Origin of the sequence: Enterococcus sp. DIV2379 (assembly GCF_050542965.1) — a bacterium.
Lineage (GTDB): Bacteria > Bacillota > Bacilli > Lactobacillales > Enterococcaceae > Enterococcus_D > Enterococcus_D entomosocium.
Genome location: NZ_CP172938.1, coordinates 57,672 through 173,014 on the forward strand (window position 1 = coordinate 57,672; position 115,343 = coordinate 173,014).

Here is a 115,343-nt window from a genome sequence, read left to right on the forward strand (position 1 = left end):
CTGAAGGACTGGCAAGATGAAGGGTTCATGGATCCGCAATTTGGTACCCGCACGTATGACGATATCCATGCCATGATGGTTAATGGAGAAACGGGCATCGCTTTTGGTCCTTGGCACATGCCTGACTGGGGCTTAGTACAAGCCAAACAAAATGATCCAAATGCTGAATTTGTTCCTTATGCCCTTGAAAATGCTAACGGCGATGGAGGGGTCAATGCCGTGGCTAACCGCGGCACCGGGCAATACATCGTGGTGCGCAAAGGTTTTTCTGAGCCGGAAAAAATCATGGAGATGATCAATCTGATTTATGGTGAAGTTGCCAACTCGGAAGATATTGAAGCCGAGTTTCCGGAAATTTATGACTATGCGAAAGTGGATGTCGATGGGACGGTTCGTCCATGGAATGTTGTTTTCTTAAAAGCCTATAGTGAGATTGATGATGCAGTAGAAGCTTCCAAGGCGGCGGTTGGCGAAACATCTATCGAGGATATCTCCAACTTCTTCATCAAAGAAAACGCCGAAAAAATCAAGCAATATCTGGATAGCCCTGAAGAAACTGATCCGGTGGACTGGACCCGCTATGCCTCCCGCTATTTAGCCGTCAATAATGTGATGGGCGGTATCAGAGAGCAAGGACGCTTGAATGAAGTGAAACCACCGCGTTTTGATTCGATCAAAGCCAATGAACGAAACGGCGCACAAGTAGGGAAACTGGAGGAAGAGACCTTCATTAAGTTTATCACTGGAGAAGAACCCCTGGAAAACTTCGACAACTATGTTGAAACCTGGAATAGCCAAGGTGGGACAGCCATACTTGAAGAAATGCAAGAAGTAGTAGATCAGCGAGCAGATAATTAAGCGGCCACTCCAGCGGTTCTGACACTCGTCTTTCGAACAAAGAAAAGCAAGGTTGTATGCAGGAAAACCGACTGCAGGTGCCTTTTCTTTGTTCGAATTTTTTCATCAAGCGGCTGGTGAGGCAAAAAATTTATGGAGGAGTAAGTAAATGGAACTTTCTGTTGAAAAAGAAAGCAAAAAAGAAAAGAAAAAGTGGTTTTCTCGAGATCAGCTTTTCTTTCTAGGGATGATTTTACCAGGCATAATTTTTATTTTGATTTTTTCTTATGGTCCTATGTTTGGGTTGTTGATGGCATTTCAAGATTATGTGCCAGCGAAAGGTGTATTTGGTTCTGAATTTGTGGGATTCGAGCACTTTCGCTATTTGTTCAGTTTACCGGATATTTTCTTAGTAACTAAAAACACGATTTTCATCGCTTTCTGGAAAATTGTCTTTAATACGATCGTACCGATTCTTTTTGCGATTCTATTAAATGAAGTACGTGTAAAGTGGATGAAACGCTCCATTCAGACCATCGTATATTTGCCCCATTTTCTTTCATGGGTCATATTGGCTTCAGTAGTGGTCAATTTATTCAGTCTTGATGGAACGGTGAATCAGATTTTACAAAACTTTGGTGTAGAACCATTAAACTTTTTGGGTAGTAATCAGCTGTTTCCTCGTTTGCTGATCGGGACCGATGTTTGGAAAAGTTTTGGTTACAGTTCAATCGTGTACCTTGCTGCCATTACCTCGATTGATCCGGGATTATATGAAGCAGCAACGATGGATGGTGCTTCTTGGTCAAAAAAAGTCTGGCACGTAACCCTGCCGGGGATGATGCCTTTTATTTTGCTGATGACGATTTTGTCGCTGCCTAATATCTTGAATGCCGGCTTCGACCAAATTTATAACCTGTATTCTCCGGTTGTGTATCAAAGCGGCGATATTATCGATACCTATGTCTACCGAATCGGTCTGATCGGTAGAGACTATAGCTTAGGAACCGCCGTTGGTCTGGTCAAATCGGTGATCGGTCTATTCTTGATTTGGTCTTCCAACAAAATTGCGGAGAAGAAGACTGACAGAGTGATGTTTTAAGGAAAGGAAAAAAGAGATGAAAGAAAAATTTAGTATACGGCATGCAGTAATTTATTTGATCGTCATTGTTTTGGCTCTTTCTTGTTTAGTACCGATGTTGAATGTCGTGGCACTTTCTTTAAGCAGCAGCAGTGCCGTCGCGGCAAATGCTGTGGGGCTATGGCCAGTAGATCTGACCTTAGCGGCTTATGAGCGCATCATGAGCGATCAGCAATTTTGGCGTTCTTTTGGTATTTCAGTCATTCGTGTGGTGATCTCTTTATTGCTGAATTTGGTGATGATCGTAACGATGGCTTACCCGCTATCTAAATCAAAAAAAGTATTTCGAACGAGAAAATTATTCATGAGTGTGATGGTTTTCGCTATGCTCTTCAGTGGCGGCATGATCCCAACGTATTTGGTCGTTCGCAATCTAGGGTTATTGAATACGATTTGGTCCCTGATTTTACCTAGTGCAGTCCCTATCGGCAGTGTGATCTTGGTGATGAATTTCTTTCGGGGAATTCCCAAATCATTGGAAGAATCTGCTCGGATCGATGGGGCCAACCCACTGCAGATTTTGGGACGAATCTATATTCCAATGTCTTTGCCGTGTTTGGCAACCGTTTCTCTATTCAGTATTGTCGGTAGTTGGAATGATTTTTTCAGTGGACTGATCTATATGACCAAGACTGAAAACTATCCTTTAATGACCTATATCCAAACACTATCAGTCAACATTGCTGAAACAATGCAACAAGCTGGGAATTTGACTTCCGAGCAGCTACAAAGTCTACTAGCGGTCTCTGATCGAAACTTGAATGCAGCGAAGATCGTGGTGGCAGTGGTGCCGTTATTGATTATTTATCCGCTTCTACAAAAATATTTCGTTCAAGGAATCGTTGTCGGATCAGTAAAGGAGTAAACCCACATGATACACTTTTTTCATTCAGAAAACTTCTTCGCACGAATCGCTTGGAAATTCAGCCAGTTGCTCCTATTAAATGTACTACTCTTGTTTTTTAGTTTGCCGCTCTTCACGATCGGTGCAGCCATTACTGCGGGTTCTAAAGTGGCGACTGATCTGATAGAAGGAAAAGCACCGGCTGTTGTTCAGCAGTTTTGGTCGGTCTTTTGCCAAAGCTTTCGAAAGAGCACTCTTATCTGGCTCAGTCTACTTTTTTCTTTGTGGCTTTTGACTGCTGATTGGTTGTATTATTTCCAACTAAAAGGGACGCCTGATCTTTTTACCGTAGGCTTAGTAATTTGTACGTTCATGTGGCTTCAATTTTTCCAAGTTTCGTTTTTCTTACTCGCACGTTACGATAGCGGAATCAAAACGATCCTTTTGAACAGCATAAAAGTCGCCGCAAAGCACCCGTTTAAAATACTTAGTCTTCATCTTCTGACTGCAGCCCCTATTGTCATCATGCTTCTTTCACCCTATGCGCTGGTTTTCAGCATGTACATTGCCTGCTTTTTTGGTCTTAGCTGTTTTTTGTATGCACGCTGTCAGTTATTGTTGGCAATTTTCAAGAAATATGAGAAGGTAGAAATAGCAGAAAAGTAACTGGCTTTTATAGTTAGAAACGTTGAATGGAGGAATTTTGATGGGACAAAACACGCAGTATGGAGAAAAAAAGATTGCGATCGATCGCAGGATCGGTTTTTTAGAAGAACATACGTATCACGGGAATGATCTTGGTGTGACTTTTCAAGGACAGCAAACCACGTTCAAATGCTGGTCACCAGAGGCAGAGGCCGTTTCAGTATTGCTTTATCAAAGCGGTGTTGCTGGGACTGACGATCGTCTGCTGACGCTGCCGATGGTTCAAGAAGACAACTGTTGGCAAGTCACGACGGAAGAAAACGTCAAGGAGCTGTTTTATACCTTTGAGTTTCAACGAGATGGGCAGAAAATAGAAGCGATGGATCTTTATGCCAAGGCAGTAGGGATCAACGGAAACCGCGGTGCGATCATTGATTTAAAGGAAACAGATCCTGAAGGTTGGCAGGAAAGTCACGGCGTCGGTCAGCAGTCGATCACAGATGCCTATATTTGGGAATTACATGTCGAAGATTTCAGTGGTGCCGAAAACAGCGGTATTTCACCAGAAAATCGCGGAAAATATTTAGCCTTCACTGAAAAAAAGACCCATCTGGTGGGAGATGAAAGTCAACCAACTGGCATGGCCTATTTAAAAGAGCTGGGGATCAATTATGTTCATCTGCTGCCGATCTTCGATTTTGACAATGATGAAACTTCGTCTGCCTACAACTGGGGCTATGATCCGAAAAATTACAATGTACCTGAAGGACGATACGCTTCTGATCCTAGTGATCCCAAGGCGCGGATTCGTGAATGCAAGCAAATGATCCAATCGCTGCACGAAGAAGCCATCGGCGTTGTGATGGATGTGGTCTTTAATCACACTGCGATCACGGAAGAATCATGGTTTAATTTGACGGTGCCTGATTATTACTACCGTCAAGATGATGCAGGGAATTTTGCGGACGGTTCTGCTTGCGGCAATGAAGTGGCTTCTGAACGGAAAATGATGCGTAAATTTATCATTGATTCAGTTTTATATTGGGCGCAAGAATACAAAATCGACGGCTTTCGTTTTGATTTGATGGGCTTGATCGATGTGGAAACCATGAACCAATTGCGTCAACGCCTAGATGATGCCGGTTTCAGCCATGTGATTTTATACGGCGAGCCATGGGATGCCGGCAGCAATCAAATTATTCAGCCGAATATCCCAGCAAATAAAAGTAATGTTTGGGCACTGTCAGAAGGCGTTGCGGTTTTTAGCAATGATTTAAGAGACAGTATCAAAGGCGATGTCTTTGAAGAAACAGACGGCGCGTTTATTCAAGGAATGAATGGTCAACCGCAAGTCAAGCAAACCTTTTATGCAGCAAATTTGGCAACGGCGATTCAAGGAAATACGAAAGTTGCCGCACAAGAAGGCGCCGAGCGCTGGGCAAAATCGCCCCGCCAAGTGATCGCCTATGCTTCAGTCCATGATAATTTGACCTTATGGGACAAGCTGGTGGCAACCATGCAAGCTTCAGTGAAGGAAAGAAATTATGAGTTTGATCCTGAGCTTTTAGCCCGCAATAAACTAGCAGCAGCCATTTTGTTTACTAGCCAAGGAGCAGTGCTGACTCAAGCTGGGGAAGAATTTGGCCGTACCAAAGAAGGCGATGAAAATTCCTTCCTTTCGCCACTGGCAGTCAATCAGCTGGATTGGTCACGTGCCAAAACCTTCAAAGAGTTGCGCGAGCTGTATCGGGGCTTGTGGGCATTGCGGCAGTCCTATGCACCATTGAGAGATGCCACGACCCAAACGGCTGAAAGCATGGTCTTTTATGAGACAAAGAATGAAAATCGCTTGGCGTATCAAGTACCCAATCGTGACAAACAGCATCCATGGCGTTCTTTATTCGTTATACTCAATAGCACGGAAGAAAGCTGGTCCTTTGACTTACCGACGGCAACAGAAAATGCTTCTTGGCACATCATTGCTGACCCCAAAGGAGCTGGGCTCACTTCTCGCGGCGTAGCAGCGCCAAGAATAACCATCGACCCCTTGTCCTTCTGCATTTTGGCGGAACAAAGTAACTAATCAAAGTAGAAGCTAAAACAAACTAAAAATTTTAGTTTGTTTTAGCTTTTTTGGTAGTAAAAAAACAATTCTTTTGCTATACTTTTAACAGAATGAGAAGCAGAAAGCGGTGAGCAAATGAAAGTTGTGATCTCTGATATTGCCCGAAAAGCTGGCGTTTCCAGCGGAACTGTCTCTAATGCAATCAACAATCGTAAGGGGATCAGTGAACAAAAACGGCAAGCGATCTTGAAGATCGCTCGTGAGATGGGGTATTTTGATCAGCGAGAAATTAAAAAAACGGAAAGCCAAAAGATCAAATTTGTTGTAATGAACAAACAAGGAAATGTCGTAGGGGATACGCCTTTCTTTTCTGAATTGATCCGGGGGATCGAAATGGAATGCAGCGCGTTAGGCTATGAATTGGTCATTTCCCATATCACATTGGCGCCAGAGGAAGACCCGATCGAAAAGATCCGCCCAGAATTAGTAGATGGTTTGCTATTGTTAGGAACGGAATTGGAAAAACAAGATTTAGCAGTCTTCCGTCATTTGGAAGTACCCTTAGTGATTTTAGATACGATTTTTAATTCGCAGGACTTTGATTTTGTCGCCATCAATAATCGTGACAGCGCCTATGAGATCGTTGAAAAGATGATCGAAAAAGGCCACCGAGACATTGGCATCATCAACTCAACCTTTCAAATCAACAATTTCCGTGAACGCAAGCAAGGGTTTATTCAAGCGATCCAAGAGCATGATCTGATCCATTATGAAGAGACGGAAGCCTTAGTAGAACCCACCTTGGAGGGCTCATATCAAGACATGAAGGTCTATTTGGAATCCTTGCGTGCCGATCAGCGGCCGTTACCAAGCGCCTTTTTTGCGGTCAATGACAATATCGCCATCGGTGCAATGAAAGCCATTCGCGAAGTGTTCCCCGATCATCCGCTGGCCATCGTTGGGTTCGATGATATTCCTTTGGCGGAATTTTGCAACCCACCGCTGACCACCGTCAAAGTAGATAAAGTGTACCTTGGTCGCCAAGCCGTGCGACGCTTGATCGAGAAAATCACCAGTGAAGATGAAAACCATCTGAAAATGCTGGTCGCCACGACGATCGTCGAACGCGAAAGCATCAAATAAGAAAAAAATAAGAAGAAGACAAAACGTTTAGCAAGCGTTTTGTCTTTTTTAGTTATTAAACAAAAATATTTATCTAAAACTATTGCAAAATATTTAGCTTATGCTATATTTAAGGTGTAAAAAGTAAGGGATTACATTTTGAGGAAGTGAATAGATGACACAGATCGGTCTCTTTTGTGCAACTGGGCTCTCCAGCGCACTGCTCGTCAAAGCGCTCAAAGAACAACTAGCGGATGATCAGCATTACCAAGTGAATTCCGCGCCTTTTTCAGAAATATTTATGGTGGGAAATGACTATGATTTTTTGATTTTAGCTCCTCAAACCCGCTTCAATCAAGCGAAAGTCGCAGCAGCCTTTCCTGATAAAAAAATCGTTTTACTGACGGATGAGGAATTTCTGAGCAGAAATGTAGTACGAGTCGCCGAAGAAATAAAAATTTAGCTAAATATACTAAAACGCAAAGGGTGGTTTTATGGATAAAGTAACAATCGGGTTCGCCCCGACTAGAAGAAATTTATTTAGTGCAGAAGCAGCCGTTGAGTACGCCAATCTGACACGACAAAAAATGGACGAACTGGCCATTGATTATGTAGATATTTTAGATATCAACGAAGACGGCTTGCTATACGATGATGAAGGGGTTGAAAAAATCGCCGAAAAATTCAAAGCAGCAAAGATCGACGGTCTTTTTCTAGCCAATGAAAACTTTGGTACGGAATATGCCTGTGCTCGTCTAGCCAAAAAACTAGATGTCCCCGTCTTACTATGGGGACCCAAAGACGAGACACCAGCCGCCGATGGTTCACGTTTGCGGGATACGCAATGCGGTCTTTTCGCTATCGGGAAAGTCTTGCGCCGTTTCAAGGTACCTTTCACCTATGTCAAAAATTCTGATATTGATTCACCGGAATTTGCCCGCGGCTTGCAAGACTTTGTCAAAGTCTGCAATGTCGTCAAGACCTTCAAACAAACACGAATCTTGCAAGTTGGCCCACGCCCCTTTGATTTTTGGACCGTGATCTGCAACGAAGGCGAACTATTGGAGCGTTTCAATATCTCGCTATCACCAGTACCGATCCAAGAAGTGGTGCAAGAAATCAAGAAAGTCAAAGAACAGCAGCCAGATAAATTGCAAGCAGTCATTGATTATTTCGAAACCAATACGGAAGTCCAAATTTCGGCGAAAGATTTGGAGATGGTGGCAGCCCTTAAAGTGGCCTTGCAAAACTTATGTGAAAGCTACGGCTGCAATGCAGGGGTCATCCAGTGTTGGACGGCTTTACAAGACGAAATAGGTATTTTACCGTATGCCTCCCTGTCGCTTTTACAAGAAGAAGGTCTGCCTTTTGTCTGTGAGACGGATGTTCATGGGGCGATCTCGGAACTGTTGGTCGAAGCCGCTTCGTTGGGGGAACACCGTGCGATCTTTGCGGATGTCAACTGCCGCCATCCAGAAAACGAGAATGGCGAATTGCTGCAGCACTTAGGGGTTTTTGCTTATTCCACCGCGGAGACCAAACCGATCTTGCCGCAACGGCATTTTGTTTTTGACTATCCGGGATCAGTCGCTTTTCGGGCAATCAAAGACGAGTATACGTTGTGTCGCTTTGATGGAGACAACGGCGAGTATTCGTTGCTGATGGGCACCGGCAAAGGGATCGATGGACCATACAATCAAGGGACCTATCTCTATCTAGAATTTGCGAATTTGAATCGCTTGGAATTCAAACTCGTTGAAGGCCCTTATATTCATCACGTTGCGGCGGTCAGAAAAAATGTGGTGCCGATCTTGTACGAAGCGTGCAAATACATCGGCGTGCAGCCAGATTTTTATGATCCGATCGAAGAAGACGTCAAAGCATACTTGAGAGGGGATCAATCATGGAAATAAACGAGCTGGAAATGAAGGCTTTAACGATTCGAAAATCCGTGTTAGAGCTGATCTATCAAGCAAAAACGGGTCATACTGGTTCGGATCTTTCTTGTACCGATATTTTAGTGGCCCTGTATTATCAGATAATGAATGTGGATGCGAAAGATCCCCAAAAGCAAGATCGTGACCAGTATATCCAAAGTAAAGGACATGCTGCAGAAGTACTATGGGCCGTTTTAGCGGACAAAGGTTTTTTGCCGAAAGAAGAATTAGCCACCTTTTCGCAATTTGGTTCACGACTGATCGGTCATCCAAACAATAAAGTAGCTGGGGTTGAGATGAATACTGGTTCGCTAGGTCACGGCTTACCCGTCGCAGTAGGGATCGCCTTGGCAGGCAAACTGGATCACCGCACGTATCAAACCTATACGTTGTTGGGAGATGGCGAATTAGCAGAAGGCTCGGTATGGGAAGGAGCCATGGCGGCTGCCAACTACCAGCTGGACAATTTGACCGCCATCATTGATCGCAACGGCTTGCAGATCACTGGAGCCTCGGAAGATGTGATGGCCGTGGAGCCGCTAGATGAAAAATGGCGTGCCTTTGGTTGGGATGTGCATATCGTTGATGGCAATGATATGGCTGCCTTGGTGGCTGCATTAGAAAAACCGCATCAGCCCAATCAACCGAAGCTGGTCATTGCTAAAACCATCAAAGGCAAAGGCTATTCTGCAGCCGAAAATCAAGCGCAATGGCATCATAAAGTGCCAACGGCAGAAGAGCTTGCACAAGCTATTGCCGAACTTGATCAGCAAATGGAGGTTTTGACTCATGGGAAAAAATAATATTGCCAATCGCCAAGCGATGTGCGACGTATTGATTGAAGAAGGAAAAAAGAATCCTGCTATCACGGTGTTGACCAGTGATTCTCGTGGTTCCGCTTCGTTAGCACCTTTTGCCAAGGAATTACCGACACAATTGGTGGAAGTAGGGATCGCAGAGCAAAACATCGTCAGTATTGCGGCCGGCTTAGCCCATATGGGCAAACGCCCTTTCGTTGCATCCCCTGCTTGTTTTCTCAGCATGCGCAGTATCGAGCAGATCAAAGTCGATGTCGCGTATTCGAATAAAAATGTCAAACTCGTAGGCATCAGCGGCGGTGTCAGCTATGGGGCATTAGGCATGAGTCATCATTCCTTGCAAGACATCGCAGTGGCACGAGCGATCCCTAATTTGCAAGTGCTGTTGCCAGCAGATCGCTTTGAAACGATCCAAATGTTTAAAGCCTTAGCGGCATCAAATGAACCAGCCTATATCCGTCTCGGTCGCAATCCTGTTGAAGATTGTTATGATTCTGCAGATTATCCTTTTGAGATCGGCAAAGCCATTGAGCTGAGAAGCGGTCAAGATGTCGCATTGCTCGCCACTGGCGAAACCGTGCGCCAAGCGTTGGATGCTGCTGAGCTATTGGAAAGACAAGGTATCACTGCTACCGTTTTAAATGTTCATTCCTTGAAGCCCTTTGATTCAGAAACGGTCAAACGAGTGGCGAAAGAAACAGGCACCGTGATCACTGTGGAAGAACACAGCCGATACAACGGCTTAGGAGCTGCCGTGGCGGAAACGCTGGCAGAAGAAACGGGCATTCGACAAAAAATCATTGCTTTTCCGGATGAAGCCTTGATTACTGGTTCTTCGTCAGAACTGTTTGCCCATTATGGATTAGACGGTGCCTCCATAGCGAAAACAGCGGTTGCGTTTCTAGGAGCTTAAGATGGACAAGACCTATCAGCTTGTTTTAGATCAGAGTACATCCGGTACCAAGCTCTTACTGTTTCAAGAAGGGAAAATCCTGCAGCGTTACGATAAAAAACATCGCCAAATTTATCCAAAAGTCGGGTGGGTCGAACATGATCCCCTTGAGATTTGGCAAAATGTCCAAGAATTGCTGGCACAAGTGTTGCAAGAACAAGCGATCACTGCAGATCAAATCGTTTCCTTGTCATTGACCAATCAGCGAGAAACGATCGTTGCTTGGGATCGATTGACCGGCAATCCCCTGTACAATGCGATCGTGTGGCAATGCAACCGCAGCGCTACGATTTGTGAAGAATTGACGGCACAAGGCTGGGAAAAGACGATCAATCAAAAGACCGGTTTGCGTTTAGATCCGTATTTTTCCGGCACCAAAGTGAAATGGCTGGCACAAGAATTATCGGCCATCAAGGAAAAGTCGGGAACTGGCGAGTTGGCGATCGGTACGATGGACAGCTGGCTGTTGTGGAATTTAACGCAAGGGACAGTATTTGCGACAGAAGCCAGCAACGCTTGCCGAACATTGTTTTATAATATTGAAGAGGGCCGTTGGGATGCAGAGCTCGTCAAACTTTTTGGCATCCATTTAGCAGACTTGCCAGCGATCCAACCTGCTGATACGGTTTTCGGTAGCTATCACGGAATCCCTATCAAAGGGATCTTAGCCGATTCACAAGCGGCATTATTCGGTGAAGGTTGTCAAATCCTTGGGGATGTAAAAATCACGATGGGCACCGGTTGTTCGATCATGATGCAAGTGCAGCAGGAGCAGACGTTGCGGGATCGCCGCATTTTGACGACGGTCGGCTGGCAAACTAGCCAGGAAACAGCGTTTGCGCTAGAAGGCATCATCCGTTCCTGTGGTGACGCCATCAACTGGTTCAGTGAGCAAGTGGCTCCGCTGCCAGATGTAGCTGAGATCTGTCAAAAAGTGCTGACCAGTGACAGTCAAGAAGACATCTATTTTATCCCAGCATTGCAAGGAATGGGTGCCCCTTTTTGGGATAATACGATGACTGCCAGCTTTGTCGGCATGAAACGCACAACGACGACTCATGAGCTGTTGAAAGCCGTTTTAGAAAGCATCATTTTTCAAATCAAAGCAGTGATCGATGTGATGGAAGAAGTCGCTGAACGACTGATCAATCAGGTAATGATCGATGGCGGTGTTTCGAAAAACCGCGCCTTGATGAGCTTATTGGCGACTTTGATCAATAAACCCGTCATCGTCAGCGAAGTCGAAGAATTTTCAGCCATCGGCACAATGCTTGTTGCCAAACCAACCATGAATAAACCAGCTATTCAGCAAACCACGATCGTTCCGCAAGCCGAACAGGCCGTGATCCGTTTGAAATATGAAAAATGGAAACGGTTCATTGAGAAGTCAGATGCTTTTAGTGAAGGATAAAGGAGAAACTATATGGAGATTCAACGAATTCAACTGAATCAAACGGCTTACGTGGATACCTATTTATTGCACCAATCCAAAGAGTACAATGTCGGCAAGAAACGACCGCTAGTGATCGTCTGTCCAGGTGGCGGCTACGCCTTTACCAGTGATCGAGAGGCGGAAGTCATTGCCTTGAAATTCAATAGTATCGGGCTAAATAGCGTTGTTTTATGGTACACCACCGGTGATCAGGTGAAAAACGTTCCCCACAATGCCTTGATGGAAGCCGCCCAAACCGTCAAAATCATTCGTGAGCATGCTCACGAATGGTTGGTGGATGAGGAGCAAATCATCGTTTGCGGTTTTTCAGCAGGCGGACATCTAGCGTTGCAGCTAGCGACGCGCTGGCACGATGCTGAGCTGGCAGAAGCGTTGGGCGTCAGCATTGACTTACTGAAAGTGAATTTGGCGATCGCTGGCTACCCATTGGTTTATCAAGAGCATGCTTTCCCAATCGATGAGCTAGGCTTTGCCGCTCGTCTAATCGAAACACCTTTAACTGCCAACGAGCGCTTTTTTGGGAGTAAACAACCGACGGAAGAAGCCATTCAATCCATGAACATTTTGCATCATGTCGATCAGTGGACACCTCCGATGTTTCTCTGGCATACGACGGAAGACGTCTTAGTCGATGTGGCGCACTCGTTGAAGTTGGCGGTCAAATTAAGAGAAGCAGAAATTCCATTCGAACTGCATATTTTTGAAAAAGGCGAACACGGACTGGCATTAGCGGATCGAACAACGGCACGCAAGTCAAGTCACCTCAATGCCCATGTCGCCAAATGGTTTGAGCTGTGCGAAGGCTGGCTCAGTAGTTATATTGATTAATAACCGCCAGTGCACAACTTGTGCCGATGAAAGGAGAGCTCCACCGTGAAAATCACCGTAAACCAAAACAAACGCACCTTATTGCGAGACGGACAGCATTTCTTTTATTTAGCCGATACTTGCTGGAGTGCCTTTACTAGTATTCAAGAAAATGACTGGATCACCTACTTAGACAAACGCAAAGAGCAGGGCTTCAATACCCTTCAAATCAATGTGTTACCGCAATGGGATCGCAGCCGTGGTCAATTTGACTGCTTGCCGTTTCCCCTTGATGCGGGCGTCTTTGATTTTACGGTTTGGGAGGATGCCTATTTCGAACGGGCTCAGCGTCTTTGTAAAATTGCCGATGAGAAAGGCTTTACTTTAGCATTGGTTGTCTTGTGGTCAAACTATGTCGCTGGCACTTGGGCTAGCCAGTTGGACAAAGAACGCAACGTGTTGCCGGAGGATTGCCGCCAGGCCTACTATCAAAAAGTGATTAAGACGTTTGATGCCTTCCATCCGATCTACTTTATTGGTGGCGATACGGACTTCCCAACACAGCCAACCATCGATACGTATCTAGAAGCCTTAGTTTTCTTTGAAAAGCATTCGCCCAATACCTTGAAAACGATTCATATCAAGGGACGTTTTGAAGAAATCCCTGAACCTATCGTCGAACATTTGGACTTATTTTTATACCAATCAGGTCATAACAGCGCCTTTTTGAATATGCCTTATTATTTGGCAGAGCGTTTTTATAAACGAGAACCGCAACTGCCGATCATCAACTCAGAACCTTGCTATGAACAAATGGGCTATGCCCGTCACGTATACGGTCGATTTGGTCAAAAAGATGTCCGCAAAGCAGCATGGCAATCATTGTTAGCCGGCGGCTCGGCTGGGATCACGTACGGTGCCCACGGCATCTGGAGTTGGCAAACCCCGACGGCAACCTTTGCGGAAGAAATCGGGGAAGCGTTTGACCGTCCGATGATTTGGCCAGAAGCTTTGTCTTTTCCTGGGGCAGATGATTATGGCTTTATCAAGCAATTATTTGAATTATTAAATATTCAGGAGCTTGTGCCTTGCCAAGAGCGCTTGATCGATGCAGATGAACAGATTCGTATGGCAGCTATCGCAGGAAGGAAGGATGCCTTGCTTTACTTGCCAAGCAATACAACAGTTCGCCTGCAAGGAGATCTTTCTACAGCGCCCGTCACATTGATCGATTTGAACACCAATCGTTTCTTGAAACCAAAACTGACAGTTACTGATGGTATCACTGTTTTCCATCCCCACAATTGTCATGAAGATGTATTGTTCGTCATCCAAATAAAGGAGTGAAAAGAAAATGGATAAATATATGGATAAGGTATTAGTATTTGCAGATAAAATCTCCAACAATCGGTATTTAAAGGCAATTTCAAACGGGTTGATGGCGACGCTGCCGATCAACATTATTGGCTCGATCGCCTTGTTGTTAGCAGTTTTGCCGATTCAAGGGTGGACAGATTTTATCAACTCGATCAATATTGGCGGTTATTTTTCCGTCGGTTACAGTATGACCGTTGGGGTTATCTCAGTGTACGCTTCCTTTCTTGTCGGTCACCGTTTAGCGACAGAATTTAAGCAGTCGGCAGTCCCTGCCGGCATCGTTTCGTTGTTTGCCTTTTTGATGATGACGCCAATGGTCACCTTGGAGGAAACAACGACCCTCGACATGAGCAAACTCGGCGCTCAAGGCTTGTTTACCGCTATGATCTGCGGCTTAGTTTTTGCTCGTTTGTACTGCTTTATTTTAGAAAAAAATATCGCCATCAAAATGCCAGCAGGCGTGCCGCAATTTGTGACGGATACCTTCGCCGGTTTGATTCCAGCAATTATTTCTGGGTTTACCGCGATCGTCATTAGCTGGGCATTCAGTTTTACTTCTTATGGCTCATTTTCAGATTTCATCTATCAAATCTTGGCAATGCCGCTGCAAAGCTTGTCTTCTAGTGTCGGTTCGTTGTTATTTATTGTACTGATCCAAATGGTGCTATGGTTCTTCGGTATCCATGGTTCGTTGGTGGTGGGTAGCTTTGTCACCGCTTTGTACTTACCAATGGATGTGGAAAATATGGATGCTTTAGCTAGCGGTGTTGCTCGTTCCGAGCTGCCAAATATTTTGAGCAAGTCGTTTTATGATTTGTTTGCTGGTATTGGTGGGGCTGGGGGAACATTGTCATTGATTATCGTTATTTTGCTGTTGGCGAAATCAAAACAATCACGGACAGTCGCTAACCTAAGTGCCGTTCCTGGATTGTTCACCATTAATGAGCCGGTGATTTTTGGCTTACCGCTGATTTTGAATCCAATCATGGCGATTCCGTTCATATTAACACCATTGGTTCAAGTGCTTGTGGCGTACCTAGCGATCTGGAGTGGGATCGTTCCACGACTTAGTGGCGTACAAGTTCCCTTTGGCACACCGATTTTTCTAAATGGGTTTCTAGCTGGAGGCTGGCAGGTCGCAGTTCTACAAGTCGTTTGCGTTTTGGCAGGCTGCTTGCTGTACATTCCTTTTGTTAAAGTCTTAGATAAAGGAAAATTAAAAACAGAAGCAGAAGCTGCGCAAGCGGAGGGTCACCCACAAACTGAAAGTATCGATGCAACGGGGGAAACGGTTTAAAAGAAACCGATTTTATGATGACAAGCCAACGAGTTAGTGCTATAGTTAAAGAAAGAAAACCCACGTGGATTGTTACTGACTCGATCAGGCAAGACCTAAATAAGAAAGCGCTCTTCTCGTTTTAGCAGCGGCTCTTATTTAGGTTTTTTGTTTTTTATCGGAGATTTTTCAGTAACCAGCTATGTAGGTTTATCAAAAGAAAACAAAAGGAGAACGAGCAAATGGCAAAATTTCCAGAAAATTTCTTATGGGGCGGCGCGACCGCAGCGAATCAATTAGAAGGGGCGTTCGATCGCGATGGCAAAGGATTGTCAGTGGCGGATGCAATGCCTGGCGGCAAACAGCGTTTAGCGATTTTAGGCAGTGATACGTTTGATTGGACGATCGATGAGGACAAATACACCTACCCAAATCATCGCGGGATCGACCATTATGACCGTTTCAAAGAAGACATTGCGTTGTTTGCAGAGATGGGCTTCAAGAGCTATCGTTTTTCTATCGCTTGGACACGTATCTTTCCAAAAGGCGATGAAACGACACCAAACGAAGCTGGGCTAGCATTTTACGATGCGCTGATCGATGAATGTTTGAAATACGGGATCGAGCCAGTGGTTACGATCTCCCACTATGAAATGCCTTTGCATTTAGCCAAAGAATACGGTGGCTGGAAAAATCGAGCATTGATCGATTTCTATGAGCGTTTTGCAAAAGTCGTCTTGGAACGGTTCCACAGCAAAGTCAAATACTGGATGACCTTCAATGAGATCAACTCTGCTTTCCATTTCTCCGCATTGAGTCAAGGAATGGTCAACAGCACGGGTGCCAGCGACTTTACAAACGTGATCCAAGCGTGGCACAACCAATTTGTTGCCAGCAGTAAGGCAGTCAAAATCGGCCATGAATTAAACCCAGAGTTACAGATTGGTTGTATGATCATTTATGCAACGACTTACAGCATTGATGCGAACCCAGTCAACCAAGTGGCGACGATGATCCATAATCAAGCCTTCAACTACTACTGTGCCGACGTGCAAGTACGTGGAAAATACCCATCCTTTACGGATCGTTTGTACAAAGAACACGGCGTCAATAAAGAGGATCTTGAGATTACCGAAGAAGACTTAGCCTTGATCGCTGAACATACTGTTGACTATGTTGGCTTCAGCTACTACATGTCTTCTGCCGTGGATATCACCACAGAAGAAGCCGATGAAGTGCAAGGAAACTTGTTGGGCGGCGTCCGCAATCCATTCTTAGAAGCAAGTGAATGGGGCTGGCAAATCGACCCAGAAGGGCTGCGCATCGCGTTGAATGAACTGTATGATCGTTACCAAAAACCGTTGTTTATCGTGGAAAACGGCTTAGGAGCCATTGATACCTTTAACGAAGAAGGTAAGATCGAAGATGATTATCGTATCGATTACTTGCGCCGCCACATTGAAGCAATGGGCGAAGCGATCGCTGATGGCGTAGACTTGATCGGCTACACGCCATGGGGCTGTATCGACCTTGTCAGTGCTTCAACAGGCGAAATGAGCAAACGCTATGGCTTTATCTATGTTGACTTTGATGACGAAGGCAACGGCACGATGGATCGTTCCAAGAAAAAATCCTTCGATTGGTACAAACAAGTTATTGCAACAAACGGAGAAGAGTTGGCCTAAGTGTTTCGTTAGACTCACGGATGACGCAGGATCCGTTATAAAAGAAAACCGATCAACGGTGCTCCTATACTGGCGCATCGTTGATCGGTTTTTTGTGATATTTGGGTTTAACGGGTATGTTCATAGCTGTCTCGTAACAAAAATTGGAGTTGTTTTTCTGATACAGAGCCATCTAGTAATGCGGTGAGCCAATGGTTTTTATTCATGTGATAAGCGGGTAAATAGCCGTGACTTTGATTGATGATCGAAACCATTTCGGGCGCTGCTTTGACATCTAAAATCTCGATCATTCCCGTTCCTTCCAGGCCTAATTTCTGCTTTTCTACAGTCATCAGCAAGCCAAACCATTTGCCGCTTTTACGGTGCCGCAAGACTTGGTACTCGGGAAACTTTGCAAATGGATGGTCGATCTGAACATCATTGAAGGTCTGAGCGAATGCGATCAGACGGTTTTTAAGATCCATGGGTATCCCTGCCTTTTTATTCATTCAACTCCAGTATACTGTATTTTTGCCAATATTTCGCTGGAAAAGGAGATTGGGCTCTTTGGTTTAATGAGCCGTATCACCTGCTGCATCGATAGTAATAAATAAGGTAAAGTAGCAGGCGGTTTATTTTCTCAATTTGACACTCAGCTTTCGGCATTACTTGTCATTACATTCGATTACGATATAATGTTCTTACAGAGTAATTACAAAAACAGAGAGAGGAGTGCAACGATGATTACGAAAACAAGAAAACAAGGGAATTCCATTATGTTGACGGTGCCCAAAGACTTTGGTATTCCCAATGGTGTGGAAGTAGAAGCAAAGCTCGTAGAAAATGGAATCTTGTATGAATTTATTGAACCGGTAAAACCATTCGATGATTTCAGTGAAGATATCTTGACTGATATTATTAATGAGGGATACGAACACGAAGATATTTTATCCGAATTTAAAGCGCGTAAGAGTAAGCTGATTTCTTCATTTAAGACAATTGCAAAGGATACTGCTACCGACGGGAAAGCAATGACCAAAGAGGAGTTGGCAACTGAAATTGGCTTATGAGGTGATTCCATCTAGACAAGTAGTAGTGAATTATTTAAAAAAGTTGAAGGAGAAACCGCTGAAACAAAAGTTTCTTCATGTCATTTATGATGAAATAGCTGTCGAACCGTATAGCGGCGATCAAAAAACAGGCGATTTAGCTGAAATCTGGTCGAAGGGTTTTAAGTATGCAGGGACAACCTATCGTATTGCTTATGATGTGATCGATGACCAAGTGATTCCAGTCTTGTTATGTGGCACCCATGAGAATTTTTATGAACAGTTAAAGCAGTTAATGAAATAACTGGGGACCTGAATCGAAGAGTTGCGCGTAGGCGGACTCTTTTTTTTGATTTCTATTAAAAAGTACAATAAGTGAAAGGTTCTAAGAAATGGATGCCTATGCTAAGATAGAAGAAACCGGCAGCGTAAATAAGCAAGTGAGGTGGTCGCTATGAAAACGACAAGTCAAGTATACATTCGTTTAAATGAACATCTATTTAAATGCAAAAAATACGATTTGAATTTTTTGATAACAAAACTTTTAATTGAGCGAATCGATGAATTTCCTGCGATCTATATTGAAGAAATCGCCTATGCTGCACAGACGACCCCTGCCAGTATCACTAAATTTTGTAAGAAACTTGGTTATGCTAGTTTTAAAGAAATGCGTAATGACCTCACGATTTATTTTGAACAAGAATACCATTTAGCAAATACGATGTTTGAAGGGATGCTAGCGAATCTCGATACAAAGAGTAAAGTATCTGAAATGGTTGACCAATTTTTAGCCCGAGAGTACATGGTCCAAAAACAGATTTTTGACCAATTTGATCAACACCAATGCACACGGATCGCAGAAGAAATGAAACGAAAAAAACGAGTGGCGATCTTGGGTAACAGCTATTCTTTTTCGGTTGTTAATCTCCTGCGGGAACTGCTTAGTCAAATGGGCTATATCGTTTTTGAAGTAAACCGTAATGCGGAAGATCAGCTGATTGATCAAGTATTGCGGGAAACAGATATTTGTTTTGTGATCAATCTAACCGGCAGCTGGATCGATAAAAAGGCCTATTTGCTTGAAAAAACGGCCTGTCAGAAAGTTTTATTGACGTTCAGCGAGCAAGCCGCTCAAAGTAATCTCTTTGAAGAGCGTGTCTTGTTTAAAGAGGTCGTTCCATTGATGTCATCGAATTATTACTCGCAAAAAGTGCTTCATCTATGGATGATTTTTATGATTATGAATATGAGAAAAGAGTAAACGTAAAAAGCTATTTTCCATTTTTGGAAAATAGCTTTTATTGTTTCCTTATGAGAAAGCGCTTATATTCAAGTTAAGATATATCTTAAAAAATTTAGGAGGATTTACTGATGGATAAATTAATGCAATTTATTGAAACCAAAGTGATGCCGCCAATGATGAAACTTTCTAATCAACGTCACTTGAGTGCTGTTCGCGATGGATTGATCGCAACGATTCCAATCACAGTGATCGGATCGATCTTTTTATTGATACCGTACATTCCATGGCCTCAATCCTATGTATCGTTTATGGGCAATCATCCCGACTTAGTGGCAAAACTGATCATTCCCTTCAATATGAGTATGGGACTGCTTTCGATCTATGCAGCTTTTGGCATCGGCGCACGATTAGCGCAAAGCTACCAACTGGATAGTTTGGCAGGGGGCGTTTCTGCAATTTTTACCTTTTTTACTACATTGACCTTCACTTCTTTAGATGAAGGAACGTTTATCTCTACGCAATATCTTGGAGGAGAAGGCATGTTCGCCAGTATTTTGACCGCTATATTAGCAGTCGAGTGCATGCGCCTTTGTAAAAAATACAATATCGGGTTTAAACTGCCAGAGCAAGTACCTACGAATGTCAGCAGCAGTTTTGAAGTGATTATTCCCGTGTTTTTTTCAATGACGATCGTTTGGATCATTGTTCACTTGATTGGCTTTGACATCAATGCCCTGATTGCAAGTTTGATCACACCCTTATTAAGTGTTTCTTCCAACTCGTTAGCAGCACCCTTGGTCTATGTAGGATTGACTTGTATCATGTGGCTATTCGGGATTCATCCGCAAATATTAGCGACGGTGATGTTGCCGATCTGGCTAGTCAACTCTGAAGCAAATATGGCAGCAGCACAAGCCGGACAAGCGATTCCTAATCTGGGGGTACAGCCGTTTATCTTTACTTTCTTATGGATCGGTGGTGGCGGAGGAACCTTAGCACTTTGCGCAATGATGTGTTTCTCCAAATCAAAATTTTTAAAACAGCTTGGTCGTCTCAGCTTTATTCCTGGGGTCTTCAACATCAATGAGCCGTTGTTGTTTGGGTTGCCGATCGTTTTAAATCCAGCACTGGCGATTCCCTTTGTCGTGGCACCAATCGTGACCACTTTCGTGACCTATTTCGCGTTTGTGTCCAATCTTGTTCCCGGAATGGCGTATCCATTAGCGGCTGTGTGGACGGTCCCGAGTATTTTTTCAGCAGTGATCGCAACAGCCAGCATTCGCGGTGCTGTCTTAGTTGTGGTGAATTTCTTGATTTATTTGGGTATTTATTATCCTTTCTTCAAGGCCTACGAGCGCAAATTAGTGCTTGAAGAAGGTCAAACCGAAGCATAAGTCTATGAGATGAGCAATCAAATTTTGAGAAGAGGAGCAATGACATGAAGAAAAATAAGAAGCAATTTCCTGCCGATTTTTATTGGGGAGGTGCAGTTGCCGCAAATCAATTAGAAGGGGCCTATCTTGAAGGGGGAAAAGGCTGGAGCGTGGCAGACATCAATCGCTTTCGTAATGATATCGATATAAAAAAGAAAAGCAACAAAGAAATAACGACGGCAGACGTTGAATTTGCTTTAAATGATCAAGAAGGGCGTTACCCCAAACGGGATGGGATCGATTTTTACCATACATTTCGTGAGGATCTGGCACTCTTAGCCGAAACAGGCATGAATTCGTTTCGAACATCTATTAGCTGGGCGAGAATTTTTCCAAAGGGAGACGAACAAACGCCCAACGAAGAAGGGTTGCGCTTTTATGACGAATTGATCGATTGTATCCTTGAAAACGGTATGGAACCCTTGATCACCTTGTCTCATTATGAAATGCCGATCCATTTAGCGATGGCTTATGATGGCTGGTCAAATCGTAAACTGATTGATTTCTTTGTTCATTTTGCGCAAGTCGTATTCAAGCGATACCAAGGAAAAGTCAAATATTGGATCTTAGTCAATCAAATGAACTTGATTACCCATGAATCATTTAACCACCTTGGTATTCCCGCTGACCGAGTCGACAATCTGAAGCAAGCTAAGTACCAAGGGGTTCACAATGAATTGGTAGCATGTGCGAGAGCGATCAAAGTAGGGAAAGAAATTGATCCTTCATTTCAAATTGGTATGATGTCTTATTATGGCAATGTTTATCCAGCTACTTGTAAACCGTTGGATGTTCTGAGTGCTCTCAAAAATAATCAAATGGAATATTATTATTCAGATGTACTTGCGCGGGGAACTTATCCGAATTATGCCTATCGCTTTTTTGAAGAAAACGGCATCGAGATTCAATTTGGGGAAAACGATGAAGCGGACTTCAAGCATACGGTCGATTTTGTTTCTTTCTCCTATTACTACACGCGAATCATTCATAGTGAAAACTACGGGAAAGAAGACGCAGCTTCGCCTAACCCTTATTTAGAAGCCAATGACTGGGGCTGGGCGATTGATCCAATTGGGTTACGGATTGCTTTGAATGAGTATTATGATCGGTACCAATTGCCGATCATGATCACAGAAAATGGTATGGGTTTTTATGAGACATTGAATGAAGAAGGAACGATCTATGATACGTATCGCATTGATTTTCTGAAACAGCACATTGAACAAATGAAAGAAGCAATCTATGATGGCGTAGAACTGATCGGCTACTATCCTTGGGGACCGATCGATCTTGTTAGCTGCTCCTCATCAGAAATGAGCAAGCGGTATGGGTTCATTTACGTGGATCTAGATGATTGGGGCAATGGTTCAGGAAAACGGTACAAAAAAGCCAGCTTTGACTGGTATAAGAAAGTGACGGCTTCTAACGGAGAAGTCCTCGATTAAAAAAAGCGGCAACGACGAAGCAGAAGCTTGATCGTTGCCACTTTTTTTATAAGAGAGTCAGAAAAGGGAGCCGGCGTCATTAGCGTAACCGTTTCTGATAAAGCATTCGTGCCAAGAACCAGCTCACGACTACGATACCGCCGCACCAGCTAAAGGCACTGATCAAGGTGGTATCTTTCAAGTTTAACAAAAGCCCTCGCAAAGAATGGATGATCGGCGACATTGGTTGGTATTCAGCAAAAATGGCTAACGGGCGCGGCATGGTTTCCGTAGGGACGAAACCAGAGCTTAAGTAGGGCAACAGGGTGATCAAGACAGTAAACAAGGTAGCTGTCTCGGGGCTTTTGGCGATGAGACCAACCAGAACTGAGACCCAAGTAAAAGCGAAGGTGAAGCAAAAGATCAATAGGAAGGCGAGCCCCCAGCCAGCAACTGTGGCTTGAGGGCGAAAACCGATGACCATGGCAACGATCAATACGACCAAGGTACTGATCAAGCTCCGAAGGGTCGCGGCGAAGACATGGCCGTTTAAAAAGGCTGAGTTAGAAATATTCAAGGTCATCAGCCGTTCCACCATGCCGGATTTCAAATCTTCCGTCACCGTTACCCCAACGGAGGAAGCACTTTGGGCGATACATTGGACGAGGACACCGGGAACGACAAAATCGACATAAGAAGTATCGCCGACGTTCATAGCGCCACCAAAAACATAGACGAAGAGGATCATTAAAATCGCTGGGGTCAAAATTCCACTTAGCAGAGTCTCCATACTGCGAATCGATAGCAAGAGATTGCGCTTGAATAAGGTGTTGGTTTCTATAATTGCTTTCATTGGTTTCCTCCTTGGACAAGTGTTAGAAAAATATCCTCTAAAGAAGCATTCTTTTGATTAAAACTGGTGATGGTGATCGGTAGTTGATTGAGTTCCTGCAACAGCGTGAAGGAATGCTGGAAGTCTTGACTGACGGGAAATGCCAGAGAGAGACTGGACTCATTGACTTGCAGCGGAAAATCAGACAGATGCTGACGCACGGTTTGCAAGTGTTCTTTTGTCAATACGCTGATTTCCATCGTTTGCGAAGGGTGCAGTGCTTTGACTTCCGTTGGTGTTCCTTGCAAGATGATTTTCCCTTCATGCAAAATGGCGACTTGGTCTGCTAAAAATTCAGCTTCTTCTAGGTATTGGGTCGTCAGGAAAATCGTTCGTCCTTGAGCGGCGATCTCTTTGATCATGTGCCATGTGGCTAAGCGGTTTTGCGGGTCTAACCCGGTCGTCGGTTCATCCAAAAAGAGCAGGTCAGGTTCGCCGATAAAACTCATGGCGATGTCTAAGCGCCGTCGCATGCCACCAGAATAATTTTTGACGAGTCGGTTGCTGGCATCCACCAAATCAAAACGCTCTAACAACTGTTGGACGATCAACTGTTTGTTTTTGACATGGCGCAAGGCAGCAATCATCAGCAAGTTTTCTCGTCCGGTTAGTTCTTGATCGACGGCGGAAAATTGCCCCGTCAGACTGATTTTCTCGCGAATCGCTGCTGGATCTTTGGTCAAGTCGATCCCATCGATCAGCGCGGTTCCTTGGTCAAAAGGCAGGATGGTAGACAAAATTTTGACTAGAGTGGTTTTTCCAGCGCCGTTTGATCCTAGTAAGACAAATACTTCGCCAGGAGTGACGTCAAAAGTGACCTCTTTCAAAACGATTTTGTCTTTGAAACTTTTTTGTAAATGTTTCACGTGAAGCATTTTCTTTTTTACATGGGTATCCATAGCTTTTCCCTCGTTTCTATAAGATAATTCAACTATAAAGGCTCTTTGGGAAAAGCAACTGCTTATTTCAATATATTGAAAAAGAAGGTGAAAAAATGAACAATTATGGTGCGACAGTGAAAGAGCTTCGCAAAAGCAAAGGCTTACTATTGAAGGAATTAGTGGACGAACAATTGTCGATGTCTTTGTTATCGCAATTTGAAAATGGCAAAACGACGATTTCCTGCGAACGATTTCATCGTTTGCTAGATAAACTAGAAGTGAGTTTTGCCGAATTTCAACTGCTGCATACTGGGGAGCATCATTCGGAGGCTCAAAAGCTAATGGTCGACTATGTCCGTTCGATGGGGATCGAATCTATTGATGAAGTACCTAAACTAAAAAAGAAATATCAAAAGCTGACCGCCTACTTTCAACGACATTACTCCTTGGAGCTGGACCACTTCTTACAACTGATCCGTTTTGACTACTTGATGAAAGAGGAGCTTTTTAAAGGGGTGCCCATCCAGGAGGCGTACCCGAAACACAATTATTGTTTGGACTCTGCGAAACATTACTTGCTGAATACCGATACATGGGGTGTTTATGAGCTGCGGCTATTTGCCCGCGTAGCAGTTTCGATGGAGCCAGCTTTGCTTTGGCGCTGTTTGACGATCGCCATCAAAAAGAGTCAGCGCTTTGCAAAAATCCCCGGCAACAAAGATATTCTATACAACACGTTTGAGACGGTGTTTTCCGTCTTTGCTGTTTTTGATGAGGTGGATTATGCGGAAAAGACCTTTCATTTATGGCGAGATCATGTTTATGAAAAAGAACACATTGAGCAAGCGATCTTTATGCCGTTTTTTGAAGGCTGGACATGTTTATTAAAACAAAACAAGCCAAAAGCGGCGGACTTAATGCAACAAACGTTAGATCAATTGGAAAGATTAGGGATGAAGACCACGTTTTCCATGTATCAGTCATTAAGCACGTTTGTTTTAAAGGAGGATTTCCCGGGAATTTTATTGAGTGATCCTTTGCTTTCTGAGGGAACTCGTTACGGGTGGGAAGAGCCCTAAAAAGCTATATTCCGCTGATGAAAGCGCCTTATGTTTAAGAATCGGAGAGGAAGTGATTAAAAATCAGTAAATGCAAGCAATTTGCTTCTTTTTTACTGATTAGAGGAGTATATTCGAAGTTGGAATTTTTCTTTCTTTAGAATTATTTTAATGCACTTTTTTATGAAATAGGAGGATGTAGGATGGATATTGTGACACTAGCGCGAATCCAGTTTGCGATGACGACGATTTTTCACTTTTTCTTTGTACCGTTTTCGATCGGAACTGGTGTCGTCGTTGCAATTATGGAGACACTTTATGTGATCAAAAAAGATGAAAAATATCGCCGGATGACGAAGTTTTGGGGAAATATTTTTCTATTAAGTTTTGCTGTCGGGGTCGTGACAGGGATCATTCAAGAATTTCAATTTGGGATGAACTGGTCAGACTATTCTCGTTTTGTCGGGGATATTTTTGGTGCGCCCTTGGCTTTGGAGGCTTTGTTGGCGTTCTTCTTAGAATCGACGTTCTTAGGATTGTGGATCTTTACATGGGATCGGGTCAGTCCGAAGCTGCACGCCACCTTTTTCTGGTTGGTGACGCTTGGTTCGATGCTATCGGCGTTTTGGATCTTAGCTGCTAATAGTTTTATGCAGCATCCAGTGGGGTATACCTTGAACAATGGCCGGGCAGAAATGACTGACTTCGGTGCATTATTGGCAAATCCACAAGTGTGGTATGAGTTTTTACACGTGATCACCGCAGCCATCACGATGGGCGGAATCATTGTTGCTGGTTTATCAGCCTTTCGTCTATTGAAGAAAGACAAAGACATTGACCGCGATTTCTTCAAAAAATCAATGCGGATCGGTTTTGCGGTGGCATTGTTCGGTTCATTCACCGTCTTGCTAGCCGGGGATGAACAAATGAAATACTTGGTTGAAGAACAACCAATGAAATTTGCTGCAATGGAAGGAACTTATGAAGATACCGGGAGTCCTGCGGCTTGGACTGTCGTTGCTTGGGCGAATGAAGCGGAACATCACCAAGTCTTCGGTATTTCGATTCCATATATGTTGAGTATCTTAGCCTTCAATGAACCCTTCGGCTCAATCGATGGGATGGATACGGTCAATCAGCAATTGATTGAAACCTACGGCGACCGTAATTACTACCCGCCGGTCAACACACTCTTTTGGAGCTTCCGGATCATGGCTGGTTTTGGTGCCTTGATGCTGTTGGTTTCTGGTCTGGGGTTGTATTTTACGCGTAAGAAGAAACCGTGGCTCTTTGAAAAACGCTGGTTACTTTGGGTAGTGGCAATCACTTTGTTCACCCCATTTATTGCCAATACAGCTGGTTGGCTGATCACGGAGTTAGGGCGTTACCCATGGACGGTTTACGGCTTGTTTACGATCGAAGATAGTGTGTCACCAAACGTTTCCGTGACCTCTCTCTTGATCTCAAATATCGTTTACTTCCTCTTATTCTCTGGCTTAGGCGGAACAATGGTCTATCTTGTGAAACGGGAAATGGATCATGGACCTGAAAAAGAAGCCTTTGGTGAAATCAGCCAAGGAGACAACCAATATGGGTACGAAGACCCATTTGATAAGGAGGCGTTTGAAGGATGACCGGTCTGCAATTACTATGGTTCACGTTGATTGGGCTTTTATTTTCCGGATTCTTCTTCTTAGAAGGGTTTGACTTTGGTGTGGGGATGTCTGTGCAGACATTGGCTCACAATGAAGAGGAAAAAGACCAGATCGTTAAAACGATCGGGCCTGTCTGGGATGGCAATGAAGTGTGGCTATTGACCGCCGGCGGAGCGATGTTCGCCTCATTTCCATACTGGTATGCTTCTTTGTTCAGCGGGTTTTATTTGATTTTGCTGTTGATCTTAGTTGGGTTGATCATTCGTGGTGTCTCCTTTGAGTTTCGAGCGAACTTCCCGAAAGAGCACAAAAACATTTGGAACTGGACGTTGACGATCGGCAGTACGATCGTACCGTTTTTCTTCGGTCTGATGTTTGTCAGCATGATCCAAGGAATGCCTTTGGGTGAAGATGGCAACATGACCGCAACCTTTACGGATTACGTCAATCCCTTTTCAATCGTTGGCGGGATCGCGTTGACCTTGTTGTGCTACTTGCACGGATTAAACTATATCGCTTTGAAAACGGAAGGTCCGATTCGGGCACGGGCACGCAACTATGCAAGTATTTTTTATGGCATCCTATATGCAGGCTTAATCGTCTTTGCTGTGATGCTTTACTTCCAAACGGATTTCTTTGAGAATCATTTTGCGACAACGCTTGGTTTGTTGCTTGTGATCGTTGTACTGACACTGATTGCAAATATCGGCGTCTTTAAAGGCAAAGAAATGATGGCTTTCATTGCGAGCGGCTTGACGTTGATCGCTTTGGTGGCATTGATCTTCACAGGGTTATTCCCAAGAGTCTTGATCAGTTCGATCGATTCAAGCTATGACCTGTTGATCGCTGATGCGTCTTCAAGCCGCTACACATTGAAGATCATGAGTTATCTTTCACTGACGATCTTGCCTTTCGTCTTGGCCTATACGGCTTGGAGTTACTATATCTTCCGTAAGCGGATCAGTCATACGGAGGCGTTGGAGGGGTATAAATGATTGATAAACAAATCATGAAGCTCCCAGGAATGAAACAACTTTTAGGGCTGCTTGCGGGACTTTCGTTCCTGCAGGCGCTCTTCATTATTGGGCAGGCGTATGGATTGGCACGTGCCATCACTGGCTTATGGGAAGGACGACCATTAGAGGAACAGTGGGGCTGGATTCTGCTGTTCTTTTGTTCGTTTATCGCCCGGCAAGCCGTTATCTATTTCCGTTCCAAAAGACTCGATGATTACAGTTACCAGCAAGCCGCCGATTTGCGGGATCAATTGTTGGAGAAATTGTTTCGGGTCGGTCCTCAGATCGCACAACAACAAGGGACGGGAAATGTAACAACGATGGTCTTGGAAGGGATCAATCAAGTTGAAAACTACTTGAAATTGATTCTTGCCAAAATCATGAATATGTCGATCATTCCTTGGGTCATTTTGGCACTCGTTTTTTATCTGGATTGGGAATCCGGCTTGGTCTTGCTGTTGGTGTTCCCCTTGATCATCATTTTTATGATCATCTTGGGCTATGCCGCCCAAAGCAAAGCGGAAAAGCAATACCGTACCTTTCAACTACTGTCCAATCATTTCATCGATTCTTTGCGAGGGATCGACACGCTGAAATTGTTTGGGGTCAGTAAAAAATATGGCAAAAGTATCTTTGCTTCCAGCGAACGGTTTCGGAAAGCGACGATGGCTTCATTAAAAGTCGGTATTTTATCGACCTTCGCCTTAGACTTTTTCACGACCTTATCGATTGCCGTCGTGGCAGTCTTGCTAGGCTTGCGGCTGATCAATGAAGGGATCTTGCTGTTTCCGGCGTTAACTATCTTGATTTTAGCACCAGAATATTTCTTGCCAATCCGCGACTTTTCCAGTGATTATCATGCAACCTTAGACGGGAAAAATGCGATGACTGCGGTGACGGAGATCTTGCATCAGCCGGAAGCCCAAGTACCGGCAGTAACGGTGCCTCGTTGGCAGGAAGACACCCAGTTAACGATTGATCAGCTGGCTTTTTCCTACGAGGAAAAAGCAGCTTTGAGGGATATCAACTTGAACGTGACTGGCTTCAAAAAGATTGGGATCATCGGTCTGAGCGGTTCTGGCAAGTCTACCTTGATCAATACTTTGAGTGGCTTTCTCGTGCCAGACAGTGGCGAGATCACTCTTGGGGGATCCCAAACCACGGCCTTTCGCCAAGCAAGCTGGCAAGAACAGCTGATCTATATTCCGCAAAATCCTTATATCTATCGGTTGACCTTGCAGGAAAATGTCGCGTTTTATCAGCCGACAGCTACCAAAGAAGCCGTACTGAAAGCCATTGAAGTGGCAGGCTTGACTGAGCTTTTGGCAGAGCTGCCGCAAGGGTTGGATACGATGTTAGGAGAAGGGGAACGGCATCTAAGTGGTGGACAAGCCCAGCGGATCGCTTTAGCCCGTGCCTTTTTAGATCAGCAACGAAAGATTCTTTTGTTTGATGAACCAACGGCACATTTGGATATTGAAACTGAAGTTGCCTTAAAGGAACGGATGCTGCCGCTGATGGAAAACCGTTTAGTCTTTTTTGCAACCCATCGCTTGCACTGGATGGAAGAAATGGATGAAATCATCGTGATGGATCAAGGAAGAATCGTGGAACAAGGAACCTTGGCACAACTGCAGCAAAAGCAAGGTGCTTTTACAGAACTAGTCAATGGAATGAGGAGGGAACAGCTTGAATAAAATCGGCTTATTGCGCTCATTGAAAACCGATACCTGGGTCAAGCCTTTCTTGTCAAAATACAAAAACGTTTTGGCGCTGGCCTTATTCCTAGGCTTCTTGACCTTTTTCTGTGGTGGGGCACTGATGTTTAATTCGGGGTACCTGATCAGCCGCTCGGCGTCGATCCCGGAAAACATTCTATTGGTTTACATCCCCATCGTACTGACCCGAGCATTTGGGATCGGCCGTCCAGTTTTTCGCTATTTGGAACGGTTGACCAGTCATAGCTGGGTGCTACGCATGACTTCTAATTTACGATTGAAATTGTATAACGTAGTAGAAAAAGATGCGATCTTCTTTAAGCAAGCGCATCGCACGGGGGATATCTTGGGCTTATTGGCAGAAGATATCAACCATATTCAAAACCTGTATTTGCGGACGATCTTTCCTACTGTGATCGCTTGGATCTTGTATGCGTTCTTGATCATTGGACTCGGCTATTTTTCTTGGTGGTTTGCTTTGGTTATGCTGCTGCTATTAGGAACCATCGTCTTTGTCTTGCCACTTTGGTCGGTGATCATCAACGGCGCGCGGCAAGAAAAGCAAAAACATATGAAAAACAACTTGTATACGACACTGACGGATAATGTATTAGGGGTTTCTGATTGGGTCTTCTCTCAAAGAGGGAGCGAGTACGTGGCTGCCCATAAGGAACTGGAAACGCAGTTGCGGGCGGTGGATGAACAGATGCTGTCCTTTGATCGCCGGCGTGATTTTCTTTTACAAAGCATCTTTGGGGTGATCGCTGTCGCATTGCTGCTTTGGACCAGCATTCGCTTTCCAGGTAACCACGGAGGAGCAGCCAACTGGATCGCTGCCTTTGTCCTGTGTGTCTTTCCTTTAGTTGATGCATTTGCGCCATTACCGTCAGCTGCTCAAGAAACCAATCGGTACAAAGACTCCATCGATCGCTTCAATGCATTGCCAGAAGAAAATCGCCAAGAGGTCTCCATGGAGCAACCGTTAGTACCTGAAGTGACGGGTCTCGTGTCGATCACAGTCAAGGACTTGCATTTTCAGTATCCTGAAGGCAAAGAAGTGCTTCATGGGCTGGATCTAACGATTCCTGCGCATCAAAAACTAGCAATCCTTGGCCGCAGCGGTTCTGGGAAAAGTACATTTGCCTCCTTGTTGCGAGGCGATCTGCAACCGACGCAAGGGTCGATCACCTTAAATGACGTGCCAGTGACGGCATTGAGTGAGTCAATCAGTGACTTGATCGGTGTCATCAATCAAAGTCCCTATCTTTTCCATACGACCGTCTTGAATAATATTCGGCTAGGCAATGAGTCGGCTTCGGAAGAAGAAGTCTGGCGCGTACTGGAGCAAGTCGGGTTGAAAGAAATGGTGGCAGCTTTGCCTAACGGCTTGGCGACGATGGTGGATGAAGCCGGCTTGCGTTTTTCTGGTGGAGAACGGCATCGTTTGGCATTGGCGCGGATCTTGCTAAAAGACACCCCGATCATCTTATTGGATGAGCCAACCGTCGGCTTAGACCCAATCACGGAGCAAGGCGTGCTCGAAACCTTTTTCCAAGTGCTGGAGAACAAAACGATCATTTGGATCACCCACCACTTGCAAGGAATTTCGATGATGGACCGTGTGCTCTTTATTGAAGATGGTCAGTTGACCATGAGCGGAACACCTGCCGAATTGGCAGCAGAAAACAAACATTTTCAACACTTATTGGCCATTGACCAAGGACGACGATAAAAAAGAGCGTCCATCAATCAGTGATGGACGCTTTTCTTCTCATTGCTCTATGGCTCAGTAATTGCGCTGCAAGAGCAGTTCAGTTAATGAACGAATTTTGGCTTTGCTAGGTGCTTCGGGCAGCAGATCGATGTCGTCTAAGGCTTTTTGCGTGTAGGTGACCGCGAAAGCGCGCGCTTTTTCGACACCGCCGTAACGGACGACAAGATCCGCAACTTCTTGGGCTTCTGCCAAGGAGAGTGCTGCTTTTTTATTCAAATAAGGAGCGAATGCTGCAGGTGCCTGTTCTTTGGCAAATAGCAGCGGCAAGGTATAGACCCCTTGCGCCAAATCTTCTAGAATCGGTTTTTTCAAGGTGCCGCTATCAGAGGTGTAGTCGAGAATATCGTCGAATACTTGAAAGGCGATCCCGATGTTGCGACCGATCTCACCAGCTCGTTCTTGGTTTTCTGTGTCGAGGCCGCCAAAATGAGCGCCTTCGAGACAAGCGAGCCAAAACAGTTCAGCGGTTTTGCCGTTGATGCTTTGTAGATAGTCGTCAATCGATTCATGGATGTTGTAGCGAGTGTGCATTTGATCAAGTTCGCCTAAAAGGAGTCGTTTCATGGCTTGTGCGTTGGTTTTTAAAAACGGGGAGCCATTCATACTTTCGATCAAAAGCTCAAAAAATTGGGTGAACAGAAGATCACCCGTGTAGACCGCGATATCCTTGCCATATTTGGCTTGAACAGTGACTTGACTGCGCCGCAGCGGCGAATCGTCAATAATGTCGTCATGGATCAAAGTGGCCATGTGTAAAATTTCTAGAGAAGCAGCAATTTTTGTTAATTGGTCGGTTTTTTTATAATGGGGATCGCCTAAGTCAGCAAACAAAAAAAAGAGCGCTGGCCGCAGCATTTTTCCACCTGAATAAGTAAAGTCGATCAAAACATCTTGTATCTCTTTGTTACGAACAGTAACGTGTTCTTCAATGATGGAACATACGGTTTTCAATCGTTGTTCGATCGTCGGATAATCGATCCAAAAGTCAAACATAGTATAACCCTTTCTAACAGTCATTCAGCCCTTATTCTAGCGTAAAGGGGCGTGATTGACTAGTTTAATGCACTCACTAAAGGAGGTGAAGTTGTGACGCTACCTGTATTTTTAGAACTTGTCGAATTTAAAGCAAAAACCGCCAGTATTTTGCCATTTTTTATTGGTGTCTGCTACAGCTGGTACAATTATCAAACGATTCATCTTGGCTATGTCTTGTTGTATTTCATTGCCATGCTGATCTTCAATATGGCGGTGGATATTTTAGATAACTACAACGATTACCATCATGCCACAGAAGGGCATGATTACAAAGAAAAAACCAATATCATTGGTCGGGAACAATTGTCTGTCAAATTGGTTTTTTGGTTGATGGTCTCCATGATCATCCTTTCCGCTGCCATGGGGATCGCCTTGGCAATGGTGGTTGGCTGGCCGCTCTTTTGGATGGGGCTGTATTGTTACCTAGTCGGGATCTTTTATTCCTCTGGTCCACGGCCGCTTTCTAGTTTGCCTTTAGGCGAGTTCTTTTCCGGCTTTACGATGGGCTTTATGATCTCATTGATCTGTGTCTATCTTAATGCCTATCAAACCTTTGAATGGAACATTGCCACGATTGGCAGTATTTTCTTGATCTCATTACCCAACACATTATGGATCGCCAACTTGATGCTGGCAAACAACATTTGTGATCTGGAAGAGGATGAAAAAAATGAGCGCTATACGCTGGTGCATTACCTTGGTAAAGCCCGTGCGTTGAAATTATTTATCGTGATGAACGTCTTGGCGTTTGTTGCGATCATTGCCTCAGTTGCTCTCAACATTGCGCCTTGGTCACTGGTTCTGACCTTTTTCGCGGCGCCCTTTGTCTGGCAACAGACAAAACGATTTATGCAAAAACAAATCAAAAGAGAGACCTTCATTTGTGCCGTTCGGATCCTTGCGGTCGGAGCATGCGTACAAGTGCTGTGTTTTGCGATTGGTTTGATTTTATAATTTTTACAGCAAAGAAAGGAAGTAAGGAAACATGAAGGAAGTTGTCATTTTAGGAGCAGGGTATGCTGGATTGCGAGCATTGCACGTACTGCAAGGAGCAAAAGAAGCGTTTCACATCACATTGATCGACAAAAACGATTATCATTATGAGGCAACCGATCTTCATGAAGTTGCGGCTGGTACGCAACCAAGAGACCGCATTTGCTATCCCATCAATGATGTCGTTCGTCCCCAAAAGACGAGCTTTGTTCAAAAGGAAGTTGCGTCGATCGATCGTAACCAGCAAGTGATCGTTTTTAAAGATCAATCCACGTGCACGTATGATTATTTGATCGTGGCGTTAGGCTTTGAATCAGAATCATTTGGGATCCCTGGTGTCGAGGAGCATGCGTTGGAAATGGTGGATGTCGACTCCGCAGAAAACATCTATCATCATTTGTTGAAACAAATGAAGGCATACAAAGAAACACAAAATCCTGACTACCTAAAAATCGTTGTCTGCGGTGCTGGTTTTACCGGAATCGAATTGCTAGGTTCATTGGTGGAAAACCGTAAAACCTTTGCGAAAGCAGCAGGCGTCAAGCCAGAAGACATCAAACTGTATTGTGTCGAAGCAGTGACTCGTTTATTACCGATGTTTGATGAAAAACTATCGGATTATGGGATCAAAAATCTCGTTAAATGGGGCGTGAACTTCCTGACTGGTAAACCCATCAAATCAATCAAACCGGGTGTCGTTGTCTATCAAGATGATGCCGATACAGGAGCAACAGCTGAATTATCAGCCAAAACCATCGTTTGGACCACAGGCGTCAGCGGCAGCCATGTGATGGCTGAATCAGACTTTTCTGCTCGTCGTGGTCGCGTGATGGTCAATCAAGACCTAACAGACCCTGATCATAGTAACGTCTATGTTGTCGGTGATGTTTCAGCAGTCATGGACCCAGCGACCAATCGCCCGTATCCAACAACGGCTCAAATCGCTTTGAAGATGGGGCAGCATGCGGGTAAAAATATCTTACGTCAAATGAACGGGGGAAAACCAACAGATTTCCACTTTGAATCATTAGGTTCAGTGGCGTCTATCGGCAATACCCATGCCTTTGGCTTAGTAGGGAAAATGGGCATCAAAGGCTATCCCGCTTCCGTGGTGAAAAAAGCCATTATGGACCGTTCCTTGTACCAAACCGGTGGGGTCAAAGAAGTATTGGCGAAAGGCCGCTTCGACTTTTATCATTGAGCAATAGAGACAGCAGACTGCGAGGGTGACCTCGCAGTTTTTTTTCAAAAAAAGCAGTGGCGGCATCCTGCAGACTACTTTTTTCTCCCAGAAACTGCTATGATAGCCAAAAGAAGAGGACAAAGGAGCAAGGACAATGGCAGAAGGTCAACGAGTGTTACAGGGAATGGGAACGGTGATCACGATTTGGGTGCAGCATGAAACCCCAGAAGTGATCTTAGAGGAAGCAGCGAAAAGAGCCGCGGCCTTTGAACAGCGTTTTAGTGCCAATGACCCGACGTCTGAGTTGATGCAGATCAATCAGCAGGCAGGACAAGGAGCGATCGCCGCCACACCGGAATTGGTTGAATTGATCGCACTAGGGAAAACCCATAGCTTGCCAAAAGATAGCTACTTAAATATTGCCATCGGTCCTTTAGTGCAGGAATGGCGAATCGGGTTTCAAGATGCCCATCTACCAACGCCTGAGAAAATCGCTGAACTGCTGCCAAAGACTGATCCCGCCAAGATCGTTTTGGATGAAACGCTGCAGACCGTTGGGTTAGCTGCCGGCATGAAGCTTGATCTAGGGGCCGTTGCGAAAGGGTATTTTGCTGATTTGTTGATGGCGTATTTCAAGCAGGTCGGTGTCACAGCCGCTTTGATCGATCTTGGGGGCAATGTGGTGACTTACGGCGATGCCCCGAGCCATGCTGATGGCTATTGGCGGATCGGGATCCAAAATCCTTTTTTGCCAAGAGGGAATTTTGTCGCCGCGTTGAAGGTACACAATCAGTCAGTCGTTACATCAGGGATCTATGAACGAACCTATCAGGTAGCGGGCAAGACCTATCATCATATCTTTGATCGAGAAACGGGCTATCCGTTAGAGTCAGCCATTGCCAGTGTCACGATTCTATCCGACAAATCGGTTGATGGAGAGATTTGGACGACCCGCTTATTCGGCAAAGAGCCACCAGCCATCTTGCAGGAGCTGGCGCCGTTAGAAGGGATCACTGGATTAGTCATTACCAAACAAGGTGAATTGATCTATCCGCAAGAATTAGCACGTTTGATCGAAACGCCAACAGCAGAATGAAAACAAGCAGCGACTACCTAGGAATATAGGTGATCGCTGCTTGTTTTTTTTGTAAAAAAGGAAAGTTAGACGTGGTGCAAAAAGGCCTCGATCAAGGCGGCTTCGCTGTTTGACAATGCCCGTTCGGCTTGATGGGCAATAAAATAGGTGAGGGACAAGAGTTCCTCTGGCATTGGATAAAGATTAAAAGGGGTCGCGGTCGCTGCTTGTAGCACGCTTTCTGGTACGATCGCAATCCCAAGGTTGTTTTCTGCCAATGCTGCTGCTGTATAAATATTGCTGCTTTCTATGAGAACCGTCGCCTCTACTTTGTATTTTTGCAGCAATTGATCGATTTGGCGCCGAATCGCCGAGCCGCTGGCGGTCAAAATCAATGGACTTTGCAGCAAGTCTTTGACGGCCAATGAATCAGGCGCTAAATACCGCCTCCCTGGTTGATACAGGGAAGAACAAGGCGGAATGATCGCTAGATACCGTTCTTGATTGCTACTGTGGACCGTTAGATTCGGTGCGATCGTCTCAGGATTTTGTCCGATAAAAAAGTCCAGCTGCCCATTCAGCAGGCGTTTTTCATTGTGCTTCGGCAGGTCTTCCCGCAAGAAAAAGTGCACGTTGGGATAGTGTTCATAATACGCAGGCAAAAAGAGCGGCAGCAGGTAAGAACCAAGGCTTGGCAAGATGCCTAAGCGCAAAGAACGCTTCTCGGTCGCGGTATACCAAGACAGCCGACTTTTCAATTTGGCAGATTCTGTTTCCAAGGTTTCTAGATATTGATAATAGATTTTACCAGCTTCCGTCAGTTGAAAATGTCCCGGCTGCCGATTGATGATGGGGGTCCCTAGCTCTTGCTCGGCTCGTTTCACGGTTTGCGTCAAGTAAGGCTGTGAAATGTAGAGATCTTTGGCGGCTTTGGTGTAGTTGCTATGCTTTAACAAGGTATCGAGGTATTGCAGCATCAGATGGGAATCTTTAAGTGCCATCGCGTTGTCCTCCTAGTCATTTTTCTCATTATAACAAATTTGTTATCGATAGATAATTAAATAAATATTTCACAAATAAAGAATTCAGCCGTACACTTAATGGGTACTTGGGGAAGATTTTTTTGTTTAGGAAGAAGCCTTTCATCTCAGTAGGTCGTAAAAATCAACTTGAGAAACGATTGAAAAAAGAAATCAAAGCCAATGGTCAAAAACTTTTTATTTTTTGTCAAATGTTAAATTATTCACAATTAGGAGAGATGATAATGAAATTGATTGGAATCGTAGGAACCAACTCGACGCGTTCGACCAACCGTCGCTTACTGCAATTTATTCAAAGCCATTTTAGTGACCAAGCGGAGATCGAACTTTGCGAAATCAGTGATCTGCCGGCATTTAATGAACCAGAAGATCGGACGGCACCAGCGGCAGTCCAAGCCTTGTCAGAGAAGATCGAAGCAGCAGATGGGGTAATCATCAGTACACCAGAATACGACCACTCGATCCCAGCGGTGTTAAAAAGCATGATCGAATGGCTTTCTTATACGACGCGGCCTTTGATCGATAAACCAGTGATGATCACGGGTGCTTCTCTTGGTGCATTAGGTTCATCGAGAGCCCAAGCCCACTTGCGTCAGATCTTAGATGCGCCTGAAGTAAAAGCCCGAATCATGCCGAGTGCGGAATTTTTGTTAGGGCATTCCATGCAAGCCTTCGATGAACAAGGAAACTTGATCGATAACGAAAAAGTTGCCGAACTAGAAGACTGTTTCAATGAATTTGTCTTGTTCGTCGAAATCACGAACCGTCTGGTCAGTGAATATTCAACGGCTAAAGAACGAGCAAAGAAATTTTCGTGGGAACAAGCATAAGAAAGAGAGGAACTAGTCATGAAATTTGTCGGCCTAATCGGAACGAACGCCAAAAAATCGACCAATCGCCAATTAGTAGCGTTTATGCAGCGAGAATTTGCTGCCCTAGCAGAAATTGAACTGCTGGAAATCAAGGATGTTCCAATGTTCAATGAAACACAAGATCAAACCAATAGCGAAGTGATCCAACGGTTAAATAGCAAGATTTTAGCAGCCGATGGGGTGATTATTGCGACACCAGAGCATAACCACTCGATTCCTTCCGCATTGAAAAGCGTCTTGGAATGGCTCTCCTTCAATCTCCATCCCTTTGATGGCAAACCAGTGATGATCGTCGGCGCATCCTACGATGTGCAAGGCTCCTCCCGAGCACAGCTTCATTTGCGCCAAATCCTTGACGCTCCAGGTGTCAATGCGACAGTCATGCCAGGAAATGAGTTCTTGTTGGGACGTGCGCATCAAGCCTTTGATGAACAAGGCAATTTAAAAGATCAACGAACGATCGACTTTTTGGAAAGCTGTTTCCGCAAGTTCGTTCGGTTTACGGAAGTCGCTAATTTGTTGAACGTACCAGAAGAAGTCGTTTATGAGCCTGGCGAATACACCGTCACAGCACCAGGACATAACGGGGATCTACCAATGGTCGTCAAATTGAGCGAAGAACGGATCGAAGCCATCGATATCGATACGTCTGGTGAATCAGAAGGGATCGCTGATGTCGTTTTCGTACGGATCCCTCAAGAGATCATTGAAGGACAAACCTTAAATGTCGATGCGATCTCTGGTGCTTCGGTTACTAGTAACGGTGTCGTCGATGGGGTAGCAAAAGCCGTGAAAATGGCTGGTGCGAACCCAGATGTCTTGCGCAAACGTCCAAAAGCCGCCAGTGCTTTGCAAACAGAAGATGAAACGTATACTACCGACGTCGTTGTCGTAGGTGGCGGCGGCGCAGGTCTGAGTGCAGCTGCCAGTGTGCTGCAAGCCAATAAAGACGTGATCTTAGTAGAAAAATTCCCAGCGATCGGCGGCAATACCGTACGTACTGGCGGACCGATGAATGCTGCGGATCCAAAATGGCAAAACGGCTTCTCCGCATTGCCTGGCGAACGCAGTGCTTTAGAAGAAGTGCTGACGATCGATGAACAAGACATCGATGCAGAATACTTGCCAGACTTCAAAGCTTTGAAGGCACAAATCACTGCGTATCTTTCAGAAACGACGCCAGAAAAAGAATACTTGTTTGATTCTGCTTTGTGGCATCGAATCCAAACTTATCTAGGCGGAAAACGCAAAGATTTGAATGGGCAACCGATCTATGGGAAGTACGAGCTAGTGAAAATCTTGACGGATCAAGCATTGGCCTCAGTGAAATGGTTAGAAGAAATCGGCGTAGAATTTGATATGAACAATGTCGATATGCCAGTAGGAGCGAAATGGCGCCGTGGGCATAAACCAGTCAAAAACGAAGGGTATGCCTTTGTATCGGCTTTGCATCAATTCGTGAAAGAACATGGCGGAACGATCTTAACCGATACGCCTGTCAAAGAATTATTGATCGAAGATGGTAAGGTTACTGGAATCATCGGGGAAGGCCGTAACGGTCAAAAAATCACAATCCATGCCAAAGCAGTGATTTTGGCTTCCGGCGGGTTCGGAGCGAACACCAAAATGCTGAAACAATACAATACCTATTGGACAGAGATCGAAGACGATATCAAAACGTCAAATTCACCAGCGATCACTGGTGACGGGATCAAACTAGGGGAAAGTGCTGGCGCGGACCTTGTTGGCATGGGCTTTTCACAAATGATGCCCGTATCTGATCCGAACACAGGGGCTTTATTCAGTGGGCTGCAAGTGCCGCCAGCTAACTTTGTGATGGTCAATCAAAAGGGTGAGCGCTTTGTTAATGAGTACGAAAGCCGCGATGTATTGACCCAAGCGGCGATCGATAATGGCGGATTGTTCTATTTGATCGCGGATGAAGAGATCAAGAAAACCGCTTATAACACGAACCAAGAAAAAATCGATAAGCAAGTAGCTGCTGGTACGCTGTTCCGTAGTGAGACCTTGGCTGGCCTGGCAGAGCAGATCAATGTCGATCCAACCGTCTTAGAAGCGACCGTTGCGAAATACAACAGCTATGTGGATGCTGGGAAAGACCCAGAGTTTGGCAAAGATGTTTTCGACTTGAAAGTGGAAAAAGCGCCTTTCTATGCCACACCAAGAAAACCAGCGGTTCACCACACGATGGGAGGATTGAAGATCGATCCGCAAACCCATGTGTTGACGAAGGAAAATCAAATCATTGAAGGACTGTATGCAGCAGGAGAAGTTGCTGGGGGGATCCATGCCGGCAATCGCTTAGGCGGCAATTCGTTGACAGACATCTTCACTTTTGGCCGGATTGCTGGAAAGACAGCAGTCGCAGAACATCTCGAATAAAAAGCCTTGCGCGTTGTGACTCGTCACGCGCGCTAGCTTTTGAAAAAACATGTGAATAAAGTAACATGCTTAAAACAAAGGAGAGAAAAAATGGAAACAAAAATCAATCGCTGGCTGATTCTGATCGCTTCGACCGCAGTGTTACTGTGTACGGGCGCTGTTTACGCCTTTAGTGTTTTTGCAGGACCTCTTAGTCAATTAAAAGGTTGGTCCATGGAAGAGATCATGCTAGCCTTTACCATCAATGCCGCAGTTGGCCCGATTACCATGATTTTGGGTGGTTTGCTGACAGACCGAGGAGCCGCTAGATGGGTCATCGCTGGTGGAGGCGTGTTGTTCGGAGCGGGTTTCTTCCTGACGGGTTTGGTCAACTCATCCGCTATGCTGTACCTGACTTATGGAGTCTTTGCTGGTTTAGGGCAAGGCTTTGCCTATTCGGCTTGTTTAAGCAATACGATTCGGTTATTCCCGGATAAACGGGGACTGGCTTCGGGCTTGATCACAGCAGGTATGGGTGGGGCAGCGATTATTGCCGCACCGATTGCGAATCGTTTGATCGAATCACAAGATGTCTTAGCGGCGTTTCGGATTTTAGGAATTGCCTATATCGTGATCGTCTTGGTGGCTAGTCTATTTATTCGTAAAGCACCAGAAAATTACTGTCCAGCAGGTTGGCAACCAGCGGATCAAGGAAAAAATGGTCCTCAAATCAATCTAAATTGGTTGGACATGCTGAAGACACCAACTTTTTACTTGATTATCGTTATGTTAGGGGTAGGGGCTTTCTCAGGTTTGATGATTGCTTCCAACGCCTCAGTGATCGGGCAAAGTATGTTTGGTTTGACGGCAGCGGCCGCTGCCTTTTATGTCAGCTTGTACTCATTGAGCAACTGTTTTGGTCGTGTCCTTTGGGGCACCGTTTCTGATAAAATTGGTCGGACGAATACGTTGATGATCATCTATGGCGTGGTGGCATTGTCCTTATTCTTATTGACGCTTGGTCAAACAACTGTGATCTTCACTGTCGGGATCATCGGTTTAGGACTGTGCTTCGGGGGCGTGATGGGGGTATTCCCATCGATCGTTATGGAAAATTACGGACCGATCAATCAAGGGGTCAACTATGGAATCGTCTTTATTGGTTATTCTACGGCGGCATTCTTTGGCCCCAGAGTGGCAGCAGCAATCGCAGAAAGTAACCAAGGAGATTATACAAAAGCCTTCTATACGGCAATTTTCTTGGCCGTTTTTGGGCTTGTTCTCAACATAGGCTATGCGATGCTAAAAAAAGCCAAAAAGCCCTCACCTGTTATTAAATAACAATTCACCAAAAGTAGTCTTTTTGATAAAGGCTGCTTTTTTGGTGCTAAAACAACTCTTTTTTCTTTTTTTAGAACAGAGTATTGGCTGATGAAGCAAAAGAGAAAACTGTTTCATAGCAAGAATTTATCTCGTTGATTTCACTGTTTTTTCATCTTAACCCCCCATTTTTTAATAAATCGTGTTACAATAATAAAAGGCTAATACGACGGAGGGATTAAATGACAATTCGTAAAGAACGACGCCGCTTAGAAAAGCGCTTGAAGCGCACGCAATATACCCAAAAAAGTATTACGATGGCTACTACTTTAGTAGCGGGATCAACGTTTATCCCGACCTTAGGGCATGCGGCTGAAACGGCAACGACAGAAACCAGCAATGACCTTAAGGTCGTTGAACAAACAACAAACACTACACCAGAAACCGACAGCACGCCGGTTGAGGAAACGACAGAATCGACGACAGCACCTGTTGTGACCGAAGAAACTTCGGAAATAACGGAGGAGTCAGGAGCTGAAGCAGTTACTGAGGGATCAGAAACAGCGACGACAGAAAGCACAACAGTCGCTAGTGATGAAGTCTTAGAAGCAGATGAAGTACCATCAGCCCTTTCTGATTTGACTAGTCGGGCATTATTTTCACGGGCAACGATCGATCCGGCTGCCTTTATCAGTCAGATTTGCGGCTATGCAACGGAAGTGGCGGCAGCAAACGATCTGTATGCTTCTGTTATGATGGCACAAGCGATTTTGGAATCAGGTTGGGGCGCCTCGACTTTGACGACCACAGCCAACAATATGTTTGGGATCAAAGGCAGCTACAACGGCCAATACGTGACGATGGATACCTATGAAGATGATGGTTCTGGCAATTATTATTTGATCAGCGCTAAGTTTCGGAAATACCCATCATTAAAAGAGTCTTTTGAAGACAATGCATATGTGTTGCGCAACACGAGTTTTTCTAGCGGCAACTACTATTACAGCGGTGCATGGAAAAGCAATACGACCTCTTACACGCAAGCAACCGCTTGGCTACAAGGGCGGTATGCAACCGATACTTCTTATGCCAGCAAATTAAACAATTTGATCAGTACGTATAATTTAACGCAATATGATACTGGCAGCTCAAACACAGGTGGCGGCAATAGCAATGAAACGATCGTCAGTGATGAAACAGCGATCAATCAGCAGATGAAAACCACGTCATCTATGAATATTCGTTCCGATGCTTCCACCAGTGCCTCTATTACTGGTTCGTTAGCAGCTAATACGACGTTTACGGCAACGGCGACCAAAACCGGCACCAGCGTCAATGGCAACACCACGTGGTATAAGATTTCTGGCAAAGGTTGGGTCAGCGGCGCGTATTTGACGAAGGTTTCGACCGACTCTTCAAACAACAATAGCGGATCAGGCAACACCGGTTCTGACAATGGCAATTCCGGTACGACGATCAACAAGCAAATGAATACGACGGAAGCGATGAATATTCGTTCTAGCGCGTCCACTAGCGGATCAGTGGTAGGGTCACTTAGCAAAGGCACGACCTTTACTGCCACTTCCATGAAAACCGGCACATCAGTCAATGGCAACAAAAATTGGTATTATGTCTCTGGCAAAGGTTGGGTCAGCGGTGCCTACCTTACTGAAGTGACCAACAATAATGCTTCTGAAGCGGAAAAAGAAGACAATGGTTCAAGTATCAATCAACAAATGAAAACGACGGCCGCATTGAATGTCCGGTCCGATGCTTCTACCAGCAGCCGTGTCGTGACAACGCTTGGTCAAGGGGTGACCGTTACCGTGACAGCGAAAAAGAACGGCACTTCAGTGGAAGGCAATAAAACGTGGTACTACGTTTCTGGCAAAGGTTGGGTCAGTGGTGCCTACTTGACAACAACCAGCAGCTCTTCCAATAATAACGGTTCAACAACCACAAATCAGCAAATGAAAACCACCGAGATTTTAAATGTTCGTTCCGATGCTTCTACCAGCAGTAGTATTACTGGTTCTTTAAGTAAAGGAGCAACCGTCACGGTTACCGCAACAAAAACCGGGACGACCGTCAATGGCACGAACAAATGGTATTATGTTTCTGGCAAAGGCTGGGTCAGTGGTGCCTACTTGACGTCTGCTAGCAGTGGGTCTTCTAATACGAATACCAGCAGCAGTTCAACGAAGACGCACACGGTGAAATCAGGGGACAGCTTATGGTCACTGGCACAAAAATATAACACCAGCATCAGCCAACTCGCATCATGGAACAACATCAACAGCAGCTATACGATCTTTGTCGGTCAAAAACTGATCGTTTCCAAGTAACAAGCAAAAAAACCGCGTGCAAGCCATTGGCTCACGCGGTTTTTTTATGATGGATCCGCTTCTTCCGGAGCAGCTAGTTTTTTTTTCAAGAAACCGCTTGTTTTCCGTAAGCGCAATCAAACTATTTGGTCAATCATAGAACCCTGCGTTAGAATGAAAGAAGCAATAGAAATTGCTAGTTTTAAAGGAATTGCTTCAGAACCAGAACGATCGAAGCGTACACAAAATAAGGAGGATTTCACATGCACAACAGAAACCTAACGATTATTGGCAGTTACGACACTCGAACAGAAGTATTACCGGTTATTGAGCAATTGACAAACGAAGGCTATGGCAAAGAGGATATCGTGCTGTTTGCGAATCAAACAGTCATCGATCAATTTGGGTTAGAATCCATCGACGATGTGGAAGTGGAGCAGGCAGCTAGTGAGGATGAAGATCGTTCGCTTTGGGAAAAAATCAAAGATGCTTTTTCTTTCGGCGATTCCGATCATAGGCATGATGAGCATGATCCATTATATGGTTATCGTGATGACCTTGAACGAGACAAACTCGTTGTCGGCGTCTACGATTATCAGCCGATGGACAAAATAACCGATCGTGATGCAGATACTGGTCCGATCATCGATCAACCGTTACCAGGCGAAACAGCAATGCCAGATGAGTCCGTCCATCCAACGCCCCGCATGGGAGACAGCGATATTGAAGCACCGATCCATGACCCCAACCATCTGCGTAACTTATAAATAGAAGGGGTTAAACAATAAAGGAATCATTAAAGCCAGAGGAACAAGCATCCGTCGCACCTGCCAACCCTTAGTGAAGGGATGGGCCCGCAGGTGATCGACCGTCGCCCTCGGGCTTTTTTTGTTGCGCAACGGGCATTCATGTCTTTGTCATCTTTGAAAATAAAACTTAATTTGTTGACGATTGCTTTTTTTTGTATAATATAAGAATGAGATAGATCATTGACGGAAGGTCCAACCATATTTTTGGGAAAGGATGGGGAGTGCGATGAAATTCAAGTTCAATATGCAGTCGGCATTAGTCAGTTGTTTTGTTGCGGTTTTTTTGAGTGTGGCGATCAATCAAGATGCCAATGCCTTTGTGGCTGCGCCCTTTGTACGAGATTCTTCCAGTAGTTCCTCCGAGCCACCTTACCAGACAGCAAGCAGCAGTATCGAAGAAACCTCTGATTCCAGTCAGATTTTTTATGAAGCCAGTGTTAGTTCTTACACATCGCCTTCAACGACTAGTCGCTCGATCGAAGCGTCGACAAATGAAGGCACGTCTGTTTCCGTAAGTGAAGCAGAGACAGAGCCTAGCGTCAGCACTTCTGCAAGTAGCGAAAGCAGTTCGAGTACCGCGCCGAGTGGCGGATCAACCACCACCAGCGATACTTCTAGCAGTAGCGCTAGCAGCAGTTCTTCAAGCTCTTCCAGTACGAGTTCGACCAGTACTACAACAAGCAGCTCCAGCAGTGAAACGACTGAGCCGTCTTCAGAAACCTCCAATAGCGACGACGAAGCTGCGGAAGATACGAGTGAAAATGTTGATCTAACAGTCGAAGGGGCTCACTGAGCCTGACTGTAAAAATCAATCTCATCTAAAGGGACCATTTCAGCTAGGCCTTGAGCCTAGCTTTTTTATTTGCTTATGGTCAGAGCCACGAACACACCAAGTGTACGAAGGATGCGCGATTCCTCACTCTGAGACTTCAAAAAGTAGCAAAGAGGAAGGTTTTTTGGAGGATTGCTGGAACAGAAAAGAGCTGTCTTACGTTTTTATTCACTGCCTCCATAAAAAAAGCTGCACTTGCAAGCATATCATAAAGTGATTCTGAGTAGTTTCGCTATAATAAGTGCGAGGAGGGGTGTTATGGGAAAGTATTTTAAGCACTTCGAAAAAATGATTAGTGTTGTGGTTGATATTATGTTAGGACTGTTGGTTCTGTTGGTTTTGGTGGTGATGGCGGAAGCGATCTACAAAATCGTTGTCCATGTGATCCCACTGCATGAAGTTAGCGATCTTTCTTTATTGATCGAAGAGATCGCGACATTGTTTATTTTACTGGAAATTATTTTGATGTTATTGCGTTACGTAAAAGAAGGTCACCATATTCCGGTGCGTTACTTGATTTTGATCAGTATCACAGCAATTTTAAGAGAGCTGCTTTTAGCGCAAGGAAAAGGGTTAGAAACGCTCTTTTTGGCGTTAGCGATCTTGGTCTTGATCATTGTGCTGCAGGCGTTGGAAAAACTCAAAGCCTTTCATAGTTCCAAAGGACTGTAAAAAAAATCATCCGATTGGTTGACGAATGACTCGTCAAGGGATCGGATGATTTTTTAATTCTTCAAAAAGCACTCGGCTTTCTTGCTGCAGCCGCTTGCCGATATCTGTTTGGCCTACCGTTGTTCTTTCCGTTTGCCGCACGACGATTTTTTTCTGAGTGACGATGTCACGTCGCTGCTGGATGGCTTGCTGGCGATCTGTAAAGGGTTGATGCGCCGCCAAGGTCATGCCGAAGGAATTTGACAACAGCGTGTAACCGGCAATGCCTGTGACTGATTGGTAGGAGCGAGAGAGTCCGCCATCGATCACCAACAAACGACCATTTGCCTTGATGGGCGTCTCGCCTTTACGCACTTTGACAGGGGTATGGCCATTGATGATGTGACCTGTCGACGGCAGACCGAAGGCAGCTAGGACACGGCAGCAGAAGTCTTCGTTTTCCCTTAAAGAATAATAGGCATTTTTTTGTTCCGTATGAGTGTTGCGATCTGCTATAAAGTAGCGCTCAAAGGTTTTCATGGCTTTTTTGCCGAAGAGGGAAGAGCCTTCGCCACACCAAAGATACCAGATCATATCGGTGGCAAGGTCTGTTTGGTTTTCTGGTTGGGCAAAACTTTCCTGCAAACATTGCTGAAAAAAGTCCATCAACGCTTTGCCTGCTAAGGGCTGCTGCTGGAAAGTAAAGGCCAGGAAATCGCCGTTTTCCCGACAAGGCAGGCAGCCGTGATACAGTAGGTTGTCGTTGAAGCGCTGGTACAATGTGCCATGCTCGACCAAAAAGCGCATATGCGCAGCTAAGCGGGGCGAGCGTTGAAATTGGCTCAGCAAATCTTGCAATACTTCATGTTCTTCGGCTGTCAAACGGTAAGGATCATCGGGATCTACTAGTTGAAAACAGCCGTTGATCAAAGGATAGGTCTGGTCTAGCTGGATTTGTTGTCGATCTTGAGACAAGCGATGCAATAAGCAGCGCTCTGCCATCGCAAATGCCGGTCGCCGCTGGATCACGGCTGCTTCGACTTTGAATTGGATGATGGCAAATGCCTGCTGCAAAAGCATGGCGGCTTTTTTTTGCTGGCTTGATAAAGGGTCCACTGTTTTTTGCGGATAAAAGCCGGCATTTTCTGTGTAATATTTTTGGCTAAAAGCCAGTGCTTTTGATAGATCGATCCCATAACCATCTTGTAATAATGCCAAATTGCCGTAGCGAGCAGCGATGCGGATCGTATTGGCCAAACAGGGCAGCGAGCCGCAAAAGCTACCGATCCACAAGATATCATGGTTGCCTAGCTGAATATCCAGTGAAGGCAAAGTCATCAAGCGATCGACGATTTTGTCTGGCGCCGGTCCTCGATCATAGATATCGCCTAAGACATGGAGATGGTCCACTACGAAACGCTGAATCAAGTACGCCAGTTCTTGGCAAAAAAGCGGGGCTGCCTCTAATTCAATGATCTTATCAAAAATCGCCTGATAGTAAGCTTCTTTATTGAAGTCGGCATCATATTGGTACAACAGCTCTTCTAAGATGTAAGCAAAAGAAGTCGGCAATGCTTTGCGTACCTTGGAGCGTGTGTATTTACTGGAAGTAAAGCGGGCAACTTTCACTAGCTGTGCCATCTTCAAGCGCCAATCGGCAGGGGTCCAGGCCTGTTCTTGTAATAGCTCCTCTGGATAATAAATGACAAAACAGAGTTCGGTCTGTTCTTCTTTCGTCAAGACACCGGTAAACAAAGTCTCGACTTTTTCTCGAATACTGCCAGAACCATTCCGCAAAATATGGTCAAAGGCATCGTATTCGCCATGCAGATCGCTGACAAAATGCTCGGTAGCTTTCGGCAGCTGCTGGATGGCTTCCAAGTTGATGATCTCGGTCAGGTTTGCCAAGGTGTCTTTATTGAACATGGGCCTGTTCTTTGGCTTGTTCTTCAATCAGCATCGCGCTTTCTTCAATGGAGCGTTTGCTGACATCGATCACCGGAATGTTCAGCTTTTTGAACCATTCATTCGCGTAGGCTAATTCTGCTTCGATTCGTTCACAATTGGTGTAATGGGTTTCTTCTTTCAAGCCCAATGAATGCATCCGGGACCGCCGGATTTCCGTAAGGGATTCTGGATTCGTAGTCAAACCGACCATTTTCCGTGGGTCTACTTGGTGCACTTCGGCTGGCAAAGCGACTTCAGGAATCAAAGGCAGATTCGCCACTTTGTAGCCGCGATTTGCCATGTATAGGCTCAATGGGGTCTTTGAGGTTCGCGAAACCCCTAATAGGACAAAGTCAGCATCGAGAAATCCCCGTGGGTCTTTGCCGTCGTCGTATTTCACCGCAAATTCCATCGCGGCCACCCGGCTGAAATATGCTTGGTTCAAGCGATGCAAGGCACCAGGCTCTTGGACGGCTTCTACACCGAATGTTTTTTCCAGCATCGTGGTCAAGGGCGACATAAAGTCGACATGCTGCAAACCAGTCCGTTTGGCAAAGGCATCAACAAAAGCGACTAATTCTTTATTGACTAAGGTGGTAACGACGATCGATTTGTCTAGCAAGGCATCTTTGAGGATCTCGCCTAAGCTCTCTTCATCATTAGTAAAGGGAAAGAGCTGGATATCTGAAAGGTCGATCGTGGGAAACTGCGCGGAAACGGCGGCGATCAGCTTTTGTGCCGTTTCGCCTACGGAATCTGAAATCAAATATATTCGAACGTTCTTCATTGTTTTTGCCCCCTAAAAGTGTGTGTTGTCACTGTCATTGCCTGCTTGAATAAAGTAATTCATCAGCCGCGTCTTCGTGATTTTGCCGATGACTTTTTTTGGTTCCTGTGGATCGACCACTGGCAAGGTATCGACTTCATGTCGTCCTAACAACGTACCAGCCGTCAAGATCGTTTCTTCCGGTGTGATGGTCACGATGTTTGGCATGCGAGTCATGATCATCGCTACGGGTGTTTTTTCCGGTGCGGCATTGCTGATCGCAAAGCGCAGCAGATCTTTGCGGGAGAGTACCCCAATCAGTTCGTCTTGGTCATTTTTGACATAGAGGGAACCGACATCGTACATAAACAAAGTCGTGACTGCTTCATAAACGGAGACCGTTTGTGAGATCAGCAACGGTGGGATCATGACTTCTGCAACTTTGGTATGGTAGAGTTTTTCGAAAAGCAAAGGCTCAACGGTTTGTCCTGTATAGAAATAGCCGACTTTCGGTCGAGCGTCTAATAAACCGGTCATGGTCAAAATCGATAAGTCATTCCGCAAGGTTGCGCGGCTCAAACCCAACTGCTTCGCAATGGTCTCCCCACTGATCGGCTGATGCTCTTTGACGATCTCAATGATTTTCATTTGTCTTTGGCTTAATTCCAATGTGTCACCTTCTTTCTTTTATGTGCTATGCTATTGATTATATGATTTTCCGAATGAAAAGGCAATCCTTCTCTTTTAAAAAGGATAAATCCCTTAAAAGTTTTCTTTTTTTGGCTTGACGATTAAATGTGCCATACTATATACTGCTAATTAATCGAAATAGTATATAACATTTAAAAGGAGGAACATGATGGAAAAAGCAGTCGTATGGTTTTCAGAAGGCACGAAAGAGCAAAAAGCATTATTAGGCGGGAAAGGGGCAAATCTTGCGGAGATGACCAATTTGGGTTTGCCTGTTCCTCAGGGATTTATCGTCCCGGCCACCATTTGCCTGACCTATTTAGAAGAACAGGTTCTTCCTGAGGCGATCATCAAGCAAGTCAAAGCTGCCATCGAAGAATTGGCAGTCCGCAGGAACAAAACATTTGGCGGACTGCACTCGCCGTTATTGGTTTCTGTCCGAAGTGGTGCCAAGTTTTCCATGCCAGGGATGATGGATACGATCTTAAACCTTGGGTTGAATGATGAAACCGTCCAAGGGTTGGCTCAGCAGACGGGGGACCCCGTCTTTGCTTATGATTGTTACCGCCGTTTGATCCAGATGTATGGGGATGTGGTGAAAGGTGTAGCAAAAGAACACTTTGAAGCCTATTTGACAGATTATAAGAAACGGCAGAATTATGTGTCAGACCAAATGATGACCGGCAATGACTGGCAAATGATCTGCCGCGTGTTTCAAAGTATTTATATGGAACATACCCAAGAAGCGTTTCCCCAAGACCCGTTTCAGCAATTATTGGCAGCCATCACGGCAGTTTTTCGCTCATGGAACAACCCACGGGCTAAGACCTACCGTTCCCTCCATCGGATCCCTGACGATCTAGGGACTGCCGTAACGATTCAAGAAATGGTTTTTGGCAACAGTGGGATAAATAGTGGGACGGGTGTCGCCTTTACCCGCAATCCAGCAACCGGGGAACCGGGACTTTTCGGCGAATTTCTAGTGTGTGCCCAAGGGGAAGATGTGGTTGCTGGCATTCGTACACCACAACCGATCCAAGCGTTGGCGCAACAACATCCTGTGATTTATCAGGAACTAAAGCAACTGGCTGAGGGTTTGGAAGATCACTATCAAGACATGCAAGACATTGAATTTACCATCGATGACGGCCAGTTGTTTGTCTTGCAAACAAGAAACGGCAAACGAACCGCCGCTGCGGCAGCGCAAATTGCAACGGATATGGTCGCAGAAGGTCGGATCACCATCAGGCAAGCCTTAGACCGAATCACACCAGAAATGATCGATCAATTGTTGCACCCGTTATTTGCCCCCGAAGCCTTACAGCAAGCCGAAGCCTTTGCGCAGGGCTTGCCGGCTAGTCCAGGGGCAGCTTCAGGACATGTCTATTTCACTGCAGAGGCGGCGGAAAAAGCCAGCCGCACAGGAGAAAAAGTCCTGCTGCTGCGGCAGGAAACCTCACCTGAAGATATTGAAGGCATGGTGGTGAGTGAAGCGATCATTACCGCTCGTGGGGGGATGACTTCTCATGCGGCGGTGGTCGCCCGTGGTCTGGGGGTCTGCTGTGTGGTAGGGTGCGAGGCATTAAGTGTCGATGCATTTTTGAAACAGGCCCGCTGCGGCGAGCTGTGGATTGAAGAAGGTGACGTACTTTCCGTAGACGGCAGCACTGGCAAACTGTATCAAGGGCAGCTGCCTATGACCAGTGTACAGGAGCGGGTTTTGCTGGATCAGCTTTTGACGTGGGCACAAGCCCAGGCAGATCTAAAGGTTTACGCAAATGCGGAAACGAAAAATGACATTGAGGCTGCGCTGGCCTTTGGTGCAGCGGGCATCGGCTTAGCACGGACGGAGCATATGTTTTTTGGGGAAGCGCGTTTGTGGAAAATGCGGGAAGTTATCTTGGCAGAAACGAAGGCGGAACGATTGGCGGCTTTGGCTGAGATCAAGGCTTATCAAAAAGCCGATTTCCAAGAAATGCTGCAGGCCGCGCAAGGAAAGAAATGCACGATTCGGTTATTAGATCCACCACTCCATGAATTCTTGCCCCATGAGCATGAACGCCTTGAGATGGCCCGCCGCAGTAAAAAATCATTGGCAGTGATCGAGCGGCGAATTGACGAACTGCAAGAGGTCAATCCTATGATGGGGCATCGCGGCAGCCGTTTAGGACTCAGCTATCCAGAAATTTATGAAATGCAAACAGCGGCGATTTGTGAAGCGGCTGTGGAGTTGCGGCAGCAAGGAGTCGAGGTAGAGGCGGCGATCTTATTGCCCCTGATCAGTTTGCCCGCAGAGCTGCAGGTGTTGAAAGAGACGTTGACACAGGTGATCGCTCAAGCAGAAGCAACCCTTCAGCAACCGTTGCACATCGAGATCGGGATGATGATCGAGACGCCTAGAGCGTGCTTGATTGCTGGGGAGTGTGCTGAAGAGGCGGCGTTCTTTAGTTTTGGTACCAATGACTTGACCCAAATGACCTTTGGCTTTTCGCGGGATGATGCCGGCAGCTTTATCCAAGCCTATTTGCAGTCGGGGATCTTACAAGAAGATCCTTACCAGCACTTAGATCAGGTAGGTGTTGGCGCGTTGATGCGTCAAGCGATCGCCGGCGTAAGAGATCGGCAGCCAGAGCACTCGATCGGTGTTTGTGGCGAAGTCGGCAGCGATCCCTATTCTATTGCGTTTTTGCGAGAGATCGGCATCGACTATGTTTCTTGTTCCCCATACCGGATCCCTGCTGCTTGGTTAGCGATCGCCCAATCAGCCCCCATCATCGAAGAGGCGTCAGTGAGCACCCGCTAAAATAGGAGAAAAAATACACCGCAGTCCACTAGCAAGGTTCACTTGCTTGGTGGATTACGGTGTGTACGTACAGCTTTGTCCTTACAGGGGCTGATCCGTTTTTTGGATCGCAGGTTTGCGTCCTTTTAAATACCAAGTGATTCCAATGACATGGGCGAGGTAGATGGCAGCGAGGACGAAACGTACCAGCAGATTAGGGATCAGCAGTGCAGGAATTGCAAAGACTACCAGCATCATGGCAAACATCCGAACCATTGCCTTGGTGCTCAGCTGTTTTTGTACGAGTGGTTTTTCAATGTATTTTTGATAATTTTCTGATTGAACCAAGCGTTGATAATAGGTATCGGAACTCCGCAGCCAGAAATAAGCCGTCAGCAAGTAAAAGACGGTTGTAGGTAAGAAAGGCAAAAATATTCCTAAAGTACCTAAACCGAATGTCAGTGATCCACAAAGAAAAAACAGTGTTTTTTTCAAAAGTAACCCTCCTTATTTGGGTGTTTCGTATCTTACCCTCAGTATAACGGAGGAGGGGCTGCTTGAACATGCGTTTTGTGCTTTTCCCCGTTTTTTAGCGGCAATAAGAGTTTTTCTTCCCCTTACTCCTGCTTTTTTGATAGACTAGAAACAACACAAAGGGGGAAGCAGCATGGAAACGATTGAATTGAATACCGGCATTCAGATTCCAGTGATCGGCAGCGGGACGAATACATTTGGGAAAGAAAACCGAGAATACCAAGGTGCGATCAATGATGATACGACAGAGCTATTGACTGCCATCAAGCTTGGGTATCGGCATTTTGATACGGCGATTTCTTACCGCAACGAAGCCGTGGTTGGCAAAGCCATCAAGGAAAGCGGGATTGACCGCAGCGAATTTTTCCTGACTTCTAAGATTCCTGGCAAACCAGAGCATACGCAAGATGCAGCTGCCGTGAAAGCGTCTGTCGAAGCGAGTTTAGCAGCCTTGCAGACGGAATCGATCGATCTTTATTTGATCCATCATCCGTGGGACAACTTGGCAGAGATCGCCGCTGTCTGGGCGGTTCTTGAGGCTTATGTCGATAAAGGAGTCTTAAAAGCAATCGGGGTGTCCAATTTCCAAGAAGAAGAACTCAGCTATTTATTGGCAAACAGTCGGATCAAACCAGCGGTCAATCAGATCGAATCGCATCCAGGCAAGTGGAACGACGCGATCATCGCCTATTCCTTAGCCAATCAGGTAGTTCCAGAAGCCTGGGGTCCGCTTTCCCGGATTTCGGAAGCGGCACGGGAAACCTTGACCCAAATCGGGGAAGCGCATCAAAAAAACTGGAGCCAAGTGGTCTTGCGTTACCAAATCGAGCGTGGGGTGATCGTGATTCCGAAATCCCATTCAGAAAAACATCAAGCCGAAAATTTAGCGCTCTTTGATTTCGCTTTGACGGCGGAAGAAAAAGCCGTCATCAAAGAATTATAGGCAATAGAAGCGGTCCTATTAAAGGGACCCTACAGCCAGTGCGGAAACTTCCGTGCTGGCTATTTTTATGCAGTCGCAACGCTCCTTGATGACTGAGGAGCTTTTCTATTCGTTACAACAGCAACCGTAAGCCTTAGCAAAAAAGAAAATGCGCTTGCAGCCGTTTCTGACAATGAATCCTCTTAAATATTCAAAGAAATGACCGATTATCCTTACTAAGGGTCGTCTACGGACGAGTCTTCAGTGGATCGTGTGAAATTGGAAATGAAGGAGTGGCACAGTTGTGAAAAAAAGAAAAAAGACGATAGGAATTTATGTGATGATCACCTTGATGCTGGTTGCGGGGATCCCGATCATTGTCATGCTGACAAGTTCCTATCTAACCACCAAGAACTTATTGATTGAACGAAATGATTTGAACAAAGAAAGTGCCGTCAATTTGATCTTGGCGGAAGAAAAGAGTTTGCGCCGATCGACGGAAAGCAAATTGAAATCAATGGCTGAACTGCCAGCGATGAAAACAGAATTCAGCATGGGACGTATCCGTTCAGATCTTTCTTTAGCGATTGCTGGGAGCAACAGCTTCTTAGCAGTAACTTTTGGGACAGAAGATGATGAGTATGTGACCTTCAATCCCTTACCGGATGACTATAAACCCACAATTCGGCCGTGGTACAAAGGGGCTGTAAAAGCCGAAGGAGAAGTGTATTGGACAGCACCTTATTTAGATACGGTGTCGAATCAATTTGTGACGTCGGCTTCGATCCGGGTCAAAAATTCCCATAATCAAGTGGGGGTTTTAAGCGTCGATGTTTCCTATGAAAGCATTCAAAACATCTTGTCTTCCTTTACCGTAGGGCGGACTGGGAATGTCACCTTAGTTTCAGAATCTGGGGTCATCGTGACCTCAAAAAATACCAAGCAAATCGGTAAGAATATCAAAGAAGAAGAAGTGTTCCAAAAAATCAAAGACGCCAAAGATCCGACAGGCATGGTTGGCTTAGGCGACTCGAATAAAGTCAATGATGTGTTGTATGACAAGTCTGCTGATTCCAATGTTTGGGCGTACTCCGAAGTCAAAGCTAGTGATCTAGACAAAGAGTTAGGGGCGTTAGTCCGCACCACGATTATCGTTACGATCTTGATGCTGCTCTTTGTAGGACTGGTTTCGTATGCCGCGATCAAAGTAGTCGCAGCGATCATCGATTGCTTCAATCGCTACTTTAGAAAAGTCGGTGAAGGCAAACTAGAGAAGATGAGCAAAACCAAAAGAGCCAAAGGCGAAAAATGGACATGGGATCAACTGGCACGCCGAGTTGTATATCCAGACAAAGCAGGCAATGAGATCCAGCAAATGGCGGACAATTACAATGTGATGATCGAAGGCACGGGTGCATTGATCCAAAAAGTACAAAAAGAAAGCAACAGTGTCGCAGGAATGTCGGATTCTTTATTAGAATTGTCAAAACAAACCAATATTGCGACAGAAGAAGTCTCTCAAACCATTACGGGGATAGCTGAAGTGACCGGTGCTCAAGCCCAAGAAACAGAATACAGCGTGTCACAAATGCAAAATCTGTCGCAAGTCGTGAAAGAATTACGAGAAAATGTTGGCGGCATGAGCAGCAAGTCACAAGAATCTACGAAGATCAATCAAGAAAACTTAACGATCATGGATCAAGTCGATGACAGCTGGCGACAAGAGTTGGCACAGATGGAGCGTTTGATGTCGAACATGACGGGAATGAATGATAGTATCCAAAACATCAACTCGATCATTGGGGTCATCAACGATATTTCTTACCAAACCAACTTGCTAGCCTTGAATGCATCGATCGAAGCCGCAAGTGCAGGTGAGTCGGGCAAAGGCTTTGCCGTCGTGGCTGCTGAGATCCGTAAATTGGCGGAACAAAGCAAGGCTTCTACCAAAGAGATCGAAGCGATCATTGAAGAAATTCGTGAGCAGTCTAGTCAAATGGTCAAACAAACGTCGGCGTCTGTCAAAGGCGGCGTTCGCCAAACCAACTTGATCAAAGAAGCGATCTCGTCTTCAAAAGAAGTTTTCCAACGCAGCAGCTATATGATCGAAGGCATCCATCATATTGAAGCAGCCAGTGCCCGTATCGAAAACATTCAAAACAGTGTACTGGAAAACTTAGAAAACATTTCCGCATCAACGGAAGAAAATGCCGCTGGCACACAAGAAGTTTCCGCAAATGCAGAAGAAGTCTTGGCAACCATGGATGAATTTACCAACCATGTGGCAGACCTCAGAGACATTGCAGAAGAGTTGAAGCGATTGACCAATCGTTTTGAAGTGGAGAAATAAATCAAGCAAAAAAATCACTCATCAGCTATTCGCAAGAATGGCTGATGAGTGATTTTTGTTTGTTGAGGAGGAGACTACAAAAAAAACAAGACGAATGTTGCTCATCTTGGCTTTTCATAATGATATTTATAAAACCTTATTACGGGCTATTGTGTCGTTTCGGTCCGCTGGATGATCATCTCCACGCGGCGGTTTTCCGAGCGGCCTTGTGGGGTGTTGTTATCGGCTTTCGGTTCGGTATCGGCAAAGGCTTGGATGGCAGCATTTTTTTCTAAAACGGCGCCTTTGCTGATGAAGTATTCCATAACGGTAATCGCACGAGCGGAACTAAGATCCCAGTTAGATTGGTAGCGACCATTGCCTTTTTCCGGTACGTTATCGGTATGCCCGGCGATCACGATTTTGTTGGCTTTTAGTTTTTTCAGTGAGTCCGATAGTAGATCCAGTGACTGACGAGTGGTGTCCGTGATCTCGGCGCTACCAGAGGCAAACAAGATGCTGCTGGCTAGCGTGATATGCAAGCCATCGGATTCCAAGCGGACTTCTGTCTGGCCTTTTAAGCCAGAAGCGGCGAGTTCTTGTGACAGCTGGTCGCTGATTTTTTCTAGCTGCTGATTTTCCAGTTGGGTCCGGACCGCTGCTTCTTGCGCTTGTGCTTCAGCAGAAGTGGCGGCTTTTTTTCGCGGCGTGGTCTCGCCCATATCGATCACTGACCCGATGACGGAGGCGTTGCTGTGGTGGCTGGAAAGGATGGTGCCGAATTCGCTTCGGATTTCTTGAAACTTCTCATCATCGACTTTCGCCATGGCAAACATGACGATGAATAAGGCCAGCAGCAAGGTCAACATATCCGAGTAAGGCAAAAGCCACGCTTCGTCTACATGTTCTTCATGTTTCTTTTTTCGCTTCATGTCGCTTCACCCTTTATAATTGTTCTTGCCGTTTTTTCGGATCGATCAAGCTGTATAATTTTTTCTCAATACTTTTCGGCGATTGTCCGGCTTGGATCGCTAAGACCCCTTCAACGATGATCGACATCATTTGGACTTCTTGCTCCGATTTCAAAGTTAATCGTGAGCTAAAAGGAATGAACAGCACATAACCGAAGAAAATACCATAAAGGGTCGCCACAAAAGCCGCCGAGATCATATGACCCAGTGCTTCTACATCCTCTAAATTGCCTAGCGCCCCTATCAGCCCGATCACGGCTCCTAACACCCCTAAGGTCGGGGAACTCGTGCCGGCGGTTTTAAAAATAGCCGAGCCGATGCGATGCCGTTCTTCGATCCCATAGATCTCATTTTCCATGATTTCTTGGATCTGTTCGGCAGCGATGCCATCCACCACCATTTCCAAGCCCTTTTTTAAAAAAGGATCTTCTAAGTTTTGGATAGCACCTTCAAGAGATAGTAGGCCATCGCGCCGAGCTTGGTTAGCTAATTCAACGATGGTATTGATGGTTGTTTTTAAGTCGTATTCTTTATTTTTCAGCAGAACGCCGAAGATCTTCGGGATTTTTTTGATATCACTGCTGGGAAATGAATTGATAACGGCTGCGATCACACCGACGAAAATGATGATCGCGGCTGCCGGATTGATCAAAACGGCCACATTGGCACCTTTTACAATCATCCCAACCACCACAGATATCAATCCTAAAATAATACCGATCAGCAAGAAAAAATCCATTTGTTGCGTCCTCCTAAATTCTATTTCCAGGTTTTAAACCCTCATTTATTTTATCGGTGAATTAAAATCATTCTTAATAGCAAAAAAAAATAATCCAAAAAATAACTAAAATAAATTTTCTGTTTCTCCTTTTTTTGTTCTTTTTTTGACAAGTTTCGTCAAATTGTTGAAATGGTACAGCTTGCAATTTTTGTGAATATTTATAGATGGTACCGTTTTTTTTCGTGAAGCGTTTCTCAGGGTTTGTCATGTCAACAGGCACAAATGAAAATTTTTTAATCAATTTTTCGAATAATACTTGTTTTTTTATCAAAAAACTGATTTTGATCAAAAGGCATAGATATGCTTGTAAAACGCTTTATATCGATCGTTTGCTTTTTATAACTGGGGACGAAATTGCGATGAAACAGTGTTTAACAAATAACATAACACGTCTGTAACTTAAATGTCATATCCGTAAAGTTGCAAAAATCAAATTGTAAAATAAAAATAATTCTACTATAATGACATCACGTCTTCTTGTTTTTTTAATCTATAACAAAAAAATAAATAAATATATTTGTTTCTGTTCCATCGATGAAAAAAACGTTTGGTACAGAAGGTGGAAGGAGCAATTATTGTTGGATACCTATGATTTATTAAAAACAGCTATGAACGTTTCTGCACAACGCGCAGAATTGATTTCGTCTAATATCGCTAATGTCAACACGGATGGGTACAAAGCAAAACGCATCGTGTTTGAAAGCGAATTAAAGCAGGCACTCGCTTCGTCAGGGACCGACGCTGTAACAGAAGCGTCAGTTTCTCAAGTAAAACCGAAAATCACTGAAAATGCAACTACCAGTATCAAAGACAACGGCAATAACGTGGATCTTGAGGTAGAGATGTTGGATCAAGCAGCCAATGGGTTGTATTACAGTGCATTGACCGCACAAGTCAACGGACGCTTACAAATGATGAACCTTGTCTTGAGTAATTGATAGAAAGCGCAGGAAAAACAAATGGGTATATTTAACGGACTAACGATCAACGCGAGCGGTCTAGCATTGGAACGGTTAAAACTAGATACGATCTCCAGCAATATCGCAAATGTAAATACAAATCAAACACAAACAACCGCGGCTTATCAAAAAAAGAGTATTCTTTTTTCAGAAAATTTAAAAAATAGTCGTGAAGGAACACCGGCTACATACGGTGTCAAAGTGACGGGGATCGCTGCCGATGAGACGGAAAAACTGACCTATGATCCTACCAATCCCGCTGCCAACGCTGAGGGATATGTCGGTCAATCAAATGTGGATATTGCCGATGAAATGGTGGCAATGTTGCAAGCGGTTCGAACGTACGAAGCCAATGTTTCTGCTTCAGAAATGAATAAAACAATCTTGAAAAAAGCATTAGAAATATCAAAGGGGTAACGAGAAAATGGATGGACTTTTAACGACAGGATTAACAGACTACCAAAACGTTTTGCGGACACTAGGCACGGGGGCTGCTTCAAACGAGACTAGTGTTGTGGGCACCAAGGAAAACCAGTTTTCTTCCTACTTGACCAATGCGGTCGATCAGTTGAATCAAAAAACGGCGGTCATGGATCAAGATACTGTCAATTTGATCACCGGCGATGAAAGCGATCTAGGCAATGTGATGATTCGCATGACGGAGGCGCAATTGGCGCTACAAACAGCCGTTCAAGTACGAAACAAGTGTTTAGAAGCTTACAATGACGTGAAAAATATGCAGTTTTAGCAGTGGGTGAGGGAATAAGAATAAATGATGGATAAAGTGAAAGAATGGACAGAACAACTCAAAGACCGTTGGCAAATGCAAAGCTCTTTAAAGAAAATGATCGTTGTTCTTTCCGTTATCAGCGTTCTCGGAATCACAGCAGCTGTTTATTATTTAAATACGCGAATTGAATACGGTATCTTGTTTACGGATCTAAGCGATGCCGATGCGGGAACGATCAGCAAGGATTTGGATGAACAGCAGATCGCCTACAAATTAGCCGACAATGGGACGACTATTTTGATCGATAAGGACCAAGTCGATGAATACCGCATCAATCTTGCCGTGGACAATAAGTTACCAAATACCAGTACAGGCTTTGAATTATTTGATGATGCCAACATGATGACAACGGATGAAGACCGCAAAATCATGTATCAGCGGGCAGTAACGGGCGAACTACAGCGAGCAATCGAGTCGATCGATGCGGTCAAATCCGCCAAAGTTTTACTCGTGATGCCAGAAGAAAGTGTCTTTTCTTCGGAGGAAAGTGCGCCGACGGCCTCTATCGTGTTGTCCTTGAAAAATCAGCAAATCTCAGACGAGTCCGTGCAAGGGATCGTTACCTTGACTTCCGGCGCAGTGGAAAAGCTGAAGCCTGAAAATGTAAAAGTCGTTGATAGCGCGGGCAATACGTTGACTAGAACCGAAGATGAAGCCAGTCAATTAAGTGGCTTAAACAATAAATACATTGCCATCAAAGATTCCTATGAAAAAACGCTAGAAGAAAAAGTAGCGAAGTTGCTGACACCGATCTATGGTGCAGACAAATTCCAAGTGTCGATCAATTTAGACTTGAATTTTGATTCGATCGAGCGGAAGAAAGTCACTTATGATGACCCAGAGATCAAGAGTGAAACAGTGCAGGCTGCTGGTTCGCAAGGGACCGTCCAAGAAGCCCAAACAGGGACTGTGGATGACAATGTCTCCAATGTGACGGGCACGGACGGAGAGGGGAACAATTCCTACAGTCGCTCCGTTGAAAATGAATTGGATACCGAGACCACTACGACCATTACGGCTCCTGGCATGATCGAACGAATGACCAGCTCAATCGTGATCAATGCGAACCTTTCGCAAGCGGATCAAGCAGAATTGCAGCAGTTGATTGCTAGCGCCGTCGGCTATGACAATGATCGTGGCGATCAAATTGCGATCCAAGGGTTTGACTTTGCCCAAGCAGAGGTTGATCCAGCCGCTGATCCTCAAGGGAATGAACAGATTGCAGCTGCCAAAGGTTATGTCAAGTATGCCATCATCGGCGGTATCGTGTTGACCTTGTTCTTGGTGATCTTAATGATCGTTGGCGTGATCCGACGCCGACGCAAAGAAGACGAGTTGGAAGTGGATGTGACGGATGAAATGGTCACTTTTGCACAACCATCCGCTGCTAGCATCGGAGCGATTAACCCGGTTGCACAAGAAGTCGTTTTTGGCGGTGTCGGTAACCGGTCTGCTGAAACGAAACCAGCGGTGCCAGAAGCATCCACACAAGAAGCCACAGCAGAACATACAGGAGAACCAACATTGGATCAAACGGCTAGAAATTATGCCGAAAGCAATCCTGAAGTAGCGGCGGAATTGATCAAAGCTTGGATGAAAGAAAAATAAGGGGGCAGCCATGGATACAATAGACGGGGTAAAAAAAGCAGCGATTCTTCTGATTTCTCTAGGATCAGATACCTCTGCAAAGATCATGAAGCTGCTGCCAGAATCATTTATACAAAAAGTGAGCTATGAGATCGCCAACATCGACTTTGTCAGTCCCGAAGAGCGGGATCAAGTGTTGGAGGAATTTTCTCATACCGCAACGGCCCGCAAATATGTCTTAGACGGCGGGATCGATTATGCCAAAAATTTGCTGAACCAAGCATTAGGCCCTCAAAAAGCCAAAGAAGTCATTGACGTATTGACTCAGATTCAGCTGCGGGAACGGCCCTTTAATATCGCTCGCAAAGCCGATGTTCAACAGTTGACCAATCTGTTGATCGGCGAACATCCACAAACGGTAGCGCTGATTTTGTGCTACATGCAGCCGGACAAAGCGGCCAGCGTCTTGTCACAGTTTCCCGATCATTTGCAAGTGGAGATCGCTGAACGGATCGGGACGATCTCCAGTACGTCGCCTTTGGTGATCGAACGGATTGAAAAAGTGATCGAGAACAAATTCTCGAATTACATTGAGAACGATACGGAAAATGTCGGTGGTGTGCATACACTGGTAGAAATCTTGAACTCAGTCAGCCGCAGCACTGAAAAGAACATTTTGAACGACTTGGAAAAGCGGCAACCGGAACTATCCAACGAAGTGAAATCAAGCTTGTTTACTTTCGAGGATATCGTGACCCTCGATCGCTTGGATGTTCAAAAAGTCTTGCGAGATGTTCAAAACGATGTCTTAGTCTTAGCGCTTAAAGGCACGACCGACGACATCAAGAACTTTATTTTCTCCAACCTCTCATCACGGGCGGTGGAAAATCTGCAAGAAGAAATTCAATTTATGGGTCCTACCCGCTTGTCTGCTGTAGAAGAAGCCCAACAAAGTGTGGTGGCTGTGATTCGACGGCTAGATGAAACCGGTGAGATCTACATCGGAAGGGGCGACCAAGATGCAGTGGTCAAATAGCAGTTTATTGAAGCAGCAGGCGGTCAAAACGACTGAAGCTGCTCGCAGTATTTTGACGGATACGACCATCAAAGCGCCGATTGAGAAACCGAGCTTAGACCCAGAACTGCAAGCGGCTAGACGTGCACGCCAGTTGGAGCAGGAACGGCATCTGCAGCAAATGGAAGCCTTGAAACAGCAAATCTTGACCGATGCACAAGCGCAAGCGGCGCAAATTCTAGCAGAAGCGAGAACGGAAGGCTTTCAAGCAGGACAAGCAGACGGCTTTCAACAAGGCTATCAAGAAGGACTCAATGCCAGCAAAGAAGCCGCGCAAGCATTGATGACACAAGCCCAAGCCAATGTCGCTGAAGCCGTTTCTGAAATCAACACCTTTCGCTCAGAGAAAAAGCAAGAAATGATCGCTTACGGCACGGCAATCGCCGAAGCCTTGATCAATCAACGTTTTACAGACGAGCAAGCAGGCTTTCTGCCTTTTGTGGAGTCTGTGCTATGGCAATTTGAACAACCCGATCAATTTGTGACTATTCGCAGCCAAGAGCAGCATCTTGCAGGGTTGCGAGAATTGTTGGAAACCAAAAAACAGACGATCAGCGGGTTTCGCTATTTACTCATGGCAGATGATAGCTTGGCGGAACACGATTTTTGTATCGAATCTGAAAATGCCTTGGTGGTTTTTGAACTGAGGAAAGAAATCGCTCGCTTTTTGAGCCAATTTCTAGAAAGCAGTGTGAAGGAATGACGTTTGAATTACCGATCACAGCGCTGCGCAAAACAGCGCAAGCACAGCCGTTCTTTACCACTTACGGCAAAGTCAGCGAAGTCGTAGGTCTGCTGATCAAAGTCGAAGGGTTGTCAGTTTTCATAGGAGAAATCTGTGAAGTCGCACTGCAAAACAAGACTCATACAGCTTTAGCCGAAGTCGTGGGCTTTGTGAAAAAAACCGTGCTCCTGATGCCCCTTGATCAGCTAGAAGGCATCGGACCGGGCTGTTTAGTGCGGCCAACTGGCAAATCGTTGACGGTAAAAATCGATGATACGCTGCTAGGGCACACCTTAGATGGACTAGGGCGACCGTTAGATATGGCGCTGGATCTGGAAACTGCGTCAGAATATCCAGTTAGTCAAGATTCTCCTGATCCCTTTCGTCGTCAAAAAATCGCTGAGATCATGCCGACAGGTGTCCGGGCGATCGATGGTCTTTTGACCGTCGGCCTTGGCCAACGGATCGGCATTTTTGCTGGCAGCGGGGTCGGTAAGAGTACCTTATTGGGGATGCTGGCTCGTTATTGCGAAGCAGATGTCATCGTGATCGGCTTGATCGGCGAGCGAGGACGAGAAGTCAAAGAATTTATTGAAAATGATCTAGGCCCAGAAGGCTACCGCAAGTCGGTCGTTGTCTGTGCTACCTCCGATATGCCACCCCTTGTACGACTAAAAGGGGCTCATGTGGCAACGGCGATCGCTGAGTATTACCGCGATCAAGGCAAGAAAGTCGTATTGATGATGGATTCGGTGACCCGTTTTGCGATGGCGCAGCGGGAGATCGGTTTATCAACAGGTGAACCACCGACGACCAAAGGCTATACCCCTTCTGTGTTTACAGCTTTACCGAAGTTGTTAGAGCGCAGTGGGATGTCTGACAAAGGCTCGATCACTGCCTTTTATACCGTCTTGGTAGAAGGTGATGACATGAATGAACCGATCGCTGATGCGGTGCGGGGGATTCTTGACGGTCATATTCTGTTGTCACGGAAAATCGCCGCTCAAAATCATTATCCTGCCATCGATATTCAAAACAGCCTCAGCCGTTTGATGAAGACCCTCGTTTCTGAGGAACAGCATGAACATGCGGGGGAACTAAAAGAAAACATGGCCGTTTATGCAGAGGCCAAGGATTTGATCGATATCGGTGCTTACAAAAGCGGCAGTAATGCGTTGACCGACCAAGCGATCGCGTTGCATCACCCCATCCTACGGTTTTTACAGCAAAAAGTGGATGAGCGGATCCCATTTGAACAAACGATTTTTGAATTGGCGCATTTGTTCAGTGAAGAAGCGCTGATCGAGCGCCAGCGTTCGACCATGTAAAACAGATCATAAAGGAGCAACCATGCAAGCATTTCACTTTTCCTTAGAAAAAGTATTGGATCACCGAAAAACCATTGAGCAAGAAGCTAAACGAGCGTACGCCCAAAAACAGCAATTGTTGATTCAGCAAGAACAGCACCTGAACACGCTGGCACAGGAAAAAGCCCAGCTTTTTGATGTCAATGAAATGACCATTGGGCGGATGCAAGTGCAGCAACGCTATTTGCTTGCTTTGAATGCCACCATCGATGAGGTTCAGAACAAAATGTTTCACGTGAAGCAAGAATTGGCAGAGTCTTTATCGGTAGTGGTAGAAGCGCAGCAGGAACGCAAGATCGTGGAAAAACTGCGAGAAAAACAATTTGCTGAATACACCTATGAACAGCAATTGGAAGAGCAAAAACAATTGGATGAGTTCGGCAATCGCGCCTTATTTTCTTAAAGAACTAATGTTTTAGTGATGAGATGACCTTGGTTTTAAAGCATCAGCTGAGAGGAGGTGAACAATGAAAGAGATCACAACAAGTGCCGCAACCGCTGTACCTGTCGGTAGCAAATCAAAAAAGATGGAGGCGTCACCAGAGGTCTTCAGTTTGATGATGCGACAGCTGACAGTTCAAGCAGGCAGCAACCTGCCAGCCCCTATCGAAACATCAGGGATGACGGAGCAAATCGCCGCCGCACCAGAAATGGGTACGGCCAGCAGTATGGAACATCTGCCGCAGGAGTCAGAAATCACTTCAGCAGCTGAACAATCTGCAACGACGCAAGCGCCAGAAATGAGCCAGATCAGCCAGACACCTTTTGCAGGCTTGGTTCAGGAAGCGGCACAGGCATCAATGGTAACGACGGAGCAGAACCAAACAAGCGCCACAGCAGCTTTAGCACCAATAGACGTAGCCACCACAGTCATCGACCCCTCCGAGTCTACGCTTGAAGGTCTGGATTTGATGACAAATGACAGAAGTGAAGCCGCAGCACCAACGCTTGAAACGCCTTTGCCAGAAGACTTAGTAGGCGAAGAGCAGTCCACGGCAAAAGGGATCGCGACTTTCAAGGAAATCGATTCAGTAACAAAAGCCGCGATTGCGCAGACGACAGAAGCACAGCTGAAACAGTCCACCGAAGGGACCGCTCAATTGGGCCAAACGGGACCATTGGATCAAGTGTCGCCAGTGACCCACCAAGCGACGGATACGACTAGCACCTTGCAAAGCACGAAGGAAACAGTCGCCAAAAATACGGAAGCTGTTTCTGCACAAGCCATTGCTTTTTCGGCAGTAACCGACAATGAAATGGCGACACCAGCACTGCAACTGCTTGATGTTTCTCCCCTTTTGAGCAAGCAAGGACTAGCGCCAACAAAAGCGAGTATGGAGCAAGCGGCTCTGCCCTTAGCAAAAGCGACTGCCCAACTCGTCCAAACGAGCAGCACGTCAAGCGAGAAAAAAATCACGTTGCAATTCGTTCCCGAGAAATTAGGCACGATCCAGCTTTCTCTAGAAACGAATGCCCAAGGCAGCCGCTTAGAACTGACCGTTCAGCAGCCGCAAGCCAAAGAATTATTGCTGTCCATCAAGCATGAGCTAGAGCAAGTTTTGCAAAAGCAAGAGCAGCCGATCCTAGCAATCAAAGAACCTACGTTAGCTTCTGTCCAGCAGGCTGGTCCGCTGTCAAATCAATCCTTTGCCGGCAGTATGATGGCAAGTGACAGTCAGTTAAACCAACAGCGTTTTTTACAGGCTCAAAAAGGACAAAGCAAAAAGCCATTTCATCAAAGCAATACGGTTGAAGAAGAGCAGCAATTAGCACCGATCGATCATGCGATCAGTATTTTAGTGTAAAGGAGGAGACCTATGGCAGATGAAATTACAGCAGCTGCGGCCGGTATTGCCAATACATCGGCATTAACGCAAACAAAAAAATCTTCAGATATCTCCATGGATGATTTTTTGAAGATCTTAGCAGCATCTATGAGCAACCCATCGATGGGAGGCAGCGATTCTTCTGGTGGTGGTAGCACCGACTATATCTCGCAACTGGTTCAATTTACGACCTTAGAGAGCTTGAATGAATTGAGCGAAACGTTGACGACCTCGGTGATTTTACAGCAACAGCAGCAAGCTTTTAGCTTGATCAATAAACAAGTCACTCTGATGGACGGCACAGAAACATTGTCAGGAACCATCGAAAAGGTCCGCTTTGCCAATGGCTACGCCACGATCGTCGTAAATGGCAAAGAATACAGTATGAGTGCGATCCAAGAGATTGGCGGCGAAGCAAAATGAGTTTGACGATTCAACAGGGGCTGCAAAAAGTTGCCGGGGAGCCTTATCAAAATCCCCGCAAAGCCGTGGACAAACAAGCCTTCTCTTCAATGCTTGAACAAAAACAAAACGACATCAAAGTCTCGCACCATGCGCAAAAGCGTTTGACCGCAAGGGAATTGACCTTACAAGACGATGATTACCAATCCCTTTCAACGGCGCTTAGCGAGCTAGCGGAAAAAGGCAGCAAAGAATCACTGCTTGTTTACAAAGATATGGGCTTGATCGCCGATGTCCATTCACGAACCATCATTACGGCGATGGGGATGAATGAGCTTCACACCGTCACCAATATTGACAGCGCCACATTTATCAAATAGCAGCTGGACTGAAAAGGGGCTGCAAGTATTTTCTGAATGACAGAGGAAAATACGTCAACCATAAGGAGGAAAATAAGCATGTTACGATCATTATATTCAGGTGTCAGTGGAATGAAAAATCTTCAAACGAAAATGGACGTGGTTTCAAATAATATCGCCAACGTCAATACGGTTGGGTTCAAATCAAGTCGAGTCCTTTTCCAAGACATGATGAGCCAAACGATGTCTAACGCAACTGCACCAGGCAACGGCTTAGGCGGGATCAATGCAACGCAGATCGGTTTAGGGGTTCAGACGGGCTCCATCGATACCATCAATACAGTCGGTGCCCCGCAATCGACTGGCCGCAGCATGGATTTTTATATCAGCGGACAAGGCTACTTTATGGTACAAGGACCAGGAGCAAATGGCGAAACCTATTACACACGAGATGGCGCATTTGTTCGCGACAGCAACGGAACCTTGACCAATAGTGATGGGATGCAAGTCTTAGGTCGTTCAGTCAATGGCGGTCAACCAGTTGTCTATGATGACAACTTTGATGAAAACACGGCATTGAGCGGACAAGGTGCGGTATCTCCCTTGTCGATCCCAAGCACACTGACCGTCAATGGGGAAACCTTGACCTATAACTCCATGGCAATCGATGCCAATGGCTTAGTGTTGGCAAAATACGGCAATCAAACCTTTGTGATGGGAAAAGTCGGTGTCGCAACCTTCAATAACCCAGAAGGCTTAGAAAAAGTCGGCGGCAACAACTATATCCAAACCAGCAACTCAGGAAATGCGATCGTTGCAGGCCCCGGCAATAATGGAGCGGGAACGCTGCAAGCAGGTGCCTTGGAAATGTCGAATGTCGATCTTTCGACAGAATTTACCGAAATGATCATTGCGAGCCGTGCCTATCAAGCAAATTCAAGAAGTATTACGACTTCTGATGAAATGCTGCAAGAATTATTGAATCTAAAACGTTAAGAACGTGACGCTTCATCATTGAGAGGAGTTTGACCATGATTCTAGTGACCGCATTGAATGGCAAGCCATTCTATTTAAATCCAACATTGATTTATCGGATCGAAGAAATGCCGGATACATTGATCACACTGACAGACGGCAAAACCTTAGTGGTGACGGAAGCTGCGCAAGAAGTTGCGCAGCGGGTGATCGAGTATCATACGGTGATCCATTCGAACCAAGTGAAAACGTAAGGGTGGGAAAGATGGCAAAAGAAGAAAAAGTACCAAAAGCAGAAAAAGAGAAAAAAGGCTTGAACATGGTTGTTTTACTGCCGATCCTCTTGATCGTGGTAGTCGGCGGCAGTATCGGCGGAACCTTAGTGACGAATCACTTTTTGACGGGGGAAAAAACAGCAGCTGCTGAAACAGCAAAAGACAGCAGCAAAATCTCCTCAGACGAAGCGATCGTGGCATTGGATGAATTTTTAGTCAATCTGGCAAAAGAAGACAACCAAGAGCAGCAATACATGAAGGTCAATTTATCGATTTTAGTGGCGGATGAGGAAAAAAGCGCGGAAGCCACGAAAAATGTGGCTGTCATTCGTGACAGCGTCGTAAACTTATTGCGCCAACAAAAGGCCAGCGGTATTTTGAGCTCCGCCGAAAGTGTACCGAATTTAAAAAAAGCATTGAAAGAAACAATTAATCAGGAATACGGATCAGAAATCGCCAAGGATGTTTATGTGACGGATTTAGTGATCCAATAGAAAGAGGCATGTTGATGGAAACATTTTTATCGCTGGTCAAAATGATTGGGTTTTTGCTGCTTATTCTTTATTTGATCAACATTAGTTTGAAATATTTGAATCGTTACACGAACCAGCACAATCACCAGTTGCGTATTTTGCAAAAAATCGCCGTCAGCAAGTCGTCTTCGATCGGGATCGTCCAAATCATGGACAAATGTTACGTCATGAGCTTTTCTGAACAGCAAAATCAGATCATCAAAGAGTTGACGCAAGAAGAAACGGCCGCTTTTTTACAGCAAAGCCTAGAAAGCACCCAAGTGCAAGCTGGCAAAGATTTTTCTGAATGGCTAAACAAAGCCAAGGCGGAAATTGCTGGAAAACGAGGCAAGCAAAAATGAAGATCAAAGGCAGAGATATCAAGATCATGGCTGCGGTCCTTTTCAGCAGTCTGATGCTTCCGCAGACGGCATTTGCGCTAGACACGGAAGACGTCAGTTCCACCATCAACAATTTATTGTCGAATGGGAATGGCTCAAGTGATACGATCAATACTTTCTTGTTGCTGACGCTGCTTTCCCTTTTACCAGTCTTGCTGATCATGATGACTTCTTTTACTCGTATCATCATGGTTTTGTCCTTTGTGCGCAGTTCGTTAGGTACACAGCAAAACCCGCCCAATCAAGTGTTGATCGGGTTGGCCTTATTCTTGACATTTTTTATTATGAAACCTGTGTATACCGACGTCTATCAGCAAGCGATTGAACCGTTTGATCGACAAGAGATCAGCCAAGCCGAAGCCTTTGACCGCTCAGAAAAACGGATCAAGGCCTTTATGATGGTACAGACACGGGAAAAAGACATTGCCTTGTTTGCGGAAGCTGATGGGGAGACCGAAAAGTATCATTCTTCTGACGATGTTCCTCTGACCGTTATGGTACCGGCGTTTATTATCAGTGAGTTACGAACGGCTTTCAGTATCGGCTTTTTGATTTTTATCCCCTTTTTGATCATTGATCTGGTCGTCTCTAGTATCTTGATGTCGATGGGGATGATGATGCTGTCGCCGATCATGATCTCACTGCCCTTCAAGATCTTACTTTTTGTTTTAGTGGATGGCTGGTATCTGATCGTGGAGTCGCTGATCAAGAGCTTTCAATAGCCGCTAAGAAAGGAGCCAAGAGGAAATGACAGTAGAAATGGTACTTGATGTGCTAAGGGAAGCCTTTCTTCGAATTTTAGCGATATCTGGCCCTGCCTTATTGGTCGGCATGCTCGTTGGATTGGTGATCAGTATTTTTCAAGCCACTACCCAAATCCAAGAACAAACGTTGAGCTTTGTGCCGAAACTATTAGCGATTTTTTTGACCTTGATCTTGGCGGGGAATTTTATGCTGAATCTCTTGTTGAATTTTACCAAAATGATCTTCAAAATGATTGCGGCAATGTAAGGAGGAAACCTGATGGCGACGATTCAAGCGACGGTGTTGATTTTTTGTCGAATATTGGCGTTTGTCGTCCTTTGTCCGATCTTCTCACAGCAAAATTTTCCGTCACTGGCAAAAATCGTGATCGGCATGGCGTTGACGGTCCTATGTCTGCCGACGGCACCTGCAATTCCCGAGCTTTCCCTCTTTATGCTGACGGTTTTCGTCATCAAAGAAGTACTGTTTGGGATGGCGATGGGCTATTTGAGCCAGCTGGTCTTTACCGGTGTGGAAATTGCGGGCCAATTGATCGACTTTCAAGTAGGCTTTTCGATGGCGCAAGCCTATGATCCGACGTTGCAAATCGCCTCTTCCCAGTATGGCAAAACGTACTATTGGCTGACGATCGCTGTGTTTTTTGGTCTTGATCTGCATCATCGACTGATCACAGCACTGCTGTTGTCTTTTCGGATCGTGCCCTTAGGCTCTGTGGTGATCCAAGGCACGACGGTTGAAGGCATCGTCAAACTTTTCAGCCAAATGATGGTGATGGCAGTCAATCTTGCGGCACCAATGATCATTGCACTACTGTTGGTGGACCTCGTGCTAGGTGTGATCTCTCGTTCGATCCCCCAGATCAATATTTTGATGATGAGTCTCTCGATGAAAACTGCCATCAGTTTTGTGGTGTTTCTCTTGCTATTACCCAATGTCCTTTCGTACTTAGGCAAACACTTGCCAGATACGGTCCGCTACTTGCAGGAGTTTATCGAGTCCTTTCAATAAAGTAACAGGCAACCAGCAGGAGGTGAGAAGATGGCAGAAAAAGATGGCAAAACCGAGCTACCCAGTGCCAAGCGGCTGCGGGATGCCCGCAAACGCGGGGAGGTACCTAAGACCCAGGAATTAGCAGCTGCTGTTTCGCTGCTGGTCTTCTCATTTTTGATCCTGTCTTTATGGCAGTTTTTCGCCGCTTCTTTTTTGCCTTATTTTTCCCAAAGTTTGGCGCAGCTGGCTGATTATCAAACCAGTTTGGCGGATCTGCCAAAACTGGGGGTGCAGAGTATCTTGCTGCTGCTTTTGTTGTGTGCGCCCGTCTTTCTGGTTGCGCTCGGAGTCGGGCTTATCACGAATTATGCCCAAGTCGGTCTGTTGTTTTCCGGCAAGGCCATCAAACCAGATTTTAAAAAGCTGAACCCCATCAGCGGGATCAAGCAGCAATTCAGTTTGCGCTCGTTGATGAATTTAGGCAAAACATTGGCGAAATTCGGCGTGATCGTCTACTTGTGCTATCAACAATTTTTAGCCGCCGTCCCTGTTTTACTGGGTTTGAGTGAAGTGGGGTTGGAAAAAACGATCCTGTTCATGCTGCTGCGGGCCAAAGAATTGTTTTTACAGATTTCGATTTTCTTGATCATTTTAGCCGTAGTCGACTACGGCTACCAGCGCTATAGCCATCGTAAGAACTTGATGATGAGCAAGCAGGAAGTCAAAGAAGAGTTCAAGCAAATGGAAGGTGATCCGCAAGTCAAAGCACAGCGCAAAGCGAAGTACCGTGCGATGACCCAAAATGCCATCGCCAACGTCAAAGAAGCGACGGTTTTGATCACCAATCCGACCCATTTCGCCATTGCGATTCGTTACGATGCCAGTAGTGAAGGGGTGCCGCGGGTCCTGGCCAAAGGGGCAGATCAGCTGGCGCAGCGGATGAAAGCAGAAGCCCTGAAAGAAAATATCCCACAGATCGAAAACCGTGAAGTGGCACGGGCCCTTTATCGTCAAGTAGAACCCGGGGATCTGATCCCTGTTGAAATGTATGAAGCCATTGCCGAAATCATCGCTTTGGTCTATCAGTTAGAAGAAAGCCAACTCGGCAAGATTTAAGGAAACAGGAGGAACAAAAATGAATGAGGCTGCCTCAAAACCGAAAAAAGGCATTGGTCTGGCGGATATCTTAATCTCGGTGATCGTCCTAGCTATTATTGGTTTGATTATTATTCCATTACCGAGTGCATTATTAGATATTTTGATCATTATCAATTTGACGATTGCGATCAACATTTTACTGATCACCCTGTTTACCAAATCAGTGTTGGAATTCACTACGTTTCCAACCTTGCTGCTGATCACAACGATGTTTCGTTTAGGTTTGAACCTATCTTCCACTCGTTTGATCTTGACCCAAGGAAATGGCGGACACGTGATCGATGCCTTTGCCAATGTCGTTGCCGGCAGCAATTATATCGTGGGGATCATTTTGTTCGTGATCATCATGGTCGTTCAGCTAGTCGTCGTGACCAATGGTGCAGGGCGTGTCTCAGAGGTGACTGCTCGATTCACATTGGATGCGATGCCCGGCAAGCAAATGGCGATCGATTCCGACCTAAATGCCGGTTTGATCACAGAAGCGGATGCCCGCAAACGACGAAAAGATCTGCAGCGAGAAGCTGATTTCTTTGGTTCGATGGATGGTGCCAGCAAGTTTGTCAAAGGGGATGCGATCGCAGGGATCTTGATCACTGTCATCAATTTAGTTGGTGGGGCGATCATTTTCTCCATGGGCGGACAAATGACCGTCATGGAAGCCTTCGCCCAATTCGGGAAACTGGCGATCGGGGATGGCTTGGTCAGCTCGATTCCCTCTTTACTGATTTCGATTGCTTCTGGGGTGATCGTGACTCGTTCCGATAACGATAGTTCCTTTGGCTTGGATATTGCGGCAGATGTGATGCGTAATCCCCAACTGTTTCGGATCGTGGGGGCAATTCTCTTCGTTTTAGCCTTAGTTCCCGGGTTTCCTTTTGTGCCTTTTGTGTTGATTGGCTTAGGCCTTTTCGCAGCCAGCTTTCTGGTGACGCAAAAAGAAGAAAAGCAGCGAGTGGAACAAAAACAATGGGAACAAAAACTGGCACTGGAACGCAAAAAAGAAGCACAGGAAGAAGACGATTCCGTGGCTTCCTTCCAAGTGGAACCAATCTCAGTGGAAATCGGTTATGGTTTGATCCCTATCGTGGATAGTTCGATCGACAACAGCTTGATGAACCGCATCGTGGCGATCCGTAAACAGAGTGCCAGAGAATTAGGGATCTTAGTCAGTCCCGTTCGTATTCGCGACAATCTCTATTTGGATGCCAATGATTACGTGATCAAGATCCGCGGCAATGAAGTCGGCCGCGGCGATATTTACCCGAACAAAGTCATGGTGATCAGCCCGAATGAAGAGCCATTTCCTTTTCAAGGAATCACAACAAAAGAACCAGCCTTTCATCTGGATGCTATGTGGATCGATGAATCCGATAAGGAGATGGCGGATCTGCAAGGGTTTACGATTATCGAGCCGTTGACCGTGATCGCAACACACTTAAAAGAAATCATCTATGCCCATGCACCAGAGCTGTTAGGTCGCCAAGAAGTCAAGAAATTATTGGAGGGCATCAAAGAGCAGTACAATGTCGTGATCGATGAATTGATCCCCGATATTTTGCGGCTCGGCGAGGTCCAAAAAGTTTTACAAAATTTATTGGATGAACAAATTCCCATCAATGACTTAGCAACGATCTTAGAAACCTTAGCCGATTACGGCGTTGTCACGAAAGACGTAGAAGTTTTGACAGAATATGTTCGCCAAGCACTGAAACGGACGATCGCTGCCAAGTATGCCAATGAAAACCACGAGCTGCAAGTGGCGGTGATCCAGCCGAAACTAGAAGAAATCATCGCTCAAAGTATCCAAAAAACCGCAACTGGCTCGTACCCGGTCTTAAAACCAGATACCGTGACCAAGCTGTTGGATTCCATCAGTGGGATCCAACATGCGGCGATCGCTCAAAATATCAATTTCGTGATTCTGGCATCGCCTAAGATCCGGTTAGCATTCAAAAAAATGATCGTTTTTAATTTTCCAGATATCGCCGTTCTTTCTCTGAATGAGATTCCCAATGAAATTGCGATCGAAACGGTGGGCAGTATTGACATTTAAGCAGAATTTTCTTAGGAAGGGGCATCGCCGATGTATGAAGTCGATCGAGAAGCGGAGATCATCAAGTATCTGCCGCTAGTGGAACGGGTGGTTCAGCGCCTGTCTATCAAAACCGCCGATTATGAATCAGGCGATCTCTACAATATTGGGGTGATTGGGCTGATGGATGCCTTGCGGAAATTCGATCCCTCAAAAAAAGTTCCTTTTGAAAGCTATGCAGCGATTCGTATCAAAGGGGCAATTATTGATGAAGTACGCAAGCACGCCAAAATCTCCCGATACAAAATGGCGGCAGTCAATCAGTTTTATCAAGCACGGCAAGAGTTGGAGCAAAGCCTCAAAAGAGAAGCGACCGACACCGAGATCTGCAAACAGCTGGGAATCAACCAAAGTCAATTAGCGGATATTTATGAGAGTCTGCACTACTTAGCCAGCGTCTCTTTGGAAGATACCTTGTTTGCTTACCAAGAAGAAGGCATGACCTTAAAAGATATGGTTCGGGATCCAGCCGAAAATGTCGAAGAGACCTTGGTCGCTGAAGAAAAACGCACCGCCTTGGTGGCGTGCATCAAAAAATTAGGGGAACGAGAACAATTGATTTTAAGTTTGTACTATACCGAGGAACTGACGTTAAAAGAAATCGCTGAAATCTTAGAAGTCTCGATTCCACGAGTTTCACAAATTCACGGCAAAACGATTGCCAAATTGCGCACATTGATTGAGGAGGAACTGGCATGATTCGAGGATTGGATGTCTTATCACGGAACATTTCATTATTACAAAAGCGACAAGAGACGACGAGCGGCAATATTGCCAATGTCAATACAACAGGGTATCAAGCAAAAACCTTGTTCCAGTCGGCGCTAGATGAAGTGGCGCTGCATAATTACCAAAGCGGGCCCAATGCGGATACTCGTCGCGATATCGGTGGGTTGTCTTTAGGGACCCAATTGGCAGGCAGTACCATCAGTCAAGACCAAGGCGCTGTCAAACAGACGGGACAAGCCAGTGATTTTGCACTGCTTTCCGAAGGCTACTTTGTCGTTCAAAACAATGCGGGGCAGCGGTTGTATACGAGAAATGGCGACTTTACCGTCAATCAGCAGAATCAATACGTAACACAAGAAGGCTATCTTGTCTTAGGTGCCAATGGACAAGCAGTCAGCGCCTTGGGACCAGCGAACTTTCAGATCCAAACATTTCCCCCAGAAGCATTGACTACAGCTGGTCAAAACTATGTGACTAGCAACGCAGCAGGAACCACGGTGAATGCACCCGTGATCCAGCAAGGTGCCTTAGAACAAGCCAATGTAGCGGTTGCCGATGAAATGGTGGCGATGATCCAGACTTCTCGCGAATTTGAAGCCAATCAGAAAGCCTTGAGTTCAACGAATCAGACATTGCAAAAAGCGGTCAACGAATTAGGAAAGATTTGAGGATGAGTCAATGAATATCAGTGGATTATTAGGAATCAGCCGTTCTGGGTTGAATCATTTGCAGACAAACTTAGACACGACAGCCAACAACATCGCCAACGTCAATACCAATGGCTACCAAGCACAAACGACCCATTTTCAAGCATTGATGGAAAATGCCATCGGTGCAGAAGAAACGCTATTTAATGGCAACGCCGCCCAATATGGTGCGTCAATGGGGGCAAAAGCGACTACGACTACCAGTTTTGCCCAAGGCAATCTGGCGGGCACTGCTCAGCCATTAGATCTCGCGATCCAAGGCAACGGCTTTTTCGGGGTCCGGGACCAAACTGGTCAATTGCTGCTGAGTCGAGCAGGCAATTTTCATTTAAGTGAGAACAAGCAATTAGTCAATAGTGAAGGGTACCCTGTGGCAATGACCACAAACGTACCAACCCCTCAGTGGCCAGATGTGCAGCAAATCGCAATAGATGCCAGCGGTCAGCTGACGACGGAAGAAAATGGTCAGACTCGCGTGTTGGGGCAGCTGACCCTTTATCAGCCGACGAATACAGAAAACATCACGCCAGTGGGCAACCAACTGTACCGTGCCGGTGATCAAGCGTTGCTTACTTCGCAAACCAATCCAGCAGCCTTTGGCAGCGTCTTGCAAGGACAGTTAGAACAGTCGACGGTGGATCTAGCGACGTCCATGACAGACTTGTTAACGACCCAGCGTGCGTATGGATTGAATACGAAGGCCATGCAAACTGCTGATGAGATGTGGTCCGTGATCAATCGTTTTACAGATTAGAGGAGAAAGAACATGATTCGCTTAACCAAGGTCAGTAAAAAATTCAGCAATGGTACGTTGGCATTGGCCGATATTTCTGTTGCGATCCCTCAAGGAGAATTTATCTATGTGGTGGGTCCCAGTGGTGCCGGCAAATCGACATTATTCAAATTGCTCTTGAAAGAAGAAGAGCTTTCGGCCGGTTCTATCCAAGTCGGCAATGTCTTGTTGGAACAACTCAAAGACCGTCATCTCTATATGATTCGACGACAAGTCGGTATCGTCGGACAAGAAGACCTTTTGCTTCCTTATCTGACGGTTGCCAAAAACGTTGACTATGCGCTGCAAGTACTAGGCACTCCCCGTAAGCTGCGTCAGGAAAAAACCGCCAAAGCACTGCAACTGGTGGGTATGTTTCCTCAAAAGGATCACTATCCTGAAGAGCTTTCCGTGGGACAGCGCAAAAAAGTAGCGATCGCGCGGGCGATCGTCACAGAGCCAGCAGTCTTGATCGCCGATGAGCCCACCGCCAATCTGGATGCGAAATCAGCCGTTGAAGTCATGAAACTACTCTTGCGGATCAATCAAGTCGGTGCCACGATCCTCTTGGCGACCCACGACAGCACGATGGTCAATACGGTCCGTAATCGGGTAGTCGAGCTGCAAAACGGTCGTTTGGTTCGTGATGAATATCAAGGCGGCTATACGCGCTTTGCTGATCCAAAAGATACATATGTCTGGTGAAGATGCTTAACTTTTCTAGCAAAAGATCCGATTAAAGAACTAGAAGATTGTTTTCATAATCGGATAAAGAAGGAGTGACCCAACGATTATCAAGTGAAGAGCGAATCTTGATAAACAGCACGACTGATCATTTTGCATAGGAAAGGATACTGTTATGAAGAAGAAGGTACAAGCTATCATCAAAAAAATCCGCTTGGCGGCGTTGATTCCGCTAGGATTTACCCTGATCGTATTATTAGGATGCTATTTCTTCGTGATCCGCACCCACGGAGACGGACAAGCAGCAAAAAGTTTCTTTATTTTTTCAGTAATCGTACTGCTGCTAGAAATCGCAGTGTTAGTAGGAATGACCTATTTGGTAAAAAAAGAGACCCATTCGGGCATGGATACGTTATTGACAGAACTAGAAGCAGTCGGTTCTGGCGATCTGTCGCATATCGATGAGATCGGCAGCAGCGACCAGACTTCTCTTTTTGGGCAAGTTCAAAATCGTTTTCAAGGGGTTTTAAACACCTTCAAAGCGGTGATCGTTGGTATGCACGAAGAAAGCAGCCGAATGGAAAAAATGGTAGGCGGCCTAACGACAACCTCAAAAAATGCCAAAAATTCAATTGAAAATGTGCGTCAGACGATGAATGCCATCGCAGATGCCACTAGTTCACAAGCCTCCGAAGCGGAACAAACCTCCTTTGATATGGACGAGCTAGCCTTAAGTATCGAAGAGATCCACAAAGAGATCGAATTGATGAATGGCTATGTCGGTCAATCCCAAAGCAGCAATGTCCACAATTCAGAAATGATGTTCCATGTATTTGAAAGCTGGGAGATCGAACGGCAAAACCAAGCAGAATTAGTAGAAAGCATGAACGACATGAACGAAGATGTCCAAAGCATCGGTAAGATCGTTCAGCTGATCAATGACATTTCTGATCAGACCAACTTACTGGCATTGAATGCATCCATCGAAGCAGCTCGAGCTGGAGAAGCGGGCCGAGGGTTTGCCATCGTTGCGGAAGAAGTCCGCAGCTTGGCGGAACAAAGCAGTCAATCAACGAAAAGCATTCGTTCGATCATTGAAACGATCCGCAAAAAATCGGAAAAAGTGGTCTCTGCAGTGACGGATTCCTTTGAAAGCGGCGAAAAACAAACCAACAATATCAACAAAGCGATCGAGTCAGCCAATGAGATCTCTGATATTGTCGAAAAATTGGTTTCAAGTATTCAAGCCGTGGAAGCCCATATTACCGGGATCGTTGAGAAAAAAGACATGGTTCAAGTTTCCGTCAGCAACATTTCGGCTGCTGTTTCGGAAACCTCTGCCGGCACCCAAGAAGTAACGGCAAACTTAGAAGACTTCTACTTAGTCATCGAAGACTTTGAACGGAATGTGCAAGAGATCGAAACGATCGCCACTATCCTTAAATTCCAAGTGGATAGTTTCAAATTCTAAAAGGAGCAGTGACGCCAATGGAACAATACGTTGTATTTAAAAGTCATCAACAACTCTTTGCCTTGCGTATCGACTATGTGGTACGGGTCATTGAGGCTGCTCCTTTTACACAGCTGCCAGAAGTGGCAGATTTCGTGCTGGGGATCCAGCCTTTTGAAGAGGCGATGGTGCCGATCATTGACATCCGCAAAAAGCTGTTTGATGAATTTACACCGGAAACTGGGCAAAATGTGGTCTTGTTGTGTCACTGGCAAGAGCAGGCGATCGGCCTATACGTGGAAGAGATCGTCGGCATTTTACCGCTAATTGAAAGTCCTAGCAATGCGGAACTAAATACATCAGGACTCAAGCAAAACTATATCGAAGCCTTTCTGAAAAAAGACGATGAACTTGTGCTGGCATTGGAGCTGCCGTTTCTCTTTAGCTATGAACAAGCCGCTGAGATGACGGCTGAGTTAGACGCCTATCAGACAGAGGAATTGGCAGCCGCCAATGACGATGACAATGATGACCGTGAATGAGGAACTGCATGTGGGGATCTCGGAGTATAAGATCGCCCAAGCGCCAACGCGTTTGATCACGGTGGGTTTAGGTTCTTGCATCGGCACGATCATTTACGATGAAGCCAGTCATATCGGCGGCTTGAGTCATATTATGCTGCCAGATAGTCAGCCTTTTTTGCACAAGCGGGAAATCAAGCCCGAGAAGTTTGCGGATTTGGCATTGCCAGCGATGGTGGCTGAGCTGGAACAAAAGATCCGTCGGCCTCGCTTTCAAGCGAAAATCGTTGGCGGCGCCAATATGTTTCAGTTCCAGACGCTTAACGCTGCCAGCAACATTGGTCAGCGCAATATTGAAGCCGTCGAGGAAGTCTTGGCTCGGTTAAACATTCCGATCGTAGCCAAACATGTTGGCGGCAGCGCTGGTCGAACGATGATCGTAGATCTTCAGGATTTCAAGACCATGGTTCGGCAAGTCAAACAAGAAATCGTTTATTTGTAAAAGGAGTACAGGGATATGAAAAAAGTAATGATCGTCGATGATTCGGCATTCATGCGGAAAGTAGTGACAGATTTATTGAATCAGCTGCCTGATATCGAAGTGACCGTCGCTGCCCGCAATGGCAAACAAGCATTGGACTATCTGACCAAAGAAGCGATCGATTTGGTAGTAATGGATGTGGAGATGCCTGTGATGAACGGATTAGAGACCTTGCGGAGGATGAAACAGCAATCAGCCATTCCCGTCATCATGCTTAGTTCATTAACCAATCAAGAAACCACGATTGAGGCATTGGCGCTAGGCGCCCGAGATTTTGTCGAAAAACCGGTCAGTCTATCGATGATTGAAAAAGAATGGATCGCTGAATTTCATCAAAAAATTTTGGCGATGGATCATGAAGCCGGCACGGTTCAAACCCTGATGCCAACGATTGCCCAGCCCACTAAGCTGACGCAAAACAGCTTGCCGGTATCACTTGATGCGCTAGTCATTGGTGCTTCAACAGGCGGACCGCGTGCCTTGCTGGGGATAATCCGCCGTTTGCCTGCGCGTTTGCGTTGTCCCATTTTGATTGTTCAGCATATGCCTGCGGGATTTACGGCTTCCTTTGCAAAGCGCTTAGACACAGAGACAACCGTCCGAGTACAAGAAGCAGTCGATGGCATGCGGATCGAAAATCAAGTGTATCTTTGTCCAGGGGATTACCACATGACGGTCAAACAAGGGCACTTGCAACTGGACCAGCGAGAAAAACGACATGGGACGCGGCCAACCGTCGATTATCTTTTTTCCTCAGCAGCTGACTACTATGGCCCGCAACTAGCGGCGGTGGTTTTGACGGGGATGGGAAAAGACGGCACCGCTGGCTTACGACAGATCCAAGCAGCTGGGGGCTATACGATCGTTCAAGACAAAGAAACGTGTACAGTCTTTGGGATGCCGCGGTATGCCATTGAACAAGGAGTCGTGGATGAAGTCCTGCCGTTGCAGGGCATTGAAGCAAAAATTGCACAGATGGTCAGGTGAAGAAGATGGAAGAAGAATTTGCCTTATTTAATGCGTGGGTGGATCGCCGATTAGGGATTCCATTAGCCGCATACAAAGAAAATCAAATGCAGCGCCGCATCCTTACGATCATGGAAAACAGCGGGGCAAAAACGTTGAGGGAATACCAGCAGTTGATCGAAGGAGATGACGGGGTGCGGGCGGCTTTTTTAGCCCATATCACCATTAACGTAACGGAATTTTATCGCAACAAAGAACTGTTTGACGCCTTTGAACGCGTCTTGAAAACCATTGTTCTCCCGAAAACCACGCTGCCAAAAATTTGGAGTGCCGCATGTTCGATTGGGGCAGAACCCTATACGATCGCCATGCTGCTAGAAAAAAACCAAATTGCCGCAGCCAATGTCTTGGCCACTGATATCGATACGCAAATTTTGGCAAAAGCCAAGCAAGGACTCTATCGAGACCACGAATTGCGGAATGTCTCAGCGGCAGAACGTACCCGTTTTTTTGATGCAAAAGAAAAGAACCAGTTTCAGATCAAGCCAGAAATCAAACGGCGAGTTCATTTTAAGCAACACGATCTTTTGAAAGACCCGTACAATGGGCCTTTTGATGTGATCGTTTGCCGCAATGTGACGATTTATTTCAAAAGTGATGCTCGGGATGCCGTCTATCAAAAATTCAGCGATGCATTGGTGCCAGGGGGCATTTTGTTTACGGGAGCGACAGAAACGATCAATTTTGCGGAACAATTCGGTCTCAAGAAAATCGATTCGTTTATCTATCAAAAAGTATAATTTTGTAAAGGAGGGACCCATTTGGATGACAATAGTGTCTATCGTACCCTTTTCTTTGAAGAAACAGACGATCATTTAGCGCAGTTGAATGATCATGTCTTGCAATTGGAAAACGATCCAAAAGATAGCGCCTTGCTGAATGATATTTTCCGTTCTGCCCATACCCTTAAAGGGATGGCGGCAACGATGGGCTATGACGTCATGACGCAGCTGACCCATAAAATGGAAAATATTTTTGAGTTATTTAAAACAGGGACCTTGCAAGTGACCCAGCAATCGATCTCATTGATTTTCAAATGTCTAGATCGTCTGTCAGAACTTGTGGAGGATCTGCGGGAAGAACGTGACCTGCAGCCAGCTCAAATTGCCGATTTATTGGCCGAACTTGACCAAACAGAACATTCTGGCGGCCTACCAACCGAGACAGAAGCAAGTCAAAAACCCACCGCAGTGGGCGCATTAATCCCACAGTTTCAACAGATCGATCCTTCTGATCTGTATGTGATCGAGCAAGCGGCTGGAGATGGTTATCAAGCCATTCAAATTGCTGTTCGCTTAGATGCCCAATCCATGTTAAAAGGCGCTCGTGCCTTCTTGATCATGGAAAAGCTGGGTCAAGCAGGGGATGTTCTCTATACAGAACCAGATGCCCAAACACTCGAAGAAGGCACCTTTGAATCAGATTTTTCACTGCTGTATTTGACGCAGCAAACACTGGCTGATGTCGAGCAAAACATCGCCAGCAATAGTGAGATCGAAGCCTTCGTGGTGGCACCTTTTGATCCATCAGCCGCTGTGTTGGAGGAGGCAGAAGAGCTGCTTCAACCAGTGCCGACCCCAGAGTCAGAGACTCCTGCCCTTCAGCAAGCGACAACAGAAACGAAAGAAAAATCGTCGGCGCCAGCGCATCATGCGTCCGCCCAAAACCAATCGATCCGAGTCGACTTGAATCGCTTAGATTCATTCTTGGATCTCGTGTCCGAATTGGTGGTCTATCGCAATCAATTAGAGGATGTCAGTGAGCGGGAAAATATCGAAGCAGTCAAAGACCCCTTAGAGCAAGTTTCACGATTGACCTCTGAGCTGCAAGATTTGGTCTTGCGGATCCGCATGCAGCAAGTCAACGTCGTCTTCAGCCGCTTTCCGCGAATGGTTCGGGACTTATCCAATGAACTGCAAAAAGAAATGGAACTTGTCATTTTTGGGGAAGAAACGGAATTGGATAAAACAGTGGTTTCTGAGTTGAGCGAGCCCCTGGTCCATCTATTGCGTAATTCTGTCGATCACGGCATCGAAGCACCCGATGTTCGGGAAAAACTGGGCAAACCGCGCAAGGGCACGATTCGCTTGGCGGCCTACCAAGAAGGCAATCGCGTGATCATTACTTTAGAGGATGATGGCAAAGGCCTTGATCCGCAAGTAATCAAAGCAAGTGCTGAAAAGAAAGGCTTAGCAACGGAAGGTCTTTCCGATGAAGCGTTGCAGCAGCTGATTTTCCATCCTGGTTTTTCAACGGCGCAAGAAGTGACCAACATTTCAGGGCGCGGTGTCGGGATGGATGCCGTGCAATCGAAGATCACCCAACTAGGGGGCACGATCGAAATGAAGAGTCAGCCAAATAAAGGCACGCAGTTTGTGATCAAATTGCCATTGACTCTGTCGATCATTCAAGCGTTGATGGTTCGCGTCGGAGCAGAAACCTTTGCGATCCCATTAAATCTCGTCGAACGCGTGGTGATGGTCAAAGAAGAAGAGATCATCCAGACGGTCTCGGATGAGGTCTATCGTTTTCAAGAGGAGTTGATTCCCTTGGTTCGGACCGATCAACTCTTAGCGATCGAAGACGATCCATCTGAGAAAAAATTCGCCATCATCGTCAACAATGACCAGCAATTTCACGGCATTTTGGCAGATGAACTGATCGGCCAGCAAGAAATCGTCATCAAGAAAATCGATCCGCTGCTGCAAAAGCTGAATCGCTATCAAGGAGCAACGATTATGGGTAACGGCTCGATTGCACTGATCTTAGACATTCATGCCATCTGTCAGGAAAAAAAGGATGACCGCTTATGAGTTATACAGCGCTGCAGATCGATGGCCTAAAAGAACTGATCAATATCGGCGGTGGTCACGCTGCGACGAGTTTATCAAAGCTCGTCCAACAACCGATCGACATGCGGGTACCGGAAGTCGAGATTCTAGCTTATGAGGACCTGTATCAGCAGATCATGGCGGAAGACAAAGAAGTTCATGTGGTGATGAGCCAGATCGAAGGGGCGTTTCGAGGAATCTTCTTGTTTGTCTTAACGGATGAATCCGCCGCAAAATTGCGTCAGTTGATGATCCAAGAAAGCGATCCGTCAGAAGAGTTGAAGCAATCGGTCATCAACGAGTTGACCAACATCCTCACCAATTCTTTTTTGATCGCGATCGGGCAACTGTTGGAAACCCAGCTGAGTGCGTCTTTACCAAGCGCCAGTTATGATTTCTTTGGCGCAGCGATCAGCTCCATCTATCTGGCGATGGCCCAGTATGATGAGCAGGTGATGGTGATTCGTAATGAGTTCGTCTACGCCAAAGAAACATTAGAGGCATCGTTATTTTTGATTCCAGAAATCGGTGTACTAGAAAACATATTTGATTCATTAGGAATTTGAAAGGGGCAAATACAATGTCAAAAAAAGTATTGATCGTGGATGATGCGGTATTTATGCGCATGAAATTAAAGGATATTTTAGAAAAAAACGGCTATGAAGTCGTGGGGGAAGCCCAAAATGGCCAAGAGGCTTTTGAAAAATACCAAGCAACGACACCAGACTTAGTGACTATGGATATCACGATGCCAGAAGTGGACGGCTTAGAGGCATTAAAAATGATTCGCACGTTTGATGCGCAGGCAAAAGTCGTAATGTGCAGTGCTATGGGACAACAAGGAATGGTGATGGATGCGATTCGCGCCGGTGCGGTGGACTTTATCGTGAAGCCCTTTGACACGGACCGCGTAATCACTGCCATCGACAAAGCCTTTGCCTAATGCCTAGGAGGATAGCGACATGCAGATGATTCTTTTCAAAATGGCCCAGCAGTACTATTTGATCTCGGCGGACTCGGTGGACGAGGTCATTGATGCCCCTTCCTTTACGAAGGTGCCCTTAGCACCGGAGTGGGTGGAAGGGTTGATCAATCTGCGGGGGTCTGTCGTAACGGTGATTCGTTTGGCAAAATTGATTCCCATCATGGAACCAGCCTACGAAAAAAACATATTGATCATGAAGAAGCAAGAGGAGACCAAAGGGGTCCTCGTAGAAGAAGTAATTGAAGTACTTGATATCACTGAAGACGATATCCAACTGGGCAATCAAGAGACAGAACATGCCGTTGGGGTCGTGACGATCGGTGAAAAAGTAGCCAGTGTGATTCAAATCGATCACATGATTTTTTAAAAAAATGGGGGATTAGTGTGGATCAGGTATTGACGCAGCAAGAGATTGATTTATTGTTGAATGCGATGAGCAGCGGAGAGATCGATCAAGAAATTATTGAGATAGAAGACAAACAAGCCAAAGTGAAAGCCTACGATTTTCGCCGACCAACAAAGCTGTCGAAAGAATACGTCAATACCCTGCACATGATCTTCGAGGATTTCTCGAAGATGAGCAGCAGCATGCTTTCTACCCAACTGCGGACCAATGTTTCTTTGCAGTTGGCAGCTATCGAACAAGTCAGTTATGACGAATTTATCCATTCGATACCAAAATTTACTTTGTTGGGGCTCTTTCATTCTCAGCCTTTGAGCGGGATCCAGATGATCGAGATGAACTCACAACTGTGTATGATGTTGGTGGAGTTGTTGTGCGGCGGCTTGGATGTTTATCAAAACAAGCCAATCGAAATGGATTTTAGCGAGAAAAAAAGTTTTACTGATATTGAAACAGCGATCTTGGAAGAAGTAGTAGCACAATTTGTACGGGTCTACCAAAATGTTTGGAAGGACATCGTTGCCTTGGATTCGGTTTTGGATGGAATCGATACGAATCCGCAATTGATGCAAAACATGTCGCCCAACGAACCCGTCGTATTAGTGACCTTTACTATCAAAATTTTTGAAGTGAAACATTTTATCAATCTATGTATCCCCTATGTCTTCTTTGAAGGGATCATTGATAAATTAAGTTTCCGCAATTGGTTTGATAGCAATCAGCCAGTCAACCAAGACGATAGCCGCGAGTTGCAAAAAAGTTTGAATGGGGTCGGATTGAATCTAGAAGTTCTGCTGGGCCATGCTCAAATGAGTCTTTCTGAGTTTCTCCACTTAGAAGAAGGCGATGTCATCAAACTAGACAAAAAAATTACTGAACCATTAGAGACCTTCATCGATGGAAAACCTTACTTCCGAGCAAAACCTGGGAAGCAAGAGGACCGTTTAGCCATTGAATTATTAGACAAGTTAGAAGAGGAGCAAGAACTATGAGTGAACGTTTATCCCAAGCAGAAATCGATGCATTGTTGAATCAAAGTGCCCCAGCCCAGCCGCAAGGATTAGAAGAGCAAGTCAAAGTCGACATTATCGGCGAAGTTGGCAATATCTCCATGTCGCAAGCGGCGACGACGTTGTCTTCCATTCTTGATCGTCGGGTCAGCATCACGACTCCCCGGGTGTCTAAAATCAAATTTGGTGAGATCTTAAACGACCTCGTTGCACCAAAAGTAGCAACGACAGTTGAATTTAAAGAAGGCCTTTTAGGCAGTAATTTGATGCTGTTAGAAGTCAAAGATGCCATCGTGATCGCTGATTTGATGATGGGGGGAACCGGTGAAACCAGCAACACCCAATTCACGGAATTAGAGCTAAGTGCTGTGGCAGAAGCCATGAACCAAATGATTGGGACTGCCTCGACTTCGATGGCGACGATGATCAGCCGTAAAGTGGATATCTTACCGCCGATCGTCAAACTATGGGAGACACCAGAAAACATTGAGTATAGCGGGATCGAGGCAGAGGAAGAGATTTATTGTATCTCATTTTCTTTGCGCGTCGAAGGTCTGATCGAAAGCAAAATCATGCAGATCTTTACGGATCCGGTGGTTAACGATATCGCCAGTGCGATGCTGTCCGATGAAGCGACTGTCGTTACTCGAGAAACACCAACACCGCAGCCAACGGCACCCGTTGCTGCGCCTACCCCTGAACCGGCGGCTACATCAAAACCCGTTGAAGTCAGCAAACCGGCGTTTCAAACATTGGCCTCTAGCGGGGTGAGCGATGGGGATAATTTGGACTTGATTCTTGATGTGCCACTGGATCTAAGTGTCGTGTTAGGCCGCAGCAAAAAAACCATTAAGGACATTTTATCTTTCAATACGGGGTCCGTCATCGAGCTGGAAAAACTGACGGATGAACCGCTAGAGATTTTGTTGAACGGCAAACTGATCGCTACTGGGGAAGTCGTGGTCATCAATGAAAACTTCGGCGTACGGATCACCAACATTCTTTCGCAAAAACAACGCATCCACAATTTGCATTAATTTGAAGAAATCGCAAAAAGTTAAACATATGGGTTTAACTTTTTTGTGATTTGACCGATAGTAGAGGGTAGAAGAATGAGAACGGAGGAGAACCTATGAAAATCGAAAGAGGTTACGCAGAATACAGCGACAAGGCCATCAAACGTGAAGCGGTCAAACAAGAAAAGCCAACTGCTGCTCAGACAGAAAAAACCGTCGATGTTCAATTGTCCGAAACAGCTCAAGCCATTCAAAAGAGTGCCAATCAAACAGCCAGTCGCAGTGAACGAGTGGCAGAATTGAAACGAGCGATCAAAGAAGGCACCTACCAAGTATCTGCCGAAACGATCGCCGATAAAATGCTGCAACAAGATGAAAAGCAGGTCGACTAGATGGCAGAACGGGAATTTGAGCGTCAGCTACAGCAGTTCTTGCGGTTGCTGCAAAAAGAAAAGACCTGCTTGATCAAAAATCAAGCAGAAAAATTACCAGAACTCGTCGAGAAAAAAACCGCCTTCGTACCCGTTTTTTCCACGTATGAAGGAACTCTTTCAGGGGCGATCAAAGAACTCATCCGCCAGATCCAAGTGCAGCAAGCCGAGAATCTCCTGCTGACGGAACAAGCCATTAGTTTCCAAACCGTTTTGATGGATGCAGTCAAAGAAAATATCAAGACACCGGCAAATACGTATTCGAAATACCAAGAAAAACAAGCTGTCTCAACAGCGATCATCGATCAAAAAATGTAAGGAGTACTTCTATGACAGGACTATTTGGTTCATTAGGCACCGCAACCCGGGGCATGACCGCCAATCAAGCAGCGTTGCAAACCAGCAGCCATAACATTGCAAATACCAATACAGACGGCTACTCAAGACAACGAGTCAACTTGCAAGCCGAAGCGTCTTATCATTTAGCGGGTGTCGGCAGCATCGGTATGGGTGTGAAAGTCGGCAGTGTCGAACGGATCGTCGATGATTTTGTCATTGGACAAGTACGCAATGCCAATTCTACCTATACATATTATGAACAAAAAGCAGACATATTAGGACAGCTGGAAAGTTTAATGAATGAGCCTTCTGACAACGGACTGTCCAAACAGCTGGCAACGATGTTTGATTCTTGGACCGCATTAGCCAACAATCCTGAACTGGATACGTCTAAGACCCTTGTGCTGGAAAACAGCAGTACATTTGCCGATACCATCAACCAAATGGGCAAACAAATGACGCAGCTGCAAAGCGACACGCTGGATACCATCGAAAAATCCGCGCTGGACTTCAATGAAAAGGTCAAGCAGCTGCAATCCTTGAATGAACAGATCTATGGGTTGACGACGAGTGGTGAGACACCCAATGATCTTTTAGATCGTCGAGACAGTCTGTTGAAAGATCTCTCGGGTCTAGCAGGGATCGAAACCAAGACCGATCAGTATGGCCGTGGGTTTGTATCCATGAGCGGACAGACGATCTTAAGTGCGGAGGAACGCAATACCCTTAGTGTGGTGGTGGGACAAAGCGAGACAGGCGCCTTGGTTTCCAAAGACGGCAACGCCTTGAATCCTGCCGAAACCATCACAGGGTCTTATCCAGCTGGAACCGTCTTGTTGACGAAAACCACCGACAATGGCGACACCGCCTATACAGAATTGCCGATCAAAGAAGGGGCGATCGGTGGCCTGCAAGCATCATCTAGTGAAATCGGCAGCCGCTTGACGGAATTGAACAACTTTACGACGACGATCGCGCAAGCCATGAACATGGTCTTTACCGGCGGCGCTTCTCGTACAAGCGGACTATTTGAGATCGGCCAAGATGATACCGGCACAGCGACGATGATTCGGGTCAGCCAAGCACTGTTAGATAACCCAAGTCTGGTGACCGGCGGAACGAGCAATGCAGCAGGAGATGGTTCAAGAGCTGCTGCAATGGCCAAACTCAGCAGTGCCAAATTGGATTTCCCGTTGTCAGAAAAGACGATCGCTTCTTTTGATTCTGAGACATTGACGTTTGCTAATGCAGCATCCGGCATGAGTTTCAGCAGTTATTTTAACAGCATCGTCACCAAAAACGGGATCTCAAAACAGCAAGCCGACAATACGGTCAGTGCCCAATTGTCGCTGCTGAATCAACTAGAATACAAAAATCAATCGGTGTCCGGTGTTTCATTAAATGAAGAAATGTCAGATGTGATTCGTTTCCAACAAGGATTTCAGGCCAATGCCCGCATATTATCGGTCGTTTCTGAAATGTTAGACACATTGATCAATCGAACAGGAGTGTAGAACATGCGTATTTCCAATTCAATCACCTACAATGATTTTTTACGAAATCTAGGAACCAACGCCTCCAAAGTCCAATCCACGTTGAATCAGCTATCGAGCTTGAAAGAAGTCAGCAAGTCCTCGGATAATCCACTGCTGGTTTCAAAAATCATGGATCTCAATGTGTCGTTAAATCAAAACAAAACCTACAATAATACGATCAAAGACAGTATTTCTTGGACAAAAGCCCAAGATTCTGCTTTAGAAAGCGTCAGTACCTCGATGCTGCGGATTCGCTCGTTGGTTCAATCTTCTGCCAATGCGACAGCTGGCAGTGAGGAATTAGGGGCAAATCGTTCAGAGATCGAGCAAGAGATCGAAGGCATCGTTGAATCATTAAATACCAATTTTGATGGCCGCTATTTATTTAGCGGAACGAATACGACGACGGCGCCTTTTGAGATCGTCAAAGAAAATGACGCCATCGTCGGTATCAAATACAATGGCACCAGTGAAGACTTGCCCCGAGAAATCGCAAACGGGGTTTCGGTGGATCTGTTAGCCAGCGGTGATCGACTGATGAACGAGACGGGCACCGCTACGGATCCCCAAAATTTAAGCACTTACTTCAATGATTTATTGTCTGCGTTGCGCAGTGATGATAAAGATGCCTTAGGGGGCGAGCTTTTAACCGCTCATGACCAGCATGCCACCAATGTAGTGAATGTACGGGCGCAGATCGGTACCCTCTACAATCGCTTGGAGGCGGCAGCTGATCGAAATGAGACGGAAAAGCTGAACTTGACCGAAACACTGTCCAACAAACAAGACGTCGATATTGCGGAAAAGTATATGGAATATCAAAATCAAATGACTGCCTACCGCTCAACATTAGCAATGGGAACAAAGATCATGCAGATGTCCATTCTAGATTATTTAAATTAACCCAAAAAACTTTTGTTCTTTGACGGGAGCAAAAGTTTTTTATTTTTTTTAGAAAAAAGGCTTAACCCTGAACGGTTTCTTCCGATAAATAGTAGCAGAGGGAAACCTTAGCGAATAAAAATTAGGAGGAACTACACATGAGAATCAATACAAACGTTTCAGCATTGAATACTTACTCACGCCTAACGGCAGCAAATGCTTCTAAAAGCAATTCTTTGTCTAAATTATCTTCAGGCTTACGCATCAACAAAGCTGGGGACGACGCAGCTGGCTTAGCAATTTCTGAAAAAATGAAAGGCCAAATCGGCGGTTTGTCACAAGCAAAAAGCAATGCACAAGATGGTATCTCATTGATCCAAACAGCAGAAGGTGCATTAAATGAAACCCACAGCATCTTAGGCCGTATGCGTGACCTTGCGGTTCAAAGTTCAAACGGTACGTTAAGTGATGACGACCGCAGTGCGATCAACAAAGAATACACTGCATTGTCTGATGAAATCGACCGTATCAGCAATACCACTGAATTCAATACAAAAAGCTTGTTAACTGGTGAAGGCGATGATGCGAAATCATTCACTTTCCAAATCGGTGCCAACGCAAACCAAACAATGAGCGTTTCAATCAACAACATGAGCTCATCTGCATTGAAAGTAAAAGGCTTAGATTTAACACAAGCCATTGACACAAGCGATGCCAAAGCTGTTGCTGCAGCAAAAGATAAAGCAGTAGCGACTGCCTTCAAAGCAGATGCTACAACAAAATATGCAGCGGACGGCACAGTTGATGCGGCAGCTGGTAAAACAGTTGCTGAATTACAAACAGCCATCGACACAGCTGCGGATGATACAGCAAAAGCAACAGCTCAAAAAACATACGATGATGCTTTAGCAACATTTACCGCTTCTGATGAAGGCAAAGCAGCAGCGGCAACTGTCAGCGTTGAAAACAACCCAATCACGAAAATCGATGAAGCGATCAAAGCAGTTTCTGCACAACGTGCGGATCTTGGTGCGGCGCAAAACCGTCTAGAACACACAATCAACAACTTAGGTACAACACAAGAAAACCTATCTGAAGCAAACTCACGTATCCGTGACGTTGATATGGCCCAAGAAATGATGAGCTTTACGAAGAGCAACATCCTTTCTCAAGCAGCAACTTCAATGTTGGCACAAGCAAACTCAATGCCTAACAGCGTATTGAGCTTGTTACAAGGATAATTTTTGATCAAGTGAACCACTGACACAAGGACTGCCTAGGGGAAGCGCAGTTCTTGTGTTTTACATAGCAGCACAAAAACGCTTAGAAATGAGGAAGCTCTGATGGATATTCAGCCAATGTCAGGAATACACCCGATCGAAGCCGTTGCGTCGGTCGCTAAAGCACGTCCGATCGAATCCCTAGATCAAGAGACCGCCAACCTTCAGCCGCAACACCAAGAGGGGAAACTGGCGGAGAAAAAGGAACGGACAGTGGTCACTGAACCGCCGATCCACTATTTTTCAGTAGCCGATCAGCACAAGATCGTAGCCTCCGTGGAGGAAGTGAATCAGCGACTACTTGGCAAAGATATGAAATTGGCTTATGAAGTACATGAGCGCACAGGGCGTACGATGGTACGTTTAGTGGATATGCAGACCAACGAAGTGATCAAAGAGATCCCACCAGCCAACATGCTAGATGTGATTGGAAAAATATGGGATGACATGGGCATTGCGGTCGATCGAAAGGGATGAAACTATGGCAAGTGTAACCAGCAGTTCAGGAATCAGTACAACGCTAGGGAGTTATTCTGGCGTGACTTCAGAAGATATTGAAAAATTATTGGCGGCAGATGCGATCAATAAGACCCGTGCTGAGAATAAAATCACGTCGCTTAAAGCACAAAAAACGGCATGGAGTGATATCAGCACTCGCTTGACTAACTTTTTGTCAAAAGTCGATGCGTTACAAAAAGATGATGCTTATCAAACAAAAAAAGCGACGACCACCAATAGTAGTATCGCTTCAATTGCAGGAACAACGGAAGCCCCAGAAGGCACCTATGATCTAAAAGTCAACCAACTAGCAACAGCCACGAAGGTGACGGGGAGTCAAGTAGCTCAAAGCAGCAAAACGGCCCTAAATGTCAGTGGTCAGCTCTCATTGACCAGTTCGGAAGTCGATGAAGATGGCAAACCGATCACCGCTTCGATCGAGATCACTGCCGAAGACAGCTTAAAAGATGTGGCAGCTAAGATCAATGGCCAAAGCAAGACGACCTTCGTTGCAGCGAGCATCGTGGATAACCGTTTGATTTTAACGAATACCAAAATGGGCGACAAAAACTTCTTGATCGACGGCAATGCCGCCGAAGGATTAGGGATCGGTTCAACTGCGGCTACGACGCAAGGCCAACCGGCTATTTTTGAACTAGACGGCATGGAGATCACCCGCGACAGCAATAGTGTGACGGATGTTATCGATGGTGTCACTCTGACGTTAGCGAAAAAAAGCGAGGAGCATGTGACGCTTTCTTTAGCCAATGATACTTCGAAAGTCGTTGATGCAGTACAAGGATTAGTGGATCAATACAATAGCTTGATGAGTTTTATCGGCGATAATTTGACCGTGGGAGATCCTAGTAGTGAAAACAACAAGACGGGGACCTTGGTGGGAGACAGTGCGTTGACCCGTCTACAGACTCAATTGCGAAATTTGATCACCATTCCAGCCGTCAGCGGATCAAAGCTGACTGCTAATAAGCTAGGCATCTCCACCGTCGATAATGATGGTACATTGGGACTGGATACGACCAAGTTAAAAGAAGCCCTAGCGGAAGATCCCGCTGCTGTGAAGTCCTTCTTTTATACAAGTACGAAAACCAAAGAAGCCGATGGCACTGCGAGTACGAAAGAGACCGGCTATACATTAGCGCTAAAAGAATTAGCCAACAGCTATGTCGTCAATACTTCAGCCAATAAAGGGATCATTGCCACCAAATCTGCGACCTATGACAGTACCATCAAGGATTTGAACAAACAGATTACACGGTTTGATGATATTTTAGCAATGAAAAAAGAGCGTTACATCACAATGTTTACCAAATTAGACTCCGTGATGATGGAGGCTGAAAATCAGCTGAGTTACCTAAGCAATCAGTTTGCCAATACGTCAAACTAGGCAGGATAGCCGATTAAAGCAGTCACTTTTTCATTCGCATAAGAAACCCTCGTCAACAAGAAAGGAAACAACCTATGGAGCCACACGTATCATTAGATGAACGTTTGAATCAGATTTTAACTGGTTTTGCCCAATGGCGCGGCGACAGCGAAGAAGCCAGTCGTTTGATGGCAGCCAATGCAGCGGTCATAGCAGCCATGCAAGCAGAAGAACAGAGCCATAGTCCACAAACCAGTGCATTGGCGCAACAAGTGATCCAAGCGTATCAAGCGTTCCTAGACCAGGTCAAAGCCCAGCAGCAAGAGATCAAACAAGAATTGGGGCGTTTGAACCGCAAAAACAATCTTGTCAAAACGTATTTGCAGCAAGAAGACAGTGCCGCCTTCGTCGAATTTGATTTATAGTGAGGAAAAAAAGATGAATTATCAAAAAATGCAAAACAACTATCTGCAGAACCAAGTAATGAGTGCCTCCCCCAACAAACTGATTGAAATGCTGTTGCAAGCAGCCATCAAAAACATCAAATTAGCAGTGATCGCATTGGAAAAAGAAGAGTTGAGCCAAGCCCATCAGCAATTTGTCAAGGCGCAGAATATTTTATTGGAATTACGGGTCTCTTTAGACCGTGAGCAAGGCGGCGCTATTGCTGAAGATCTCGATCAGCTGTATGGCTATATGTACGATCAGCTAGTCAGTGCCAATGTCCAAAAAGAGGCAGCCCCTGCAGAAACGGTCGTCCCGCTTTTAAGCGAACTACTGGAAAGCTGGCAAACGATCACCCAATAAATTTGAGAAAAAGCAAAGAAACGACCACCTAAAACCTAGAAAAGTTTAGTAATTGGTTAAATTTTTACCATGTATCCCTTTTCACTAAGCTTTCTTTTTCCCCTCCTCGTCCCTATCTGGTACTCTTTTTATGAGCGTACCGAAAAGGTGCAAGGAGGTTTTTTTTTGAAACAAAAAATAGTACAAAAGCCGCTTTTCTGGCAAGTGGTGATTCTGATTGCAATGAGTGGTGTTTTTTTATTACCGCAGATCTTAGGCCAAGGCATGATTTTGGGCTCTGATGTGGTCTTTCACTTCAATCGTTTTTATGAGACCAGCCAGCAGATCAAAGAGGGCAATTTTCAATATTTTCTTTCTATCTACGGGTTTCAGCAATCTGCTCGTATCGTCAATGCATTATACGGTCCCTTTTTTGCCTATTTCCAAGGTCTGCTGGTCTTGCTGAGTCCTTCGTGGTTTTCCTACCAACTGCTCGCCAATGGGCTGCTCTATCTGCTAGCAGGGTTTTCGATGTTTGGCTTATTAAAGAAACTACGAGTCAATGGCTGGCTGTCAGTGGGGATGAGCATCCTGTTTATGGCGACCTATTCTGTCCAGTATTGGATTGAGCGGCAGGGCTTTTCTGCTTGGGGAGCAGCCGTGTTACCGCTGTGTCTGATTCCACTGATCGCACTAGGGGAACATAAACGGTTGCGGCCTTTTGCGGTAGGGGTTTCCGTGGCGGTCTTATTTCAAATCCATGTGTTTTCAAGCATCTTGTTAGTGCTCTTATATGTGCCCTTTTTCTTACGCGCCTTTTTTGTTGGAACTTCCGGCGAAGAAAAACGACAATTGGTGCTGCGCTTAGCAGGAGCGATCGGGATTTTCTTGCTGCTGACCGCCAATATTTGGTTAGGGATGTTGGATCTCTATACGAGTAACACGTTGATCGCGCCTTTTGTGAATCGCAACATGCAGAACAATACCATTACTGGAACCAGCAGCTATTGGTGGACGACTCCGTACCTGCTGCCAATCTTATGTGCCTTGTTCTTTTGCGGTGCGATTCGTGTATGGCCTCGTCTATCCGGCGGCTTCAAATTAATGACAGCAGCTGCAGCGGTCTTTTTCGTTTTATCATCGAACGCTATTCCTTGGCAATGGCTAGGCAGTCTGGACAATGGTGTGATCAATTTACTACAATTCCCTTTTCGGTTCTTTGTTCCTGCCACGATTTTGATCTTAGTCGGTTTGTGCCTGCTGGTTCCTTATTATCGGGGCAAGCCATTGGCAAATCCGCGTTGGTTCGTCCTCGTTTTAGTTTTGAGTGTTGGTCAAATCCTGATCCAAAACACGGTCAAAATGCAGGACTGGCACTCCGATGAAGCGGCAGTTTCACTGCGAAACCACACCTATCTCTCGGCGGAATCTGAAGCGCAATTGAAGGAAGCCTATTTTAGTAAAGACAAGTCCTTAGCATTAGCGCTGTATCAACGTTCTACCCCAGATTATCTGCCCCTCTATCAAGAGACCAAGAAGAACAAGTACAATTTGTACGGGGAAGAAATCATTGAAAAAAATGATACCGTGGCAAAAACCGTAGAAAACGGGAAACTTACTTTACGTTGGCAAGGTGATCAAGAGGCGTGGAAGGCGTTACCGATCATCAATTACCGCTATACTGAATTGACCCTCAATCAGCAGCCACTAACTGAGAAAGATGTCTCTTTGAGTGCCATTGGTGCCGTTTCTGTCCAACAGCAAGCAGGGGAGAATGTCTTAGTCGTTGACTATGACGCACCTTGGTTTTTCGACGGAGCTTTATGGCTGACGATCATTTCTTGGATCGCTTTACTCATCGGCTTTATCAGCTGGAAAACAAGACAGCTGTATCGTCGTCGTAAGGTCGTACAAGCTTTATTGAAAGAATCTGAATAAAATGAATCAGAAAAGAACTTCAGCGAGAGGGCTGAAGTTCTTTTTTTGTTGATCAGCAACAGTGTACCTATTTTTTTCCGAGAGAAACAATAATCGTTGCGTGCGCAACGATTATTCCTTATAATAGATAAGACACTTTGAAGAACCAAGAAAGGCAGGAGTGCTCATGGAAGCCATTATCCGCTCAATCAATCATATTGCCCGTCTCGCCACCCTTTATCGGGAAAAAGAACTGAAAAAATTTGGTTTAGGTGGGATGCATCATACCTATATCTTAAACATTTGCCGTCAACCGGGGATCAGTCAAGAAGCCTTAGCCAAGAAGATTTTTGTTAATAAAAGCAATGTTGCCCGTCAACTAGCGATCTTAGAAGAACGAGGATTTGTCACTAGAACCAGCAGTCCCACCGACAAACGACAATTACTGGTTTATCCAACCGAAAAAGCACTTGTTGTCCAACCAAAGATCCAACAGCTGCTTCAAAGCTGGAATGAACAAGTCGTAGCAGGTTTTTCTGCTGCCCAACAGCAGCAGTTGATCGCTGATCTGGAAATCGTCAAAGAAAATTCCCAACGGCTTTTAGCGAAAGTTGAGGCGATGGAATGAATCTTTTGACTCAATATTTAAAACCCTATATCGGCCGCATTTCCCTTGGCGTCAGCATCAAATTCTTCGGGTCATTGATGGACTTGCTATTGCCTTGGATTTTGGCGTATATCATTGATTCTGTGATTCCCACGAAGCAAGTATCAGCGATTTTTGCTTGGGGCGGGGCGATGGTGGTCTGCTCCATCATCGCAGTTGTCACCAATATCATCGCCAATCGGATGGCCTCTAGTGTTGCTCGCGATACCACCGGTAGTATTCGCCATGATTTATTTGAAAAAGTTTCCTATCTGTCGATTCCGCAAGTCGAAGAAGTCGGGATTCCTTCCTTGGTGTCTCGCTTGACGACAGACACTTACAACATCCATCAAACGGTAGGGATGATCCAGCGGATGGGGATTCGTGCCCCGATTCTGTTATTAGGGGGAATCATGATCACTGCTACATTAGATCCCGTTTTGACACTGGTCTTAGTAGGCGTCTTGCCCTTCACTTTAGTGGCGGCAGTCACGATCTCAAAACGGGGGATCCCCTTGTTTGCCTCATTGCAAAAGCAAGTGGATGTGTTGGTGCGGACTGTCCGAGAAAATGTAACTGGGGCTCGGGTGATCAAGGCCTTGTCTAAAGCAGATTACGAGAAAAAGCGCTTTGACCACGTCAATCAAGACGTAGTAGCTGCGGAAACCACTGCTAATCGAACCATGGCTGCGACACCACCTCTGATGGACCTATTTTTGAATATCGGGTTGACATTGGTGATCGTCGTCAGTGCCTTTCGCATCAATCAAGGGTTGACCCAACCAGGGGTCATCATTGCCTTTTTGACCTATTTTACGATCATTTTGAATGCCATGCTCAGTATCACTCGCATCTTTGTAATCGTGTCGAAGGGGCTGGCTTCTGCCGATCGGATCCAATCCGTCTTGCGCCTGCCGCAAAATATGCAAGTCATTGAGGCGCCTGTCAAAGAAGAGTCGGCGCATATCGTTTTTGAAAAAGTTTCCTTCACTTATCCTAACGGTAGCCGGGTGCTGAAAGACATCGATTTCTCCTTGCAGCCGGGAGAAACCTTAGGGATCATCGGTGCGACTGGTAGCGGAAAATCAACGATCGTCAAATTACTGCTGCGGCTCTATGACCCAACGAAGGGTATGATCCTCATCGCTGGTCGCGACATTCGCTCCATCGATCCGACGGAATTGCATCAGTTATTCGGTGTCGCCTTACAAAAAGACGTGCTTTTTGCGGAAACGATTGAAGAAAATATCGCCTTTGGCCGGCGGTTTTCCAAAGAGCAGATCGAAGAAGCGGCGGCTCGCGCCCAAGCCAAGGAGTTTATCAATCAACTGCCCAAGCGCTTAGCCCATCCACTGCATGCCAAAGGCAGCAATTTAAGCGGCGGTCAAAAGCAGCGGGTCTTGTTATCGCGGGCATTGGCGGGGGATCCGGAAATTTTGATTTTGGATGACTCCGCCAGTGCGCTAGATTATCGGACCGACGCTCAGTTGCGCAAGGTCCTGAAACAGCAGTTTCAACAGACGACGACGATCTTGATCGCGCAGCGGATCAGTTCGATCCAGCATGCCGACAAAATTTTGGTACTGGAAAATGGTCAAATGAACGGTTTTGGCAGTCACCAAGAATTACTAGCAGATAATGCGATCTACCAAGCCATTTATCAAGGTCAGACAGGAGGTGCCTATGATGCCGAAGAAAAAAACGGAAAAACCGCAGGATAGCAAGAAAACACTCCGCCGTTTGTGGAGCTATCTCTACGAGTACAAAGGACTCCTGTTGGCAGCCGCTATTTTAATGATGGTCAGCAACATCTTCGCCTTGGTGGGACCGTTGCTTTCCGGGTACGCCATTGATGCCATTCAACCGGGTCCCGGCAAGGTCATTTTTGACCGAGTCTTCTTTTATTGTGGGCTGATGCTGCTGTTTTATCTTGCGTCTTCCCTTCTTAGTTATCTGATTTCGCTCATGATGATCCGCTTGAGTCAGCGGGTGTTGGCAGCGATGCGCAAGGCGATTTTTGATAAAATCACCGAACTGCCGGTTGGGTATTTTGACCGAGTCGCCACTGGGGATATCATCAGCCGCATCAGTTATGATGTCGATACCATCAATACGTCATTGGCCAGCGATGCCATTCAAGTCCTCAGCAGTCTTGTGACGATCATTGGTTCGTTTGTGATGATGGTTTTGATTTCGCCGCTGCTGGTGCTGATTTTTGTCGTAACGGTTCCCGCTTCGATCTTTTTGACCCGCTTTTTGATGAGCAAATTTCAACCATTGTTTCGCCGTCGTTCTCGCAAATTAGGCGAACTGAACGGCTTTGTGGAAGAGATTATTTCTGGTCAGCAAACGATCAAGCTGTATAACCAAGAAGAAGCGATCATCAGCCGTTTTGACGAAAAAACCAAGAAGCGGTGGATGCCTATTACAATGCCGAGTACTACGGCAGTATGACTGGTCCTTCCATCAACTTTATCAACAATCTGTCATTGTCCTTGATCAGTATGTTTGGCGCCTTGCTGTTTTTGTTCGGTCATCTGACATTAGGGAATGTTTCTTCCTTTGTTCTTTACTCCAGAAAATTCTCAGGACCAATCAATGAGTTAGCCAACATCTTCAGCGATTTGCAATCGGCATTGGCGGCGGCAGAACGGATCTTCCGTTTGCTGGATGAAGAACCGGAAGTTTCTGATGTTCCTGGAGCCTACGAATACCATGAGGTGTCTGGTGATGTCGCCTTTGACCACGTGACCTTCGGCTATCAAGCACAGCAGCCCATCATCAAAGACCTTTCGTTGGAAGTACCGGCTGGCAGCTTGGTCGCGATCGTCGGACCGACCGGAGCCGGGAAAACCACCATCGTGAACCTCTTGATGCGGTTTTATGACCCTGACCAAGGAGCGATTTGGTTAGACGGTAAAAATATCCGCCAAGCGACACGCCGCAGCCTACGGCAAAGCTATGCAATGGTGCTGCAAGACACGTGGCTGTTCACGGGAACGATTTTTGAAAATTTGGCCTACGGCAAGGCGAATGCGACGATGGCAGAAGTCCAAGCTGCTGCACAAGCCGCCCATATCCATGACTTTATTATGAGCCTGCCAAAAGGCTATGATACTTTGATTTCTGAAGACGGGACCGGTATTTCACAAGGGCAAAAACAACTATTGACGATTGCGCGAGCAATGCTGTTAGATGCCGATCTGCTGATTCTTGATGAAGCCACATCAAATGTCGACACGCAAACGGAGCTGCTGATCCAAGCAGCGATGACCAAATTGATGAAAGGCAAAACCTCCTTTGTGATCGCCCATCGCTTGTCCACGATTCGACATGCCGACACGATCCTCGTGGTGGAACAGGGCAATATCGTAGAGCAAGGGACCCACGAAGAGTTAGTAGCCAAAGAGGGGCGTTATGCCGCACTCTATCAGGCACAATTTGACGCATGATCCATAACTAGTCCGCATCCGTACAAGGAGTAACCCACTGCTTGTACGGATGTTTTTTGTGTGCCATCGGCTTTCTTGGCACAGGTACAAAATCTTCTTATGACAAATCAGGCAATTATCGGTATACTTAAGAAAGGGGTATCATCAAACAGAAAGAAGGGAAACAATTGGATCATAAACAACTAAAAGAATTCCCCAACGATTTCTTATGGGGTTCAGCATCAGCAGCCTATCAAGTAGAGGGCGCATGGCAAGAAGATGGCAAAGGCGCTTCAGTTTGGGACGATTTTGTCCGCATTCCAGGCAAAACCTTTAAAGCAACGAACGGAGATGTCGCGGTCGACCATTACCACCGCTTCAAAGAAGATGTTGCCTTGATGAAAGAACAAGGATTGAAAACCTATCGTTTTTCCATTGCATGGACACGGATTTTTCCAGAAGGACGAGGAGAAGTCAATCAAGCAGGGTTAGACTTTTATTTAGCATTGATCGATGAGCTGATTAAAGCAGGGATTGAACCGATGGTGACCTTGTACCATTGGGATCTGCCACGTACGTTGCAAGAAGAATACGGCGGCTGGGAATCTCGCAAAATCATTGAAGATTTCACCAACTATGCGGCCGTATTATTTGAAGCCTTTCGCGGCAAAGTTCACTATTGGGTCAGCTTGAATGAACAAAATATCTTTACTTCTTTAGGCTATCTTTTGGCTGCCCATCCACCAGGAGTGACCGATCCTAAACGGATGTATGAAGTCAATCATATCGCTAACTTGGCGAATGCTTCGGTGATCAACAAGTTCCACGAGATGGAAATCCCAGGGAAAATCGGACCAAGTTTCGCCTACTCACCAAACTACCCAATCAACAGCGACCCGAAAAATATTTTGGCAGCTGAAAATGCCGAAGACTTGATGGCGCACTATTGGTTAGATGTCTATCTTTGGGGCGAATACCCGATTGCCGCAATGAATTACTTGAACGAGCAAGGGATCGCGCCTACGATCGAACCAGGAGACATGGACTTGCTGCGTTCAGCAAAACCAGATTTCTTAGGGATCAACTATTACCAAACAGCAACGAATGCCTACAATCCATTAGATGGTGTCGGTGCCGGTAAAATGAACACCACTGGGAAAAAAGGTAGCTCCGAAGAAACCGGGACACCAGGAATGTTCAAAAAAGCTGAAAATCCATTTGTGGAACGGACGAATTGGGATTGGGAGATCGATCCTCAAGGGCTGCGGATCGCTTTACGCCGAATCACTAGCCGTTATCGGGTGCCTGTGATCATTACGGAAAACGGACTTGGTGAATACGATAAACTAACAGACGATCACCAAATCCATGACCAATACCGCATCGATTATTTAGCAGGGCATGTCCATGCCATCAAAGAAGCGATCAGCGACGGCGCGGAAGTTCTTGGCTATTGCACCTGGTCCTTCACTGATTTGCTAAGCTGGTTGAACGGCTACCAAAAACGCTATGGCTTTGTATACGTCGACCAAGATGAAACCCAAGAAGGGTCACTGGCACGCTACAAGAAAGACAGCTTCTACTGGTATCAAGAGCTGATCAAAACCAACGGGCAAGAGTGCTAGCCTCCTAAAGCCAATACCTGAATAAGCGAAACGACCCCTGCAACGGCAGTGATCGTTTCTTAGAAAAAGTACGTTCCACCTGTAGCGACCGCCCAAAGGTAGACCAAAAGTTTCGCTTTTTGGGCCGCTTCAAAGGAGAACGTCCTTTTTTTGAGTATTATCGTTGACAAGTGTAAACGATAATTGTAAAGTAGAAGAAGATTACAACTGTAAACATAAAAGGTGAATGGGTTTGCATAGCAAGCAAGGAGGAAGGAAACAATGATCGAAAAGAATTATGGGGTAAAAGGGATGACCTGTGCGTCTTGTTCCCAGACAGTCGAAAAAACAGTCAGCAAGCTGGCGGGGGTCGACCAAGCAGCTGTCAATTTGGCTACTGAAAAATTACATATTCGTTATGATGAGCAGCAGCTCACCGAAGAAACACTCGCTGCGGCCATCAAAGCAGCGGGCTATCAACTGATCGGCTCTCAAAGACAAGAGACCTTTGCCATCTCGGGCATGACCTGTGCGTCTTGTGCCCAAACAGTAGAAAAAGCTGTCCAAAAATTAGCGGGTGTGGAGCAAGCCTCCGTCAATCTGGCGACAGAAAAACTGACGGTCAGCTATCAACAAGACCAAGTGTCCGCCGCGAAGATCGCAGCTGCCGTGAAAGAGGCGGGCTATGACGCACAGCTGCCGACCGCTTCTGCCGACAAGGCGGATTCAAAACAGGCAGAGATTCGTGCTTTATGGCAACGGTTTTGGCTTTCGGCGCTCTTTACGATCCCCTTGTTCTATTTGACGATGGGGGAAATGATCGGTTTGCCGATCCCTGGCTTTTTAGATCCAATGGCCTATCCAGTCAATTTCGTTACCACTCAATTGATTTTAGTCTTACCGGTGATGGTCCTCGGTCGCGCCTTTTACATTGCTGGTTTCAAAGCGCTTTGGAAAGGCCATCCTAACATGGATTCCCTCGTCGCATTGGGAACCAGTGCTGCCTTCTTTTATAGTATTTATGGAACCGTGATGGTCTACCTGGGCACGACCCACTATGCGATGCACTTGTACTATGAAACGGCCGCCGTTATTTTGGCATTAGTGACCTTAGGAAAATACCTTGAGTCGGTCTCGAAGGGCAAAACCTCCGAAGCCATCAAGAAGTTGTTGGATCTCGCACCGAAAAAAGCCCGTGTGCTTCGCGGAAGCGGGAATCAAGCCGAAGAAGTCGAAGTGGGTATTGAAGAAGTCGCAGCCGGCGATATCTTAGTCGTACGACCTGGTGAAAAGATTCCTGTGGATGGGATCGTTACCCAAGGACGCTCTGCCATCGATGAATCAATGATCACCGGAGAAAGCTTACCTATCGAAAAACAAGTCGGTGATCGGGTGATCGGCGCCAGTATCAACAAAAATGGCTCGTTTCAATACGAAGCCACCAATGTGGGAGAAGATTCAACGTTGGCGCAAATCATTCAGTTAGTAGAAAATGCCCAAGGCTCCAAAGCGCCGATTGCCCGCATGGCAGATAAAGTTTCGGGTGTGTTTGTCCCGATCGTCATGGTCTTGGCGGTTTTTGCAGGACTTGCCTGGTTTTTCTTAGGACAAGAAACCTGGATCTTCTCATTGACCATTACGATCTCTGTATTAGTGATTGCTTGTCCGTGTGCTTTAGGATTAGCGACACCGACCGCCATCATGGTGGGTGCGGGCAAAGGGGCAGAAAATGGCGTCTTGATCAAAAGCGGCGATGCGTTAGAAACAGCTAGAAACGTGACGACAATCGTCTTTGATAAAACCGGCACGATCACAGAAGGCAAACCAGTCGTAACCGATCTCCTGCCTGCCGGCAACCACACGCCGACGGAATTGCTGCAACTGGCGGCTTCTGTTGAAAAAGGCTCAGAACATCCATTAGGCGAAGCCATTGTGATCGAAGCCCGCAAGCAAGCCCTCGCCCTGCAAGAAGTTGACGGGTTTGAAGCGATTCCGGGGCATGGGATTCAAGGCACGATTGCTGGCAGTCCAGTCCTATTAGGCAACCAGAAATGGCTGGAAAAACAAAACGTTGCCATCGATGGCCTGATCGAGCAAGCCCAACAATTGGCTCACGAAGGGAAAACACCGATGTATGTTGCCAAAGACGGCGAAGCGATCGGGATCATCGCTGTGGCAGATACTATCAAAGAAAGCAGTCGAAAAGCCATTGAGCGGTTGCATCAAATGGGCTTGTACGTAGCAATGATCACGGGCGACAATGCTCGGACAGCCCAAGCCATCGCCAAACAAGTCGGTATCGATGAAGTAATCAGTGACGTCTTGCCAGAAGATAAAGCCGCCAAAGTAGCCGGCCTGCAAGCCAAAGGCCAAAAGGTTGCGATGGTAGGTGACGGGATCAATGATGCGCCGGCGTTAGCCCAAGCCGATGTAGGGATCGCGATTGGCTCTGGTACCGATGTCGCCATCGAATCGGCAGACATCGTACTGATGCGCAGCGATCTGATGGACGTCCCATCAGCGATCGAGTTAAGTCGGGCAACCATCAAAAACATCAAAGAAAATCTTTTCTGGGCTTTTGCTTATAACGTCTTAGGCATTCCTGTCGCAATGGGTGTGTTGCATCTTTTCGGCGGCCCCTTGCTCAATCCAATGATCGCCGGGGCGGCCATGAGCTTCAGCTCGGTATCCGTTTTATTAAATGCCTTGCGGCTGAAACGATTCCAACCCTCAGCAAAAAAATAAACGAAGCAACGAATGCACCAACAAAAAGACCTGCCCACGGTTTCTGATGGAAGAAAACCGTGGATAGGTCTTTTTAGTGCTGGACATCTAAATAAGAGTAGGCCCGCACGTCATAACGGTTGCGACTACGGGAAAATTCGATAGGTGAGCCATTTTTCTGATAGACGATCTGTTCGATCTCTAAGACCGGATCATCGGCTTTACAGTCCAAATACTGTTGATCGTACGCGGTACTTTTATCAGCGGCGATGGTGCGGTAGGCCCCAGCAAACTGGACCCCTAGTTCCTCTTTGACATAACGATAGATAGAACTTTCTAAATGGCCACGAGTTAAATTGGGCACCAAATGGACCGGCATATAGGTATATTCTAAAATAAACGGCTGGTCTTCAAGAATCCGCAAGCGGACAATACTATAGATCGGCTGTTCTTCCGTCAACATCAACTTTTCTTGGATCGTTTGGTCAGGAAATTCGACTTGAAAATCGATGACCTGACTGACTAGCTTGCGGCCAGCTTTGCCCATTTCTGTTGACAAGCCTTCATAGACCGTTAAAGCAGTGGTGTCTTTTTTTAAGAATGGGTGGTTCAATATTTTTGTTCCAGCGCCCCGCTGAGAATAAACCAGTCCTTCCATGGCTAAAATACCGATGGCTTTTTTGACGGTCATCCGGCTGACTCCGAATTCTTCGACTAAATCAGTTTGATTCGGCAGTAAGCTGTCAGGCGGATACGTTTTGTTTTTGATACGTGTGCGTAAAATATTGGCAATTTCTTGGTATTTTGGCATCTGATCACCTCGCAAGAAGTATAGCTGAAAAAAGCGGTTTCGACAATCAAACCTTGGTTTTTTTATAAAAAGAACGGCTGACTGAAAAAATTCAGCCAGCCGTTGCGCTTAATCGATCGATGGTTCTGCTTGACGATCTAAAACACGTAAGAATGGATACCAGATTAAGCCGACGATCACCACGTCAATGACTTGCAGCAAACCACCTAACCAAGAGTTGGTTGCTAAGACACCACTGAAGACCACTGGAACGGTCCAAGGAACAGAAACACCAGTTGGTGCAGGAACAAGTCCAGCCGCCATCACTAAGTAGTTGAAGGTCGTTACCACAAGAGGTGCCACGACCCAAGGAATCAGGATCGTCGCATTCAAGACGATCGGCATACCGAAGATTGCTGGTTCGTTGACGTTAAAGATCCCTGGTGCTAAAGCCAAACGACCAACATCGCGGTATTGTTTTTTCTTCAATACAAAAGCCATCAAGATAACAACTGCTAACGTCATACCAGAACCGCCTAATCCAACGGTGAAGGTTTCCATAAATGGTTTTGTGACGATATGCGGCAGTGCATCCCCATTTTGATACGCTTCTAAGTTGTCTAACATTAATGTATTCCAAATCGGGTCCATCACAGAGTTGACGATGATTTGACCATGTAGACCGAAGAACCAAAGGAATTGGACAAAGAACAAAGCCAATAGAGTTGCTGGCAAGCTGCTGCCTAGTCCAGTCAATGGTTTTTGGATCAATTCATAAACCAAGTCATGCAAGTTGGCATTGAAGACACCCGTCATGATGGCATTGATCACTAAAAATACCGTTAAGGTGATAATTGCTGGAATCAAAGCGGCAAAAGATTTAGAAACTGCTGGTGGCACCCCATCAGGCATTTTGATCTGCCAGCCGCGTTTTGTGATGCGGCAATAGATTTCAGCTGCTAAAAATGCTGCGATCATCCCGATAAACATCCCTTTTGCGCCAAGACGATCAAGAGACAGCACGCCGGAGATCGTTTCGCCAGATTCAGTAGTCATAAAGAAAGGAGTTAAGATCAAAAAGCTGGCAAAAGAAACGGCGCCGCCAAAAATCCCTTCCACATCATATGATTTTGATAAATAATAGCCGATACCGAAAGTAACGAAAACAGTCATGATACTCATTGTTGCATTTTGCCCATTGCCAAACAGCGTTCCTAATGTTCCTTTAGTGGCATCACTGAAGAAGGGCAGGTTGTTTAAAACGACCACGATCGATCCAAACATAGTGATTGGGAACGAAAGCATAAATGCGTCCCGCAAGACGGTCAGATAGCGATTTTGTCCTAAGGCATTCGCCAAGGGCAAAATCTTTTCAGATAACTTGTCCATAAAACCATTCATTATTAGTTCACTCCTTAAATTTCTTTTTGCAATCGATTACATTGATAATGTATCATGTTTTATTTTAAATGTCTATACATTTATTTTGAAAAAGATTGATTTTTGTAACTGCTTCCTTTATGATTAGGGCAGCAAAGAAAAAATGAGGAGTGAATGAAGATGGATTATCAATTTCCAGCAGGCTTTTGGTGGGGGTCAGCCGCTAGTGGCCCACAAACAGAAGGTGTATTTGAAGGTGATGGCAAAGGGGCAAGCATCTGGGATTACTGGTATCAGCAGGAACCAGAGAAATTTTTCAATGAGGTAGGTCCTGAAAAAACCTCGCAAGTCTATACACGCTATCAAGAAGATATTCAACTCATGAAAGAAACCGGCCATACGACGTTTCGGACGTCGATCCAATGGAGTCGTCTCTTCCCGCAAGGCAAAGGAGAAGTCAATCAAAAAGCCGTTGATTTTTACAATGCCTACATTGATGAGTTGATCGCCAACGGGATCGAACCTTTCATGAATTTATACCACTTCGATATGCCAATGGCGCTGCAAGAAAAAGGCGGCTGGTTGAACCGAGAGACCGTGGATGCCTATGTTGCGTTTGCGCAAACCTGCTTTACGTTATTTGGTGATCGTGTCAAGAAATGGTTCACTCATAATGAACCGATCGTCCCTGTTGAAGGCGGCTATCTTTACCAATTCCATTATCCGAATGAGATCAACATGAAACATGCAGTCCAAGTTGGGTTCCACGAAACGTTGGCGAGTGCTAAAGCCATCAAAGTCTATCATGAGATGAACCTTGATGGGGAGATCGGCATCATCTTGAACTTGACGCCAAGCTATCCAAGAGATGAGAACGATCCAGAGGATGTCAAAGCAGCGCAAATCGCGGATGCCTTCTTTAATCGTTCTTTCTTAGACCCTGCGGTCAAAGGCACGTTCCCAGAAGAATTAGTGACCATCGTCAAGGAATTGGATATGGTACCAGCGATGGAAGTCGATGATTTACAAACGATTCGCGAAAATACGATCGACTTGTTGGGGATCAATTATTACCAACCTCGTCGTATCATGAAGAAAGAATCACCGATCGATGAAGCGAAAAGTCCAATGCCTGATGATTACTTTGATAACTATGATATGCCGAACAAGAAAATGAACCCGTATCGTGGATGGGAAATCTATGAAAAAGGGATCTATGATATTTTGACGAACACGCGAGAAAACTATGGCAATATCAAGTGCTACATTTCTGAAAATGGCATGGGTGTCGAAGGAGAAGAACGTTTCGTCAATGCTGATGGCGTGATCGAAGATGATTACCGCATCGAATTTGTCTCTGACCACTTGAAGTACGTCCACCAAGCGATCCAAGAAGGAACCAATTGTGTTGGCTACCATATGTGGACCTGCATGGACAACTGGTCCTGGACCAATGCTTACAAGAACCGTTACGGATTTATCTCCGTTGACTTAGCAAATGATGCTAAACGAACGGTGAAAAAATCAGGTCGTTGGTTTAAAGAAGTTTCAGATAATAACGGCTTTTAATAACAATGAAAAAAGCAATGCTGTAGGAATCAGCATTGCTTTTTTTGTGTAAAATCGCGGATTTTTCTGTCTTGTTCCGAAGGGCATTCTCTATTAAAAAACCACCTGTTTTTGCAAATGATAAGCTGGGTTAAACAAAAGCGCAGTTTTGATAAATAAAAGACTAGACATGGAAACGTTCTCGTGGTATTCTTTAGTAGAAATCGGTTTCATTATTTTGTTTAGGGTTTGAAAGGAGAAAAAACAATGGATAAATTTATTGGATTTATGGAGAAGCACTTTATTCCGATCGCTTCTAAAATAGGCTCTCAAAGACATCTAGTGGCCATTCGTGACGGATTTATCGTAACGATGCCGTTGATGATCTTAGGCTCTTTTGGGGTATTGATCAACAACTTACCAATTCCTGCCTATATTGATTTTATGAATGGCATTTTTGGTGAAGGGACATGGCAAGCCTTTGGGAACAACTTGTCAGCAGGTACTTTTTCAATACTTGGTCTGTTAATCGCTTTCACAGTCGCGTATAATTTAGCTAAAAGCTACAATCAAGACGCATTAGGTGCTGGGGCGATCTCAGTTGCAAGTTTCTTCGCATTAGGTGCAATGGCGACAGGCCCAGATGGTTTGTTAACAGCTGCCGGACTTGGTTCTCAAGGATTATTTTTAGCATTAATCGTATCGATCATTTCTACTGAGATCTTCCGTCGTCTAGCTGGCAACCCACGCTTAGTCATCAACATGCCTGATGGCGTACCACCAGCAGTATCACGTTCATTTGCTGCGTTATTCCCAGCAATGATCACCGTATCGATCTTTGCTTTGTTTACAGCAATTTTCCAAGCATTTGGTGTGACAAGTATCGTATTGTCTTTCTATGAATTGGTGCAACAACCATTCATGGGCTTGGCAAACTCTTACCCAGCTGCTTTGCTATTAGGTTTTATCTCTGCATTCTTATGGTTCTTTGGTTTGCATGGTGCCAACATCATCGACCCGTTCATGCAAACGATCAATGTGCCAGCGATCGAAGCAAACGCACGAGCATTAGAAGCAGGAACAGATTTGCCTTATATCGTCAACAAACCATTCTTTGATTCTTTCGTGAACATCGGCGGAACAGGCGCGACACTAGGTCTTCTGATTGCGATCTTTTTAGTTGCTCGTCATCATAAAGCGTATATGACTGTCGCAAAACTATCCGTTGCACCAGGTGTGTTCATGATCAATGAACCAGTGATGTTTGGGTTACCCGTTGTCTTGAACCCAATCTTGTTCATCCCATATGTGTTGACACCACTTGTTTTAGTCACGACTGCTTATTTTGCAACTGCAACTGGCTTAGTTCCTGCAAGTACCGTCATCGCACCATGGACGACGCCACCAATCATCGGCGGTATTTTGTCGACACAAAGTATTGCTGGCGGAATCTTGGCAGCTGTTAACTTGATCTTATCGGTCGTTATCTACTTGCCATTCGTGAAAATGGCGCAAATTCAAGAAACACGCCGTTTAAAAAATGCGTAATGTCTGATCGAGTCGATTAGAAACAAGCGCCAAACGTAATAGACCTTATCCGGCCGCGATCAGAGTGCAATACCCCTTATCACACTGCTTCATTGGAAGGTGCAGTGGTGTGATGACACTCTTTTCGTTTGGCCGGTTCTTTTCTCGTTTTTCAATCAATACAACACACGTTTTGGAGGTGGCAAAATGCCCAAATATATGGAGATCGCAGATGTTCTGCGTAAAAGAATCAAGGACGGAACTTATCCGAAAGACAGTCTTTTACCTTATCAAACAGAGTTAGTGGAAGAGTTTGGCGTCAGCCGAATGACGATTAAAAATGCGGTGAATATCCTGATTATGGAAGGCTTGCTGCTGACAAAGCGCGGCTTAGGGACCAAAGTTTTGAATCATTCCTTTTGGGGCAAAGATACCTCATCGGTGACAGAATACAAAGGCCTGAGCTATCAGATGAAACAAGAAAAACGGACGTTGACTAGCCAAGTCATCACCTTTGAAGTCTGTTTTCCTACAACAAGAATTCAAGAGATGCTTCAGATCACTGCCGAACAACCAATCTACCATGTGATCCGTTTGCGGATCTTAGAAGGCAATCCATACATACTCGAGCATTCCTATATGCCGTTGGATCTGGTCAGCGGTTTGACGAAAGAGATCTTGGAAGAATCCGTCTATGACTATCTGTTGCAAGAGTTAGGCTACAAATTTGCTGGTGCTTATCGGAATTTTCAGGCTGCCAAAAGTGATGAATACGATCAAACCTATTTAGCGTGCCAAGCAGATGATCCAGTATTGGAATTAGAACAGATCATCTATTTAGAATCGGGACGTCCAGTGGACTATTCCTGCAGCCGCAATCGGTATGATGTTCGTGGCTATTCCATGTTAGACATGAAGCCTGATCTGTTACAGCACCGCAAAAAGTAATGGCTTACAAAATGGTTCTTCAACGAAAAAACGCTTCATAGCTACTGTTGGCTATGGAGCGTTTTTGTTTTGACTTAAGAAGTGGGTTGGTTTTGATCGCCTAGTTTGGCTAAGATAGTTTCCGCAACGGCTTTGGGAATACCAGCTTGCTGGATCTCTTCCACGGAAGCTGCTTGGATGTTTTTTAACGACTTGAAGGTTTTCATGAGCTGTTGCTTGCGTTTTGGTCCTAAGCCAGGAATTTCATCTAGCTTGGAAGAAAAGCTGTTTTTACTGCGCAGTTGGCGATGGAAGGTGATCGCAAAACGATGGACCTCATCTTGGATCCGTTGCAGCAAAAAGAATTCGACAGAATTGCGTTCCAGCTGGATCGGATCTAAAAATTCTCCGAAAATCAACTCGCTGGTTTTGTGTTTGTTGTTCTTCACTAACCCGGCAACGGGAATATCTAAACCTAGCTGGTTATGCAGCACTTCTTGGGCGGCACCGACTTGGGCTTTCCCACCATCGATGATGATCAGATCAGGAAAAGGCAGGTTTTCTTTTAGGACACGAGAGTATCGGCGGTAGATGACTTCTTGCATAGAGCCATAATCGTCGCCGCCTTGTGCGGTACGAATCTTATATTTCCGATAATCATCTTTAAACGGCTTCCCGTCGACAAAAACCACCATTGCAGAAACCGGATCGGTCCCCATGATGTGGGAGTTATCGAAGGCTTCAATCCGATAAGGTGTCGCGATCCCCATGGCATCGCCTAGACGATCCACTGCACCGATCGTCCGTTCTTCAGTACGCTCGATCAACGCAAATTTTTGGGCCAAGGCAATGCGGGCATTTTTATTGGCCAAATCGACCAATTTCTTTTTGTCGCCTCGTTGGGGCTGCAGGACTTTGGTTTCCAACAGCGCTTCTAATGGGGCAGCATCGACATTTTGCGGAACAAAGACTTCTTTGGGAATGAAGTGTTCATTCTTTTGGTAAAACTGGCCGACGAAGGTCAAGAAATCTTCATCCGCTTCATTGTAGAAAGGAAACAAAGAGACTTCTCGTTCGATCAGCTTTCCTTGACGGATAAAGAAGACTTGGACACACATCCAGCCTTTGTCGACACTGTAGCCAAAGACATCACGGTCCATCAGGTCGGTCAGGGTCATTTTTTGTCGCGTCATGACGGTATCAATCGCTTGGATCTGATCCCGCAGCTCAGCCGCTCGCTCAAACTCTAACGTTTCAATGGCTTCGCCCATCTTCTCTTTCAGATCTTTCAAAATATCGACGTGACCGCCGTGGAAAAAGTGTTTCACTTGATCAACGATCTTCTGATAATCCTTGGGGTCTACATTGTTGACATAAGGACAGACACATTGACCCAAATGATAATAAAGACAAGGGCGCTTTTGAGAAGGACCGCACTTTCGCAAAGGAAAGAGACGATCCAGCACCCGTTTGGTTTCGTTGGCTGCTCGTGCATCAGGATAAGGGCCAAAATATAAAGCCCCGTCTTTTAAAACTTTACGAGTGATGATCAGACGCGGATAGCGCTCTTTAGTCACTTTAATAAAAGGATACGACTTGTCGTCCTTTAACATGATATTGTATTTTGGTTTGTTTTTTTGAATCAAATTGATTTCCAGCAATAAAGCTTCCGTATTTGATTCGGTAACGACGTACTCAAAATCATTGATTTCTTGAACGAGCCGTTCGGTTTTCGTATCGTGGCTGCCGGTAAAATACGAACGGACACGATTTTTTAAAATTTTGGCTTTCCCAACATAGATGATTTTGTTATTTTTATCTTTCATTAAATAACAACCAGGTTGATCAGGAAGCAGCGCTAATTTGTTCTTGATTTGTTCGTTCATTTCAAGATCCTTTCTTACTGGTTTGCTTCACGAACTGCATAAGTAGTCAAAGGGCGGTCTAAGTTTCCCTCAAAAAGGGGAACGTTAGAGCCCATAGCCAGTACTCCTCATTTTAGCACAAATTTCTTAAGAAACAATCAATCGGACCAGATCGGCAGCGAGGAAGCGTAATCGTAAGAAAAGGTTAAGAAATCCCACGAGGCGGTGGTTCCCCCAAAAAATCAGTTTGTTTTTATACGCTTGCCACCTGTGAGGGATCGTTTTGCGACCACTCCTGAATGAAGGTCCGCAATCCCTCAATGGCTGGTTCTGTGACTACTTTGCGCTGGATGAGGTAAAATTGGCGCTCAAAGTTTTTATCCAGCAGTTGATAACCAATGCCGTGGGTGGCTCGCTTGGAAAGGATCGAACAGCCGAAGCCTTGTTTCAGCAAAGCGACGATCAATTCATTGCTGGCGATCTCGATGATCGGTCCTTGAATGTTCTGTTCCTCCAGATAGCGCTTAGTGTAATAGTAGACACCAGAACTCGCTTCTCGGACGAGCCAAGGACCGGTTTGGGGATCGCCAGCTAAGACGAGCTGATCTTTCAAAATCGGAAAACGCAAAATACTCGGTGCGGATAAGGGTTTTTCAATGATCCCTAAATCCAGTTGATGTTGTTCAAGCGCTGTTAAGACTTCAGCGGAGTTCATCATCGATACCCGAAAACGCACCGTGGGAAAGGCGTTGTATAAAGCAATCATCAAGTTAGGCATCAAGGCCATCGCATAGGTATGAGAGATGCCTAGGGCACAGTGGCTTTGGTGCTGCGTGTTGGTATGGATCTCGCTGGTGATCGTCGACCACTCATCCAATAAATTCAGTGCCTTTTCGTAAAGGTACTCTGCTTGGGGTGTGGCGATCACGTTTTTGCGACCATTGCGTAAAAAGAGCGGTGTATCCAGGTCTTGTTCCAACTGCTTGATTTGAGCAGAAACCGTGGGCTGCGAAATAAATAGCAATTCGGCAGCTTTCGAAAAATTTTTCGTTTCATAGACCATCTTAAAAGTCTCCAATAATTTTAACATTGCAATCCCTTCCATTAGAAAATTCAATCATAACTATTATACCAATAAATCCTACTGATCGGTCAATCTGTGTATAATGGATGTTATATGAAAGGATGAAAGCAATGAAGCAACGACAAACAGCTTTGATACTTCCCGGTTTGTTCCTGTCCTTTTCGGTAGCCGTCATCGCCCGAATCATGGCTTTGGCTGTGCCAAAATTAGGGGGAGCAACCCTTGCTATTTTATTAGGAATCATTTTAGGAAATACACTGTTCAAGCAAGAACGCTATCAAGTCGGGACGAAGGTTGCGGAAAGTCGTCTCCTAGAATATTCGGTGGTTTTGCTGGGCTTTACCGTCACTTTCCAGACTATCAGTGAAATGGGTCTTCGGGGCTTTCTCTTTATTTTGCTGATGATGAGCTTGGTCATTACCGCTGCTTATTTGATAGGGAAAAAAATGGGCTTTAATCAAAAGATGAGCCTGATGATGGCAGGCGGCAATGCTGTCTGTGGGTCCTCTGCGATTGCGGCGATCGCACCAGCCATTGATGCCGATGATGAAGAAAAAGGGCAGATCATCACCTTGGTCAATCTTTTAGGAACGGTGATGATGCTGACGCTGCCGTTTTTAGGCTTGGCCTTATACGGCGATGATCTATTGCAAAAAAGCGCCTTACTTGGCGGCACACTGCAATCCGTCGGGCAAGTCGTGGCGGGGGCTAGTTTGATTGATGCCGACACCGTCAAATACGCGATGCTCTTTAAAATCGCGCGCATCATCATGTTGGCAGTCGTCGTCATTGTTTTTGAACGAATGACGACAAAGACCCCCACCAAAACCAAAGGCAAAGGTAAGCTACGGCTGCCAATCCCTTGGTATGTGTTGGGCTTCTTGACCATCTGTATCTTGAACAGCTTCTTGCCGCTGCCTAGCTGGTTGAATGAGGGGGCTCATTTTATCAGTACGTGGTTTGAAACAACGGCGTTGGCAGCCATCGGTTTGCGCCTGGATTTCCGCAAGTTTTTAAAAGAAGGACCGCGCTTTTTATTCTATGGTCTTTCCGTTGGAGCCGTCCAAACCGTGGGTGCTGTTGCGTTGATTTGGTTGCTGCGGCTCTAATTCACACGAGGCACATCCCATAAAGCACGTTTGAAGCGTACGATTGTTTAACGAAAAAAGCCACGACGGTTGATCGAAGGGCACGCTTTGCTGTTTCTGTTGGAAGAGGCAGCAAGGCGTGGCTTTTCAGATCAACTGTCGGGCTTTTTTTAGCGACAAAGATGGTTAGACGGGAACTTGGATGACTTGAACACCTTGTTGCTCAATCAAGTCGATGACTTTGGGATCAGAATAATGGTCGGTGATCAGCAGATCGATAGCCGCAATTGCGCCAATCGTAAAATTGGATTGCTTACCGATTTTTCGATAATCCGCGATAACGATCAACTTGCCAGAATTTTCGATGATTTTCGCATTGACTTTGGCTTCGTGGATCACTGAAGTGGAAATGCCGGTCTGTAAATCTAACCCACTACAACCAATGATCGTAACATCAGAACGAACATGAGAAAACGACTCCACGGCGATATCCCCTGACAAGGCCGCTTTAGGATAGCGTATTTCGCCGCCACTTAAAACGATCGTTGATTTTGGATGGTGTTCCATTTGGATCACACTTGTATTGTTCGTCAACAAACTGATTCGTTTGTCCGTTAGATGGCGCAACGTTTGAGCGGCGCTAGTACTCGTATTGACGAAAAGGGTATCGCCATCTTTTACTTGGCGAGCCGCTTCTTTGGCTAGTCGATCTTTGATGTACTCGATCGAGTCGGTGGGATGCGCTTCATCTTCATAAGCTTCACAGTATTCGATTTTTCCGTGGGTTTGTTTGATCTGACCCATCTCACTCAGTACGGTACAGTCTCTGCGGATCGTCATCTCTGATACTCCCAACTGATGACTGAGGGTCTTCACATCAGAAAAACCAGATGTTTTTATCAGATCGATCAATTGTTTTCTCCTTTGCCTCACTTCTTCATTGGAACGTTTCACGATACTTCCTCCTTACATGCGCTTTATTCTATTCTTGTCTTTCATCGTTTATCCAGATTGCGATTGCCTTTGCATAGCAAAAACCTTCTCGCCTCATTCTCGCAAGTTCAAGTGATGATCCCACACCACTTGTTGAGAAGCAACGATGTGTTTGTTGTTTCTTCTTTCGAACTCATTTTAACATATCCCCTATACATTACCATATATATTAAATAATCACATTTATTTATGGGTTAATTAACATATAATAAGCTAAATTAACATAAAACTAGATTGAAAGCGTTTTTCTATATGTTAGAATCAAAGTGTAAATAAGCAAGGGAGGAATAAGAATGGCACATGTAAATGATGTTTCGAAAGAGAGTTGGCTTTTAAATACGTTTCCAGAATGGGGGACCTATTTGAACGAAGAGATTGAAAATGAGCTTGTGAAAGAAGGCACAGTTTCCATGTGGTGGCTAGGCTGTACGGG

Annotated in this window: 108 protein-coding genes and 1 pseudogene (2 of these 109 cut by a window edge); 93 read left to right on the forward strand and 16 right to left on the reverse strand. The window is 45.5% G+C overall.

Annotation, left to right across the window (positions count from 1 at the left end):
- The 15 genes from IGI92_RS00265 to IGI92_RS00335 all read left to right on the forward strand — a co-directional run.
- Nucleotides 1-858, forward strand: partial view of an extracellular solute-binding protein gene (locus tag IGI92_RS00265; protein ID WP_430607560.1) — the 3' portion only. Its footprint begins 813 nt before the window's first position; the window shows 858 of its 1,671 coding nt (coding positions 814-1,671); its start codon lies off the left edge, out of view; it ends in the stop codon at nucleotides 856-858.
- A gap of 148 nt (nucleotides 859-1,006) precedes the next feature.
- Entirely contained in the window at nucleotides 1,007-1,939 is a 933-nt protein-coding gene (locus IGI92_RS00270; RefSeq protein ID WP_008376715.1) for an ABC transporter permease, read from the forward strand.
- 16 nt (nucleotides 1,940-1,955) lie between these two features.
- On the forward strand, nucleotides 1,956-2,843 hold the full coding sequence (locus IGI92_RS00275) for a carbohydrate ABC transporter permease (RefSeq protein ID WP_005232877.1): 888 nt from the start codon (nucleotides 1,956-1,958) through the stop codon (nucleotides 2,841-2,843).
- A 6-nt stretch (nucleotides 2,844-2,849) separates the two neighbouring features.
- Nucleotides 2,850-3,488 (forward strand): DUF624 domain-containing protein, encoded by a 639-nt coding sequence (locus IGI92_RS00280; protein ID WP_016619506.1) that lies wholly within the window; start codon nucleotides 2,850-2,852, stop codon nucleotides 3,486-3,488.
- Between the two features lie 40 nt (nucleotides 3,489-3,528).
- Nucleotides 3,529-5,550 (forward strand): type I pullulanase, encoded by a 2,022-nt coding sequence (gene pulA, locus IGI92_RS00285; RefSeq protein WP_430607565.1) that lies wholly within the window; start codon nucleotides 3,529-3,531, stop codon nucleotides 5,548-5,550.
- Nucleotides 5,551-5,667: 117 nt separating this feature from the next.
- On the forward strand, nucleotides 5,668-6,675 hold the full coding sequence (locus IGI92_RS00290) for a LacI family DNA-binding transcriptional regulator (RefSeq protein WP_016611647.1): 1,008 nt from the start codon (nucleotides 5,668-5,670) through the stop codon (nucleotides 6,673-6,675).
- Nucleotides 6,676-6,829: 154 nt separating this feature from the next.
- Nucleotides 6,830-7,117 (forward strand): PTS family beta-glucoside porter, encoded by a 288-nt coding sequence (locus IGI92_RS00295; protein ID WP_005232868.1) that lies wholly within the window; start codon nucleotides 6,830-6,832, stop codon nucleotides 7,115-7,117.
- A gap of 31 nt (nucleotides 7,118-7,148) precedes the next feature.
- Complete coding sequence (locus IGI92_RS00300; RefSeq protein ID WP_430607569.1) at nucleotides 7,149-8,567, forward strand: L-fucose/L-arabinose isomerase family protein; 1,419 nt, start codon at nucleotides 7,149-7,151, stop codon at nucleotides 8,565-8,567.
- On the forward strand, nucleotides 8,558-9,394 hold the full coding sequence (locus tag IGI92_RS00305) for a transketolase (RefSeq protein WP_005232864.1): 837 nt from the start codon (nucleotides 8,558-8,560) through the stop codon (nucleotides 9,392-9,394). The genes IGI92_RS00300 and IGI92_RS00305 overlap by 10 nt, the downstream gene beginning before the upstream one ends.
- Nucleotides 9,381-10,322 carry a transketolase family protein gene (locus tag IGI92_RS00310; protein ID WP_005232862.1) on the forward strand — a complete coding sequence of 314 codons (942 nt, stop codon included), beginning with the start codon at nucleotides 9,381-9,383 and terminating at the stop codon, nucleotides 10,320-10,322. Before IGI92_RS00305 ends, IGI92_RS00310 begins: the two co-directional genes overlap by 14 nt.
- Nucleotide 10,323: 1 nt before the next feature.
- Nucleotides 10,324-11,772: an FGGY-family carbohydrate kinase gene (locus tag IGI92_RS00315; RefSeq protein WP_430607573.1), complete on the forward strand. Its 1,449-nt coding sequence runs from the start codon at nucleotides 10,324-10,326 to the stop codon at nucleotides 11,770-11,772.
- Between the two features lie 12 nt (nucleotides 11,773-11,784).
- Nucleotides 11,785-12,642: an alpha/beta hydrolase gene (locus IGI92_RS00320; protein ID WP_430607576.1), complete on the forward strand. Its 858-nt coding sequence runs from the start codon at nucleotides 11,785-11,787 to the stop codon at nucleotides 12,640-12,642.
- 45 nt (nucleotides 12,643-12,687) lie between these two features.
- Nucleotides 12,688-13,968: a DUF4038 domain-containing protein gene (locus IGI92_RS00325; RefSeq protein WP_430607579.1), complete on the forward strand. Its 1,281-nt coding sequence runs from the start codon at nucleotides 12,688-12,690 to the stop codon at nucleotides 13,966-13,968.
- A gap of 7 nt (nucleotides 13,969-13,975) precedes the next feature.
- The gene (locus tag IGI92_RS00330) at nucleotides 13,976-15,295 is read left to right on the forward strand and encodes a PTS sugar transporter subunit IIC (RefSeq protein WP_016611642.1); all 1,320 of its coding nucleotides are present in this window, start codon (nucleotides 13,976-13,978) and stop codon (nucleotides 15,293-15,295) included.
- 221 nt (nucleotides 15,296-15,516) lie between these two features.
- The gene (locus tag IGI92_RS00335; protein ID WP_005226517.1) at nucleotides 15,517-16,959 is read left to right on the forward strand and encodes a glycoside hydrolase family 1 protein; all 1,443 of its coding nucleotides are present in this window, start codon (nucleotides 15,517-15,519) and stop codon (nucleotides 16,957-16,959) included.
- A 107-nt stretch (nucleotides 16,960-17,066) separates the two neighbouring features.
- Here the strand turns inward: IGI92_RS00335 and IGI92_RS00340 are convergent, their stop codons facing one another.
- Nucleotides 17,067-17,423 (reverse strand): MmcQ/YjbR family DNA-binding protein, encoded by a 357-nt coding sequence (locus IGI92_RS00340; RefSeq protein ID WP_430607582.1) that lies wholly within the window; start codon nucleotides 17,421-17,423, stop codon nucleotides 17,067-17,069.
- A gap of 255 nt (nucleotides 17,424-17,678) precedes the next feature.
- Here IGI92_RS00340 and IGI92_RS00345 point away from each other — a divergent pair, with 255 nt between their 5' ends.
- From IGI92_RS00345 to IGI92_RS00365, 5 genes are all read left to right on the forward strand, one after another.
- Nucleotides 17,679-18,008, forward strand: coding sequence for an AbrB/MazE/SpoVT family DNA-binding domain-containing protein (locus tag IGI92_RS00345; protein ID WP_008376683.1), 330 nt, complete (start codon nucleotides 17,679-17,681; stop codon nucleotides 18,006-18,008).
- Nucleotides 17,998-18,291 carry a type II toxin-antitoxin system RelE/ParE family toxin gene (locus IGI92_RS00350; RefSeq protein ID WP_194199391.1) on the forward strand — a complete coding sequence of 98 codons (294 nt, stop codon included), beginning with the start codon at nucleotides 17,998-18,000 and terminating at the stop codon, nucleotides 18,289-18,291. The genes IGI92_RS00345 and IGI92_RS00350 overlap by 11 nt, the downstream gene beginning before the upstream one ends.
- A gap of 150 nt (nucleotides 18,292-18,441) precedes the next feature.
- Nucleotides 18,442-19,248, forward strand: a complete 807-nt coding sequence (locus tag IGI92_RS00355) for a MurR/RpiR family transcriptional regulator (protein WP_008376679.1) — start codon at nucleotides 18,442-18,444, stop codon at nucleotides 19,246-19,248.
- Between the two features lie 110 nt (nucleotides 19,249-19,358).
- Nucleotides 19,359-20,624 (forward strand): PTS sugar transporter subunit IIC, encoded by a 1,266-nt coding sequence (locus IGI92_RS00360; protein WP_008376678.1) that lies wholly within the window; start codon nucleotides 19,359-19,361, stop codon nucleotides 20,622-20,624.
- 44 nt (nucleotides 20,625-20,668) lie between these two features.
- Nucleotides 20,669-22,108: a glycoside hydrolase family 1 protein gene (locus IGI92_RS00365; protein ID WP_430607587.1), complete on the forward strand. Its 1,440-nt coding sequence runs from the start codon at nucleotides 20,669-20,671 to the stop codon at nucleotides 22,106-22,108.
- A gap of 79 nt (nucleotides 22,109-22,187) precedes the next feature.
- Here the strand turns inward: IGI92_RS00365 and IGI92_RS00370 are convergent, their stop codons facing one another.
- Nucleotides 22,188-22,940 carry an ABC transporter permease gene (locus IGI92_RS00370; protein ID WP_008376673.1) on the reverse strand — a complete coding sequence of 251 codons (753 nt, stop codon included), beginning with the start codon at nucleotides 22,938-22,940 and terminating at the stop codon, nucleotides 22,188-22,190.
- Nucleotides 22,937-23,878: an ATP-binding cassette domain-containing protein gene (locus IGI92_RS00375; protein WP_430607590.1), complete on the reverse strand. Its 942-nt coding sequence runs from the start codon at nucleotides 23,876-23,878 to the stop codon at nucleotides 22,937-22,939. Before IGI92_RS00375 ends, IGI92_RS00370 begins: the two co-directional genes overlap by 4 nt.
- 95 nt (nucleotides 23,879-23,973) lie before the next feature.
- Between IGI92_RS00375 and IGI92_RS00380 the strand changes: the two genes are divergently transcribed.
- The 5 genes from IGI92_RS00380 to cydC all read left to right on the forward strand — a co-directional run bounded on the left by IGI92_RS00380 (nucleotide 23,974) and on the right by cydC (nucleotide 31,039).
- Nucleotides 23,974-24,939: an Rgg/GadR/MutR family transcriptional regulator gene (locus tag IGI92_RS00380; protein WP_061053539.1), complete on the forward strand. Its 966-nt coding sequence runs from the start codon at nucleotides 23,974-23,976 to the stop codon at nucleotides 24,937-24,939.
- Between the two features lie 182 nt (nucleotides 24,940-25,121).
- Nucleotides 25,122-26,552: a cytochrome ubiquinol oxidase subunit I gene (locus tag IGI92_RS00385; RefSeq protein WP_430607592.1), complete on the forward strand. Its 1,431-nt coding sequence runs from the start codon at nucleotides 25,122-25,124 to the stop codon at nucleotides 26,550-26,552.
- Nucleotides 26,549-27,568 (forward strand): cytochrome d ubiquinol oxidase subunit II, encoded by a 1,020-nt coding sequence (cydB, locus tag IGI92_RS00390; protein ID WP_005232836.1) that lies wholly within the window; start codon nucleotides 26,549-26,551, stop codon nucleotides 27,566-27,568. Before IGI92_RS00385 ends, cydB begins: the two co-directional genes overlap by 4 nt.
- A complete protein-coding gene (gene cydD, locus IGI92_RS00395) occupies nucleotides 27,565-29,286 on the forward strand; it encodes a thiol reductant ABC exporter subunit CydD (RefSeq protein WP_430607594.1) in 1,722 nt (573 codons plus the stop codon). Before cydB ends, cydD begins: the two co-directional genes overlap by 4 nt.
- Nucleotides 29,279-31,039, forward strand: a complete 1,761-nt coding sequence (gene cydC, locus IGI92_RS00400; RefSeq protein WP_420657279.1) for a thiol reductant ABC exporter subunit CydC — start codon at nucleotides 29,279-29,281, stop codon at nucleotides 31,037-31,039. Before cydD ends, cydC begins: the two co-directional genes overlap by 8 nt.
- A 54-nt stretch (nucleotides 31,040-31,093) precedes the next feature.
- On the opposite strand, the gene IGI92_RS00405 is transcribed toward cydC, so the two are convergent.
- Nucleotides 31,094-32,074, reverse strand: coding sequence for a polyprenyl synthetase family protein (locus IGI92_RS00405; RefSeq protein ID WP_005226544.1), 981 nt, complete (start codon nucleotides 32,072-32,074; stop codon nucleotides 31,094-31,096).
- A gap of 93 nt (nucleotides 32,075-32,167) precedes the next feature.
- Here IGI92_RS00405 and IGI92_RS00410 point away from each other — a divergent pair, with 93 nt between their 5' ends.
- From IGI92_RS00410 to IGI92_RS00420, 3 genes are all read left to right on the forward strand, one after another.
- On the forward strand, nucleotides 32,168-33,070 hold the full coding sequence (locus IGI92_RS00410) for a prenyltransferase (RefSeq protein ID WP_086294333.1): 903 nt from the start codon (nucleotides 32,168-32,170) through the stop codon (nucleotides 33,068-33,070).
- Between the two features lie 31 nt (nucleotides 33,071-33,101).
- Complete coding sequence (locus IGI92_RS00415; protein WP_430607598.1) at nucleotides 33,102-34,310, forward strand: NAD(P)/FAD-dependent oxidoreductase; 1,209 nt, start codon at nucleotides 33,102-33,104, stop codon at nucleotides 34,308-34,310.
- A gap of 136 nt (nucleotides 34,311-34,446) precedes the next feature.
- The gene (locus tag IGI92_RS00420; protein ID WP_005232830.1) at nucleotides 34,447-35,388 is read left to right on the forward strand and encodes an FAD:protein FMN transferase; all 942 of its coding nucleotides are present in this window, start codon (nucleotides 34,447-34,449) and stop codon (nucleotides 35,386-35,388) included.
- 65 nt (nucleotides 35,389-35,453) lie between these two features.
- Here the strand turns inward: IGI92_RS00420 and IGI92_RS00425 are convergent, their stop codons facing one another.
- Nucleotides 35,454-36,368, reverse strand: coding sequence for a LysR family transcriptional regulator (locus tag IGI92_RS00425; protein ID WP_430607600.1), 915 nt, complete (start codon nucleotides 36,366-36,368; stop codon nucleotides 35,454-35,456).
- Between the two features lie 263 nt (nucleotides 36,369-36,631).
- On the opposite strand from IGI92_RS00425, the gene IGI92_RS00430 reads away from it, so the two are divergent.
- From IGI92_RS00430 to IGI92_RS00460, 7 genes are all read left to right on the forward strand, one after another.
- Nucleotides 36,632-37,237: an NADPH-dependent FMN reductase gene (locus tag IGI92_RS00430; RefSeq protein WP_008376652.1), complete on the forward strand. Its 606-nt coding sequence runs from the start codon at nucleotides 36,632-36,634 to the stop codon at nucleotides 37,235-37,237.
- An 18-nt stretch (nucleotides 37,238-37,255) separates the two neighbouring features.
- Entirely contained in the window at nucleotides 37,256-39,682 is a 2,427-nt protein-coding gene (locus IGI92_RS00435; RefSeq protein ID WP_430607602.1) for a flavocytochrome c, read from the forward strand.
- 90 nt (nucleotides 39,683-39,772) lie between these two features.
- A complete protein-coding gene (locus IGI92_RS00440) occupies nucleotides 39,773-41,002 on the forward strand; it encodes an L-lactate MFS transporter (RefSeq protein WP_430607603.1) in 1,230 nt (409 codons plus the stop codon).
- A 221-nt stretch (nucleotides 41,003-41,223) separates the two neighbouring features.
- Nucleotides 41,224-43,326 (forward strand): SH3 domain-containing protein, encoded by a 2,103-nt coding sequence (locus IGI92_RS00445; RefSeq protein WP_430607605.1) that lies wholly within the window; start codon nucleotides 41,224-41,226, stop codon nucleotides 43,324-43,326.
- A 242-nt stretch (nucleotides 43,327-43,568) separates the two neighbouring features.
- Nucleotides 43,569-44,072 (forward strand): general stress protein, encoded by a 504-nt coding sequence (locus IGI92_RS00450; RefSeq protein WP_008376644.1) that lies wholly within the window; start codon nucleotides 43,569-43,571, stop codon nucleotides 44,070-44,072.
- A gap of 268 nt (nucleotides 44,073-44,340) precedes the next feature.
- Nucleotides 44,341-44,907: a hypothetical protein gene (locus IGI92_RS00455; RefSeq protein WP_005232821.1), complete on the forward strand. Its 567-nt coding sequence runs from the start codon at nucleotides 44,341-44,343 to the stop codon at nucleotides 44,905-44,907.
- Between the two features lie 297 nt (nucleotides 44,908-45,204).
- Nucleotides 45,205-45,618: a phosphate-starvation-inducible PsiE family protein gene (locus tag IGI92_RS00460; protein ID WP_430607607.1), complete on the forward strand. Its 414-nt coding sequence runs from the start codon at nucleotides 45,205-45,207 to the stop codon at nucleotides 45,616-45,618.
- Between the two features lie 33 nt (nucleotides 45,619-45,651).
- Here the strand turns inward: IGI92_RS00460 and IGI92_RS00465 are convergent, their stop codons facing one another.
- The 3 genes from IGI92_RS00465 to IGI92_RS00475 are packed head-to-tail and all read right to left on the reverse strand — an operon-like array spanning nucleotide 45,652 to nucleotide 48,979.
- Nucleotides 45,652-47,523 (reverse strand): fructose-1,6-bisphosphatase, encoded by a 1,872-nt coding sequence (locus IGI92_RS00465; RefSeq protein ID WP_086298938.1) that lies wholly within the window; start codon nucleotides 47,521-47,523, stop codon nucleotides 45,652-45,654.
- Nucleotides 47,513-48,331, reverse strand: coding sequence for a pyruvate, water dikinase regulatory protein (locus IGI92_RS00470; RefSeq protein WP_005232818.1), 819 nt, complete (start codon nucleotides 48,329-48,331; stop codon nucleotides 47,513-47,515). Before IGI92_RS00470 ends, IGI92_RS00465 begins: the two co-directional genes overlap by 11 nt.
- A gap of 12 nt (nucleotides 48,332-48,343) precedes the next feature.
- The gene (locus IGI92_RS00475) at nucleotides 48,344-48,979 is read right to left on the reverse strand and encodes a helix-turn-helix transcriptional regulator (RefSeq protein ID WP_005232817.1); all 636 of its coding nucleotides are present in this window, start codon (nucleotides 48,977-48,979) and stop codon (nucleotides 48,344-48,346) included.
- Between the two features lie 190 nt (nucleotides 48,980-49,169).
- On the opposite strand from IGI92_RS00475, the gene ppdK reads away from it, so the two are divergent.
- Nucleotides 49,170-51,803 (forward strand): pyruvate, phosphate dikinase, encoded by a 2,634-nt coding sequence (gene ppdK / locus IGI92_RS00480; RefSeq protein ID WP_086298939.1) that lies wholly within the window; start codon nucleotides 49,170-49,172, stop codon nucleotides 51,801-51,803.
- 81 nt (nucleotides 51,804-51,884) lie between these two features.
- Here the strand turns inward: ppdK and IGI92_RS00485 are convergent, their stop codons facing one another.
- A complete protein-coding gene (locus IGI92_RS00485; protein WP_005232815.1) occupies nucleotides 51,885-52,277 on the reverse strand; it encodes a YbaN family protein in 393 nt (130 codons plus the stop codon).
- A gap of 172 nt (nucleotides 52,278-52,449) precedes the next feature.
- Between IGI92_RS00485 and IGI92_RS00490 the strand changes: the two genes are divergently transcribed.
- Together IGI92_RS00490 and IGI92_RS00495 are read left to right on the forward strand one after the other, a co-directional pair.
- Nucleotides 52,450-53,259, forward strand: coding sequence for an aldo/keto reductase family protein (locus IGI92_RS00490; RefSeq protein ID WP_086298940.1), 810 nt, complete (start codon nucleotides 52,450-52,452; stop codon nucleotides 53,257-53,259).
- A 283-nt stretch (nucleotides 53,260-53,542) separates the two neighbouring features.
- The gene (locus IGI92_RS00495; RefSeq protein WP_016611618.1) at nucleotides 53,543-55,588 is read left to right on the forward strand and encodes a methyl-accepting chemotaxis protein; all 2,046 of its coding nucleotides are present in this window, start codon (nucleotides 53,543-53,545) and stop codon (nucleotides 55,586-55,588) included.
- A 146-nt stretch (nucleotides 55,589-55,734) separates the two neighbouring features.
- Here IGI92_RS00495 and IGI92_RS00500 read toward each other — a convergent pair whose 3' ends face one another.
- Both IGI92_RS00500 and motA read right to left on the reverse strand, forming a co-directional pair.
- Nucleotides 55,735-56,499: an OmpA family protein gene (locus IGI92_RS00500; protein WP_430607612.1), complete on the reverse strand. Its 765-nt coding sequence runs from the start codon at nucleotides 56,497-56,499 to the stop codon at nucleotides 55,735-55,737.
- 13 nt (nucleotides 56,500-56,512) lie between these two features.
- Nucleotides 56,513-57,277 carry a flagellar motor stator protein MotA gene (gene motA, locus IGI92_RS00505; RefSeq protein WP_005232810.1) on the reverse strand — a complete coding sequence of 255 codons (765 nt, stop codon included), beginning with the start codon at nucleotides 57,275-57,277 and terminating at the stop codon, nucleotides 56,513-56,515.
- A gap of 620 nt (nucleotides 57,278-57,897) precedes the next feature.
- Here motA and flgB point away from each other — a divergent pair.
- The 50 genes and pseudogenes from flgB (at nucleotide 57,898) to IGI92_RS00755 (ending at nucleotide 103,729) form a co-directional block, all read left to right on the forward strand.
- Nucleotides 57,898-58,257 carry a flagellar basal body rod protein FlgB gene (flgB, locus tag IGI92_RS00510; RefSeq protein ID WP_034872092.1) on the forward strand — a complete coding sequence of 120 codons (360 nt, stop codon included), beginning with the start codon at nucleotides 57,898-57,900 and terminating at the stop codon, nucleotides 58,255-58,257.
- Between the two features lie 21 nt (nucleotides 58,258-58,278).
- Nucleotides 58,279-58,695, forward strand: coding sequence for a flagellar basal body rod protein FlgC (gene flgC / locus IGI92_RS00515; RefSeq protein WP_005232807.1), 417 nt, complete (start codon nucleotides 58,279-58,281; stop codon nucleotides 58,693-58,695).
- Between the two features lie 7 nt (nucleotides 58,696-58,702).
- Complete coding sequence (gene fliE / locus IGI92_RS00520) at nucleotides 58,703-59,026, forward strand: flagellar hook-basal body complex protein FliE (protein ID WP_005232801.1); 324 nt, start codon at nucleotides 58,703-58,705, stop codon at nucleotides 59,024-59,026.
- A 27-nt stretch (nucleotides 59,027-59,053) separates the two neighbouring features.
- Nucleotides 59,054-60,676, forward strand: coding sequence for a flagellar basal-body MS-ring/collar protein FliF (gene fliF / locus IGI92_RS00525; protein WP_430608471.1), 1,623 nt, complete (start codon nucleotides 59,054-59,056; stop codon nucleotides 60,674-60,676).
- A 10-nt stretch (nucleotides 60,677-60,686) separates the two neighbouring features.
- Nucleotides 60,687-61,691 (forward strand): flagellar motor switch protein FliG, encoded by a 1,005-nt coding sequence (fliG, locus tag IGI92_RS00530; RefSeq protein WP_005226586.1) that lies wholly within the window; start codon nucleotides 60,687-60,689, stop codon nucleotides 61,689-61,691.
- Nucleotides 61,675-62,433 carry a hypothetical protein gene (locus IGI92_RS00535; protein WP_430607614.1) on the forward strand — a complete coding sequence of 253 codons (759 nt, stop codon included), beginning with the start codon at nucleotides 61,675-61,677 and terminating at the stop codon, nucleotides 62,431-62,433. Before fliG ends, IGI92_RS00535 begins: the two co-directional genes overlap by 17 nt.
- Complete coding sequence (gene fliI, locus IGI92_RS00540) at nucleotides 62,430-63,782, forward strand: flagellar protein export ATPase FliI (RefSeq protein ID WP_008376625.1); 1,353 nt, start codon at nucleotides 62,430-62,432, stop codon at nucleotides 63,780-63,782. The genes IGI92_RS00535 and fliI overlap by 4 nt, the downstream gene beginning before the upstream one ends.
- Nucleotides 63,783-63,804: 22 nt before the next feature.
- A complete protein-coding gene (gene fliJ / locus IGI92_RS00545; protein ID WP_005232789.1) occupies nucleotides 63,805-64,224 on the forward strand; it encodes a flagellar export protein FliJ in 420 nt (139 codons plus the stop codon).
- Between the two features lie 64 nt (nucleotides 64,225-64,288).
- Nucleotides 64,289-65,626, forward strand: a complete 1,338-nt coding sequence (locus IGI92_RS00550; RefSeq protein ID WP_005232788.1) for a flagellar hook-length control protein FliK — start codon at nucleotides 64,289-64,291, stop codon at nucleotides 65,624-65,626.
- 12 nt (nucleotides 65,627-65,638) lie between these two features.
- A complete protein-coding gene (locus IGI92_RS00555; RefSeq protein ID WP_003129052.1) occupies nucleotides 65,639-66,070 on the forward strand; it encodes a flagellar hook capping FlgD N-terminal domain-containing protein in 432 nt (143 codons plus the stop codon).
- Nucleotides 66,067-66,429 carry a hypothetical protein gene (locus tag IGI92_RS00560; RefSeq protein WP_005232787.1) on the forward strand — a complete coding sequence of 121 codons (363 nt, stop codon included), beginning with the start codon at nucleotides 66,067-66,069 and terminating at the stop codon, nucleotides 66,427-66,429. Before IGI92_RS00555 ends, IGI92_RS00560 begins: the two co-directional genes overlap by 4 nt.
- 78 nt (nucleotides 66,430-66,507) lie before the next feature.
- Nucleotides 66,508-67,404 carry a flagellar hook-basal body complex protein gene (locus IGI92_RS00565; protein WP_005232786.1) on the forward strand — a complete coding sequence of 299 codons (897 nt, stop codon included), beginning with the start codon at nucleotides 66,508-66,510 and terminating at the stop codon, nucleotides 67,402-67,404.
- Between the two features lie 35 nt (nucleotides 67,405-67,439).
- Complete coding sequence (locus IGI92_RS00570; protein WP_005226609.1) at nucleotides 67,440-67,637, forward strand: flagellar FlbD family protein; 198 nt, start codon at nucleotides 67,440-67,442, stop codon at nucleotides 67,635-67,637.
- Between the two features lie 11 nt (nucleotides 67,638-67,648).
- Entirely contained in the window at nucleotides 67,649-68,152 is a 504-nt protein-coding gene (locus IGI92_RS00575; RefSeq protein WP_008376623.1) for a flagellar basal body-associated FliL family protein, read from the forward strand.
- A 14-nt stretch (nucleotides 68,153-68,166) separates the two neighbouring features.
- Nucleotides 68,167-68,532, forward strand: coding sequence for a flagellar biosynthetic protein FliO (locus IGI92_RS00580; protein ID WP_008376622.1), 366 nt, complete (start codon nucleotides 68,167-68,169; stop codon nucleotides 68,530-68,532).
- On the forward strand, nucleotides 68,529-69,293 hold the full coding sequence (gene fliP, locus IGI92_RS00585) for a flagellar type III secretion system pore protein FliP (RefSeq protein WP_005232783.1): 765 nt from the start codon (nucleotides 68,529-68,531) through the stop codon (nucleotides 69,291-69,293). The genes IGI92_RS00580 and fliP overlap by 4 nt, the downstream gene beginning before the upstream one ends.
- A gap of 25 nt (nucleotides 69,294-69,318) precedes the next feature.
- The gene (fliQ, locus tag IGI92_RS00590) at nucleotides 69,319-69,582 is read left to right on the forward strand and encodes a flagellar biosynthesis protein FliQ (RefSeq protein WP_005226613.1); all 264 of its coding nucleotides are present in this window, start codon (nucleotides 69,319-69,321) and stop codon (nucleotides 69,580-69,582) included.
- A gap of 12 nt (nucleotides 69,583-69,594) precedes the next feature.
- On the forward strand, nucleotides 69,595-70,344 hold the full coding sequence (gene fliR, locus IGI92_RS00595; RefSeq protein WP_016619533.1) for a flagellar biosynthetic protein FliR: 750 nt from the start codon (nucleotides 69,595-69,597) through the stop codon (nucleotides 70,342-70,344).
- A gap of 30 nt (nucleotides 70,345-70,374) precedes the next feature.
- Nucleotides 70,375-71,442: an EscU/YscU/HrcU family type III secretion system export apparatus switch protein gene (locus tag IGI92_RS00600; protein ID WP_086372511.1), complete on the forward strand. Its 1,068-nt coding sequence runs from the start codon at nucleotides 70,375-70,377 to the stop codon at nucleotides 71,440-71,442.
- 19 nt (nucleotides 71,443-71,461) lie between these two features.
- On the forward strand, nucleotides 71,462-73,537 hold the full coding sequence (flhA, locus tag IGI92_RS00605) for a flagellar biosynthesis protein FlhA (RefSeq protein ID WP_005226622.1): 2,076 nt from the start codon (nucleotides 71,462-71,464) through the stop codon (nucleotides 73,535-73,537).
- 30 nt (nucleotides 73,538-73,567) lie between these two features.
- Nucleotides 73,568-74,275, forward strand: a complete 708-nt coding sequence (locus tag IGI92_RS00610; protein ID WP_005226623.1) for a sigma-70 family RNA polymerase sigma factor — start codon at nucleotides 73,568-73,570, stop codon at nucleotides 74,273-74,275.
- Nucleotides 74,272-74,973 carry a flagellar hook-basal body protein gene (locus IGI92_RS00615; protein WP_061053556.1) on the forward strand — a complete coding sequence of 234 codons (702 nt, stop codon included), beginning with the start codon at nucleotides 74,272-74,274 and terminating at the stop codon, nucleotides 74,971-74,973. The genes IGI92_RS00610 and IGI92_RS00615 overlap by 4 nt, the downstream gene beginning before the upstream one ends.
- Nucleotides 74,974-74,983: 10 nt before the next feature.
- Nucleotides 74,984-75,766: a flagellar hook-basal body protein gene (locus IGI92_RS00620; protein WP_430607618.1), complete on the forward strand. Its 783-nt coding sequence runs from the start codon at nucleotides 74,984-74,986 to the stop codon at nucleotides 75,764-75,766.
- 12 nt (nucleotides 75,767-75,778) lie between these two features.
- Nucleotides 75,779-76,489: a cell division ATP-binding protein FtsE gene (locus IGI92_RS00625; protein ID WP_005232774.1), complete on the forward strand. Its 711-nt coding sequence runs from the start codon at nucleotides 75,779-75,781 to the stop codon at nucleotides 76,487-76,489.
- Nucleotides 76,490-76,643: 154 nt separating this feature from the next.
- Complete coding sequence (locus IGI92_RS00630; RefSeq protein ID WP_005226627.1) at nucleotides 76,644-77,939, forward strand: methyl-accepting chemotaxis protein; 1,296 nt, start codon at nucleotides 76,644-76,646, stop codon at nucleotides 77,937-77,939.
- Between the two features lie 17 nt (nucleotides 77,940-77,956).
- Nucleotides 77,957-78,460, forward strand: a complete 504-nt coding sequence (locus tag IGI92_RS00635) for a chemotaxis protein CheW (RefSeq protein WP_061053559.1) — start codon at nucleotides 77,957-77,959, stop codon at nucleotides 78,458-78,460.
- Nucleotides 78,432-78,941: a chemotaxis protein CheD gene (locus tag IGI92_RS00640; protein ID WP_005226629.1), complete on the forward strand. Its 510-nt coding sequence runs from the start codon at nucleotides 78,432-78,434 to the stop codon at nucleotides 78,939-78,941. Before IGI92_RS00635 ends, IGI92_RS00640 begins: the two co-directional genes overlap by 29 nt.
- Nucleotides 78,942-78,956: 15 nt before the next feature.
- A complete protein-coding gene (cheB, locus tag IGI92_RS00645) occupies nucleotides 78,957-79,967 on the forward strand; it encodes a chemotaxis-specific protein-glutamate methyltransferase CheB (RefSeq protein ID WP_061053560.1) in 1,011 nt (336 codons plus the stop codon).
- Between the two features lie 5 nt (nucleotides 79,968-79,972).
- Nucleotides 79,973-80,746, forward strand: coding sequence for a CheR family methyltransferase (locus IGI92_RS00650; RefSeq protein ID WP_005226631.1), 774 nt, complete (start codon nucleotides 79,973-79,975; stop codon nucleotides 80,744-80,746).
- Nucleotides 80,747-80,767: 21 nt separating this feature from the next.
- Nucleotides 80,768-82,819 (forward strand): chemotaxis protein CheW, encoded by a 2,052-nt coding sequence (locus IGI92_RS00655; RefSeq protein ID WP_430607620.1) that lies wholly within the window; start codon nucleotides 80,768-80,770, stop codon nucleotides 82,817-82,819.
- Complete coding sequence (locus IGI92_RS00660; protein ID WP_005226634.1) at nucleotides 82,816-83,403, forward strand: chemotaxis protein CheC; 588 nt, start codon at nucleotides 82,816-82,818, stop codon at nucleotides 83,401-83,403. Before IGI92_RS00655 ends, IGI92_RS00660 begins: the two co-directional genes overlap by 4 nt.
- Before the next feature lie 14 nt (nucleotides 83,404-83,417).
- A complete protein-coding gene (locus IGI92_RS00665) occupies nucleotides 83,418-83,780 on the forward strand; it encodes a response regulator (RefSeq protein ID WP_003129084.1) in 363 nt (120 codons plus the stop codon).
- Nucleotides 83,781-83,799: 19 nt separating this feature from the next.
- Nucleotides 83,800-84,189 carry a chemotaxis protein CheW gene (locus IGI92_RS00670; protein WP_005232757.1) on the forward strand — a complete coding sequence of 130 codons (390 nt, stop codon included), beginning with the start codon at nucleotides 83,800-83,802 and terminating at the stop codon, nucleotides 84,187-84,189.
- A gap of 17 nt (nucleotides 84,190-84,206) precedes the next feature.
- Nucleotides 84,207-85,217: a flagellar motor switch protein FliM gene (fliM, locus tag IGI92_RS00675; protein WP_430607621.1), complete on the forward strand. Its 1,011-nt coding sequence runs from the start codon at nucleotides 84,207-84,209 to the stop codon at nucleotides 85,215-85,217.
- Nucleotides 85,214-86,272 carry a flagellar motor switch phosphatase FliY gene (fliY, locus tag IGI92_RS00680; protein WP_016619538.1) on the forward strand — a complete coding sequence of 353 codons (1,059 nt, stop codon included), beginning with the start codon at nucleotides 85,214-85,216 and terminating at the stop codon, nucleotides 86,270-86,272. Before fliM ends, fliY begins: the two co-directional genes overlap by 4 nt.
- A 95-nt stretch (nucleotides 86,273-86,367) precedes the next feature.
- Nucleotides 86,368-86,643: a flagellar biosynthesis anti-sigma factor FlgM gene (gene flgM / locus IGI92_RS00685; RefSeq protein ID WP_005232754.1), complete on the forward strand. Its 276-nt coding sequence runs from the start codon at nucleotides 86,368-86,370 to the stop codon at nucleotides 86,641-86,643.
- Complete coding sequence (locus IGI92_RS00690) at nucleotides 86,644-87,000, forward strand: hypothetical protein (RefSeq protein WP_430607623.1); 357 nt, start codon at nucleotides 86,644-86,646, stop codon at nucleotides 86,998-87,000.
- Between the two features lie 11 nt (nucleotides 87,001-87,011).
- Nucleotides 87,012-88,535 carry a flagellar hook-associated protein FlgK gene (gene flgK, locus IGI92_RS00695; RefSeq protein ID WP_430607626.1) on the forward strand — a complete coding sequence of 508 codons (1,524 nt, stop codon included), beginning with the start codon at nucleotides 87,012-87,014 and terminating at the stop codon, nucleotides 88,533-88,535.
- 3 nt (nucleotides 88,536-88,538) lie between these two features.
- Nucleotides 88,539-89,459, forward strand: coding sequence for a flagellar hook-associated protein FlgL (gene flgL, locus IGI92_RS00700; RefSeq protein ID WP_016619541.1), 921 nt, complete (start codon nucleotides 88,539-88,541; stop codon nucleotides 89,457-89,459).
- A gap of 137 nt (nucleotides 89,460-89,596) precedes the next feature.
- Nucleotides 89,597-90,679 (forward strand): flagellin, encoded by a 1,083-nt coding sequence (locus IGI92_RS00705; protein WP_005226642.1) that lies wholly within the window; start codon nucleotides 89,597-89,599, stop codon nucleotides 90,677-90,679.
- A gap of 102 nt (nucleotides 90,680-90,781) precedes the next feature.
- Nucleotides 90,782-91,195, forward strand: a complete 414-nt coding sequence (locus tag IGI92_RS00710) for a flagellar protein FlaG (RefSeq protein ID WP_430607629.1) — start codon at nucleotides 90,782-90,784, stop codon at nucleotides 91,193-91,195.
- A gap of 4 nt (nucleotides 91,196-91,199) precedes the next feature.
- The gene (gene fliD / locus IGI92_RS00715) at nucleotides 91,200-92,621 is read left to right on the forward strand and encodes a flagellar filament capping protein FliD (RefSeq protein ID WP_430608473.1); all 1,422 of its coding nucleotides are present in this window, start codon (nucleotides 91,200-91,202) and stop codon (nucleotides 92,619-92,621) included.
- Between the two features lie 74 nt (nucleotides 92,622-92,695).
- Complete coding sequence (locus IGI92_RS00720) at nucleotides 92,696-93,025, forward strand: hypothetical protein (protein WP_081117664.1); 330 nt, start codon at nucleotides 92,696-92,698, stop codon at nucleotides 93,023-93,025.
- A gap of 13 nt (nucleotides 93,026-93,038) precedes the next feature.
- Nucleotides 93,039-93,407 carry a flagellar export chaperone FliS gene (gene fliS, locus IGI92_RS00725; protein WP_008376567.1) on the forward strand — a complete coding sequence of 123 codons (369 nt, stop codon included), beginning with the start codon at nucleotides 93,039-93,041 and terminating at the stop codon, nucleotides 93,405-93,407.
- 165 nt (nucleotides 93,408-93,572) lie between these two features.
- On the forward strand, nucleotides 93,573-95,324 hold the full coding sequence (locus IGI92_RS00730; RefSeq protein WP_008376564.1) for a hypothetical protein: 1,752 nt from the start codon (nucleotides 93,573-93,575) through the stop codon (nucleotides 95,322-95,324).
- A gap of 166 nt (nucleotides 95,325-95,490) precedes the next feature.
- On the forward strand, nucleotides 95,491-95,931 hold the full coding sequence (locus IGI92_RS00735; RefSeq protein ID WP_016611594.1) for a MarR family winged helix-turn-helix transcriptional regulator: 441 nt from the start codon (nucleotides 95,491-95,493) through the stop codon (nucleotides 95,929-95,931).
- Nucleotides 95,928-97,670 (forward strand): ABC transporter ATP-binding protein, encoded by a 1,743-nt coding sequence (locus IGI92_RS00740; RefSeq protein ID WP_430607632.1) that lies wholly within the window; start codon nucleotides 95,928-95,930, stop codon nucleotides 97,668-97,670. The genes IGI92_RS00735 and IGI92_RS00740 overlap by 4 nt, the downstream gene beginning before the upstream one ends.
- Nucleotides 97,636-99,401, forward strand: a pseudogene (locus IGI92_RS00745) (ABC transporter ATP-binding protein). Before IGI92_RS00740 ends, IGI92_RS00745 begins: the two are co-directional and overlap by 35 nt.
- Before the next feature lie 167 nt (nucleotides 99,402-99,568).
- Nucleotides 99,569-101,005 (forward strand): glycoside hydrolase family 1 protein, encoded by a 1,437-nt coding sequence (locus IGI92_RS00750; RefSeq protein WP_016619547.1) that lies wholly within the window; start codon nucleotides 99,569-99,571, stop codon nucleotides 101,003-101,005.
- A gap of 261 nt (nucleotides 101,006-101,266) precedes the next feature.
- On the forward strand, nucleotides 101,267-103,729 hold the full coding sequence (locus IGI92_RS00755; protein WP_430607635.1) for a heavy metal translocating P-type ATPase: 2,463 nt from the start codon (nucleotides 101,267-101,269) through the stop codon (nucleotides 103,727-103,729).
- Nucleotides 103,730-103,802: 73 nt separating this feature from the next.
- Here the strand turns inward: IGI92_RS00755 and IGI92_RS00760 are convergent, their stop codons facing one another.
- Complete coding sequence (locus IGI92_RS00760; protein ID WP_005226669.1) at nucleotides 103,803-104,519, reverse strand: GntR family transcriptional regulator; 717 nt, start codon at nucleotides 104,517-104,519, stop codon at nucleotides 103,803-103,805.
- A 108-nt stretch (nucleotides 104,520-104,627) separates the two neighbouring features.
- Nucleotides 104,628-105,899 (reverse strand): PTS cellobiose transporter subunit IIC, encoded by a 1,272-nt coding sequence (gene celB / locus IGI92_RS00765; RefSeq protein WP_005226670.1) that lies wholly within the window; start codon nucleotides 105,897-105,899, stop codon nucleotides 104,628-104,630.
- 159 nt (nucleotides 105,900-106,058) lie between these two features.
- Between celB and IGI92_RS00770 the strand changes: the two genes are divergently transcribed.
- From IGI92_RS00770 to IGI92_RS00780, 3 genes are all read left to right on the forward strand, one after another.
- Nucleotides 106,059-107,447 (forward strand): glycoside hydrolase family 1 protein, encoded by a 1,389-nt coding sequence (locus IGI92_RS00770; protein ID WP_430607639.1) that lies wholly within the window; start codon nucleotides 106,059-106,061, stop codon nucleotides 107,445-107,447.
- Between the two features lie 246 nt (nucleotides 107,448-107,693).
- A complete protein-coding gene (locus tag IGI92_RS00775; RefSeq protein ID WP_061053571.1) occupies nucleotides 107,694-108,974 on the forward strand; it encodes a PTS sugar transporter subunit IIC in 1,281 nt (426 codons plus the stop codon).
- A 186-nt stretch (nucleotides 108,975-109,160) separates the two neighbouring features.
- Nucleotides 109,161-109,901, forward strand: coding sequence for a GntR family transcriptional regulator (locus IGI92_RS00780; RefSeq protein WP_430607643.1), 741 nt, complete (start codon nucleotides 109,161-109,163; stop codon nucleotides 109,899-109,901).
- Nucleotides 109,902-109,975: 74 nt separating this feature from the next.
- Here IGI92_RS00780 and uvrC read toward each other — a convergent pair whose 3' ends face one another.
- A complete protein-coding gene (gene uvrC / locus IGI92_RS00785; protein WP_060791643.1) occupies nucleotides 109,976-111,766 on the reverse strand; it encodes an excinuclease ABC subunit UvrC in 1,791 nt (596 codons plus the stop codon).
- Between the two features lie 232 nt (nucleotides 111,767-111,998).
- Nucleotides 111,999-112,850 carry a LysR substrate-binding domain-containing protein gene (locus IGI92_RS00790; RefSeq protein ID WP_430607646.1) on the reverse strand — a complete coding sequence of 284 codons (852 nt, stop codon included), beginning with the start codon at nucleotides 112,848-112,850 and terminating at the stop codon, nucleotides 111,999-112,001.
- Between the two features lie 65 nt (nucleotides 112,851-112,915).
- Between IGI92_RS00790 and IGI92_RS00795 the strand changes: the two genes are divergently transcribed.
- On the forward strand, nucleotides 112,916-113,938 hold the full coding sequence (locus IGI92_RS00795; protein WP_016619553.1) for a YeiH family protein: 1,023 nt from the start codon (nucleotides 112,916-112,918) through the stop codon (nucleotides 113,936-113,938).
- Nucleotides 113,939-114,103: 165 nt separating this feature from the next.
- Here the strand turns inward: IGI92_RS00795 and IGI92_RS00800 are convergent, their stop codons facing one another.
- Entirely contained in the window at nucleotides 114,104-114,871 is a 768-nt protein-coding gene (locus IGI92_RS00800) for a DeoR/GlpR family DNA-binding transcription regulator (protein ID WP_005232717.1), read from the reverse strand.
- A 332-nt stretch (nucleotides 114,872-115,203) separates the two neighbouring features.
- On the opposite strand from IGI92_RS00800, the gene ulaG reads away from it, so the two are divergent.
- Nucleotides 115,204-115,343 carry the start of an L-ascorbate 6-phosphate lactonase gene (gene ulaG, locus IGI92_RS00805; protein WP_005232716.1) on the forward strand. It continues 925 nt past the right edge of the window, so 140 of the gene's 1,065 nt are visible here — the first part of the coding sequence; the start codon lies at nucleotides 115,204-115,206; the stop codon falls past the right edge of the window.

Coding starts and splice junctions, on each gene's coding strand:
- IGI92_RS00270 (WP_008376715.1), top strand. CDS start 1,007: ATGGAACTTTCTGTTGAAAAAGAAAGCAAAAAAGAAAAGAAAAAGTGG.
- IGI92_RS00275 (WP_005232877.1), top strand. CDS start 1,956: ATGAAAGAAAAATTTAGTATACGGCATGCAGTAATTTATTTGATCGTC.
- IGI92_RS00280 (WP_016619506.1), top strand. CDS start 2,850: ATGATACACTTTTTTCATTCAGAAAACTTCTTCGCACGAATCGCTTGG.
- pulA (WP_430607565.1), top strand. CDS start 3,529: ATGGGACAAAACACGCAGTATGGAGAAAAAAAGATTGCGATCGATCGC.
- IGI92_RS00290 (WP_016611647.1), top strand. CDS start 5,668: ATGAAAGTTGTGATCTCTGATATTGCCCGAAAAGCTGGCGTTTCCAGC.
- IGI92_RS00295 (WP_005232868.1), top strand. CDS start 6,830: ATGACACAGATCGGTCTCTTTTGTGCAACTGGGCTCTCCAGCGCACTG.
- IGI92_RS00300 (WP_430607569.1), top strand. CDS start 7,149: ATGGATAAAGTAACAATCGGGTTCGCCCCGACTAGAAGAAATTTATTT.
- IGI92_RS00305 (WP_005232864.1), top strand. CDS start 8,558: ATGGAAATAAACGAGCTGGAAATGAAGGCTTTAACGATTCGAAAATCC.
- IGI92_RS00310 (WP_005232862.1), top strand. CDS start 9,381: ATGGGAAAAAATAATATTGCCAATCGCCAAGCGATGTGCGACGTATTG.
- IGI92_RS00315 (WP_430607573.1), top strand. CDS start 10,324: ATGGACAAGACCTATCAGCTTGTTTTAGATCAGAGTACATCCGGTACC.
- IGI92_RS00320 (WP_430607576.1), top strand. CDS start 11,785: ATGGAGATTCAACGAATTCAACTGAATCAAACGGCTTACGTGGATACC.
- IGI92_RS00330 (WP_016611642.1), top strand. CDS start 13,976: ATGGATAAATATATGGATAAGGTATTAGTATTTGCAGATAAAATCTCC.
- IGI92_RS00335 (WP_005226517.1), top strand. CDS start 15,517: ATGGCAAAATTTCCAGAAAATTTCTTATGGGGCGGCGCGACCGCAGCG.
- IGI92_RS00340 (WP_430607582.1), bottom strand. CDS start 17,423: ATGGATCTTAAAAACCGTCTGATCGCATTCGCTCAGACCTTCAATGAT.
- IGI92_RS00345 (WP_008376683.1), top strand. CDS start 17,679: ATGATTACGAAAACAAGAAAACAAGGGAATTCCATTATGTTGACGGTG.
- IGI92_RS00355 (WP_008376679.1), top strand. CDS start 18,442: ATGAAAACGACAAGTCAAGTATACATTCGTTTAAATGAACATCTATTT.
- IGI92_RS00360 (WP_008376678.1), top strand. CDS start 19,359: ATGGATAAATTAATGCAATTTATTGAAACCAAAGTGATGCCGCCAATG.
- IGI92_RS00365 (WP_430607587.1), top strand. CDS start 20,669: ATGAAGAAAAATAAGAAGCAATTTCCTGCCGATTTTTATTGGGGAGGT.
- IGI92_RS00370 (WP_008376673.1), bottom strand. CDS start 22,940: ATGAAAGCAATTATAGAAACCAACACCTTATTCAAGCGCAATCTCTTG.
- IGI92_RS00375 (WP_430607590.1), bottom strand. CDS start 23,878: ATGGATACCCATGTAAAAAAGAAAATGCTTCACGTGAAACATTTACAA.
- IGI92_RS00380 (WP_061053539.1), top strand. CDS start 23,974: ATGAACAATTATGGTGCGACAGTGAAAGAGCTTCGCAAAAGCAAAGGC.
- IGI92_RS00385 (WP_430607592.1), top strand. CDS start 25,122: ATGGATATTGTGACACTAGCGCGAATCCAGTTTGCGATGACGACGATT.
- cydB (WP_005232836.1), top strand. CDS start 26,549: ATGACCGGTCTGCAATTACTATGGTTCACGTTGATTGGGCTTTTATTT.
- cydD (WP_430607594.1), top strand. CDS start 27,565: ATGATTGATAAACAAATCATGAAGCTCCCAGGAATGAAACAACTTTTA.
- IGI92_RS00405 (WP_005226544.1), bottom strand. CDS start 32,074: ATGTTTGACTTTTGGATCGATTATCCGACGATCGAACAACGATTGAAA.
- IGI92_RS00415 (WP_430607598.1), top strand. CDS start 33,102: ATGAAGGAAGTTGTCATTTTAGGAGCAGGGTATGCTGGATTGCGAGCA.
- IGI92_RS00420 (WP_005232830.1), top strand. CDS start 34,447: ATGGCAGAAGGTCAACGAGTGTTACAGGGAATGGGAACGGTGATCACG.
- IGI92_RS00425 (WP_430607600.1), bottom strand. CDS start 36,368: ATGGCACTTAAAGATTCCCATCTGATGCTGCAATACCTCGATACCTTG.
- IGI92_RS00430 (WP_008376652.1), top strand. CDS start 36,632: ATGAAATTGATTGGAATCGTAGGAACCAACTCGACGCGTTCGACCAAC.
- IGI92_RS00435 (WP_430607602.1), top strand. CDS start 37,256: ATGAAATTTGTCGGCCTAATCGGAACGAACGCCAAAAAATCGACCAAT.
- IGI92_RS00440 (WP_430607603.1), top strand. CDS start 39,773: ATGGAAACAAAAATCAATCGCTGGCTGATTCTGATCGCTTCGACCGCA.
- IGI92_RS00445 (WP_430607605.1), top strand. CDS start 41,224: ATGACAATTCGTAAAGAACGACGCCGCTTAGAAAAGCGCTTGAAGCGC.
- IGI92_RS00450 (WP_008376644.1), top strand. CDS start 43,569: ATGCACAACAGAAACCTAACGATTATTGGCAGTTACGACACTCGAACA.
- IGI92_RS00455 (WP_005232821.1), top strand. CDS start 44,341: ATGAAATTCAAGTTCAATATGCAGTCGGCATTAGTCAGTTGTTTTGTT.
- IGI92_RS00460 (WP_430607607.1), top strand. CDS start 45,205: ATGGGAAAGTATTTTAAGCACTTCGAAAAAATGATTAGTGTTGTGGTT.
- IGI92_RS00465 (WP_086298938.1), bottom strand. CDS start 47,523: ATGTTCAATAAAGACACCTTGGCAAACCTGACCGAGATCATCAACTTG.
- IGI92_RS00470 (WP_005232818.1), bottom strand. CDS start 48,331: ATGAAGAACGTTCGAATATATTTGATTTCAGATTCCGTAGGCGAAACG.
- ppdK (WP_086298939.1), top strand. CDS start 49,170: ATGGAAAAAGCAGTCGTATGGTTTTCAGAAGGCACGAAAGAGCAAAAA.
- IGI92_RS00490 (WP_086298940.1), top strand. CDS start 52,450: ATGGAAACGATTGAATTGAATACCGGCATTCAGATTCCAGTGATCGGC.
- IGI92_RS00500 (WP_430607612.1), bottom strand. CDS start 56,499: ATGAAGCGAAAAAAGAAACATGAAGAACATGTAGACGAAGCGTGGCTT.
- motA (WP_005232810.1), bottom strand. CDS start 57,277: ATGGATTTTTTCTTGCTGATCGGTATTATTTTAGGATTGATATCTGTG.
- flgC (WP_005232807.1), top strand. CDS start 58,279: ATGGGTATATTTAACGGACTAACGATCAACGCGAGCGGTCTAGCATTG.
- fliE (WP_005232801.1), top strand. CDS start 58,703: ATGGATGGACTTTTAACGACAGGATTAACAGACTACCAAAACGTTTTG.
- fliF (WP_430608471.1), top strand. CDS start 59,054: ATGGATAAAGTGAAAGAATGGACAGAACAACTCAAAGACCGTTGGCAA.
- fliG (WP_005226586.1), top strand. CDS start 60,687: ATGGATACAATAGACGGGGTAAAAAAAGCAGCGATTCTTCTGATTTCT.
- IGI92_RS00535 (WP_430607614.1), top strand. CDS start 61,675: ATGCAGTGGTCAAATAGCAGTTTATTGAAGCAGCAGGCGGTCAAAACG.
- fliI (WP_008376625.1), top strand. CDS start 62,430: ATGACGTTTGAATTACCGATCACAGCGCTGCGCAAAACAGCGCAAGCA.
- fliJ (WP_005232789.1), top strand. CDS start 63,805: ATGCAAGCATTTCACTTTTCCTTAGAAAAAGTATTGGATCACCGAAAA.
- IGI92_RS00550 (WP_005232788.1), top strand. CDS start 64,289: ATGAAAGAGATCACAACAAGTGCCGCAACCGCTGTACCTGTCGGTAGC.
- IGI92_RS00555 (WP_003129052.1), top strand. CDS start 65,639: ATGGCAGATGAAATTACAGCAGCTGCGGCCGGTATTGCCAATACATCG.
- IGI92_RS00560 (WP_005232787.1), top strand. CDS start 66,067: ATGAGTTTGACGATTCAACAGGGGCTGCAAAAAGTTGCCGGGGAGCCT.
- IGI92_RS00565 (WP_005232786.1), top strand. CDS start 66,508: ATGTTACGATCATTATATTCAGGTGTCAGTGGAATGAAAAATCTTCAA.
- IGI92_RS00570 (WP_005226609.1), top strand. CDS start 67,440: ATGATTCTAGTGACCGCATTGAATGGCAAGCCATTCTATTTAAATCCA.
- IGI92_RS00575 (WP_008376623.1), top strand. CDS start 67,649: ATGGCAAAAGAAGAAAAAGTACCAAAAGCAGAAAAAGAGAAAAAAGGC.
- IGI92_RS00580 (WP_008376622.1), top strand. CDS start 68,167: ATGGAAACATTTTTATCGCTGGTCAAAATGATTGGGTTTTTGCTGCTT.
- fliP (WP_005232783.1), top strand. CDS start 68,529: ATGAAGATCAAAGGCAGAGATATCAAGATCATGGCTGCGGTCCTTTTC.
- fliQ (WP_005226613.1), top strand. CDS start 69,319: ATGACAGTAGAAATGGTACTTGATGTGCTAAGGGAAGCCTTTCTTCGA.
- fliR (WP_016619533.1), top strand. CDS start 69,595: ATGGCGACGATTCAAGCGACGGTGTTGATTTTTTGTCGAATATTGGCG.
- IGI92_RS00600 (WP_086372511.1), top strand. CDS start 70,375: ATGGCAGAAAAAGATGGCAAAACCGAGCTACCCAGTGCCAAGCGGCTG.
- flhA (WP_005226622.1), top strand. CDS start 71,462: ATGAATGAGGCTGCCTCAAAACCGAAAAAAGGCATTGGTCTGGCGGAT.
- IGI92_RS00610 (WP_005226623.1), top strand. CDS start 73,568: ATGTATGAAGTCGATCGAGAAGCGGAGATCATCAAGTATCTGCCGCTA.
- IGI92_RS00615 (WP_061053556.1), top strand. CDS start 74,272: ATGATTCGAGGATTGGATGTCTTATCACGGAACATTTCATTATTACAA.
- IGI92_RS00620 (WP_430607618.1), top strand. CDS start 74,984: ATGAATATCAGTGGATTATTAGGAATCAGCCGTTCTGGGTTGAATCAT.
- IGI92_RS00625 (WP_005232774.1), top strand. CDS start 75,779: ATGATTCGCTTAACCAAGGTCAGTAAAAAATTCAGCAATGGTACGTTG.
- IGI92_RS00630 (WP_005226627.1), top strand. CDS start 76,644: ATGAAGAAGAAGGTACAAGCTATCATCAAAAAAATCCGCTTGGCGGCG.
- IGI92_RS00635 (WP_061053559.1), top strand. CDS start 77,957: ATGGAACAATACGTTGTATTTAAAAGTCATCAACAACTCTTTGCCTTG.
- IGI92_RS00640 (WP_005226629.1), top strand. CDS start 78,432: ATGACGATGACAATGATGACCGTGAATGAGGAACTGCATGTGGGGATC.
- cheB (WP_061053560.1), top strand. CDS start 78,957: ATGAAAAAAGTAATGATCGTCGATGATTCGGCATTCATGCGGAAAGTA.
- IGI92_RS00650 (WP_005226631.1), top strand. CDS start 79,973: ATGGAAGAAGAATTTGCCTTATTTAATGCGTGGGTGGATCGCCGATTA.
- IGI92_RS00660 (WP_005226634.1), top strand. CDS start 82,816: ATGAGTTATACAGCGCTGCAGATCGATGGCCTAAAAGAACTGATCAAT.
- IGI92_RS00665 (WP_003129084.1), top strand. CDS start 83,418: ATGTCAAAAAAAGTATTGATCGTGGATGATGCGGTATTTATGCGCATG.
- IGI92_RS00670 (WP_005232757.1), top strand. CDS start 83,800: ATGCAGATGATTCTTTTCAAAATGGCCCAGCAGTACTATTTGATCTCG.
- fliY (WP_016619538.1), top strand. CDS start 85,214: ATGAGTGAACGTTTATCCCAAGCAGAAATCGATGCATTGTTGAATCAA.
- flgM (WP_005232754.1), top strand. CDS start 86,368: ATGAAAATCGAAAGAGGTTACGCAGAATACAGCGACAAGGCCATCAAA.
- IGI92_RS00690 (WP_430607623.1), top strand. CDS start 86,644: ATGGCAGAACGGGAATTTGAGCGTCAGCTACAGCAGTTCTTGCGGTTG.
- flgK (WP_430607626.1), top strand. CDS start 87,012: ATGACAGGACTATTTGGTTCATTAGGCACCGCAACCCGGGGCATGACC.
- flgL (WP_016619541.1), top strand. CDS start 88,539: ATGCGTATTTCCAATTCAATCACCTACAATGATTTTTTACGAAATCTA.
- IGI92_RS00705 (WP_005226642.1), top strand. CDS start 89,597: ATGAGAATCAATACAAACGTTTCAGCATTGAATACTTACTCACGCCTA.
- IGI92_RS00710 (WP_430607629.1), top strand. CDS start 90,782: ATGGATATTCAGCCAATGTCAGGAATACACCCGATCGAAGCCGTTGCG.
- fliD (WP_430608473.1), top strand. CDS start 91,200: ATGGCAAGTGTAACCAGCAGTTCAGGAATCAGTACAACGCTAGGGAGT.
- IGI92_RS00720 (WP_081117664.1), top strand. CDS start 92,696: ATGGAGCCACACGTATCATTAGATGAACGTTTGAATCAGATTTTAACT.
- fliS (WP_008376567.1), top strand. CDS start 93,039: ATGAATTATCAAAAAATGCAAAACAACTATCTGCAGAACCAAGTAATG.
- IGI92_RS00735 (WP_016611594.1), top strand. CDS start 95,491: ATGGAAGCCATTATCCGCTCAATCAATCATATTGCCCGTCTCGCCACC.
- IGI92_RS00740 (WP_430607632.1), top strand. CDS start 95,928: ATGAATCTTTTGACTCAATATTTAAAACCCTATATCGGCCGCATTTCC.
- IGI92_RS00755 (WP_430607635.1), top strand. CDS start 101,267: ATGATCGAAAAGAATTATGGGGTAAAAGGGATGACCTGTGCGTCTTGT.
- IGI92_RS00760 (WP_005226669.1), bottom strand. CDS start 104,519: ATGCCAAAATACCAAGAAATTGCCAATATTTTACGCACACGTATCAAA.
- celB (WP_005226670.1), bottom strand. CDS start 105,899: ATGAATGGTTTTATGGACAAGTTATCTGAAAAGATTTTGCCCTTGGCG.
- IGI92_RS00770 (WP_430607639.1), top strand. CDS start 106,059: ATGGATTATCAATTTCCAGCAGGCTTTTGGTGGGGGTCAGCCGCTAGT.
- IGI92_RS00775 (WP_061053571.1), top strand. CDS start 107,694: ATGGATAAATTTATTGGATTTATGGAGAAGCACTTTATTCCGATCGCT.
- IGI92_RS00780 (WP_430607643.1), top strand. CDS start 109,161: ATGCCCAAATATATGGAGATCGCAGATGTTCTGCGTAAAAGAATCAAG.
- uvrC (WP_060791643.1), bottom strand. CDS start 111,766: ATGAACGAACAAATCAAGAACAAATTAGCGCTGCTTCCTGATCAACCT.
- IGI92_RS00790 (WP_430607646.1), bottom strand. CDS start 112,850: ATGGAAGGGATTGCAATGTTAAAATTATTGGAGACTTTTAAGATGGTC.
- IGI92_RS00795 (WP_016619553.1), top strand. CDS start 112,916: ATGTTATATGAAAGGATGAAAGCAATGAAGCAACGACAAACAGCTTTG.